This is a genomic window from Methylobacterium sp. WL1, from assembly GCF_008000895.1.
GTDB lineage: Bacteria > Pseudomonadota > Alphaproteobacteria > Rhizobiales > Beijerinckiaceae > Methylobacterium.
This window is the reverse complement of sequence record NZ_CP042823.1, coordinates 3529514-3642145: the sequence shown is the minus strand read 5'-3', so window position 1 is coordinate 3642145 and position 112632 is coordinate 3529514. Positions and strand designations below refer to the sequence as shown.

Genomic DNA, 112632 nt, shown 5'->3' with positions numbered 1-112632 from the left:
GCCACGGCCCGGCGCGTCCGCTCGGCGCCGATCACCACGACGAACCCATCCACGAAGGGCGAGAGCGCCGCCGCGTCGCCGATCTCGGTGATCGGTTCGCAATCCAGGATGGCAAGGTCGAAGCGGTCGTCGACCAGTGCCAGGAAGTCCTCGACGCGGCCGTCGTCAAGGGTCGCCTTCCGGATCGCCCCGGCGCTGCCGGCCGGCACGACGCTCAGGCCGTCGGCGACCGGGTGGACCCCGAGGCTCGGCGCCACGTCCCCGGCGACGATATCGGCGAAGCCTGGCCGGCCCTCGAGCCCGTAAGCCGCGGCCAGGGACGGCCGGGACCAGTTGGTCTCGATCAATGCGGCGGTGCGGCCGCGGCGGGCATAGGCGCCGGCGAGTTCGCGCGCGAGCGTGCTCACCCCCTCGCCGGGTTGGACCGCGGTGATCCCGACCCGTCGCAGCCGGGTCTCGTAACGGCTGAGCTGGACCAGGGCCGGCTCGAGCACGGCGGGGTCGATCATCGGGGCGTAGGCGGCGATCATGCGGCGGCTCCACCGAAGCGCGGCCGCCGCTCGGCGCCGGAGCGCAGCGGGACTGCGGCAAGGACAGGCACGCGCAGGGAGCGGGCGACCTCGGCGGCGCTGCGGTAGGTCTGGGCGAGGATCTCCGCCAGCGCGACGTAGGCCAGGGCGGCGAGCAGCCCGAGCCCGGCCGCGAGGCCGAGGATCAGCGGCCGGTTCGGGCCGGAGGGCAGCCGCGGCGGCACGGCACGCGCCACCAACGCGGAGGAGGTCACGGATTGCGCGTCGAGCCCGGTGCCCGTGCGCAGCGCGTCGATCCGCTTCTGGGTGTCGGTGATCTCGTCGCTGAGCAGGGACTTCTGCTGCGCGAGCCGGCCGTAGGCCAGAGCCGCGTCGCTCTGGCCGATGGCGGCTTTGCGGCGGCTCGCTTCGATCCCCGTGATGGTCTGGATCTTCTCCGCGAGCACCGCGAGCCGCGCCGTGTCGGCGGCGATCAGCGCCTGGTACTTCTGCCGCGTCAGGGCAATGAGGTCCCGGTCGAGGCTGATGAATTCGGGTGCGGTTGGCCTGAACCGGACGGCGATCTCCGCCCGCTTGGTCCTGAGATCGGCCCAGCGCGTGTCGAAGGCCGCCACCGTCGGGTCGGCGTCGGGCGGCGTCGGCTGCCAGCGGTCGGGGCCGGTCTCGCGGGTGCGCTTGAGCCGGGACTCGACGCCTTCGCGCTCGATCTGGGCGGCCGACTTCTGCCGGGCGAGGTCGGAGAGCGTGCCGAGGTCGTTCTGCTGCTCGATCTCGAAGCTGGCGGTGTTGTTGCCCTTCAGGGAGGTCGCCAGCTGCGCGTCGATGGCGGCGAGGTCGGCGCGCGCCTGCTCCAGTTTGCCCTGGTAGAACGTGGCCGGCGTCTCGTCGGCGTAGACCTCGACGTGGCGCCGCTTATAGGCATCGAGCAGCCGGTTCAGCGCCTGGGCGGCGAAGTTCGGGTCCGTCCAGGTGAAGCCGGTCAGGATCACGTCCGTTTCCTTGACGAACACGACCTTGAAGGAGGCGAGATAGGCCTCGTAGAGTTTCTCGTCGGGACTAAGGTGGCGCAGCAGGCCCAGCGCCTCGAACGGGACGCGGGCCGTGTCCACGACCCAGGTCTTGACCGCCTTGGCGCCGCGCATGGCGACCCGGCCCTGGTAGACCAGCCAATCCATCCAGTCCGCGGGGGGCGGGCCGAGGTCGCCCGTCGGGGTGATCGCCTTCAGCGCCGCGAACTCGTCGCGCACGATGCTCGGGTCCCGCAGGATCTCGACCTCGTTGTTCACGTTCTGCGCACGCTCGGAGAACATGTAGTTCTGGTTGGCGCCGCCCTGGACCGGGGCGGCCGCCTTCTCGCGGCCGAGGCGGATGATCAGCTTGGCGTCGGCGGTGTACTCGGCGGGCGTCAGCAGCAGGTAGATGCCGGCCCCCAGGATCGCGGCGGCCAGGATCAGGAGGGCCGGCCGGATGTGCCGGAACAGGGCCGCCAGGGCGTCGCGGAGGTCGAAGGCGGGGCCTTCGACGTCCTCGGGGGCGGCCCGGTCGGGCCGGGACATGTCGGACTTCGTCACGTCCCGGACCTCACGGTGGCGCTGGTGGAGGTGTTGGCGGACGGGCCGGTGATGTAGTTCACGCCGAAGCCGGTGCCGTTGAAGAGCAGGATCTGGCGGACCACGAGGTCGACGGCGCGGGCGGTCTTCGCCAGCAGCGAGGGCGGCACGTAGACCGTGGCGTTCGGGGGCACGATGATCGAGTCGGCCAGCCCCGGCTCGCCGATGTCGACGATGCGGACGCTGCCCGCGGCCCCGCCATCGAACCGGATGATGCGGACGGCATCGCCCGCGGCGGTCGGCAGGATGCCGCCGGCCGAGCCGAGCACCTGCGCCAGCGTGCGGGCACCCTGCAGGGTGACCGGCCCGGGGGCCCGGACCTCGCCGAACACCATCGTGTTGGCCGGCACCAGGCTCGCCAGCCGCACGCTCGTGCTCACCGTGGCGAGCTGGCGGTGGTAGGCGGCGGTGAGGTTGCTGGCGACCTCGGCCACGGTCCGGCCGGCGGCCTGGACCGGCGGGACCATCGGCAGGTTGATCTTGCCGTCGGGCTCGATCGCCAGGACCTTCACGCGGCCCATATCGGCCCGCTGGGTGAGATCGCGGAAATCATCGGTCACGGTTCTGAATTTGCGCAGCATGATCGTGACGACCGGGTCGATCAGTACGTCGTCGTAGGTGCTCTTGATCAGCGTGGCGGCGGACTCGGGCGACAGACCGGCGACCTTGATGCCGTTCTTGCCCGGCAACGAGATCCGGCCATCCGGTCGGACGATCACCGTACGGTTGTATTCCGGGTGGGTACGGAAATCGACGTCGAACTCGTCGCTCGGGTTGAGCCGGTAGGTCGGCTGGACCACGCTGGAGTCGATCAGGAACGAGACTTCGAGGTTGTCGCCGACGTTCAACCGGTAATTGGCGAGACCCAGGCGCATGGTGCGCCCGACCTCCTCCTCGGCGGCGGCGACGACAGAGGGCGGCACGGCATCGGCGATCGAGCCGGTCTGGGTCACGTCCGGGCCGGACCGCCCTGCCGAGCGGGGTTTGCCGGAGGACATGCAACCGCTCAACAGCGGTGCGCAAGCGAGCACCGCCAGCGCGGCGGCGCGGCATCGTGGATGATCCGCGACGCGGGATGCCCGGGGGGCGCGCCGGGTCGCCGCGCCGAGGAACGCAGACAGGGAAAACGCCATCGACCTTCAGCCGCACCATGCTCGACTGCGCCCGTCCGATGACAACTCGTGATCGAACCGCGCAAGCGATACAATCGACGGGTTTGGTTAACGAGGCTTGAAGCTCGCCCCGCTCAACTCTATCAGAAGTTGTGAAAGCCGGCCTGTGGCAAACTGCGGAGCCCGCGCATGCGGACAGGCCGCGACAGCTGCGCGCCGGACGCATCGGCTCGTCGAAGGCGGCGCTTGCGTGGTGGCGGTGCCGGCCAACGGAACGACCCTGCTTGCAGATGGATCTTAAGGAACGGTCACGCTCGGATTTCAGGATCCTTGCCGCCCGGGATCGTGCAACGGTCCGTCTTAGGCATGCGGTGACGGCGCGCTGAGCCGGATCCAATCAGATGCGGTGTCCGATCCGAACGCAGTCGGCGCGATGACTGTCGATCGATCTAAAGGTTCGATCGAAAAGTGTATCTCCTAAGTCTCTTGCCCAAGCTTGAGCGATCGGTTAACAATAACTTGATCGAATCGCCTTGGATATTAAGACGAGGCTGGGGCGGCGCGGTCCTGAATGCCGGCATTCACCGGCCCGGAGTCGAGCGCCATGCCCGGCCTGAACCCCGCGCTGTTCGCACGCCTCAGCGACGACCTCGAGGCGTCCTTTCAGGAGGACCTGGAGGAGGCGGTGGTCGATCCGGCGCGCTGGCCCGATCTGATCGAGCGCGTGTCGCTGGCGTCCGGGAGCGAGGGCGCGCTGCTCCTGCGCACCGACCGGACGGCCCTGGATGCGCTCACCACGGCCTCGCTCGCCGAATCCTCGAAGCGCTACTTCGAGGAGGGCTGGCATCGGGAGGATCACCGCTTCCGCGGCATGCCGATGATCCGCGCCCGCGGCATCGCGGTCGATCAGGACTTCACCACCCCCGAAGAGATCCAGCGGCTGCCGTTCTATCAGGATCTGCTGGCCTCCAGCGGGCTGCGCTGGTTCGCCGGGATCGGCTTCGAGGTGAAGGGCCGGCTCTGGTGTTTGGCCCTGCAGCGGACGGTGGCGCAGGGCCTGTACGAGCCGCACGAGCAGGCGCGCCTGGCTACCCTGTCGCCGCTGCTCCGGCGCGCGGGCCTCCTCACCGCGATGGTCGAGAAGGCGCGTTTGGCCGGCCTGACGCAGGCCTTCGACATCATCGAGCGAGCGGCCATGATCCTCGATTCCGAGGGGCGGGCCGTGCACTGGAACACGGCGTTCGGGGCACTCCTCGGCCGCGACCTGAGGCTCGCAGGTGGGCGCCTGGCCGTCGAGGAAGGTGAGGCGGCACGCCAGTTGGAGGCGCTGTCGCGGCCGTCCGGGCGGGCGCCGATCTCCGCGATCGTGGTGTCCCGCCGGGACGCTTCGCCGATCGTGCTCCACGTGGTCCCGCTGGTCGGTCCGAGCCGCGGCCTGTTCGCGGGCGGGAGCACGCTGCTGATGGCCAGCATTCCCGGGACCATGACGGCGCCCGCCGCCTTCGTTCTTCAATCCGCCTACCGGTTGACCCCCGCGGAGGCGCGCCTCGCTCAAGCCTTGTCCGATGGGATTCCCCTGGCGGAGGCGGCGAGCCGCTTCGCGATCACCGCCGCCACCGCGCGCTCGCAGCTGAAGGCGATCTTCGCCAAGACCGGCGTGACCCGGCAATCGGACCTGCTCCGGCTCGTGATGGGCTTGGCGCGGTAGTTCGCCGTCTGACGGGTTGCGGAACGGGTCGCCTCGCGAGGCCGTTTCAACCAACACGACAGGAGACAACATCATGACGTATCGGATCGCACTGGCCTCCGCGCTGACGATCGGAGCTCTCGTGATCGGCGCCCCCGCCGAGGCGAAGGGGTGTCTCAAGGGGGCGGTGGTCGGCGGTGTCGCGGGCCATATGGCCGGACACGGCAAGATGGGCGCCGCCGCCGGCTGCGCGATCGGTCACCACCGGGCCAACAAGAAGGACAAGCAGGGCTGATCGCATCCCTGCGAACACCGCCGCCCCGCGATGGGGGCGGCGGTGACCTGCACCATGCGGCGCGGCCTGTGAAGCCGGATCCCCAACCGGGGATCCGGCTTCACGCGTTTCGGATGCCAGGGTTGGGCCTGACGGCCCGGCGCCCGATCCGCGGCGCCACTCGACGATGGAGAACCCTTGACCATTGTTTGGAGTTGTTCTAATTAAGAACTGTAGGCGGGTGGCCAGCTACCGGTCCCTGCCGCAAGACATTGCGACGACGGAGAGAGACGATGACCGGTACCGCGAACGCCGCTTGCGAGAGCTGCCGCTTCTTCGACGACCACAAGCTCAACGGCGCCAAGGCTCAGGGCGACGAGGGCCTCTGCCGCTTCAATCCGCCGGTCAGCCAGCCGGCTCCCCAGTCCAAGGGCCTGTGGCCGGTGGTGGCCTCCAAGGATTGGTGCGGCCACTTCACCGCCGAGATGTCCGCCGCCGAGTAATCGGAGCGCGCGGCCCCGCGATCGCGGGGCCGGCTGGGCGTCCATCCCCGCGCCGTCCTGCACCGCGATCCACCCGTGACGACCCGCGCGATCACCCGGCCCCACGGGGTGGTCGCGCATTGCCGTTCTGGCTCCGGCAGCCGTATGGTCGGGCCATGAGCCACGCGATCCGCCCGCGACCCAGGCCGACATCCCGGCGATTGCGGCCATCTACGGCGATGCCGTCCGGACCGGCACGGCGAGCTTCGAGCTGGAGCCGCCGGATGCCGTGGAAATGGGGCGCCGTTTCGCCGTCCTGAACGACGGCGGGTTCCCCTACCTCGTGGCTATCAGCGGCGGTGCGGTCTCCGGCTTCGCCTATGCCGGTCCCTATCACCAGCGCGCGGCCTATCGTTCGACCCTCGAGGATTCGATCTACGTCGCTCGCTCCGCCCGGGGTACCGGCGTCGGACGCGCCTTGCTCGGCGCATTGATCTTCGAAGCCGAACGGATCGGCGGCCGGACGATGGTCGCGGTCATCGCCGAGAGCGACTCTCCCGCCTCCGTGGCGCTCCACGCCGCCTTCGGTTTCACGGCGGTCGGCACCCTCGCGGGCGTGGGCTACAAGCACGATCGCTGGCTCGACGTGACCTTGATGCAGCGACCGCTCGGATCCGGCCGGAGCGCCCCGCCGACCCGCACCTGACCGGCGGGCTATCGGCATGAAGACTGGTCATCGCGGCTCAGCCCAAGACTGCACCGTCATGATGCGGACAACTTCGCGCGAGAGACGGCGGGCAGGACGCGCAAGCCGCCCGGTGCTCGGCCCGGCGAGAGCGCGATGACGCGAGCGCGGAGGCCGTCCGCAAAGTGGGTGGTCTTGTTCCTTCGGGGCGCGCGAGGCAGGGGAGTTCGGGTATGATGATGTCTTCGATCGGTCGGCGGGTTGCGCCGCTCGCGGCCCTGGCGCTCGCCGCGCTCGGGTCGCCCGCGCATGCCGCGACACCGGCTGACCCCAGCGGCACCTACATCACCGAGGATGGCCGCGCCCGCGTCCGCCTCGAAAAGTGCGGCACCGCCAACGACCGGCTGTGCGGTTACGTGGTCTGGCTGAAGGTCCCGCTCAACGACAAGGGCGAGCCCCGGATCGACTTCAAGAACCCGGATCCGAAGAAGCAGGCGCGCCCCTCGCTCGGCCACCAGCTGATCCTGGGCCTGAAGCCGAACGCCGACGCCCATTACGAGGGCAAGATCTACAATTCCGAGGACGGCAAGTCCTACGACGTCACCATCTGGACCGACGCGCCGAACGAGTTGACGGTTCGGGGCTGCCTGATCGCCTTCCTGTGCAAGTCGCAGACCTGGAACAAGGTCGTCGACCTTCTGCCCGGCCAGCTCGCCGGCGCGACCAACACGCCGAACGGCCCGCGCAGCGACCCGGAATTCGCCACGACCTCGCCCCGGCCCGCCGCCAAGACAGGCGCTAAGCCGTCGGCCAAGCCCGCCGCGGCCGACGCTCCGGCTCCGCAATGAGCGAGGAGGAGCATCGTCGCGGTTCAGAGACGGGCGACCGTCCGACGGCACGATGCTCCGGCGGCGCTCAATCGTCGAGCGCCGCGTAGGTCAGGACCCGCAGCTCCCGCCGGATCGGCAGTGCCGAGGACGGCACGAGCTGCGTCATGAGCACGACCGAGAGTTCCTCGGCCGGGTCGATCCAGAAGGCCGTCGAGGCCAGGCCGCCCCAGGCGACCTCGCCGGGCGTGCCGAGGATCTGGGCCCGGGCCGGGTCGAGCATCACGGAGAAGCCCAGGCCGAACCCGATCCCCGAGTAGGAGGTCTCGGCGAAGCGCGGCGTGCCCATGGCTGCCAGATCCCCCGTGAGATGGTTCGCAAGCATCAGCGCGACGCTCTTCCGGCCGAGCAGGCGGTTCCCGTCGAGGGTGCCCCGGTTGAGGATCATGCGGCAGAAGCGCTGATAGTCCGATGCGGTCGAGACGAGTCCGCCGCCGCCGGACGCGATGGCCGGGACTCTCGCGAAGCTGGTCTCCACGGAATCGTCGAACAGCCTGAGTTGGCGCGCGCGGTCATACGCGTAGGTCGCGCAGAAGCGCGGCATCAGTTCGGGCCGGACGTGGAAATCCGTGTCGACCATGCCGAGCGGGCGGATCACCTCATCGCGCAGATAGTCCGCGAACGGTCGGCCGGTGAGGGCGGCGACGTACTGGCCGAGCACATCGGTGGCGACGCTGTAGTTCCAGGCGCTGCCCGGCTGGGCGAGCAGCGGCATCCGGGCGACCCGGGCGGTCATGTCGGCGAGGCTGCCTTCCGGCGCCAGGAAATCGACCCCGTGCTCACGATACTGCGCGTCGACGAGGGTCGCCTCCATGAAGCCGTAGGTCAGGCCCGCCGTGTGGGTGAGGAGATCGCGCACGGTGATCGGACGACGCGCCGGCTCGGTCTCCAGCTTCGCCCGGTTGCCGCCCACGGCCACGCGCATCTCGGCGAAGTCCGGCAGCACCCGGGCGACCGGATCGTCGAGCTGGAACAGGCCCTGCTCGTAGAGCTGCATCACCGCCACCGAGGTGAGCGGCTTGGTCATCGAGTAGATCCGCGTCACCGTATCGAGGGTGAACGGCGTTCCGCGGGCGAGGTCGGCTTGTCCGCAGGCGCGGGCGAAGGCGATGCGGCCCCGCCGTGCCACGGTGACCGACAGGCCGGCGAGCCGACCCTCCGCCACGAGCCGGTCCATCCACGGCGCGATTCGGGCGAGCCCCACCGGGCTGAGCCCTGCGCCCTTCGGGTCGATCTCGGTCAGCGCGCTCATGTCGTCTCCTCGGGCCGGTGCGGCTCGACCAGGAGGATAAAGCGCGGCTCCAGCGAGATCACCAGCCCATCGTGCCCGGGCCGCCCTTGAACGGGCCGACGATGCCGGGGGTGATCCAGCCGCCGTAGAAGGTTCCGGGCTGCGGCGTGACCCGAGCAGCGCCGACGAAGCAGGCATCCATCGGCAAGGCGTAGAACGCGACGTAGCCGGCGATCGCGTCGAAACCCGCCGTCGGATCGGGGTAGGACCACGCGGCGCTGGGCGCGAGACGGTCGCCGCCATGCACGTCGAACAGCACGGCTTGGCCCTTCCACTCGCAGATGCCGCCGCGGCGCGGCCCCGAAAGAGCGCCGGCCAGCACGTCGCCGGGCGGCAGGTAGTAGGTTGGAGGATGGGACGTCTCCAGCACCCGGTAGCCGGCGTCCGTCTGCGCGATCTCCATCCCGCCGAGCACCACCCGGAGCGTCTCCGTCACGCGCTCCAGCCGGGGCGGCCGCGGGTAATCCCAGACGCTCTGCTGGCCGGGCTGGATCGGATCGGGAACGGGGCGTGCGAGCGGGCGTGCCATGACGCCCCTGGCGTATATCGTATCCACATTGAACGCTAGGTTGAAGCTTCTCACCGTTCCGCGAACAGCCGCCTCGTGCTAGCCCGGGGCCGACATTCACGGCCCGGGACCGACCGCGATGGACATCGCTCTCTTCCTCGACTTCGACGGCACCCTCGCGGAGATCGCCCCGCGGCCGGACGCGGTGCAGGTCGAGCCCGGACTGGTCGAGGCCCTGGAGCGGCTGCGCGACCGGCTCGGCGGGGCGCTCGCGATCGTCACCGGCCGGCCGGTCTCGGTGATCGACGGCTTCCTGGCACCCTCGCACCTTGATGCTGCCGGGCTTCACGGCGTCGAGCATCGGGTAGGCGGAGCGTTGTCGGGGGGGCAGGCGGAGGACCATCCGGAGCTGCGCCGTCAGGTCGAGCGCCTTCGTGCGGAGAGCCAGGCGCTCGCCGACGTCCTGATCGAGGACAAGGGCGCCTCGGTGGCGGTGCATTGGCGGCTGGCGAGCGCGGACGATGCCGGCCGGGCCGAGGCGCTGGTCAAGGACGCGGCCGCGTCGCTCGGGGGCGCCTACCGGCTCCAGCTCGGCAAGGCGGTGGGCGAGATCGTGCCGGCCCACGCCACCAAGGCCCATGCGATCCGCGCCTTCATGGAGCGATCCCCCTACGCGGGTCGCCGCCCGGTGTTCTTCGGCGACGACCGGACCGACGAGATCGCCTTCGCGTCCGTGAACGCGGATGGCGGCATCGCGGTCCGGGTCGGCGACGGCGACACCGTGGCCACCCGGCGCCTGCCCGACCCGGCCGCCGTCCGCGCCCTGCTGCGGGACTGGGCCGCGGGCGGCCGCATCGATCCCGAGGCCCTGCCGCCGGCCTGAACCCGCCCTATCATTCGCGGCGCGGCGGCAGGCACGCTGTCTGCCTCGCGGTGAGCCCGCCCAGGAAAAGGCTACGCGTCGATGTTCGAATTCCCGGTTCTCATCGGTGACATCGGGGGCACCAACGCCCGTTTCGGCCTGATCGCCGAGAAGGGTGCCGCGCCCCAGCTCCTCTCCCACGAAGCCACCGCCGAGCATCCCGATCCGTCCCACGCCATCAAGGCGGCGCTGGCCAAGAGCGGCGACGCTCTGCCGCCCCCGCGCTCGACCATCTTGGCGATGGGCGGACGGGTCGACGGGCCGGAGCCGCAGCTCACCAACGCGCACTGGCGGATCGGCGGCGAGCGCATCGCGAAGGATTTCGGGCTCTCCTCGGCGGTGGTGGTGAACGATTACGTGCCGGTCGCGGCCGGCGCGGCCGATATCGAGCCGCACGATCTCACGCCGGTCGGGCCCTGTCCGGCCGTGCCGGGCGGCGCCCGCGTCGTGCTCGGACCCGGCACCGGCTTCGGGGCGGCGGCCCTGGTGCCCTACGCCGCTCATCTGGCGATCGTCTCCACCGAGGCCGGGCATACCGATATCGGCCCGGCGGACGAGTTCGAGGAGAAGGTCTGGCACGCGTTGGAGCGCGTCGAGGGACGCGTGACCGTCGAGGCGGTGCTGTCGGGCCCGGGCTTGGCGCGGCTGCACGCGGCGGTGGCGCATGTCCGCACCGGCCGGCCGCACGACAAGATCGATCCGGCGGCGGTGACCGACGCCGGGCTGAACGCGTCGGACCCGCACGCCGCCGAGGCGCTGGAGCTGTTCGGCCGTCTGCTCGGCCGCGTCTGCGGCGACCTCGCCCTGACCTTCCTGGCCACCAGCGGCGTCTATATCGGCGGCGGCATCGCCCCCCGCATCGTCAAGGTTCTGGAGGAGAGCGGGTTTCGCGACGCGTTCGAGCGCAAGGCGCCCTTTGCCGCGATGATGCGCCAGATCCCGACCAGCGTCATCACGGTCCAGGATCCCGCCTTCCGGGGCCTGGCGGCCCTCGCCAATGAGGGAAGGCGTTTCGTCTACCACGGGCAGGTGTGGCGGAAGGAGGGTTGATCAAGCCCCGTCAGGCAGCCCCCCAGGCCACCTGACGGTCTTCGATGCTCAAGCCGCCGCGAGCGGCTTCGAGACGTCCTCCAGGGACTTGCCCTCCGCAGCCGTTCCCCAGACGCCGCCGACGATCGCGGCGATCAGCATGAGCGCGGCGCCGAGCCCGTAGCCGAACAGCACCCAGTCGCGGGAGCCGGTCTCGACCAGGCTGCCGAACAGGAGCGGGCCTGAGACGCCGCCGATGCCGGTGCCGACCGCGTAGAAGGCCGCGATGGCCAGTGCCCGGATCTCCAGCGGGAAGGTCTCGGAGACGGTCAGGTAGGCCGAGCTCGCCGCCGCCGAGGCGAAGAAGAACACGACCATCCAGGCCGCGGTCTGCCCCACCGGACCGACCACATCGAGCCGGAACAGCAGGCCAACGGCCACGAGCAGCACCGCCGAGATGCCGTAGGTGAACGCGATCATCTGGCGCCGGCCGATCGTGTCGAACAGCCGCCCGAGGAGCAGCGGGCCGAGGAACGAGCCGAGCGCGAACGGCAGCAGGTACCAGCCGACGCTGTTGCCCGGCACATCGTAGAACCGCTCCAGCACCAGTGCGTAGGTGAAGAACAGCGCGTTGTAGAAGAACGCCTGCGCGACCATCAGGGCGAGGCCGACCATCGTGGCCAGCCGGTTCGTCACGAACAGGGCCCGGAACACCTCCGACAGGGGGGTGTGGTCCCGGGTCCGGACCTTCATGCGCTTGCTCTCGTCCACCGGCGGCAGGGTGACGCCCTCGTCGGTGAAGCGCTTCTCGATACCGGTGACGACCCGGTCGGCCTCTGCGGCGTAGCCGTGGGTGGCGAGCCAGCGCGGGCTTTCGGGGATCCAGGTGCGCAGCAGCAGGATCACGAGGCCGATGGCGCCGCCGGTGAAGAACGCCACGCGCCAGCCCCAGGCCGGATCGATCACCTCGGGCCGCAGCAGCACGATCGACATGAACGAGCCGAGCGCGGCGCCGATCCAGAACGAGCCGTTGATGACCAGGTTGGTCCAGCCGCGGACCCGGGCCGGGACCAGCTCCTGGATGGTCGAATTGATCGCCGTGTACTCGCCGCCGATGCCCGCACCGGTGAAGAAGCGGAAGACGCAGAAGCTGGCGACGTTCCAGGACAGGCCCGTGGCCGCGGTGGCGACCAGGTAGAGGGCCAGGGTGATGAAGAACAGCTTCTTGCGGCCGATCCGGTCGGTCAGCCAGCCGAAGCCGAGCGCACCGGTCACGGCGCCGACGAGGTAGCAGGAGGCTGCCAGGCCGACGTCGAACTCCGAGAACGACATCGGCGGCTGGCGCAGGGCGCCCACCAGGGATCCGGCCAGCGTCACCTCAAGCCCGTCCAGGACCCAGGTGATGCCGAGCGCCACGATGACGAGCACGTGGAAGCGACCCCACGGCAGCCGGTCCAGGCGCGCGGAGATATCGGTGTCGATGACGCGTCCGATCTCCGCGCGCTCGGGTGTCCCGGCACCCCCCTCAACCTTGCTCGCCATGCTCGCGCATCCTCCCGACGGGTTCGTTTACCGTGCCTCAAGACCGGGTGTTTACCGCGACTCGACGCAGGTGTTGGGAACAGGTTGGGAATCGATTCGGTTCGATCCCGTCTTCACGCGTGATGGGCACAGGTGACGTGTCCACGCGGGTTCCCTGTCATGTTCGCTCCGTCACCTCGTTCCGGGCCCTTGCGCCGGTCCCGTTACGGCCTGCTTGCCGCCGTGACGGTGGCCGGGCTCGCCACCGTGCCCACGGAGGGCGCCGACCGCCATCTCGACAGGCCGAAACCGCGGATCGAGATGGCGGCGGCCGAGCGGTGGCGGTTGCGGCCCACCGAGGTTGCAGTGCCGATCACCACCGGCAGCCTGCGCAAGCGCATCGCGACCGCGATCACCGAGGACCGCCGCAGCGTCCGCTTGGTCTACCCGGCGCTGATCGAGGCCCGCTGACGGCGGGGTGCCGCCGAGCTTGGCGATCGCGCTCCGGGCAGGCACAGCGGCTGCATCGCCCGGATCGGGCATGAGCCGAAATGTCGACGGAGGTCTGGGATGGCGGAGGTTGTCGCGCTGGTCGGCTGCAAGGGGCCCGACCAGGAGGCGGAGTACCTGCAGATCCTGTCGGCCGCGATGCCGGGTGAGCGGCTGGTTCCGTTCCGGCTGATGGCGGAGGCCGAGCGTGCGGCCGCGCGGGTCGCCATCGTGGCCAACCCCGATCCCGCGGAGGTCGCCGCCCTGCCGAGCCTGGTCTGGGTGCAGAGCCTGTGGGCCGGCGTGGAGAAGCTCGTCGGCGCCTTCGACCGGCCGCTCCCGATCGTCCGGCTGGTGGATCGCGAGATGGCCCGGGCCATGGCGGAGGCGGTGCTGGCCTGGACTCACTATCTCCAGCGCGACATGCCCACCTACGCGCGCCAGCAGCGCGAGCGGGTCTGGCGGCCGCACCCCTACCGCAAGCCCGCCGACACGGTGGTCGGCCTTCTCGGCCTCGGGGCGCTCGGCACCGCGGCGGCCGGGCGGCTCACCGGCGCGGGGTTCCCCGTCACCGGTTGGAGCCGGACGCCGAAGACCGTCCCGGGCATCGCCACATTCCACGGTGGGGACGGCCTCGGGACGATGCTCGGCGGCTGCGACATCCTCGTCTGCCTGGTGCCGCTGACGCCGGAGACGCGCGGCCTGGTGAACGATGCGAGGCTCGCGGCGCTCAAGCCCGGGGCGGCGCTGATCAACTTCGCCCGTGGCCCGATCGTGGTGACCGAGGACCTGATCGCCGCCCTCGATTCCGGTCACCTGTCGCACGCGGTGCTCGACGTGTTCGACACCGAGCCTCTGCCGGCCGGATCCCCGCTCTGGACCCATCCGGGCGTGACCGTGCTGCCGCACATCTCCGGCCCCACCGACATGGACTCGGCGGCCACCACGGTGGCAGCCAACCTGCGGGAATACCGCAGCACCGGTCATCCGCCGCAGGGCGTCGATGCGGGGCGAGGGTACTAATCCGTCTACGCGGCCGAGGCGACCGCCGGTGAGATTCGCTTGCGCGCCTTCGAGTCGGTGGTGCCCAGGAAGGCCTGGGCCTCTTCCTTGCGCTCGAACACGTGGGGGGCGACGCCGCGTCGGGTCAGCGCCTCCTCCATTTTCAGGCGCAAGAACGCGCTGGTGACGTAGCGCGTCGTGGTCGCGTAGTAGTTCGCCTGGAGATACTGGATCATCCCGGCATAGTCGTCGATCAGGTTCTCGTTGAGCCGGAAACCGTCGTGGTTGATCACGGCGTTGACCCGCTGGCCGGCCTTGCGGCAGGCCCCGACAATGCTCATGCGCAACTCGTCCATGTCGCTCTTCACCCGGCAGTACCAGCCTTCCAGGTTGATGAAGAGGATGTTGCGCTCGCCGTCGTAGCTGATGCGCGAGGACAGATCGAGGTTGAGCAGATCGGAGAGCAGTTCCATCGGTTCGTCGCGGAAGATGCGCGGGTCCATGAGCACAGGATTGCGCACCACCGGCTTGAAATCCATGTGGGCGAGGATGTCGCGCTCGATGTCGATGCCGGGCGCGACCTCGATCAGCTCCAGGCCGTCGGCGGTCAGCTGGAACACGCAGCGCTCGGTGACGTAGAGGACCGGCTGCGAGCGTTCCACCGCGTAGGGCCCCGAGAAGGTGTTCTGCTGGACCCGGGTGACGAACTTGCGGGCCCGGCCCTCGCTGACGATCCGGACCACGCCGTCGTCCACGGTGATCTCCAGCCCGCCCGCCGTGAAGGTGCCGGCGAACACCACGGTGCGGGCGTTCTGCGAGATGTTGATGAAGCCGCCGCAGCCGTTGAGCTTGCCGCCGAACTTCGACGTGTTGACGTTGCCGGCCTCGTCGCACTCGGCCATGCCCAGGCAGGTCATGTCGAGGCCGCCGCCGTCGTAGAAGTCGAACATCTGGTTCTGGTCGATGATGCAGTCGGCGTTGGTGGCAGCCCCGAAGCTGGAGCCTGAGGCCAGCACGCCGCCGACCGCCCCGGCCTCGGTGGTGAGGGTGATGTAGGGGGTGATCTTCTCCTCGTTGGCCACCGACGAGATGCCCTCCGGCGCGCCGACCCCGAGATTGACCACGCCGTTCGGCGGCAGCTCGAAGGCGGCCCGGCGGGCGATGATCTTGCGCTCGTTGAGCGGCATCCGCTTGATGCCGGTGACGGGCACGCGGATCTCGCCGGCGAGCGCGGCGTCGTGCATGACGCCGTAGTTCATGCGGTGCATCTCGGGCTCGGCCACCACGACGCAGTCGACCAGGATGCCGGGCACGCGCACGTCCTTGGGCAGCAGGTAGCCGTCCTCGACGATCCGCTCGACCTGGGCGATGACGATGCCGCCGTTGTTGCGCGCCGCCATGGCCTGGGCCAGGCAATCCAGCGTCAGCGCCTCCTTCTCGTAGGAGAGGTTGCCCGACGGATCGGCCGAGGTGGCGCGGATGAAGGCCACGTCGATCTTGGTGGCGGTGTAGAACAGCCACTCCTCGCCATCGACCTCGACCAGCTTGACGATGTCCTCCGTGGTCAGCGTGTTGACCTTCGCGCCGCCGTGGCGCGGATCGACGTAGGTCTGCAGGCCGACCTTCGAGAACAGGCCGGGCTGGCCCGCGGCGCAGGCCCGGTAGAGCTGCGAGATCACCCCCTGGGGCAGGTTGTAGCCGCGGATCAGGTTGTTCTGCGCAGCCTGCGCGACCTTCGGCATCCGGCCGAAATTGGCGGCGATGACCCGCGCGAGCAAGCCGTCATGATGCAGGCGTCCGGTGCCGAGGCCTTTGCTGTCGCCCGCTCCGGCGGTCATGATCAGGGTCAGGCCGCGCGGCGAGCCGGTCTCGACGAAGCGCTTCTCCAGCGCCGCGTGCAGCGCCTCCGGGATGCAGCTCTGGACGAAGCCCGTGGTGGTCACGACGTCGTTCACGCGGATCAGCGCGATCGCCTCGTCCGCCGTGATGACCTTGTTCTTCTTCATGAAGCCCACGATCCTCCCTCCGGCCCGGATGTCCGGACGGCGTGTGCGCCGTCCGTCTCCGAGTCTGTTAGCGGCCGGCGACGCAGAGCCCGCAGGGTTCAGCGCATTGTCGACCAAATTTCTGACCGTCAGCACTGTTGCGCCGCATCAAAGATTTGCGGCATTGCAGTAAAAACAAGCCCGTGACGTCATGCTAACGCATAATGACCCGGACGTGCTGCTGAAAAAGTCTTTGGCGTAGGGTCAGAAAAATTGTGTGACCGCATTGCCCACCCTGATGGGGTGATGCTTTTGGGCTCCTGGCGAGTCGGTCGGACTGGTATGTCCCGCCTCGAACCCGGCTTGAGATGCGCGCCGCGACGGCGCAGCCTTATCGGCCGGGCGATGCGGCCGCACTCGCCGCACTCAACACGGCTTTCACGGTCGCGGTCGCCACGTCGCTGTCGATCGCCACGCCGAACACCGGGCTGCCGTCCGCGAGGGTGCATTCGAGATAGGCCGCCGCCTGCGCATCCAAACCACGCCGGAGCGCATGCTCCGAATAATCCACCACTGGTGCCAGCAAGCCCGGATGCTCCACGCCCTGCCGCTGCTGGCGGAGGGCCGGGCCATCCTCTCGGTCGCGCTGGATTGCGGCTACGACAGTCCGAGCGCCTTCGCGGCCGTATTCCGACGCTCCTTCGGGCGTCCGCCGGGCGCGTACTTCCGGCCGCCGCCTGTGGAGAGCGTCGACCGGGGTTGATCGCGACGTCGCGGATCAGGCCGATGGGCGGTTCTGACGCCGCCTCCGCTGGCGAGAACGTGACACCCGGGCGCGCCCGCCTGGGTGAACCTCGGCTGCGGACGCCCGTTGATCGCCGGCCGCCGATCCCCGCACACCCGCGGGGCGGATCGGCCACGGATATCGAAGACCGTTCATGGGTTGGCCTCGCCGTATCCTCCTCACCGCCGGGCTCGCGACCGTCGCGGCCGGTGTCACGATCAGTTTCGGGCGCTTCAGCTACGCGCCGATGCCCGACAGGGCCGACCTGCTCAACCCCGATCGCTATCCGATCCAGACCGCCTTCGACGTCCTCGGACGCCGGGTCTTGCGTGCGGAGGCGGACCGCCTCAACGGCACCGAGGCCGGCCGGAAGGAACTCTCGGCCAGCAACGGCGCCGTGGCGATCGATCCCGCCATGGTCGAGCGCGGGCGGCAGGCGTTCTACCAGGAGACGTTCGGCAACGAGGTCTTCCTCACCGACGTGATGGGCATGCTCGACGGCGGCCTGACGCCCACCGCGGTTGCCCTGGCGGTGGCCAAGCTCCGCGGGCAGGGCACCACGAACCTGCAGGTCGCCATGGCGCGAGATATGCGCGTCGGCGACCGCAACTACCGCAAGGGCGAGCTGGTCCCGACCGGGCTCGACGTGCCGAAGGGCGGCGCGTTCATCATCGGGATCAAGACCTTCTCGGACCAGGGCCATCTGCGCATGGGCATCACCTGCGCGCTCTGCCATGCCGCGGTCGATCCCGGCACCGGCAAGGTCGTCGAGGGGGCGCCCAACACCGACCTCAATGCCGGGCTGCTGATGGCGCTGGCCAAGAACTCGTCCGCCTACTTCATGCATGCCAGCGTGAACCAGGCCGATCCCCCGCAGGCGGGCTCGGCCGGAGCCGGCCCGGCCCTGCCGGATGCCGAGACCGTCGAGGCCGCCACCAAGGTTCAGGTCGCGAGCTGGCCGCCGGGCAGCTTCGATTCCTCGGCCGACCGGGTGACCAACCCGACCTCGATCCCGTCGAGCTTCTCGGCCTACGGCGAGCCCTTCAGCTGGAGCGGACGGGAAGCCGTCGGTCCCTTCGGCGGGCTGTCCTCGCTGAACAACAACGTTCACGCGGCCAACTCCGATACGACCCAGCTTGCCGCAGCCGCGCCGTGGCTGTTCGGCATGGATGCGGAAACCTACCTCGGCATTGTCCTGCGCGGCGCGGCCACCGCGTCCTTCCGGTACACGGCCGGCGAATCACGCAAGCCTTCGGAGGTGCTGCGCAGCGTCGACCCGACGCCGGCCTCGCCCGGGCTCAACAGCTACGCGGTGCTGCCGACTTATCCGGCGACCAACTACGTCACGGACAACGGCCTGTTCACCTCGGTGCCGGGTGAGCCGGTCAACCACGCCAACAACGCCATGTCGGCGTTCCAGAACCTGCTGCGCCCGCCGGCCGCACAGCAGGATCCCGCCGCCGTAAAGGCCGGGCGCGCCGTGTTCGACCAGGCCGGCTGCGGCGCCTGCCATTCGGGCCCGGCGCTGACCAACCACCGCGTCATCCCGATTGCGGAGATCGGCACCGAACCGACCCGGGCCAGGGCCGGGGCCAAGATGGAGGCGCGGCTCTCGCCTCCCAGCCTGTTCGCCACTGACACGCCGTTCCCGCTGCCGGCCGATCCGGTGATCGTTCCGGTGCCGCTCGCCGGCGACAAGCTCGCCCAAGTCCAGCTCGCCTGGGGTCAGGGGGGAACCGAAGGCGGCTACAAGGTTCCGAACATCGTCGGCCTGGCCTGGACGGCGCCTTACCTGCACGATTCCGGGATCGCCGTCGGCCCCGATCCGGCGACGCAGCTTGGCGTTCCGGGCACGGTGTACCGCGGCATCGCTCCCGATCCTTCGAATAGTCTTCGTGCTCTGATCGACCGTGATTTGCGGGCTCAGGTGATAGCCGCGAACAAATCCTCGGATACGGCGCGCATCGCACGCGTTACCGGCGAAGGACACGCGTATTGGGCCGATGTCGGCTCCGGCGTCTCGCGGCAGGAGCAGGACACACTGATTGCCTACCTGCTGTCGATCGACACCCTGACCGAGCCGGCGGCAACGCCCTGATCAGAACGGGACACACCAGCATGCCGAACACCCAACCGGTCTGGTTCATCACCGGCTGTTCCACCGGCTTCGGCCGGGAACTCGCCAAGCTGGTCATCGCACGGGGCTGGCCGGCGGTGGTGACGGCCCGCGACCGGGCCAAGGTCGCCGACCTCGCGGAGGGCGCGGCGGACCGGGTCCTGGCGCTTTCCCTGGACGTCACCGATCCGGCGCAGATCACCCAGGCGGTCGCGGAGACGACCCAAACGTTCGGGCGGATCGACGTCTTGGTCAACAACGCCGGCTACGGCTACCAATCCTCGGTCGAGGAGGGCGAGGAGGGCAAGATCCGAGCCCAGTTCGACGCCAACGTGTTCGGCCTGTTCGCCCTGACCCGGGCGGTGCTGCCGGTGATGCGGGCGCAGCGCTCCGGCCACGTGCTCAACGTGACTTCGGTTGCGGGCTTCGTCGGCTTCCCGGCCTCGGGCTATTACGCCGCCACCAAGCACGCCGTGGAGGGGTTCTCCGACGCGCTCAGCGCGGAGGCCGGCCCGCTCGGCATCCGGGTCACTTGCATCGAGCCGGGCCCGTTCCGCACCGACTGGGCCGGGCGCTCCCTGATCCAGACCCCCAACACAATCCCGGACTACGCCGAGACCGCAGGCGCCCGCTTGAAGGCCACTTCGGAGAAGAGCGGCACCCAGGCCGGCGATCCGGTCCGGGCCGGTGAGGCGATGATTCGGGTGACCGAAATCGACAACCCGCCGCGCCACCTCGTCCTAGGCGCCTGGGGTTACGAGGCGGTCACGACCCGGCTGAAGCAGCGGATCGCGGAGATCGAGGCGTGGCGCGAGACGAGCTTGGGGGCGGATTACCCGGAGGGCTGAGCGCTCTTGCGGCTACAGCATCGCGTTCGCACGAGGTTCGGTACGGCTTCGGGACGGATCGCGCATTCCACGCTGTCATCGCGCATCGAGCGAGGCGATGACGGTGCTGGCCGTGACGGGCACACCGATGAGCATACCCGTCCCGCGGCCCCGATCAGCGTCTCTGCCTCAGCGCAAGGTCGGCGACACGTCCCTCAGATTACCGCCTCGATCAGCCCCCGCGACCGCGCCTCCTCCGCCTCGAGGTACCAATTGGCCGGCGCCTTCTCCAGCACCTCGTCGAGGCTCACGTCCGAGCCCCGGATGAGATTGGAGAAGCCCTCGTTCTGGATCACGATCGAGCACTCGATCTCGTGGAGCGTCGCCTTCACGGAGGCGACGCAGGTGGTGAGCGGGCCCTGGACCTGGAGCTGCTTGTTCATCTTGCGCTCGTGAATCATCAGCCGCGTGCCCCGGGTGAGGTAGCGGTTGGGCCGGGCGAAGAAGCTCATGACGGTCGTGCCGGCCGAGTAGATCGCGGCCTTGCCGAGGAAGACGAAGCGCCGGTCCGGGCTCATCTCGGTGTGGTAGCGGATGTCCTCGCCCATCATCCGGGCGACCTCCGGGTCGCCGCCGAGGGTGGAGAGCTCGACAACCACGATCTGCCGGTCGCCGGCCTCGGCGAACTGACGGCGGAAATCCTTGTACATGTCGTAGTCGACCGGGCCCGACAGCAGCACCGCGGGGCTGCGGAACGCGGTCGGGCCGAGGGGCGTGGTATCCATGGGGGCCTGTGATCCGTTCCTGTGGTCTCAGCGCACCGGGTCGGGTGCGCCCTCGCCCTTGCCGACGAACGGGATGCCCGCGATCGGGCATTCCTCGGTGCCGACAGAGTGCCGGGTAATGGCCCGAACGGCGTCGCGGGTTCCGTCGGGATCCTCGATCCAGCGCCGGTAGAACTCGTAGGGGCATTCCGACAAGCCGTGCCGGTTCTCCTTGGAGTTGATCATGCCGGTATAGCCGCGGTGGAGCAGCTTGAAGAGGTGGTTCTCGGACTGACCGTGGGCGCGAGAGTCCCGGATCAGGAACTTCGACAGGGCGGCGTACTGGATGCCCATTTCCTCCTCGCCGCACTCGCCGAGCGTGCGGCCGTCGAAGCCGATGACCGCCGAGTGGCCGAAATAGCTGTAGACGCCGTCGAAACCAGCGGCATTGGCTACCGCAACGTAGGTGTTGTTGGCGAATGCCATCGCCTTCGACATCAGGATCTGCTGCTCCTTCGCCGGGTACATGTAGCCCTGGCAGCGGATGATCAGCTCGGCGCCCCGCATGGCGCAGTCGCGCCAGATCTCGGGATAATTGCCGTCGTCGCAGATGATCAGGCTGATCTTGAGGCCCTTCGGCCCGTCCGAGACGTAGGTGCGGTCGCCGGGATACCAGCCCTCGATCGGCGTCCACGGCATGATCTTGCGGTACGTCTGTACGATCTCGCCCTGGTCGTTCATCAGGATCAGGGTGTTGTAGGGGGCCTTGTTCGGGTGTTCCTCGTGGCGCTCGCCGGTCAGCGAAAACACGCCCCAGACCTTGGCTTCCCGGCAGGCGGCGGCGAACACCTCGGTCTCGGCCCCCGGTACGGACGAGGCGGTCTCGTACATCTCGGCGGCGTCGTACATGATGCCGTGGGTCGAGTATTCGGGGAAGATCACGAGGTCGAGCCCGGGCAGGCCGGTCTTCATGCCGACGATCATCTTGCCGATCGCCTTCGCGTTCTCCAGCACCTCGGCGCGGGTATGAAGGCGGGGCATCTTGTAGTTCACGACGGCGACGCCGACGCTGTCCTGGCTGGACGAGATGTCTCCGTGCATCATGGCGTGGGTTCCTCCGATGATGGTTGCGGCGAGGTGCGCCGTTTCCCTCCCCCGCACAGGGGGAGAGGGTCGTCGGTGGTTCAGTGGCTGATCATCCAGGGGCGCGCGGACGGAAAACTCTTGGCCGCGGCGCGGGCCGAGGCCGTCTTCTTCGGAGTGCAGCAGCCGCAGCCGGCGCCGTGGCCCGACGAGCGCCGCGGCGCGTGGCGGCTGCGCTCGTTGGTGGCGTGGGCCGCCTTGAGCCCCGCATCCATGCCGGAGATCCGCGGCGCGGTGAGGAAGGCCCGGCCGCAGGCTTCCCCGCAATCCGGGCAGGCGTGCGGATCCTTGAACTCCGCCATCGGCCGCATGGCGGTGAACGGCCCGCAGGCCGCGCAGGCGTATTCGTAGACCGGCATGATCAGAGATCCGGCGAGAGCGGCATCTGGATCGAGCCGTCTAGGAACTTCGTCGGCCCGTCGGCACCGGGATTGATGTCGAACTCGAAGATCTTGGTCGGAATCCACAGGGTCGCGCAGGCGTTCGGGATATCGACGACCCCGGAGATGTGCCCCTGGACCGGTGCCGTGCCGAGGATCGAGTAGGCCTGTGCGCCCGAGTAGCCGAACTTCTTGAGGTACTCGATCGCGTTGAGGCAGGCCTGGCGATAGGCGATGTGAACATCCAAATAATGCTGGCCGCCGTGCTCGTCGACGGAGATGCCCTCGAAGATCAGGTGGTCGTCGTATTTCGGCGTGATCGGCGACGGCTTGAAGATCGGGTTCCGGATCCCGTACTTGGCCATGCCGTCCTTGATCAGCTCGACCTTGAGATGCACCCAGCCGGCCATCTCGATGGCGCCGCAGAAGGTGATCTCGCCGTCGCCCTGGCTGAAATGCAGGTCGCCCATCGAGAGGCCGGCGCCCGGCACGTAGACCGGGAAGTAGATCTTAGAGCCGCGCGAGAGATCCTTGATGTCGCAATTGCCACCGTGCTCCCGGGGCGGGACCGTACGGGCGCCCGTGGCGGCGGCCGCGTCCTTCGCCTCGCCCTTCAGCCGGCCCATATGGGCGGTCGGGCCGAAGGGCAGGGTGGCGAGCGCCGGCACGCGCTCCGGGTTGGTGTCGTAGAGCGCCTTCTCCCGGGTGTTCCAGGTCTCCAGCATCTTCGGATCGGGTAGGCAGCCGATCAGCCCGGGATGGATCAGCCCGGGGAAGCGAACGCCCGGCACGTGGCGGGACTTGGTGAACAGGCCCTCGAAGTCCCAGATCGACTTCTGCGCCTGGGGGAAGTGCTCGTCCAGGAAGCCGCCGCCGTTCTTCTTGGAGAAGAATCCGTTGAAGCCCCACTGGCTCTCGGGCTTGGCGCCGATGTCGAGCAGGTCCACCACCAGCAGGTCGCCCGGCTCGGCGCCCTCGACGCCGATCGGGCCGGACAGGAAGTGGACGATCGACAGGTCGATGTCGCGCACGTCGTCGGCGGAATCGTTGTTCTTGATGAAGCCGCCGGTCCAATCGTAGGTCTCGACGATGAAGTCGTCGCCCGGCTTGACCGTGGCGACCATCGGGATGTCGGGGTGCCACCGATTGTGCACCATGTCGTTGTCATAGGCCGATTGCGTGAGATCGACCTTGATCAGCGTCTCGGGCATTTTTTGCGACTCCCTGTTGCGATCTCGAGTGCCGAATTGCTTTGCCGGCCGCGGCCGAGCTTCCCCGCTCGACGCGCTCTTCTCCCCCGCGCGGAGGGAAGGAGGTGGGGGTGGTTCAGGCCGTACCGTTGCGTTTCATCCGGCATCGCCCCCACCCCTGACCCCTCCCCCGGGGGAGGGGAAAGTGCCTCACACCGACAGGAACCGGGCGACCTGCGCCTCGTCGATGCCGGCCCGCGGTGCTTCGTGCACGATGGCGCCGTTCTCCATGACGATGACCCGGTCGGCGACATCGAGGGCGAAGCTCAGCACCTGCTCGGAGACCACGATGGAGAGGCCGCGGTCGTCGCGGATCTTCTTCAGGGTCCGGCCCATCTCGCGGATGATCGAGGGCTGGATGCCCTCCGTGGGTTCGTCCAGGAGCAGAACCTTCGGCCGGCTGGCGAGCGCGCGGGCGATGGCGAGCTGCTGCTGCTGGCCGCCCGACAGGTTGCCGCCGCGCCGGCCCTTCATTTCGAGCAGCACCGGGAACATGTCGTAGAGGTCCTGCGGCACCTTGCGGGTGCCCGTCACCGTCAGGCCGGTCTCGATGTTCTCCTGGACCGTCATGGTCGAGAAGATCATCCGGCCCTGCGGCACGTAGGCGAGGCCCTGGGCAACCCGGGCGTGGCTCTTGAGTGCGACGACATCCGTTTCGCCGACCCGGATCGATCCGGATTTCACCGGCACGAGACCCATCAGGGTCTTCATCAGGGTGGTCTTGCCCATGCCGTTGCGGCCCATCACGGCGACGATCTCGCCCGGCGCCACCGAGAAGCTCAGCCCGTGCAGGACTTCGCTCTGGCCGTAGGCGGCGTGAAGGTCGTGGACGGCGAGGGCCGGGGCCACATCGGGAATCGCGACGTGCGGAGGCGCCTTGACCAGGGGCGGGTGTGCGGTCTGGAGCGAGCCCATCGTCAATGTCCCAGATACACTTCGATGACCTTCGGGTCGTTCTTGACCCGCTCCATCGAGCCTTCGGACAGCACCTTGCCCTGGTGCAGCACGGTCACCCGGTGGGCGATGTCCTCGACGAACTTCATGTCGTGCTCGATCACCAGGACCGAGCGGCCCTTGATGATCTGGTTGAGCAGCTCGGCGGTCTTGATCCGCTCGCCGACGCTCATCCCGGCCACCGGCTCGTCGAGCATCAGCAGTTCCGGATCTTGAATCAGCAGCATGCCGATCTCGAGCCACTGCTTCTGGCCGTGGCTCAGGAACTCGGCCCGCTCCTTGAGCTGGTCCTTCAGGAAGATCGTCTCGGCGATCTCGTGGATCCGGTCGCGGACCTCGGCGTCCCGCTTGAAGGTGAGGGCGCCGAACACCGTGCGCCCGCGGGGAAACGAGATCTCCAGGTTCTCGAACACCGTCAGGTCGTCGTAGATCGACGGCGTCTGGAACTTGCGGCCGACCCCGGCCTGCACGATCGCGCTCTCGGTGAGCTTGGTCAGCTCCTGGCCCTTGTACTTGATCGATCCGGCGCTGGCCCGGGTGCGCCCGCAGATCAGGTCGAGCACCGTGGTCTTGCCGGCGCCGTTCGGGCCGATGATCACCCGGATCTCGTCCGGGTCGACGTAGAACGACACGTCGTTGACCGCCTTGAAGCCGTCGAACGAGACGGTCAGCGCCTCGACGGCGAGGAGGTATTCGGGCGGCGCCGCGTCGGCGCCGACCACGGGGGAGGAGAGGATCGCGGCGTTCATGACATCCTCACTCGGCCGGAGCGCCGTGGGGCGGGACGATGGTGGTCTCGGGCGGGCGCAGGCCCTTCACCCTCCGGGTCAGGCGGGGCTCGATCTGCTCGCGCCAGATGCCGGCCAGACCGTTCGGGAAGGCGAGCACCACTGCGATGAACAGGGCGCCGAGACCGAACAGCCAGAGGTCGGGGAAGCTCTCGGAGAAGCTGGTCTTGGCCCAGTTCACCAGCAGCGTGCCCCAGACCGCGCCGAACAGGGACAGGCGCCCGCCGACCGCGGCGTAGATCACCATCTCGATCGACGGCACGATGCCGACGAAGGACGGCGACATGAACCCGACCTGCAGGGTGAACATCGCCCCGCCGATCGCCGCGAAGCCGGCCGCCAGGCAGAAGGCGAAGACCTTGAAGCCCGCCACCGAGTAGCCGGAGAACCGGACCCGGTCCTCCTTGTCGCGCATGGCGACCAGGATGCGGCCGAGCTTCGATTTCTTCACGTACTGCGCCGCCAGGATGCAGGCGAGCAGCAGGCCGCCGTTGACGAAGTACAGGATCACCTTGGCGTGGTCGGTGCGGATGTCCCAGCCATGAAGGGTGCGCAGGTCGGTGATGCCGTTGATGCCGCCGGTGTAGCCCTGCTGGCCGACGATCAGGATCGTCAGGATCGCGGCGATGGCCTGGGTGATGATCGCGAAGTAGGTGCCGCCGACCCGGCGCTTGAACATCGCGTAGGAGATGACCAGCGCGAACAGGACCGGGACCGCCACCACCAGGATCACGGTCAGCGGCAGGCTTTTGAACGGCTGCCAGAACCAGGGGAGGGCGGTGATCTGGTTCCAGTCCATGAAGTCCGGGATACCCGGCGTCGATTGGATTTTCGTATTCGCGACGCTTGATGCTTCCAGCTTCAGGTACATCGCCATGCAGTACCCGCCCAAGCCAAAGAAGACGCCCTGGCCTAAGGACAAGATACCGGCATAGCCCCAGCAGATCACCAGCCCGAGGGCCACGAAGGCGTAGGTGAGGTACTTGCCGACGAGGTTGAGGCGGAACCCGTCGAGGGCCAGCGGCAGGACCACCAGGATCACCCCGGCGAGCAGAGCCAAGCTCAGCCACTCCACCGGCTTCATGAACGGGTTGTCGTTGACGGTGACCGACCTGGTCAGGGTCTGGACCGGATTCGTCATCTCGAACAATCCTCAGCGCCGGACCTTGAGGGTGAAGAGGCCCTGCGGCCGCAACATCAGGATGCCGACCACCGCGAGCAGGGTGATCACCTTGGCCATCGAGCCGGAGAGGAAGAATTCCAGGATCGATTGCGTTTGCGAGATCGAGAAGGCCGACGCGATGGTGCCGAGCAGGCTCGCGGCGCCGCCGAACACGACGATCAGGAAGGTGTCGACGATGTAGAGCTGTCCCGAGGTCGGCCCGGTCGAGCCGATCATCGTGAAGGCCGAGCCGGCGACGCCCGCGATGCCGCAGCCGAGGCCGAACGTGTAGCGGTCGACCTTCTCGGTATCGATGCCCACGGCGCCCGCCATGGCACGGTTGGCCATCACGGCCCGGACCTGCTGGCCGAAGCGCGAGCGGTAGATCAGCAGCGCCACGCTCACCGTGATCAGGATGGTCACCGCCATCACGAACAGGCCGTTGACCGGGATCTCGATCGTGTCGGTAACCTGCACCGAGCCGATCAGCCAGGACGGCAGCTCGACGCCGACCTCGCGGGCGCCGAAGATCGACCGGTAGGCCTGCTGCAGGATCAGCGACAGGCCCCAGGTGGCGAGCAGCGTGTCGAGCGGGCGCTTGTAGAGGAACCGGATCAGGCTCCACTCCACCAGCATGCCGAGCGCCCCGGAGGCGAGGAACGCCAGCCCCATCGCGACGAAGAAGTAGACCGGGAACAAAGCCGGCAGGTAGCTCTGGCAGAAGGCCGAGCAGAGATAGGTGACGTAGGCCCCGAGGATCATGAATTCCCCGTGGGCCATGTTGATCACGCCCATCTGACCGAAGATGATCGCCAGACCCAGCGCCATCAGCAGGTAGACTGAGAACAGGATCAGGCCGGCGAAGCCCTGCATGGCGAAGATCGCGCCGAGGTCCCCGAGGGAATACTCGCCCAACATTTTTTCGTGTCTCCCGCGATCTGGCTGGTGTGGTAATGGTCGGCGACGCTCTCCCTCCCCCCTCTGCGGGGGAGGGGAGAGTTGGAGACTACTGGTAGCCCTTCGGGAACGGATCCGGCTTGATCAGCTCGGGGCTGGTGTAGACGATCTCGAACTGGCCGTCGGGCTTGGCCTTGCCGACCCGGGTCTTCGACCAGAGATGGTGGTTCTCGTCGATCTTGACGTAGCCTTCCGGCGCGCCCTTGAACTCCAGGCCGGGGGAGGCGGCGACCACCTTGTCGACGTCGAAGGAGCCGGCCTTCTCGCAGGCCATCTTCCACAGGAACGGGCCGAGATAGGCCGCCTGCGTGACGTCGCCGATCACGGTCTTCTCGCCCCACATCTTCTTGAACGCTGCGACGAAGGCCTTGTTGTTCTCGTTTTCGATCGACTGGAAGTACTTCATGCACGCGTAGGCGCCGGCGATGTTCTCGCCACCGATGCCGTCGATCTCGTCCTCGGTGACCGAGATCGTCATCAGCACCTGCTTGGACAGGTCGATGCCCGCTGCCTTGAGCTGCTTGTAGAACGCCACGTTCGAGCCGCCGACCACGTCGGTGAAGATCACTTTCGGCTTGGTCAGCTTGATCTTGTTGATCACCGAGTTGAACTGGGTGTGGCCCAGAGGGAAGTACTCCTCGCCGACCACCTTGCCCTTGAGCACGTTCTCGACGTGCTTGCGGGCGATCTTGTTCGAGGTGCGCGGCCAGATGTAGTCGGAGCCGATGAAATAGAAGCTGTCGCCGCCCTTCTCCTTGTGGACCCAATCGAGCCCGGCGAGGATCTGCTGCGTGGCCTCCTGGCCGGTGTAGAACACGTTCTTGGACTGCTCCAGGCCCTCGTAGAAGGTCGGGTAATACAGGAGGCCGTTATACTGCTCGAACACCGGCAGGACCGCCTTGCGCGAGGCCGAGGTCCAGCAGCCCATCACGGCGGCGCAATGGTCGTTGACCAGGAGCTTCTTGGCCTTCTCGGCAAACGTCGGCCAGTCGGAGGCGCCGTCCTCCTGGATAATCTTGATCTTGCGGCCGAGCACGCCGCCGGCCTCGTTGATCTGGGCAATGGCGAGTTTCTCGGCCTCCTGGGCGCCCGTCTCGGAGATCGCCATCGTGCCGGTGACCGAGTGCAGGATGCCGACCGTCACCTCGGTGTCGGTCACCGCGAGCCCGGTGGTGTTGACCGCCGCGGTCGGGGCCGCGGCCCAGGCGCCGCGCGGCATGAGGGCGAGGGCCGGTGCGCCGGCCAGTCCCATGAGCAGCCTGCGCCGCAGCGGGGAGTGCAAGCCGTTCTTCGCGCCGGTCTCGGTGTCGTCAGCCATCGTGCCTGCCCTGGTTCGCGTCCGGGCCTCGCGTGGCGCCCCGGATCGACCAGTCCAGGCTAGGTCTTCGGTCACGCTGCGGCCTATACGATGTTTTGCGTATGGCCGTTCTCTTGCATCGAGCGCACCATCGCGGCGCAGAAGTCTGAGGGATCATTGGGAGCGAAGGCGGAGAGCGTGGGCGGCGCCCCGGCGCCGGGTTCTGTTCGCGCGCGCGTGCGCGGCCGCTGCTCCATGTGCCGGACAGGGCCGCGATGAGCGGGCCTCAGCGCATCATCCCGATCCGCCGGGACTACAACCGCTTCGTCGCCGACGAGACCCTGGAGGATTACGCCCTCCGGTTCACCGCCAAGAAGGCCCGGCGCTGGTCCGGCTTCCAGGTGGCGCAGACGGCGCTCGGATCGGTCTCGTTCCTGGCGCTGGAGGCGATCGGCGGGACCCTGGCTCTGACGGCGGGGTTCCCCAACACGCTGGCCGCGGTGCTGGTCGTAGGCCTGATCATCTTCGCCTCCGCGGCGCCGATCACCGTCTATGCGGCCCGCTACGGGCTCGACATGGACCTGCTGACCCGGGGCGCCGGGTTCGGCTATCTCGGCTCCACGGTCACATCGCTGATCTACGCGAGCTTCACGTTCCTGTTCTTCGCCATCGAGGCGGCGATCATGGCGCTGGCGCTGCAGCTCTGCTTCGGGCTGCCGCTCGGCATCGGATACCTCGTCTGCGCCGCCGCGGTGATCCCGCTGGTGGTCTACGGGATCCGGCTGATCAGCCGGTTCCAGATCTGGACGCAGCCGCTCTGGATCGGCTTGAGCCTGCTGCCGCTGGCCTTCGTGGCGGCGCAAGGCGCGGCGCCCCTGCAGGCGCTCAGGGATTTCCCGGGGCTCGACGGTGGCGGGGCTGCCTTCGATGTCGGCCGGTTCGGTCTGGCCACCGGGGTGCTGCTGGCCCTGCTGGCCCAGGTCGGCGAGCAGGTCGACTTCCTGCGCTTCGTGCCCGAGCCGGTGGGCCGGCGCGACTGGCGCTGGTGGCTGGCGGTGCTCTCGGGCGGTGCCGGCTGGATCGTGCCCGGCATGCTCAAGATCCTGCTCGGCGCGGGCCTCGCGGTCCTCGCGCTCGGGCACGGCGTCCCGCCCGAGCACGCCGCCGAGCCGACCCGGATGTACGCGGTGGCGTTCGGCTACGTGACCGGGGAGGGCGGCCGCGCGGCCCTGCTGCTGACGGGGCTGTTCGTTCTGGTCTCTCAGCTCAAGATCAACCTGACCAACGCCTATGCCGGCTCGATCGCGTGGTCGAACTTCTTCTCCCGGCTGACCCACAGCCATCCGGGGCGGGTCGTCTGGCTGGTGTTCAACGTCGCCATCGCGGTGCTCCTGATGGAGCTCGGCATCGACAAGACCATCGAGAGCACGCTGCCGCTCTACGCCTCCGTGGTCTCGGCCTGGGTGGGGGCGCTCGCGGCCGACCTCGCGGTGAACAAGCCGCTCGGCCTCTCGCCCCCGGGCATCGAGTTCAAGCGCGCCCATCTCTACGCCATCAACCCGGTCGGGACCGGCGCCATGGTGCTGGCGCTCGCCATCGGCGGCCTCGCCTATGCCGGCCTGCTCGGCCACGCGCTCCAGCCCTTCGCGCCGCTTCTGACGCTGGCGACCGCCTTTGCGGCGGCCCCGGTGATCGCCTGGGCCACGGCCGGCCGCTGGTATCTCGCCCGGACTCCCAAGCGGGATTGGGGGGTGGGCGAGGTCACCTGCCGGGTCTGCGAATTGCCGTTCGAGGGCGAGGACATGGCCCATTGCCCGGCCTACGACGCCCCGATCTGCTCCCTGTGCTGCTCCCTCGACGCTCGCTGCGGCGACCTGTGCAAGCCGCACGGCCGGCTGGAGGCGCAGGCGCAGCAGGCGCTCGGCCGGATCCTGCCGGGCCGGACGGCGGCCTGGATCGGCGCGCCGCTCGGCCGCTACCTCGCGGTCATGCTGACCCTCTGCGCGGTGATCGCCCTGATCCTGGGGATCGTCCATGCCGGCGCCACCATCGCGCATCCCGAGCATCGCGTGGTCCTGCGCACGGCGCTGACCAGCGTGTTCTTCATCCTGGTGGTGATCCTCGGCGTGGTCGCGTGGCTGTTCGTGCTCGCCCAGGAGAGCCGGCGGGTCGCCCAGTCGGAGACCATGCGCCAGACCGCGCTCTACGAGGCCGAGATCGCGGCCCACAAGCTCACCGACGCCAAGCTGCAGGAGGCCAAGGAGCGGGCGGAAGCCGCAAACCTCGCCAAGAGCCGCTACGTGGTCGGGATCAGCCACGAGTTGCGCACGCCGCTCTCCACCGTGCTCGGCTACGCCCAGCTCCTCGAATCCGATCCCGCGATCCCGGCCCCGCGCCTCAACGGCATCCGGGTGATAAGGCGCAGCGCCCAGCACCTGTCCGGGCTGATCGACGGCCTGCTCGACATCTCGCGGATGGAGGCCGGGCGGCTCGAGATCCACCGGGACGAGGTCCGGCTCACCGAGTTCCTCGACCAGTTGGTCGACATGGTCCGGCTGCAGGCCCGGGAGGCCGGCCTCGAATTCCGGTTCTCCCGGCCGGAGGTCCTGCCGGCGGTGGTCGCCACCGACGAGAAGCGCCTGCGCCAGGCGCTGCTCAACCTCCTGTCGAACGCGATCAAGTTCACGCCCTCCGGCACCGTCTCGCTGGATCTCAGCTACCGCAGCCAGATCGCGGTGTTCACGATCCGCGACACCGGCCCGGGCATCCCGGAGGCGGACCTGGCGCGGATCTTCCAGCCGTTCGAGCGGGGCTCGACGCCGGCCGCCCGCAGTACTCCGGGGACGGGGCTCGGGCTCACCATCGCGGACCTGCTGGCGCAGCTGCTCGGCGGCGAGATCACCGTGGCTGCGGCCCCCGGCGGCGGCACCCAGGCCCGGCTGCGGCTGATGCTGGCCTCCGTGGCCCAGCCCGCGCCGGTCGTCGTGGTTCCCCCGGCCTCCGCGCCGGAGCGAGCCTATGCCGGCGCCCGACGCACGATCCTGGTGGCCGACGACGACACCGCCCACCGCGCCCTGATGCGGGCGATCCTCGAGCCGCACGGAATCTCCGTGATGGAGGCGGGCTCCGGGCCTGAATGCCTGTCGGCCGTGGCCAGGGGCGGGATCGACCTGATCCTCCTCGACATCGCCATGCCGGGCATGAGCGGCTGGGCCGCCGCCGCGACGCTGCGTGCGGAGGGGCATACCGGACCGATCGCTATGATGTCCGCCAACGTCCACGAGATCAGCCCGGTGCGCGGCGACGACGCCCCCCACGACGCGATCTTCGCCAAGCCTTTCGACCTGCGCGACGTGCTGGAGCGGATCGGCAAGCTGCTCCACCTCGAATGGACCGACGCCGCGACGCCCGCTCTGCGCGAGCCGGCTCCGGCGCTCGCGGAGATCGGCCATCCCGGGCCGGAGCATGTCGGCGAGCTGCTGCGCCTGGGCCGGATCGGGCATATCCGGGCCATCGAGGCGAAGCTCACCGAGATGGAGGGCGACGTGACGGTGCCGCCCGCCTTCGTGGCTCAGATGCGCGGTCTCGTGGAGGGCTACGACCTGCGCCGCTACCTTTCGGTCCTGCAAGGACTCGCCCGCCATGGCTGAGGCGCCGACGAACCAGCCGAGCCGCGATGTCGTCCTGGTGGTGGACGATTCGCCCGACACGCTGATTTTCCTCACCGAGGCGATCGAGCGCTCGGGTGCCACCGTGCTGGTGGCGGTGGGCGGCGACCTCGCCCTCGCGCTCGTGGACGAGATCACGCCGGACGTGATCCTGCTCGACGCGATGATGCCCGGCATGGACGGGTTCGAGACCTGCCGGAGGCTTAAGGCCAAGCCGCAGATCGCCGGCGTGCCGGTGATCTTCATGACCGGGCTGAGCGAGACCGAGCACATCGTGAAGGGCTTGAGCGCCGGCGGGATCGACTACGTCACCAAGCCGATCGCCCCGGACGAGATCCTGGCCCGGATCCGCGTCCACCTCGCCAGCGCGCGCGCCGCGCAGAGCGCAAGGGCCGCTCTCGACACTGCCGGGCGCACCTTGTTCGCGGTCTCGGAGGCGGGCGCGGTGCTGTGGGCGACCCCGCAGGCCGGGCGGTTGCTCGCCGGGCTCGGCTCGGATCCGTCCGCGGGCCTCGCGCTGCCCGCTCGCGCCCGGGACTGGCTGCGCGGCTGCCTCACCGGGGGAGCCGCCAACGCCCTGACGCTGACCGGCGGCGACGGTACCCCCTACGCGCTCAGCTTCATCGGACGCACCCCGGAGGAGATCCTGCTGCGCCTGTCGCGCGAGGAGGCTTCGGGCGGCATCGAGCGGCTGCGGGCGCGGCTTCCGGTCACCGGCCGCGAGGCCGAGGTGCTGCTGTGGCTGTCGCGGGGGAAATCGAGCCGCGACATCGGCGAGATCCTGGGGCTCAGCCACCGCACGGTGACCAAGCATCTGGAGGGCATCTACGCCAAGCTCGGCGTGGAGAATCGCACCGCCGCCTCGATCATCGCCGCGCGCCACCTGCAGGACTGAGCCGCGTAAGCCCGTGTTGTCCACAGGCATCGCCGCTGCGCGAAACCCGTTGGTAAGCGCCCTCCCACCACGATCCCGGCACAGACGAACCAATTCGGGAACGGATGCGATGATGACCAGCCACCAGCTCGCCGACGAACTGAGGCGGGTCGCCACCACGCAGGTCAGCGACATCACCCGGGCGGTGAAGGAGGGCCAGAAGTCGATCGCCCTCAACGAGGTGCGCGACATGGCCCGGCGCCTCAGCCTGCTGGCGGACGCCTTCGATCCGAAATCGGCGGCCGAGGCCAAGGCCGACTTCGTCGAGACCGAGCCGCAGGACGGCGCGCAAGCCGCCTGACGATCGCCGCCCGACGCGCGACGCCCGATCCTCCAAGGAACGCCACGATGGTCCGCGCCACTTTCAGCATCCGCCTGGACGGCGCCTGCCTGCCCGCCTCCGCGGCGCAGTGGGTCGCCGACCTGGACGCCGCCCGGGCCACCGCCCGGACCATCGTCCAGGGGCTGATGCGTCAGCACAGCGGCGATACGCGGCTGCTCGATGCGGCCCTGGTGGTCACCGACGACACCGGCGCGATGCTGCTGGAGATGTCGTTCCTCGAAGCCCTGTACCTGCCGGTCGAGCCGGTGGCCGACCCGTATCGACGCCGGCCTGTCCCGCGGGAATTCGGGGTGCCGCGCACGCCCCGGACGCTGCTGAGCGCCGCGATCGAACCGATCCGGCGCTTCGCCGTCGCCCGGATGATGCGCGGACCTGAATAGTGATCGACTCAACCGAGCATCGCTGGTTTCGCGCGGCCTCTTCTCCGGCGCGCGGAATGCCGCCCGGGATCCGGCACCGAACGACGTCACGCGCCTGATTGCGACAGCCAATTGACGATCGTGCCGCTGCGCGGCGCGTTCGCTGCGGGTTCCCGGATCGCCGTCCACACACGTTCCGGGCATCCGGGAAGGCGCGCGCGGTTCATTCCTGTGCGACGGCCAGAGCCGGCGGAGAGTCAGCCGAACAGGTCGGTGACGGCAAAGCCCCGGTCCGCGAGCCGTTCGGCCAGGACCCGGCGGTGGCAGCGGGCCGGGTCCCGCTCGAAGCACAGCAGGCAGGTCGGGGCGGCGGCCGCCATGGCGGCGAGTTCGTCCAGGGCTATTCCGCCGGCGCCCGTGTCGAGCACCTCTTCACAGTAGATCCTGCGCATCAGCGCCGCGTCGTCCGCCCGGGCCGCCTCGCGGCCGGCCTTCGGCGTGCCGAGGCTGCGCAGATGCGCGTAGCCGAGTCCCGCCTCTGCGAGACCCGTTCCGAGCGCACCCTTCGAGAAGCCGCGCTTGCGCGAGTTCGCCACCGCCCGCACGTCGGCCAGCACGGCAACGCCCGCCGAGCGCAGCGCATCCGTAAGGCGCTCCGGGTCGAGCCCTTCGTAACCTATGGTGAATAATTGCTTGCTCACGGGACCGTGACGGGACTCGCGTTGCGGGACCGGCACTTAGCCGGATCCGGGCCTGTGAACCAACCGGGGATCGATACCGTATGTCGCGGCAGCGACACGCATCTCGGAATTCCGCCGCAATGTTCGCAAAGCTCCGTTAACTGCGCCGGGCCCATCGATTACGCCTGACTTTGGCGCTTCTTCGGTGGCGGGCTGAACACTGATGGTGCGAGATATCAAGCTTTCGCAGGGTCCGTCCGCTTCGGCGATTCGGGGTGCCGGCCGGTTGAGAAGCGTTCGGCGCGTCGCTGCCCGGGTGCTGGCCGTCGCGGTGATGGCCGGCTTGGCCGCGTGCGCGTCGAACACGAATTTCTACCCGACCAAGGGTGACGCCAAGCCCCATCCGGGCGTGGCCAAAGCCAAGCAGCACCCGATCCAGGGCATCGACATCTCGAAATGGCAGGGCAACGTCGACTGGGCCTCGGTCCGGGCCGCCGGCACTCAGTTCGCCTTCATCAAGGCGACAGAGGGCGGCGACCACGTCGACGAGCGCTTCCGGACCAACTGGGACAACGCCGCCAAGGCCGGCGTGCCGCGGGGCGCCTACCACTTCGTGTTCTGGTGCCGCTCCGCCCGGGACCAGATGGAGTGGTTCAAGCGCAACGTGCCGAACGACCCGACGGCCCTTCCGCCGGTGCTCGACGTGGAGTGGAACGGCCATTCGCAGACCTGCCCGAAGAAGCTGCCCAAGGCGCAGGCTCTCGCGATGGTCACGGAGATGCTGGAAGAGATGGAGCGCTACACCGGCAAGCGCCCGATCATCTACACCGACATCACCTTCCACAAGGACGTGCTGGAAGGCGAACTGCCCGACTACCCGCACTGGCTGCGCTCCACCGCGGCCGAGCCGGAGCAGCGCTTCGTCAACCGGAAGTGGATGCTGTGGCAATTCACCTCCACCGGGCGCGTCCCCGGGGTGCAGGGCGACGTCGACCGCAACGCTTTCTACGGCACGCCGTCCGACTGGGCCTCGTTCCTGTCGACCGATTGCGACCCGCGCGAGCACCGGCGGCTTTCGGAACAGGGTCTTTGCACCGACAAATAAATGATCGGGCGGGATAGACTTAGGTTGGTTCCAGGTCAGGGGGCGGGATATAAGCGTGTCGGATTCGCCCGCAAGCAAGCGGGCCGCCCGACGAGGTTCCTTTCGGACGCCTCCCGTTCCACGGTCCCCGACCTGCATGCCCGCTGACCGCGCTGCTTCCCTCACGGGCAACCTGCTCCTCGACGCGCTCCGGGAGTCCGACCGCGCGCTGATCGTCCCCCATCTCGAGCGGGTCTCCTGCGACAAGGGGGCGATCGTGTTCGAGGCCGGCACGGAGGTGGCGCACATCACCTTCCCCTGCGACCAGACCGTCGTGGCGCTGATCATCGGCACCCGGGACGGGCGCTGCGCCGAGACCGCGAGCATCGGTCGCGAGGGAGCCGTCGGCGGCATCGTCAGCGCGGGCCGGGTGCCGGCATCCACCGAGGCGATCGTGCAGATCGGCGGGCCGATGCTGCGCCTGGAGGCCGACCGGCTCCAGGACGCCAAGCGCCGATCCCCCGAGGTCCGCAACCTGTTCGCACGCTACGGCGACTGCCTCCTGGCGCAAGTGCTGCAGGCCGCCGCCTGCAACGCCCTCCATCCGATCGAGCAGCGCTGCCTGCGTTGGCTCCTGACGCTACAGGACCGGATCGGAGGCGACACCCTGCCAATCACCCACGAATTGCTGGCCTCGATGCTCGGCGTCCAGCGCACCTACCTGACCCGCATCCTGCGGACGCTTCAGGACCAGGGCCTGATCCGGGTCGGGCGAGGACGCATCACGGTGCTCGACCGCCGGGCGATGTCGGGCTCGGCTTGCGAGTGCCACGCCCGGGTGCAGCGCCATTTCAAGACGGTGCTCGGCGCGGTCTACAGCGCGGACGGCTTCGACCGGATCGAGCCGCCATCTCCAACCGAGGGCGACCGGGAGCCGGCGCTGGCCCTGCACGGCGGCGCCCGGCGCTGAGGCGATCCGGACGTTCGAAGGGCTCGGGCTCGGGCGCGGCCCGCGAACCTTCTGAGGGACCGCCTGTCAGCCGGCCGCCCGGCGCTCCAGGATCTCGATCAGCGCCCCGTCCGGACCTTCCACGAAGGCGATCCGCACGCCCTGGCCGCGCTCGGTGATGGGCATCCGCACGGTGACGCCGCGGCCTGCGAGTTCGGCCATGGCGGCGTCGATGTCGGCGACGCGCAGACCGATATGCTCGATGCCGAGGCAGGGCGTCTGCGTGGCGGGGGCGGTCTCGGAGGGGGCCTGCTCGATGAAGACGGTCAGGCCGCCGAGGTTGAGCACCATGCGCTGCACGGGATCGGCGCCGACGCGCTCCACCTCCGTGGCCCCGAAGGTCTCCACGTAGAAGGCTCCGGCCTTCACGGCGTCGCGGCTGCGCAGATGGACGTGGTCGCAGGCATACTGCATCGGATTTCCTCCCGCGGCCCGCTGCCGGCGAGCCGGTGATGGCGTCACGCGTCCAGGTTATGCGGTCGCGCGCGCCGGAGCGAGATCCACCGCTTGACGCAGCGCCCGAACCCGCAGACTTTCGCCGCCATGACCGTTGCAGGGATGCAACAGCCTTCCCACATCCGGGTGGATACCCCACCGCACAGCCTCAAGAGACCGATGCGCAATCCCTACGACGTGCTGGGCGTGGCCAAGGGAGCGAGCGAAGCCGACATCAAGAAGGCTTATCGCAAGCTCGCCAAGGACTTCCACCCCGACCGCAACAAGAACGACGTGAAGGCCAAGGACCGATTCGCCGAGGCGAACTCGGCCTACGAGATCCTGGGCGATTCCGAGAAGCGCAAGCAGTTCGACCGCGGCGAGATCGACGGCGACGGCAAGCCGCGCGCCAGCGGCTTCGAAGGGTTCTCGGGCGGCTTCGGCGGCGGCCGGTCGAGCGGGTTCGATTTCGAGAACATGGCCCGCAGCCGGCAAGGCGGAATGGGCGGCGGCGGGATGGGCGAGGACATCTTCTCGCACATCTTCGGTGAGGCGTTCCGCGCGGGCGGTGCCGGGCCCGGCCAGCGCCAGGCGGCCAAGGGCGAGGATGTCGCGGCCGAGCTGTCCGTGAGCCTGGAGCAGGTCGCCAGCGAAGAAAAGCTGCGCCTCGCCCTGCCCACGGGCCGGGAGGTCGACGTGGTGATCCCCCGGGGCGTCGAGGATGGCCAGACCATTCGGCTTCGTGGCCTTGGCCAGAGCGCCGGCCCCCGCGGCGAGCCCGGCGACGCCCTGCTGACCATCCGGGTCCGGCCGCATCCCCGCTTCACCGTCGAGGGGGCCGACCTGAAGGTCAGCGTCGAGGTGCCGCTGGAGGACGCCGTGCTCGGCGGCACGATCCGGGTGCCGACCCTGACCGGCGCGGTCGAGATGAAGATGCCGCCGATGACGAGTTCGGGCCGCACGTTCCGGTTGCGCGGCAAGGGCCTTCCCAAGAAGGACGGCACCCGCGGCGACCTGCTCGCCACCACGGCGATCACCCTGCCGGATAGCGAGGATCCCGCGCTCATCGAGTTCGCCAGGAACCGACGCGCCAAGGTGGCGTAGAACGCTGCGTAACAGGCGCCCCGCGCCCGGTCGCCCGGCGGCCGGGTGCGCACTTCCGTCTCCGAGCGGGCTCCGTTAAGGAGACCCCCGGTGCCGCAAGGGGCCGAGAGGTTTCCAGGATCGATCATGGCGGAACACGGGCAGGGCATTCTGGCGGGCAAGCGGGGCCTCGTGCTCGGTGTCGCCAACAACCGCTCGATCGCCTGGGGCATCGCCCGCAGCGCCCGCGCGCACGGGGCCGAGCTCGCGTTTACCTATCAGGGCGACGCCCTGCGCAAGCGGGTCGAGCCCTTGGCCAAGGAACTCGACGCCCACGTCATCGGGCATTGCGACGTGACCGAGGCGGCGACCATCGACGCCGTGTTCGCGGAGGCCGCCCGGGTCTTCCCCGAGGGCATCGACTTCGTCATCCACTGCATCGCCTTTTCCGACAAGGACGAGCTGACCGGCCGCTACCTCGAGACATCCGAGGAGAACTTCACCAAGTCGCTCCTGGTCTCGTGCTACTCGTTCACGGCGGTGGCCCAGCGCGCCGAGAGGATCATGCGCCCGGGCGGTTCCCTGGTGACGCTGACCTATTACGGCGCCGAGAAGTGGATGCCGCACTACAACGTCATGGGCGTGGCCAAGGCGGCGCTCGAAGCCTCGGTGCGCTATCTCGCGGCCGATCTCGGGCCGAAGAACATCCGCGTCAACGCGATCTCGGCCGGCCCGATCAAGACCCTGGCGGCCTCGGGAATCGGCGACTTCCGCTACATTCTGAAGTGGAACGAGTACAACGCGCCCCTGCGCCGAACCGTGACCATCGGTGAGGTCGGCGAGACCGCCGCCTACCTGATCTCCGACATGGCCGCGGGCATGACCGGCGAGATCCTGCACGTGGATGCGGGCTACCACGTCGTCGGCATGAAGAGCCCCGATGCGCCGGACCTGACCCTCGACAAGGATTAATCTTCGTCGTCGTCCGCGTCCGCGAATTCACCTGAAAGGGTGAGCCCGCCGATCCAGGTCTCGCCGTCGCGCTTGATGACCGTCCGCGGCCTGGCGCCCCCATGGGTCGCGATCCCGTCCGCCAGCCGCTCGGAATGCGTGACCAACCAGATCTGGGTGCGCTCGGCGGCCCGGGCGATCATCCGGGCGAGCGGTTCCATCAGATCCGGGTGCAGGCTCGATTCCGGCTCGTTCAATGCGATGAAGGGCGGCAGCCTGTAGGCCAGCAGCGCTCCGGTGAGGGCGAGGTAGCGCAGCGTCCCGTCCGACAGTTCCGAGGCCGCGAAGGTGCGGCCCGGGAAGTCCGGGAAGGTGACGCCGAAGCTCGCCTCGCGCCCCGGCTCCGGCACCACGAGCCGGGCGCCCGGGAAGGCGCCGTCTAGCGCCATATCGAGATCGCCCGTGTCCTGCCGGATATGGGCCAGGGTGGCGAACACGGCAGCGAGGTCGGACCCGTCCGAGGCGAGGGTCGGCGTCGTCACTGCCAGGCACGGGCGGCGGAGCGGCGACTCGGCATCGGTCCGAAAATCATGGTGGAAGCGCCAAGCCGTCATGGCGAGCCGAACCAAGGCGATCTCCGGGTGACGCGTCGCGTCCAGGAAGGTGCCGAGCGCGGTTTCGGTGGGCAGCAGATCCAGGGCCAGCGGCCGTTTGCGCCCCTCCTCGTCGCGGGCGAAGCCGGTCCGGCCGTCGCGGTCGAGGATGACCGCCGTGCGGGGGCCGGTCCGGACGGTCAACCGCTCGGCCTTCACCTGCGGTTCCTTGCGGAAAGCGGCGCCGTAGGTAGTGCCGCCGGCCTGCTGCACGAGCCCGAGTTCGACCGCATAGGTGAACGCCTGCCCGGTTCCGTCATCGTGCAGGCTGGCTGACAGGCGGATCCGGGCCGCCTCGCCGTGCCGCCGACGCCCCGCCCAGAGCGCCGAATCCATCCCGCCCTCTACGGCGAGCGCGCGGGTGAGCGTCCCCCGGGCCGCGTCCTGAAGCAGTTCGAGGCCGCGATACAGGTTGGTCTTGCCGGTGCCGTTGCCGCCCACGAACACCGACAGGTCGTCCATCGGGAAGCCGATCCGCCGGAGCGAGCGGTAGCCCGAGACCGCGACCTCCCGAACCACCAGCATGCGGCACCCCTTGGATCAGTTCGGGACCTTCAGATCGGCGATTCCCTTCGCGGCCTTCGGGAATCGTGGGTCCATCGCCTCCAGCGTATCTGCGATCGTTCGGGCAATCACGTAGTTGCGGAACCACTTGTGGTTGGCCGGCACCACAAGCCACGGCGCGCGCGGCGTCGAGCATTGCGAGAGCGCGTCGGCGAAGGCCTGCTGGTAGGCGTCCCAGGCTTTCCGCTCGACGAGGTCGGCGGGGTCGAATTTCCAGTGCTTCTCCGGGTCGGCGATCCGGGCTTCCAGGCGCTTCTTCTGCTCGTCCCTGGAGATGTGCAGGAAGAACTTGATCACCACCGTGCCGGACTCGGTGAGCAGCCGCTCGAAATCGTTGATCAGCCGGTAGCGGCCCTGCCAGACCGGGTCGGGCACCAGCTCCTTTACCCGCACCACGAGGACGTCCTCGTAATGGCTGCGGTTGAACACGCCGATCATGCCGCGCCCCGGCGTCTTGGCGTGGTAGCGCCACAGGAAATCGTGATCGAGCTCGTCGCTCGACGGCACCTTGAACGACGACACCGTGCAACCCTGCGGGTTCACGCCCTTGAGCACCGACCGGATCGTCCCGTCCTTGCCGCCGGTATCGATCGCTTGGAACACCAGCAGCAGGCTGCGGGCGCGCTCGGCATACAGCCGCTCCTGCAGGGCGCTGATCCGCTCGCGCTCCCGGCCGAGGGCGTCCTTGGCCCAGACCTTGTCGAGGCCGCCATCGGCGTCGGCGTCGACGGCCGTCAGGTCGATCCGCATTCCGGGCTCGACAGCCACGATCCCCGGTGCGACCCGGATCGGGGCCGGCCGATGGCCGCCCAGGGCCGCCGGGACCGCCCCGGCGATCGCATCGGCCGCACCGGCCCAGACAGCGGTCGAGGGCACCCGCGCCCGGGCGGCCTGGTGCCGATCGGGGGCGTCTGTCACGCCCCCGTCCTGCGACTGGCCGGGAAGATGCTTGCCGTGCTTCTTAGACATGGGCAGGACCTTATCGAGGGGCTTTGCCGACGAACGCCCAGAACGGTTGGCACGCCCGGCCGTTCCGGGCGCCTGCACAGCGACAGGATTTTGAGACGGTTGGCCACGATCTATTTCATCCGCCACGGCCAGACCGCCTGGAACGCCGAGGGCCGCCTGCAGGGCAGTCGCGACATCGATCTCAACCCGCACGGGGAGGCGCAGGCCGTCGCCGTGGCCGCGCGGCTGACCGCGGTGGCGGGGGCGGGTGTGGCGGAGGCGGAGTTCCTGGCGAGCCCGCTCAAGCGCACCCGGCGGACCATGGAGATCCTGCGCACGACGCTGGGCCTGCCGGCGGAGGCGTACCGCACCGATCCCCGGCTGAGGGAGATCGGCTTCGGCAACTGGGAGGGCTCGACCTGGGCCGAGATCCGCCGCCGTGACCCGGGGGGCGCTTCGGCCCGCGACCGCGAGCGCTGGAACCACCGTCCGCCCGGCCAGGGTGGCGAGAGCTATGCCGCGCTCGTGGAGCGGGTCGGGCCGGTTCTGTCCGGGCTCGAGCGGGATGCCGTGATCGTCGCCCACGGCGGCGTCGCCCGGGCTGCCCTGGTGGCGCTGGGCCATCTCGACATCTACGCGGCGCCGCGCCTCGGCATCCGCCAGGGCGAGGTGCTGGTCCTGGAGCCGTCGGGCTGGCGCTGGGCTTAAGCCGTCCTTCACCCAGGGTTCAAAGCCGCCTCGATAACGGCATGATCGGCTGGCTATAGGGCAGTCGCCACGGTATGCGCCGATCTGTTCGGTCGGCCAGCGGAGCAGCGGATGAGCGACGTCGCCGAGAAGACCCGGTCCGGACCGGCGGCCGAGGCGCATGAGCGTCCGGCGGGCGGGGCGGCCGTGCTGCGCGGCGCGCACCGCCCCGACCTGATCCGCGACGAGGTGCTGGCCGAGATCTTCCTGGATTCGGCCCGCGCCCGGCCGGAGCATCCCTGCCTGGTCGACGGCGCCCGCGTGATCGCGGGCGGCGTCCATCCGAGCCTGACCTATGCCGAGGTCGCCGCTCGCGCCGGCCGGATCGCCGCCGGCCTCGCCCACCGCGGCATCGGCCCCGGCGACGTCGTCGGCCTGTGGATGGCCCGGGGCCCGGACCTGCTGGTCGCCCAGATCGGCATCACCTTGTCGGGCGCCGCCTGGCTGCCCTTCGACGCCGAGGCGCCGGCCGACCGGGTCGGAGTCTGTCTCACGGATGCCGCCGCCAAGGCGCTGCTGGTCTCACCTGCCCTCGCCGCGACGGCGCCCGACGCCGCGCCCGCCCTGACCCCGGCGGATCTCGACGCGGCGACACCCACGGATGCCCCGGTACCGGATGCCCGCGCCGCCGGCCTGACGCCGGAGGATCCCGCCTACCTGATCTACACCTCGGGCTCGACCGGCGTGCCCAAGGGCATCGTCATCAGCCACGCCAACATCTGCCACTTCCTCCGGTCGGGGAACGCGCTCTACGGCATGCGCGCCGACGACATCGTGTTCCAGGGCGCCTCGGTCGCCTTCGACCTGTCGATGGAGGAGATCTGGGTCCCGTATCTCGTGGGCGCGACGCTGTTCGTGGCGAGCCCGGCCATGATGGGCGACGTCGAGTCCCTGCCCGGCATTCTCGAAGCCGAGCGGATCACGGTGCTCGATACCGTGCCGACGCTGCTGGCGATGATCTCCGGCGACCTGCCGACCGTGCGCCTCGTGCTGCTCGGTGGCGAAGCGCTGCCGGAGCCGCTGGTCGGCCGCTGGGCGACCGGCGCGCGCCAGCTCTTCAACACGTACGGGCCGACCGAGGCGACCGTGGTCGCCACCGCGGCCGAGATGCGGCCCGGCGAGCCGGTGACCATCGGGGGACCGATCCCGAACTATTCGGTCTACGTCGCGGGCGAGGATCTGAGCCTGCTCGGGCGCGATCAACAGGGCGAGCTGCTGATCGGCGGGCCCGGGGTGGCCCGCGGCTATCTCGCGCGGCCCGAGCTGACCGCCGAAAAGTTCATCGCCAACCCGTTCGCCTCGGACGGGACCGACCCGATCCTCTACCGCTCGGGCGATGCGGTCTCGCTGGATGCCGGCGGGCGGATCCTGTTCCACGGCCGCATCGACGATCAGGTGAAGATCCGCGGCTTCCGGGTCGAACTCGGCGAGATCGAGTCGCGGATCCGCAGCGTGCCCGACATCAACCAGGCCGCCGTGGTGCTGCGCCAGGACGACGGCGTCGACCGGCTCGTGGCCTTCCTGATCCCCGAACGCGGGCGGACGGTGGATACCGCCGCCCTGCGCCGGACGCTGGCCGGCCAGATGCCGCCCTACATGGTGCCCGGCCATTTCGAGCTGGCCGAGACCCTGCCGCGGCTGACCTCCGGCAAGGTCGATCGCAAGGCCCTGAAGATCGCCCCGCTCACGGTCGCATCCGCCGATGGCGAGCAGGAGCCCCCGGCCAACGAGACCGAAGCGGCTTTGGTCGCCGCGGCCAAGCAGGTCTTCGGCAACCAGCCGATCCCGCTCGAGGGCGATTTCTTCGCCGATCTCGGCGGCCATTCCCTGCTCGCCGCCCGCTTCGTGTCCGCAGTCCGCGAGGCGCCCGCGCTCGCCGGCATCACGCTGCCGGACGTCTACGCCCTGCGCACCATGCGGGCGATGGCCGACGCGCTGATCGCGCGCACCGGCGGCATGGGCGCGGCGGCTGCGATCCGCGACCTGAGCTTCGAACCGCCGCCGCTGTTGCGCCGGGCCCTGTGCGGCCTCGGCCAGCTGATCGCGCTGCCCTTCGTCATCGCGCTCGCCACCGCGCAGTGGCTCGGCATGTTCGTGACCTACCTGCTGCTTACCGGCGGCGGTCTCAGCTTCTTCGCCGAACTGGGCGTCCTGCTGCTCGTCTACATCGCAATCAACGGCGTGACCGCGGTGGTCGCGGTGGCGGGCAAGTGGCTGATCCTCGGCAGGACCAAGCCGGGCCGATACCCGCTCTGGGGGAGCTATTACTACCGCTGGTGGCTGACCCAGCGCCTCGCGCCCCTCGTCCACGTGAAGTGGCTCCAGGGCTCGCCGGCGATCTCGGTCTACCTCCGGCTGATGGGCGCCAAGGTCGGCCATGATGCGCTGATCTCCGACATCGAGATCGGCGCTCCGGACCTGCTGACCATCGGCGACGGCGCCTCCCTCGGCGGTCGCCTCGTCATCGCCAATGCCGAGATCGTCGGCAACGAGCTGGTGATCGGCACGGTCGAGATCGGCGCCGACGCGGCGGTCGGCACCTCCTGCGTGCTCAGCCACGACACGGTGATCGGCGCGCAGGCCGAGATCGCCGACCTGACCACGATCCCGACCGGCACCCGGGTCGGGCCCGCGGAGATCTGGGACGGCTCGCCCGGCCGCAAGGTCGGGATGGCGAACACGGCCGACCTGCCGGCCGCCTCCGAGGCCTCGTGGGCCCGCCGCGCCGCCTTCGCGGCGGCTTATATCGTTCTGCTCGGCGCGATCCCGGCGGTCGGCCTGCTGCCGATCTTCCCGGCGTTCTTCATCTTCGACCAGATCTCGGATTCGCTCTCCGACATCACCGATGTCGACTATCACTGGTACCTGCCGATCCTCACCTGGCCCACCGCCATGCTGATGACCGCCGGCACGGTGCTGCTGATCGCCGGCATCCGCTGGATCGTGCTGCCGCGGACCCGCTCGGGCACCTACTCGGTCCACTCGCTGTTCTACCTGCGCAAGTGGTCGCTGGCGCTCGCCGTCGAGGTCACGCTCGAGACGCTCTCGTCACTGTTCGCCACGGTCTACATGCGGGCGTGGTACCGGCTGATGGGCGCCAACATGGGCCACGGCGCCGAGATCTCGACCAACCTCGCCGGCCGCTACGACCTCGCCGAGGTCGGTGCGAAAAACTTCATCGCCGACGAGGTCGTGTACGGCGAGGAGGAGGTCCGGCGCGGCTGGATGCATCTCGAGGCCGCCCGCACCGGCGCACGGGTCTTCGTCGGCAACGATGCCGTGGTCCCCCCCGGCGCGGTCATCCCGGACGACGTGCTGATCGGCATCAAGTCGAAGCCGCCGGCCAACGACGCGATGAGCCCCGGCGAGACCTGGTTCGGCTCGCCGCCGATCCGGCTGCCGGCCCGCCAGAAGGTCGATCTCGGATCGACCGCGCAGACCTACGAACCCGGGATGTGGCCGAAGATCCGGCGCGGCGTGTTCGAGGCCTTCGCGACCTCGTTCTCGCCGATGCTCTACATCACCCTGGCGATCACCGTGATCGACTGGTATTTCTACCCGGCCATCCTGGAGAAGGACTGGACCGGTCTGGCCGTCAGCTTCGTGACCGCCAGCGTCTGCATCGCGCTGATCCAGTCCGCCGCGGTCATCGCGATGAAGTGGCTGCTGATGGGCGTCTACAAGCCCGGCATGCAGCCGATGTGGTCCTGGTGGGCGATGCGCACCGAGGCGATCGCGGTGGCTTATTGGGGGTTGGCCGGCAAGGTGCTGCTCGAGCACCTCCAGGGCACGCCGTTCCTGCCCTGGGCCCTGCGGTTGTTCGGCGTGAAGATCGGGAAGGGCGTGTGCATGCTCACCACCGACATCACCGAGTTCGACTGCGTGTCGATCGGCGACTACGCCACGATCAACCGCGTCTCCGCGCTGCAAACCCATCTGTACGAGGACCGGATCATGAAGATCGGCCGCGTCGTGGTCGGGCGCGGCGTCTCGGTCGGCGCCTTCGCGACGGTCCTGTACGACACCAAGGTCGGCGACTACGCACGGCTGCGCCCGCTCACCATCGTGATGAAGGGCGAGTCGATCCCCGCCAACACGGAGTGGGAAGGCGCCCCGGCGGTGCCGGTGATCCACGCGGCGCGCGACGAGCAACGGGCGGCCGGATAGGTCGCCGCGTCAATCCGGGGCGCCTGAAACGAGCCCTGGGACGCGCGAGGACGCGACGGTCGTCATCGCCGCCGATATCCACCTTGCCGAATCGTAAACAACCGCGCGGTATTTTCGTCGCGCTGCTGCGAATTAAGCCGGCCCAAGCCTCGTGAGCCGGTCAATACCGGGCGGCTTATGCTATCTTCAGTATCGGAGACTGATAGAAAGCCGTGCATCTCGATCCAGCCACCCTGCTGATCGTCAGTTCCGTGATGACCTTGCTGGTCGGCACGCTGTTCGTTCTGTCATGGCGGCAGGCGCCGGGTTCGCGCGCCCTGGCGCTATGGGGCGCGGCGCATATTCTCGGCGCGGTCGGCTCCGGAGGCCTCGCCCTGCGCGGCCAGATTCCCGACCTCGTGTCCATCGCGGTGTCCAACGCCATGGTGCTGGCGGCCTACGGGCTGATCTGGAGCGGTGTCCGCTCGTTCGAGGGGCGACCGATCCGGATCGGTCTGGCGCTCGCGGGCGCGGCGATCTGGTGCGTGCTCTGCCTCGTGCCGGCCTTCTATGGATCGATCGAGGCCCGGATCGCGTACGCGTCCGCGGTGGCGGCGCTCTACACGGGCGATGCGGCCGTGGAGTTCTGGCGGGGGCGCAAGGAGCGTCTCGCGTCGCGCGTGGCGGCCGAGACCACGCTGGGCTTGCACGCCGCCTTCTACCTGTTGCGGATTCCATCGACCCTGCTCGCGCCGCCGCCACCGCGGTTGAACCCGTTGACCTCGCCCTGGGTCGCGATCCTGTGCTTCGTCACGCTGCTGTTCTCGATCGCCCTGGCCTTCACCTGCATGGCTCTGGTGAAGGAACGAGCCGAGCGCGAGCAGCGCATCGCCGCCGCGACGGACCCGCTCACCGGCATTTCCAATCGCCGGGCCTTCACGGGGGTCGCTGAGGCGACGCTCGCCACGCACCGGGATGTGGCGCTGCTGCTGTTCGACCTCGACCGGTTCAAGGCGGTCAACGACGTCCACGGCCACGCGGTCGGCGACGCGGTGCTGGTGGGGTTCTGCGCCATGGCCGCGTCCCTGTTGCCCCTGGACGCGATGCTCGGCCGGCTCGGCGGCGAGGAGTTCGCCTGCCTGCTGCCCGACGTCTCGCCTGCCGAGGCCCTGGCCCGCGCGGAGGAGTTGCGCCGGACCTTCGCGGGGCTGTCGGTGCCGGAATTGCCGGACCTGCGAGTGAGCGTCAGCATCGGGATCGCGCAGGCTCGGGACGGGATCAGTTTCGAGGCGCTGATGCGCCGGGCCGACGCCGCCCTCTACGTCGCCAAGCGCGGCGGGCGCGACCGGGTCGTGGTGGCCGGACGGATGCAGGCGGCCTGAGCGGGCGCAGTCGGAAATCGGCCGCGGATGCGCTATCGCGGGCCGGATTGGAGACCGGCCATGGACGACCCCACCCGCATCGACCGCCTGGAGATGCGCCTCACCGAGCAGGATTCGACGATCGAGGATCTGAACCGCACCGTCACGGAGCAGTGGCGGGTAATCGACCGGCTCGTCCGCCAGGTCGATGCGTTGCGCGATCAGGTTGAGGAGGCGGCGGCCCGGTCCGCACCGCGCGGGCCCGAGCCGCCGCCGCCGCATTACTGATCGGCATCGGCACGCCGCCCGCAGCGACGCGCCGGGCCGGCGTCAGAAGTTGGCCTGGGTGACGAACTTGGTCACCAGGTAGGCATCGAGCGCCTCCGAACCGCCCTCGCTGCCGTAGCCGGATTCCTTGACGCCGCCGAAGGGCGTCTCCGGCAGGGCGATACCGTGGTGGTTGATCGAGATCATCCCGCTCTCCACCCCGTGGGAGACCTTGGCGGCCCGCTCGGCCGAGCGGGTATAGGCGTAGGCCGCAAGCCCGTAGGGCAGGCGGTTGGCCTCGGTGAGCGCCTCCTCGTCCTCCGAGAAGCGGTTGATCATCGCGACCGGGCCGAACGGCTCCTCGTTCATCATCCGCGCGGTCAGCGGCACCTCGGTGAAGACCGTCGGCTCGAAGAAGTTGCCACGGTTGCCGATGCGCTTGCCGCCGGTCCGCAGCGACGCTCCGGCCGCTTCGGCGTCGGCGGAGAGGGCCTCGATGGCCTCCAGACGCCGCCCATGGATCAGCGGGCCCATCTTGGTGTCCGGATCCAGGCCGTCGCCGACCTTCGCGCTCTTGGCGTAGCTGGTGAAGCCCTCGACGAACCGGTCGAACACCGAATCGTGCACCAGGAAGCGGGTCGGCGACACGCAGACCTGTCCGGCGTTGCGGAACTTCGACGGGGCCAGGACCGACACGGCCTTCTCCACGTCGGCATCGCCGAACACGATCACCGGAGCGTGGCCGCCGAGTTCCATGGTGGCGCGCTTCATGTGCTCGCCGGCCAGCGCCGCAAGCTTCTTGCCCACTACCGTCGAGCCGGTGAACGAGATCTTGCGGATCACCGGGTGCGGGATCAGGTAGGCCGAGATCGTCGCCGGGTCGCCGTAGACCAGCGACAGGGCGTCGCCCGGGATGCCGGCGTCGAGGAATGCGCGGACCAGCGCTGCGCAACTCGCCGGCGTGTCCTCGGGACCCTTCAGGATCACCGTACAGCCGGTGCAGAGCGCCGCCGAGATCTTGCGGACCGCCTGGTTGATCGGGAAGTTCCAGGGCGTGAAGCAGGCGACCGGGCCAACCGGCTCGCGCACCACCGCCTGCAGCACGCCGTCGGCGCGGGCCGGGATGACGCGTCCGTAGGCGCGCTTACCCTCCTCGGCGAACCAGTCGATCACGTCGGCGGCCGCCAGGGTCTCGACGCGCGCCTCGGCCAGCGGCTTGCCCTGCTCCAGGGTCATGATGCGGGCGATCTCGTCGGCGCGGCTGCGCAGCAGATCGGCGGCCTTGCGCATCAGCTTGCCGCGCTCGAACGGCGACACCTTCCGCCAGGCCGGGAAGGCCCGCGCCGCGGCCGCGAGCGCTTCGTCCAGGTCCGCCGTGGTGGCGACGGCGCATTGGCCGATCGTCTCGCCCGTGGCCGGATTCAGGACGCCCAGGGTCTCTCGGTCGGCGCCCGTGCGCCAGCGTCCGGCAATATGTAGCTCGGTATCCGGATACATCGTCAATTCCCGCTCGGCCGCACGATCGGCCGTGGCCGACATGTGGCAACGTGAAGCGGATCGACAATCCCGTTCCGAGCATGGCTGACGCCGCACCGCGACGGTGACGGCCTGAGCCCGGTCAGGCGGCCCGGGAGCGGGCGGTGTCCGGAACGGTCACGGTCGTGGCGGTGCCGTGGCGGGCGCGCAGCGTGCCGCCCTTCGGGACGACTTGCCAGCCATCGCGGCAGCCGTCGATCGGCTCGGAGACGACGACGATCCCGCCCGGCCCGTCGCGGTAATACAGGCTCGGCGGCCGACCGTCGCAGGCCCACCGATAGGCGGTGAGCGTCTCGCCATCCGTCAGCAGGGCGGTGAAGCGCAACGGCTCGGAGACGTTGGCCTCCTTCATCAGGGCGCGGATCGTCTCCAGGGTGCGGGCCATCGCGCCGACAGGATCCTGATCGAGGCCGTTGGCTAGGGCCAGCAGGAAGATCGCCTCGGAATCCGTGCTGCCGCGCCGGTGATCGTAGAAGGCGTCCGGAATCAGCGCCTCCAGCCGACGCTTGATGCGGTGGTAGCCGCCGATCTGGCCGTTGTGCATGAACAGGTGCCGCCCATGCACGAACGGGTGGCAATTCGCCCGGGCGGTGGCGGTGCCGGTCGAGGCGCGCACGTGGGCGAAGAAGGTTCGCGCCCGGACCTGACCGCACAGGTTGGTGAGGTTCTCGTCCGACCAGGCTGGGGAGATGTCGCGATAGACGCCGGGCTCGGGACGCTCGCCGTACCAGCCGATGCCGAAACCATCGCCGTTGGTCTCGGTTTTCCCTTCGTCGGCGTGCAGGGACTGGTGCACCAGCGAATGCGTCGGCGCGCAGACCAGGTCCGAGAGAAAGACCGGCTCACCGCTATAGGCGAGGAAACGGCACATGTCGGACGTCGATCCTTCCCTGGTCCGTACGATCCAGGCGATGTCCCCCGGAATGGGGCAAACGCCTTAAGCGTGAGATTAACAGTCGGTCCACACGGGTGAACAGTTTCTTAACCGCGACCCAGCTGCGCCATTTTCAAGCGTTCGGGGCAAAATTGGTGCGGCGTGATCGCGGAGCAGGCATGGGCTGCCCGACCACCCGGACACTTGTGAGCCGGCTCTTGGCAGGTCAGCATGGCCGAATCGGGGAATCACCGGTCCACCAATGAGGCCGGGACCCGAAAAGGGGTTCACACGACCGAACCGCAGGAGACTGATATGGATCGCGCACAGCCCGAGTGTTCCGCCCCCGTGGCGCTTGTGGTGGAGGACGACGCGGCCGTGCGCCACCTCGCGACCGCGGTCCTGGAGGAAAGCGATCTGGGCGTGATCGCCTGCGAGAGCGCCGAAGCTGCGCTCTCGGTCCTGGAGCGATCCGACGTCACCGTGGCCCTGCTGTTCGCCGATATCCGCCTGCCCGGCCCCATGGACGGCGTGTCGCTCGCCCAGGCGGTGGAGCGGCGCTGGCCGGACGTGCGCGTGGTCGTCACCTCCGGAGCCAGCCGCGACGCGCGCCTGCCCGATCAGACGGTCTACATGCAGAAGCCGTGGCGGGCGCTCGACGTGCTGGTCCAGGCCGAGCACGCCACGATGGCCGCCAAGGCGGCCTGAACGGGGCCTGCGTGTTGCCCTCCTCCGGAGATGGGGGAGGGGGCTGGCGATCGGAGCCGAACCGGATCTCCGATCGAGCCGCCGGCGTTCCGACGATGCTGGGTTGAGAAAGCCCAAGGCTTCCAGCGGTGGCCTTGTCGCAATCCTCGCCGCGCCCGTGATCACCATGGCTCGAGCGACAGTCGAACGCAAAAAGCCCGGCCGCTTGTGCGGTCCGGGCTTCTGCCGTTCAGGATAGAACGTCTTAGGCGACGGGCGCCGGGGTCACCGCGACCTGGCCGGAGGCGTTGCCGCCCTGCTGCGACGGGGCGGCGCTCGGCGACGGGAAACCGGGGCGACGGCTGCCGGCCGGGAAACGGGGCTTCGGCTTCGGAGCGGCGATCAGGCCCTCGCGGATCGCGGTCTTGCGAGCCTGCTTGCGGGCGCGGCGGACGGCTTCCGCCTTCTCGCGCGCCTTGCGGACGGACGGCTTCTCATACGCCTTGCGCTGCTTCATCTCGCGGAAGATGCCCTCACGCTGCATCTTCTTCTTGAGGACGCGGAGCGCCTGATCGACGTTGTTATCGCGAACGAGTACCTGCAACGGACTTGATCCTCTGGACCTGGATTTGGGGCTTGCGCAGCCCGCCGCCGATCTGGAAACCGGCAACGTCCCTCGCCCGGTAGCACCCGGGAGGGACGGGAACGTCGGTTTCCGAATCGGCGTGGAGCCCACGCCTTGGCGCGCCTTCTACACCAAGCGCGAACCAGTTCCAACATCTTCCCGGCAGCGATCTTCGCAGCGGACGTCTCGAAATCCGCGGTCACGGGCCGGATGCTGGTTCGGCGCGCAGCAGCCCTGCTTGGGCTCGATTTGGGACGAAGCCGGATTGCAACGCGATCGGACGCGGCTCTAGGCTGTGCGGATGCAACACGACGACCCGCAGCAATTCGCCAGCGACAACTACTCCGGCATCTGCCCGGAGGCCTGGGCCGCCATGGAGGCGGCCAATCGCGGCCACGCGCCGGCCTACGGCGAGGATGCCTGGACCGCCCGGGCCGCGGATGCGTTCCGCCGCCTGTTCGAGACCGAGTGCGAGGTGTTCTTCGCCTTCAACGGCACGGCGGCGAACGCCCTCGCGCTGGCGGCCCTGTGCCAATCCTATCACAGCGTCATCTGCGCCGACTCGGCCCATGTCGAGACCGACGAGTGCGGCGCGCCGGAATTCTTCTCCAACGGGTCCAAGCTGCTCACCGTCCGCACCGAAGGCGGCAAGCTCACCCCGGAGGCGATCCGCGGGCTCGCCACCAACCGCAGCGATATCCATTTCCCGCGGCCGCGGGTGGTCACGATCACCCAGCCGACCGAGACCGGGCAGGTCTATACCCTGGCCGAACTGCGGTCGCTGTCCGCCACATGCCGGGAACTCGGCCTCGCGCTGCATATGGACGGCTCGCGCTTCGCCAATGCCTGCGCCAGCCTCGGCTGCAGCCCCGCCGACATGACCTGGCGGGCCGGGATCGACGTGCTGTGCTTCGGCGGCACCAAGAACGGCATGCATGCGGGCGAGGCGGTGGTGTTCTTCGATCCGAAGCTCGCGGAGGATTTCGGTTACCGGTGCAAGCAGGCCGGGCAGCTCGCCTCGAAGATGCGCTTCCTGGCCGCCCCCTGGGTCGGCATGCTGGAGAGCGGTGCCTGGCTGCGGAACGCCGCCCACGGCAATGCCTGCGCCCGGCGCTTCGCCGGGGCCGTCGCCGGCCTGCCGGGGATCCGCGCGCTGTTCCCCGTAGAGGCCAACGCCGTCTTCCTGGCGATGCCGGCTGCGACCATGGAGCGGCTGCGGGCGCGGGGCTGGCGGTTCTACACCTTCATCGGCGGCGGGGCCCGGTTCATGTTCGCCTGGGACGCCGAGGCCGCGCGCGTGGACGCCTTGGTTGCAGACTTGCACGCGCTGGCGGCCGAGGCGGCCTAAGGCTGGGTTTCCAAAGGGCTCAGCCCTTTGGCGGGTTGTCAGGGCGGAGCCCTGATGGAGACGAAGGGCTCCGCCCTTCGCCCGCAAAAGGTCGAACGACCTTTTGAAACCGGGACCTGGATCAGCCCGAGATCGGTCGGCTCGGTCGGTTCTTTGCCAATACCGGGGCTTGCCGCTACACGATGCCGAGACCCTCGCCCGAGGCGGCACCGCCGGGCGACGCCCTCCCGTTGTGCCGACCCAGAGCGTTCGCTCCATGCTGATGCAGACCAAGACCGAAGCGAGGCCGGCCGACCCGGTTGCGCGGCGGCGCACCTTCGCGATCATCTCGCACCCGGATGCGGGCAAGACCACGCTGACCGAGAAGCTGCTGCTGTTCGGCGGCGCGATCCAGCTCGCCGGCGAGGTCAAGGCCAAGCGCAATCGGGTCTCGACCCGGTCCGACTGGATGGGGATCGAGAAGGAGCGCGGCATCTCGGTGGTCACCTCGGTGATGACCTTCGAGTACGGCGACTGCGTCTTCAACCTGCTCGACACGCCGGGCCACGAGGACTTCTCGGAGGACACCTACCGGACGCTGACCGCGGTCGATTCGGCCGTGATGGTGATCGATGCGGCCAAGGGCATCGAGGCGCGCACCCGCAAGCTGTTCGAGGTCTGCCGCCTGCGCGACATCCCGATCGTCACCTTCGTGAACAAGCTCGACCGCGAGGCCCGCGACCCGTTCGAGCTGCTCGACGAGATCGAGAAGACGCTGGCGCTCGACGTCGCCCCGGTGACTTGGCCGATCGGCACAGGCCGCAACTTCTCCGGCACCTATGAACTCGGCGCCAACCGCGTGCGCCGGCTGGACGCCGCCGAGGATGCCGGCATGGTGGCGGTGTCCGGCCCGCAGGACCCGCTGTTCGATACGCTGCTCACCGAGAACGGCGCGGCCGATGCGTGGCGCGAGGAGGTCGAGCTGGCCGAAGGCGGGCTAAAGCCGTTCGACCTCGACGCGTTCCGCGAGGGCCACCTGACGCCGGTGTTCTTCGGCTCGGCGCTGCGCAACTTCGGCGTACGCGACCTCATCGACGGTCTCGCCAAGGTGGCGCCGCCGCCCCGCGGCCAGGATGCCGACAAGCGCCTGGTCGAGCCGACCGAGCCACGCATGACCGGCTTCGTGTTCAAGATCCAGGCGAACATGGATCCGAACCATCGGGATCGGATCGCGTTCATGCGGGTCTGCTCGGGCAAGCTTAGCCGGGGCATGAAGGCCCGGCTGGTCCGCACCGGCAAGCCGATCTCGCTCTCGGCGCCGCAATTCTTCTTCGCCCAGGACCGCGCCATCGCGGACGAGGCCTTCGCGGGCGACGTGGTGGGGATCCCGAACCACGGCACCCTGCGGATCGGCGACACGCTCACCGAAGGCGAGGACCTGCTGTTCCGCGGCGTACCGAGCTTCGCACCCGAGATCCTGCGCCGGATCAAGCTGACCGACGCCATGAAGGCCAAGAAGCTGCGCGAGGCGCTGCAGCAGATGGGCGAGGAGGGTGTCGTCCAGGTGTTCGTTCCGCAGGACGGCAGCCAGGCGATCGTCGGCGTGGTCGGCGCGCTCCAGCTCGACGTACTGAAGGAGCGTCTCCAAGCCGAGTACGGCCTTCCGATCGATTACGAGACCTCGCGCTTCTCGGTATGCCGCTGGATCGAGTCGGAGTCCGAGATCGAGCTGGACAAGTTCGTGGACAGCCACGGCTCGGCCATGGCCAAGGACCTCGACGGCGCCCCGGTCTTCATGGCGACCACGGCGTTCTCGCTCCGCTACGAGGAGGAGCGCTACCCGGCGGTGCGCTTCACCGATGTGAAGGATTATCAGAAGCGGACAGCGTGAGATGTCGGCGGGGCGGGCGCGACAGGCTTTCCCGCCCTCTCCCTTATCCTGAAATGCGGGGCCGCGGTTGGGACGCCGCGACGGAGCCTTCCGGCAGCCGTGCGATTCCCGGAGGCCTCCGTCGAGGCGCGTTACGCTCGCATCTCCGGATGCGGGAACCCGGGTTGGAGATGCTGCCCCTCAGAACTTCCCCAGCATCGGGAAATCGACTGTCAGCGTCGATTCCGCCGCGATCGGGGCGTCGCGCTTGCGCGGCTTGCGGTTGAGCACCTGCTTCAGCTTGCTCTTCAGCACGGCCATGTCGAACGGCTTGAGGATGAAGGCGTCCGCGCCCGCCTGGTGGGCGAGGTTGATGTCCTCGAAGTCGAAGGACGATTCGGTGAGCATGAAGGGCGTGTTCATCAGAGCGTCGTCGCCGCGGATCTCGCGCAGCAGGCTCAGCCCGTCCATCGGCTCCATGGTCAGGTCGGAGATCACCAGGGCGTAGCGGCGCGTGCGCAGCCGCTCAAGCGCCTCGGCGGCCGTGGTGACTCCCTCGACATCGGGGAAGCCGATCCGGGTCATCAGCATCACCTCGAGACGCAGGAGCTTTTCCTGGTCGTCGACGATCAGGATCGGGGGCGTATCGCTCTCGGACATCGCTCGGCTCAGATGAAGAGGTGATCGATGCCCTGGCGGGACATCGCGTCGTTCTGGAGCGCCACGCAGAGGCCGTGGATCGCGGTCGCCTTCGGAGTACCACGTTGGAGCATCGGCAGCAGGTTGGCCTTGGCGAACAGGCCGTCGTTGGTCGCGGTGCGCTGGGCGCTCTTGAAGGAGTGGACGAACTCGCGCTTGGCGATCTCCCGCCACTCGTTGATCTGCACGTCGCGGTGGCGCTGGTCGGCGCTAACCCGGTCGAAGGTCTCGTGGACCGACGATCGCTCGCCCTCGATCACCTGGCAGGCGAAGTTGCCCTCGATGATCAGGAAGCTGGTGATCACCGAGAACTCGTTCTTCTTCTGTGCGACCCGGCCGATCTCGTTGATCTGCTCCGACCGCTTTGCCGCATCCGACGAGAGGTTGAGGCGCGAGAAGTAGATGATGTGGACGAGGCTCGTCCGTTTCGCCCGCATGACCTCTAGATCCGCAATCCGTGCCGCTTCGACGCGTCCGGGCGGGACGCCCCCCACCCGGATCAGCCCGTGCCCGATCTTGGCGCGAGCCGGATAACACCCCGTAAACGCGCGCCGGGGATGCCGACGGACCGGGGCCCGCCCGGTCCGGCAGAATCTGCCGGGTCGGCACCTCCGGACGGTCAGTGCTGCCGGGTCGGGTGCGGCCAACGCTAGGCCCGCCAAGGACTTAGGCGTGGCACGGCGGTTGCGCTCGCTTGATCCTGCGGGCCATTGCGGCGCGTTTCGGGATCGCATGCCATGGATCTTTTCACCGCCCTGCAGACCTCGGTCTCCGGACTGCAGGCGCAATCCTATGCCATCAGCAACATCTCCGGGAACATCGCGAACTCGCAGACCACCGGATTCAAGCGGATCGACACCAGCTTCGTCGACATGATGTCCGAGACCACGCCCAAGCGCGAAGTGGCCGGCTCGGTCCTGGCGCAGTCGCAGCTGACCAACACGATCGCCGGCAACGTAGTGGCGTCGAGCGTCCCGACCAACATGGCGATCAACGGCAACGGCTTCTTCACGGTGGTCCGAAAGACCGGTGATTCGAACGGTGCGGCCACCTTCAGCGGCACGAACGTCTACACGCGCCGGGGCGACTTCGCGCAGGACAAGGACGGCTACCTGGTCAACGGCGCCGGCGGCTACCTGACCGGCACGAACCTCGATCCGGTCACCGGGCAGGCGACCAGCACCGGGCTGCTCAAGATCGGCAACACCTCGCTCCCGGCCCAGCCGACGACGTCGCTGACCTACGCGGCCAACCTGCCGGCGACCCCGGCCACCACTGCGTCCGCCACGTCGGGCTCGGATGTCTACAATCAGCTGCCATCCGCGGTCGTCCTGACCGGAGCCACGGTGCCCGGACCCACGGTGCCTTCGACCGCCGCCGGGACCTTCGTCAACAACAGCATCGCGGGCCCGTCGATCACCGCCTACACGCAGACCGGCGCGCCAGTCACCCTGAGCACGCGCTGGGCGAAGGTGCAGGATGCCTCGACGACACCGAAGCAGGATGCGGTCTGGAACCTCTTCTACGCCTCCGATCCCTCGGCATCCGCGAATTCGACGGCCTGGCAGAATGTCGGGACGGCGTTCACCTTCGATTCCACCGGCAAGCTGACCAATCCGACCACGAGTCCGGTGTCCCTCGGCGACGTGACGGTGGGCGACTACACCTTCTCGGGCATGACCATGAATGTCGGCACCGCCGGCCTGACGCAGTACGCCGACACGTCGGGTGCGGTGACCACCAACACGCTCAGCCAGAACGGCAACAGCGCCGGCACGCTGACCAGCGTCGCCATTGGCGAGGACGGCAAGATCAACGGCACGTTCTCGAACGGCTCGGTGCTCGGGCTCGCCACCGTGGGCATCGCCCAGTTCGCCAACCCCGACGGGCTGAAGGCCGATTCGAATGGAAACTACCTGCAGACCGCCGAGTCCGGCGCGGCGCTGGTGGGGCTGAACGGCAGCTCGATTACGGGCGCGAGCAATGAGCAATCCAATACCGACATTGCGAGCGAGTTCTCTAAGATGATCGTAACCCAGCAGGCCTACTCTGCGAACACGCGGGTCATGTCGACGGCCCAGACGATGATGTCTGACCTGCTCAACGTGATCCGCTGAGTGAGGGCGCGATCCCAACCGCGGAGGCCGTGAGATGTCGCTGAACGCGCTTTCCACCGCGACCGCCGGACTTGCGGCCACGCAGGCGGCGATCAACGTCGTCTCGCAGAACGTCGCGAATGCCGGCACGGCCGGATACGTCAAGCGGACGCTCTCGACGGTCGCGACCGGAACCAACAATTCCGGCGTCGCGGTCGGGGCGATCACCCGCAGTTTCGATGCCGCGGCGCTCAAGCAGCTGCGGCTCGAGACCTCGGGGGCCGCCTATACCAGCACGAAGGCCGGCATCGCGTCTCAGCTCGACGCGCTCTACGGCGCGCCGGGCAGCGGGGCGGCGCTGGACGGCACGCTGAACACGTTCACCGAATCGCTGCAGGAGCTGTCGGCCAACCCGACCTCGGCGGCGGCACGCACCACCGTGGTCAGCAACGCGTCGGCCCTGGCGAGCCAGATCAACGGCGCCGCCGCCTCGGTGCAGAACCTGCGTTCGGGCGTCGAGGCCCAGCTCGGCACCGACACGCAATCGGCCAGCACAATCCTGTCCAGCGTCGCCCGGCTCAACGCCAAGATCCAGAACACCACCGACGCCTCGTCCCTGGCCGACCTCCGGGACCAGCGCGACCAGGTGATCAACACGCTCTCGGGCTACATGGACGTCCAGACCGTCGCGCAGCGCGACGGCACGGTGTCGGTGCTGACCCAGTCGGGCGTGACCCTGGTCGACCGCGGCACCGCCGCGACGCTGACTTTCGACGGACACGGGTCGCTGAATCCCACTTCGAGCTACTCGACGGACCCGGCAAAGCGCACGGTCGGCACGATCACGGCCACCCTGCCGGGCGGCGGCAAGATCGACCTCGGCGCACCCGGCGCCATCCGGTCCGGGAGCCTTGCCGCGGGGATCGAGCTGCGCGACCAAGTCCTGCCGCAGGCCCAGCGCCAGCTGGACGACCTCGCCGGGGGGCTCGCCACGGCGCTGACCAACACCGGCGTCGGCGGCACTCTCAACACCACGACCGTCGGCGGCACTACGGTCAGTGACACCACGATCACGCTGCCGACGATGCAACCCGGCAACGCGGTGACCTTTCAGGTGACCGACGGCACCAACACGGTGCGGAACGTGACGCTCGTGGCGTCGGCGACCCAGAGCGGCACGATCGTTCCGGCGGCACAGACGACGGATGCCAGCGGCCTGACCTTGACGTTCGACGCCAGCGGCGGCCCAGCCACCTACGTCGCGCAGATCCAAACGGCGCTCAGCACGTTCAACGCCAGTCCTGACGCTGCCAACTACAAGCTTCCGACCCTCGGCGTCACCAACGGCTCCGCGACGGCGTCCGCCGCGACCCTGACGCTCACGGCGGGCGGCAAGGTGGTCGGCGCGGCGACCGCCAGCGTCACCCAGCCGACGTCGCCGAACGATTTGACCACGGGTTATCCGCAGCTCGCCCTGTTCACCGACGTGTCCGCGGCGCCGCCCCCGACCCCGCGGCTGTTCACCGGCTCGTTCGACAGCGGCGCGCAGCTCACCGGCTTCGCGCAGCGGATCTCGATCAACCCGGCGCTGTCCGGCAACACCGCGGCGCTGACCGCATCGAGCGCCACCGATCCGAGCGCGTCGGGCGGCCGGGCGCAGGCGATCTTCACGGCCCTGACCTCGGCGCAGCAGACCTTCTCGTCGTCGAGCGGCATCGGCGGGGTCTCCGCGCCGTACCGGGCAAGCGTCGTCGGCTTCGCGCAGGACGTGATCGCCTCGCAGGGGGCCGCGTCCGCGAATGCCGCCGCGATGGACAACACCCAGCAGACCGCGCTGTCCACCGCGCAGGGCCGGTTCTCCGCCGGGGCCGGTGTCAACATCGACCAGGAGATGTCGAACCTGATCGCCCTGCAGACCGCCTACGGCGCCAACGCCCGGGTGCTGACCGCCGCCCGCGACATGCTCAACCAGCTGCTGCAGATCTGACCATGACCACGATCTCTCCCTTCGCGGCCGGGTCCTACGTCGCCAACCGGAACACCTCGCAGCTCCTGACGCTGAAGAACCAGCTCAACGCCCTGTCGAACCAGCTCTCCAGCGGCAAGGTCTCGCAGACCTATGGCGGGCTCGGCACCGGGCGCTCCACGGCGCTCGCCGCCCAGGCGACCCTGAGCGCGCTCGACGGCTACGGCGCCGGCATCACCGCCGCCCAGACCCGGACCAAGCTCGCGGTCACGAGCCTGACCCAGGTCGCGAAACTGGGCACCGATGCCCGTACGGCCCTGAACAACGGCCTGCAGAGCATCGCGGCCAACACCACAGCGGGCCGCTCGATCGCGCAGGCCAACCTGCAGACGGCCCTCGACACGCTGAACCAGTCGGCGGCGGGCAGCTACCTGTTCGGCGGCCGCGACGCCACGACCCAGCCGGTGTTCGACGCCGACACGATCCTCAATGGCACCACCGACGCGCAGGGCAACGCGCTCGCCGGCCTCACGTCGCTGGTCAACGAGCGGGTCGCGGCGGAACTGGGCTCCGGCGGCAACGGCCGGCTGACGCAGACGGCGCCGAGCGCCACCTCCGTCCAGGTCACCGACGAGGCGAACGCCGCGACCCGGGGCAAGTTCGGGTTCACCCTGTCCGGCACCCCGACGACCACCGGGACGGCGCTCACCGCCTCGGTCACGGGCGCCGGCCCGGCCTCGCTCAACGTCGGCCTGTCGGCGCAGCCGTCGGTCGGCGACACGGTCAGCTTCGCGCTGAAGATGCCGGACGGCACCTCGACGACCGTGACGCTCACCGCGGCCGCCAGCGCGGATTCGACCTCCACCGGCAGCTTCGCGATCGGTGCCACCGCCGCCGACACGATGACGAACCTGTCCGCGACGCTGACCAACGCGCTCAAGGGGGCGGCCAGCAGCACGCTGGCGGTGAACGCCACCGCGGCCGTGACGACCGACTTCTTCACCGGCTCGGCGAAGGGCGGCCCGAACGGCACCGGCATCATGCCCCAGCAGCGCATCGTCTACGACGCGGCCAAGAACCCGACCGGATTCACAACCGCCAAGGCGACCGACACGGTGCTCTGGTACCAGGGCGAGAACACGTACACGACGCCGGCGGACCCGACCCAGGCCGTGCCGACCTCGCCGCTCGACACGCAATCGGTGCAGGTCAGCGCCACCGGCAAGGTCGGCACGGGCGCCCGCGCCAACGACAAGACGATCCAGAACGTCCTGGCCGGCCTGGCGACCATGGCGTTCGCGCTTCCGACAGCGAGCGACGCCAACACCAGCGCCACCTACAAGGCGGTGGTCGGCAAGGCCGGGACGCTCCTGTCCGCATCCGACCAGACCAACCCCAGCGTCCAGGACACCGTCACGCAGCTCAGCGTCGCCGCGACCCGGCTCTCGAACGCCGGCACGACCAACACCGCCACCCGGACCACGGTCCAGAACACCCTGGATGGGATCGAGCAGGCCCCAACCGAGGAGGTCGTCGCCAAGCTGCTCGACGTCCAGAACCGGCTCCAGGCCAGCTACCAGGTCACGGCCTCGCTCTCGAAGCTCTCGCTGGTCAACTACATCAGCTGACGCCGGTATTCGGCCCCGCGACCATAGTCTTGCCGCTTTCCCGCAGTGAAGCGCGCAGGACGGTCGCGTGTCGTGCGATCGCCTGCTCGAGGAGAGGTCCGCATGGCGCTGTCCGAACCCGTCCACGCGGTCCGTCGCCTCGGCTCCGCGGCGCAGATCGGCGCCATCGTGATGGCCGAACAGGCGATCGACAGCTATCTCGACGATTACGGCCGCCCCGGCGACCGTGCCACCGCCCTCGACATCCTGCTGCGCGACCTCGCCCGGCTGCGGTTCGTCGAGCCTGATCTGGACGCTTTCATCGGCGAGGTCGAGCGTTACATCGATCTGCTGTACCGGGACCTGGCGCGTCAGGCCGCCTGACATGGTGCGCCCGCTCACCGCTCTGGTCCTGAGCGCCGCACTCGTCGGGCACGGCACGCCCGCCGACGCCCGCGATCGCGAGAAGGCGCCGACCGCCGCGGCCACGATGCCGTGCCCTACGAAGGGGCCGGGTTTCGTGCGGCTGCCCGGCAGTGCGAGTTGCATCCGCGTGTCCGGCCGGGTGATCGCGGGTACCGACCTCCGGGCCGGCCCTGGCATCGGCGCGGCGGCCGCGCCCGTGGTCGCCGGCCACCTGGCGATCGACAACCGCGCCGACACCGACCTCGGCGAGGTGCGGACCTACGTGCGGATCGGCAACGGCCGGCGCTGAGGCGGCCCTACAGGTTCCGCGACAGCACCAGCGGTCCGCTGCGCACGCCGCGGCCGTACGGGGAGGGCGCCGGGGCCTGCCGTCCGTAACCCGAGGGCAGCTGCGCCCGTCCGATCTCCTCCGCCAGCGACTTGATCAGCCCCTCCGACACGGATCGCGCGCTGTCGAGCACCGATTGGTTCGCCTCGACGGCCGCGGTGAACCGGCGATGGGCGGCCCGCAGGGTCTCGACACCCTCCGGGTTGAATCTCTTCAGCGCCACGGCATTGGCCTTGGCGACTTCGAGGCCCTGCATGTAGGCCGCGGCGAGCGCCGTCTTGGGCTCGGCCGCCACTAGGCCCTCGCGGAGGCGCCCGGCCCGGACATGCGCGGCCTCCTCGGCTAGCACCGCCTCCAATGCGGCCATGTTGGCCAGCACGCCCCCGACCAGCGCCTCGGCGGTGATCCGGTCGGCGACGCGCAGCGGTTCAGCCCTTTGCATTGCCGGCTCCATCGGTGGTCGCGCCCTGCATCTTCATGATCTCACGAAACACGGAATCGGCGATGCCGATGCCGCCGCTCTTCACGATCTGTCCCGCGTATTCCTTGGTCAGCATCGATCGGTAGACGCCGCCGCCGGTCCCGTTCTCGCCGAGCGGGCCCTCGGTCCCATCCGACTGCATCATCCGGTCGAGGCTGTTCTCCAGGAACATCGACTCGAACTCGGTGGCGGTCTTGTGCGCCTTGGCGGTGTTGCCGGTCTTCAGGATGCCGTCGGACACGCTGGTGGCGATGGATTTCCCGACGCCGGCGGCAGCGTTGGCCGCGATGTTGGCGAGTGGCAGCATGATTTGGCCCTCCAGTCCGTCCTAGGGCATCGTCCCGAAAGCTGGCCCTCACCGTTCGGGACGATGCACGCGACAATCACATCAGTTCGATATCGGCCTGCAGCGCCCCGGCGGTCTTGATCGCCTGGAGGATCGAGATCAGGTCGCGGGGGCCGACCCCGAGGGCGTTCAGGCCATCGACCAGCTCGCGCAGGCTCACGCCCTCCTTGACCAGCGCCAGCTTGTTGCCGTCGCCGGTGTCGACCTTCAGGCTCGTGCGCGGCACCACGGCGGTGCGCCCGTTGGAGAGGGGCGCCGGCTGACTCACCTGCGGCTGCTCGCTGATGGTGACCGTGAGGTTGCCCTGCGCGATCGCCACCGTGGAGACCCGCACGTCGCGGCCCATCACGATGATGCCGGAGCGCTCGTCGACCACCACCCGGGCGGTCTGGTCGGGCTCGACCTTGAGCTGCTCCACCTCGGTGATCAGGCGGATCATGTTGCCGTTGTACTTGGCCGGGATCTGGATCGTCACCGTGGCCGGGTCGGTCGGCTCGGCCGTGTCGGCGCCCATGAAGTCGTTGATCGCCGCGGCAATCCGCTTCGAGGTGGTGAAATCGGGGTTGCGCAGGGACAGCCGCAGGGCGCGGGCATCGTTCAGCTTGAACGCGATCTCGCGCTCGATGTTGGCGCCGTTGGAGATGCGGCCGTTGGTCGGCACGCCCCGGGTGATCTTGGCGGCGTCGCCCTCGGCCGAGAAGCCCGCGATCGCCACCGAGCCCTGCGCGAGGGCGTAGACCTCGCCGTCGGCGCCGAGCAGCGGCGTCACCAGCAGGGTGCCGCCCTGAAGGGATTTCGCGTCGCCGAGCGACGAGACCGTCACGTCGATGCGGGTGCCCTGGGCGGCGAAGGGTGGCAGGCTCGCCGTCACCATCACGGCGGCGAGGTTCTGGGTGCGCATCGTGGCGCCCCGCGTGTTGACCCCGAGCCGCTCCAGCATCGCCTGCAGCGACTGCTTGGTGAACGGGATGTTGTTGAGGGTGTCGCCGGTGCCGTTGAGGCCGACCACGATGCCGTAGCCGACGAGCTGGTTCTGCCGCACGCCCTCGATGGAGGCCAGGTCCTTCACCCGCGACAGGGCGAGCGCCGGGCCTGAGGCCGCTGCCGTCAGCATCACCCCGACGACGAGCGCCGCGAGGGCCGATCCGAGGAGCTTGATAGGGTGGCTCGGGCGCATGCCGGGTTTTTCACGGGTGAACGGACCTGCCCCCCTCCTGCCAGCCCCGTGCCAGCCGGGCCTTTCCGTTAAGCCATTGAGAAAAGATATCATTATCCAACCGGCGTGCGGCCGCCGATTGTGGTCGACCGGCACCGAACCTGCCGACCCGGCAGGTTCTGCCGGCCTGTTTACCGGTGCTTAACCGTGCCAGCCGAGAGTCCAGGCAGCGCAGGAGCGCCCGGAGCGACACGAACACGATCATGCGCGTCGACACTCGCCAGCCGATCCAGAATGCCGGCGGCGTCGCGTCCAAGGCCCGGGTCGAGGGCGGGCGCGGCTTCAGCCTCGATGCGGCGCCGGCCTCCACGTCCGGCGCCAATGCGCCGGCCGCCGCGGCGACCCTGGCGGGGCTCGATGCCGTCCTGCTGCTTCAAGGCGAAACCGAGACGCCGCAGGAGCGCCGCCGGCGCACGGCCAAGCGCGGCCACGACCTGCTCGACGGCCTCGACCGCCTCAAGGCCGCGATGCTCGGTGGCCGCGTCTCCCCGCAGGACCTGCGCGCCATCGCCGGCCGCCTGGCCGAGCGCTCGGCCTCGTCGGGGGATCCGCGCCTCGACGGGCTCATGGCCGAGATCGAGCTGCGCGCCGCGGTGGAACTCGCCAAGCTCGAAGGCCGGCGCAGCGCCTGACCGCCACTTTCACCGCTGCTCCCATCAACCACCTCATCCTGAGGTGCTGCGGAGCAGCCTCGAAGGAGCCCTCCAGGGATCGCGCGGCTGGCTGGAGGGCTCCTTCGAGGCCTCCGCTTCGCTCCGGCACCTCAGGATGAGGGGGGAGTTTTGGAGACCCCGTAGGGCTCGCCGCCGCTACCCCGCCCGCCGCTTCGGCCCGGTCGGCAGCATCTGGGGCTCGCCCGGGCCGGTCTCGACGGCGAGATCGGGGACCGCGATGATCGGCGCGCCGCGCAGATCCTTGCGGGTGACGATCGCGCCGCGCTCCTCGAGGTAGGCCAGCATCCGCCGGGCACGGCCGCCCGAGCTGGTGCCGTAGGCGTCGGCCAGCATCGCGTCGGTGGGGCAGGGCGCGCCCTCGATCGCCGCGCGGGCGACCACCAGGAACAGGCCGGCCAGGTCATCCGGCAATCCGGCCGCAATCGCTTGGGCCCGCTCCCAGGTGGAGTTGTCGGCGACCGCGCCGCCCGCCTCGGCCCGGGCCACGGCGAGCCGGCGCTTGAACTCCGGCAGTCCCATCGTGTCGCCGCGCAGGCGCCGGATGCGGCAGCGGACGGTGAAGTCCTGATAGAGCGTCGCGGGGGTGCAGGCGGCGGCATCCGCATCGGCCAGCACCGAGGCCAGGACCTCGGCGAGCGCGGCCTCCCGCGCCTCCGGGTCCATCGGCTCCTCTTCGGGCTCCTCCGGCGGGGCCGGCGGGCGGTAGCTCGCGAGCTGGACCAGGACGTCCGGGGCCGCCACCGGGCGCGGCTTCGGGCGCGGCATCGGCGGCGCCAGGCTGTCGGCTGGGCTCGCCGTGAGGATCAGCGCCCGCGCATCCTCGGTCGGGTCGGGGAGGGGGACGAGCACCGGCGAGGACGACCGGCTCACCGTCAGGGTCGGACCCACCGCGATGGTGAGCGGCCGTCGCGACAGGGCCGGCCCCAACGCCACGAAATGTCCGCGCGGCAGGTCGCGGAACGTCTCGGCTTGGCGGCGCTCCAGCCCGAGCAGGTCGGCGGCGCGAGCCATGTCGATGTCCAGGAAGGTCCGGCCCATCAGGAAGTTGGAGGCCTCGGCCGCCACGTTCTTGGCGAGCTTGGCGAGGCGCTGCGTGGCGATCACGCCCGCGAGCCCGCGCTTGCGGCCGCGGCACATCAGGTTGGTCATGGCGCCGAGCGAAAGGCGCCGGGCCTCGTCCGAGACCTCGCCGGCCGCGGCCGGGGCGAAGAGCTGCGCCTCGTCCACCGCCACCAGCATCGGGTACCAATGGTCCCGGTCGGCGTCGAACAGGCCGCCCAGGAACGCCGCGGCGGCGCGCATCTGGCCCTCGGCGTCGAGGTTCTCGAGCGACAACACCACCGACACCCGGTGCGTGCGCACCCGGGCGGCGATGCGCTGGAGCGCGACGTCGTCGCCATCGGCTTCCACCACGACGTGGCCGTAGCGATCGGCGAGGCTGGCGAAGTCGCCCTCCGGGTCGATCACCGCCTGCTGCACGAGGCCCGCGCTCTGCTCCAGCAGGCGCCGGAGCAGGTGCGACTTGCCGGAGCCCGAGTTGCCCTGGACCAGGAGCCGCGTGGCCAGCAGTTCGGTGAGGTCGAGGAGCGCCGGGCGCTCGCCGGTCAGGCCGAGATCGATATCGGAACGCATGGCGCTCCATAGCATGCCGGAACCGGATCCGGGTGCCCCCCGGACGCGCTGTCCACGCTTCCCGCAGTGCTGCCGCGCGGCTGCAATGCCGCGGCGGCGCTGGACCCGGACGCCGCCGCCCTGTAGGGCCCGCCCTCCCTCGAAAAAAACCGGATCCCTCACGCGATGGCGGCCTGCGGCCTCGATTTCGGCACGTCGAACACCACCCTGGGGCATCTCGCGGCGGCGGGACCGGCCCTGCTGCCGCTCGAGGGCGCGCACCGGACCATCCCCAGCGCGATCTTCTTCGAACCGGGCGAGGCGCCGCTGATCGGCCGGGCCGCCACCGCGGCCTACGTCGACGGCCATGCCGGCCGGCTGATGCGCGGGCTGAAATCCGTCCTCGGCACGCCGCTGATGGACGAGGCGACCCCGGTCGGCCGCGAGCGCCTGCGCCTGCGCGACGTGATCGCCCGCTACCTTTCGGCCGTGAAGGCGCGTGCCGAGGCGGCCTGCGGGCAAAACCTCGACACCGTGGTCCACGGTCGGCCGGTGCATTTCGTCGATGGCGACCCGGAAGCCGACCGGCGGGCCGAGGACACGCTGCGCGACATCGCCCGGGACGTCGGCTTCCGCGAGGTCTCGTTCCAGTACGAGCCGATCGCCGCGGCGCTCGACTACGAGCGGCAGGTCCGCTCGGAGGAGATCGCGCTGATCGCCGATATCGGCGGCGGCACGTCGGACTTTTCCATCGTGCGGCTGTCGCCGGAGCGGCGGGGCCGCCCGGACCGGGCCGGCGACATCCTGGCCAATGACGGCGTGCGCATCGGCGGCACCGATTTCGACCGGCAGCTCAGCCTCGGCACCGTGATGCCCCTGATGGGGCTCGGCAGCCCGATGCGGCGCGGCGACCTCGCGGTGCCGAACGCCTATTTCCACGACCTTGCCACCTGGTCGGCGATCAACCGCCTCTACAATGCGAAGACCCTGCGCGAGATCGACGAGGTGATCCGCGATTGCGCGAAGCCGGACCTCGTCGCCCGACTGCGCGCGGCCGTCGAGGGCGAGCGCGGCCACGCCCTGGCGGGCGCCGTCGAGGGGGCGAAGATCGTCGCCTCCGAGGCCGGGACGACCGATCTCGACCTCGGCCTGGTCGAGCACGGTCTTACGGCTGTGGTGAGCCGCGACACCCTCTCGACGCAGACCGGCGACCTCGCCCGGGCGGTCGCCGCCCGGATCGCCCGCTGCCTCGCCCAGGCCGAGCTCGGGCCGGAGCGGATCGACGCGCTGTTCCTCACCGGCGGCTCCACGGGGCTGCCGCACCTGCGCACCGCGCTCACCGCCGCGCTGCCCGCGGCCCGGGTGGTAGAGGGCGACACGTTCGGCTCAGTTGGCCTCGGCCTGACCATCGAGGCGGGGCGGCGGGCGGGGTGAGCGTCGGCGATTGACGGGCCCGCCGCGATCCCCGACAAGGCGGGCGCCTCGCGCCCGGAGTGACCGGCGGCCCATCCATCCCCTCCGCGCCGCCCCGCCCGATGCTGTTCAACTCCTTCGTCTTCCTCCTCGCCTTCCTGCCGGCCGCGCTGATCCTGCACGCGCTGGTGGAGCGTGCGGCGCCGGCCTGGCGGCTGCCGCTGCTCGTGCTCCTGTCGTTCGTGTTCTACGGGTGGTGGGATGTCCGGTTCGTGCCGCTGCTCGCCGGCTCGATCCTGGCGAACTGGTGCGTGGCGTGGGTCTATCGGCGCCGGCCCGGGCCCTGGCTGGTCCCGGCCGCCATCGCGGCCAACCTGGCGGTGCTCGGGGTGTTCAAGTACCTCGACTTCTTCGCCGACCTCGCCAACCTGATCCCGGGTCTGGAGGCGCCACGGCTCGGGCTGGCCCTGCCGCTCGGCATCTCGTTCTTCACCTTCCACCACATCATGTATCTCGCCGACCTGCGGGCCGGCCGGGCGCCGGCCTTCGGGCTGACCAGATACGCCCTCTACATCGCGTTCTTTCCGCAGGTTCTCGCCGGCCCGCTCGTGCGCTGGAGCGAGATCATGCACCAGTTCGACGAGCGGCCCTACGCGCGGCCAGACGCCGCCGAGCGCTTCGCGCGCGGGCTGATGCTGCTCACGGTCGGGCTCGCCAAGAAGGTGTTCCTGGGTGATCCCCTCGCGGCTTACGTGAACCCCGTGTTCCAGGCGGCGGCTGCCGGCAAGGTCGTCACCGTCGCGGAGGCGTGGCAGGCGACGCTGGGCTTCACCTTCCAGATCTATTTCGACTTCTCCGGCTACACCGACATGGCGCTCGGCATCGCGCTGCTGTTCGGGCTGGTCCTGCCGCAGAATTTCGATGCGCCCTATCGCGCCACCTCGCTGCGCGACTTCTGGCGCCGCTGGCACATGACCCTGTCGCGGTTCCTGCGCGACTACCTCTACATCCCCCTGGGCGGAAACCGGCGCGGCCTGCCGCGCCAGGTCGGGGCGCTGGCCGCCACCATGACGCTGGGCGGCCTCTGGCACGGGGCGGGACTGACCTTCCTGGCCTGGGGCGCCTTGCATGGCCTCGGCCTCGGCGCCGGGGTCCTGGCCCGCCGGACGCGCCTGAGCGTGCCGGCGCCGCTGGGTTGGCTGCTGACCAGCCTGTTCGTGATGCTGACCTGGGTGCTGTTCCGGGCGACGAGCTTCGAGGCGGCGCTCGCGATCTTCAAGGGCCTGTTCGGCCTCGCGCCCCACGGCTCGGGCTTCAAGTGGCGCACCATCGCGGTGGCGGCCCTGGTCGCCACGGTGGGCCCGACCGCCTGGGCGGCGGTGCATCGCCTGCCGCCCAGGCGCATCCTGGCCTTCGGCTTCGCGCTCCTGTTCGTCGTCGTCCTCCTGAAGATCGGGGACGATGCGAACTACGAGTTCATCTACTTCCAGTTCTGAGGATGGCGCTCGCTCACCCCCCACAGGATCGGGCCTGGCGCGCTTTCGTCCGCACCGTGCTGCTGGCGATGGCCGGGCTGTTTGCGGCCTATCTCGGGCTGGCGGTGCTGGTTGATCCCTACGATACCGGCCGCTCGACGCTGCTGTCCCGCGGCGCCGTCCGTCCGCAGGGGCCGCGCACCGCCTCGGCTGTGCGTGGCCGCGACCCGGCCTATGCGGGCGCGGTGATCGGCAATTCCCACATCCAATTGATCGAGCCGGCATCGCTGACCCGGCTCACCGGTATCCCGTTCGTGCAGCTGTCGGTGCCGGCCACTGGGCCGTCCGAGCAGTTCGCGCTGCTGGGCTGGTATCTGAAGCACCACGCCAGGCCCGAGGCGATCGTGCTGTCGGCCGATGCGTTCTGGTGCTCCGACGACCCGTCATTCCCGAGCGAGCACGGCTTCCCGTACTGGCTGGTCGGCGACTGGCAGACGTATCTCAAGGGCCTGCTGCGCTTCACCGCCGCCCAGGAGACGATCAACCGCCTCGGCTGGCTCCTGAACCCGCGCCACAAGCAGGCCGCGTCCGACGGCTGGTGGGATTACGAGTCGAACTACCTGAGCCAGGGGTTCGGCCGTGATCCGGCCAAGAAGGCGGCGCTGGAGCGGCCGGTCGGCCCCGAGACGGAGCCGCATCATGGCGGTCCGTTCCCGGTGGCCGACCGGTTGCGGGCCGAACTCGCGCGGATCCCGCCCAGGACCGCCGTGGTGGTGGTGTTTCCGCCGGTCTACGCCCGCGCCGAGCCGCCGGCCGGGAGCCCCCGGGCTGTCGCCGAGGCGGCGTGCCGCGCCGAAGTCCGATCGGCGCTTGCCGTTCATCCGCTGAATACGGTCATCGATGGACGTGCCGGGCGCCCGGACGCCGGCGATCCGGATCTGTTTTTCGATCAAACTCACTATCGGCTGCCGCTCGCCCGAGCGTTGACGGACGAGATCGCCGCCGCAATCGTTCACCTGCGGACGTTTTCGGCGGACTAAGCCCGGCCGTCCCGTCCCGGATACCGGAACAGGGTGATGCGCTCGGCCCTTGATTTTCCATCACCTTTTTTGAAATGCCGGCGACCAGCTTTGAACTGGACGCTCTAGACCGTGGCTTGTTTGCCGCAGGGGGCCACGCATTCGAGACAACATCCAAGCCCTGCGACGCTGCGCGTTGTCGCGATTAAGCACCTCGACTATACGGCACCTCACGTTATCGCCGCACACCGGCCATCCCCTGGTGGGCGGTTACGATCCAGCGAGGGTGACGCATGGCGAAGGTGACGCTGGAGGACGGCTACGTCCCGTCCGACGACGAGCCCTTCATGAACGACCGGCAGCGCGAGTACTTCCGGCGCAAGCTCCTGAGCTGGAAGAGCGACATCCTGCGTGAGGCGCAGGATACGCTCGTCGCGCTGCAGAGCGAGAACGAGAACCACCCCGATCTCGCCGACCGCGCCTCCTCGGAGACCGACCGTGCGATCGAGCTGCGGGCGCGCGACCGCCAGCGCAAGCTCACCGGCAAGATCGACGCGGCGCTCGCCCGCCTCGAGGATGGGTCCTACGGCTTCTGCGAGGAGACCGGCGAGCCGATCTCGCTCCGCCGCCTCGATGCCCGGCCGATCGCGACCCTGTCGCTCGAAGCCCAGGAGCGGCACGAGCGCCGCGAGAAGGTCTATCGGGACGATTGAGCGGGCGGTTCGGATCCCGAACTTACTGCGTCAGCCGCAGCGCGCCGATGCTCGCCCGGATCTGCTGGAACGCCTTGATCAGGTCGTCCGACGTGTTGGCCAGGTAGAACTGGCCCGGATTCGTGGCGCAATTTTTCAGGAGCGTCTGTCCCGCGGCGTCGATCGGATCGGAGGGGATGCTGAAGCCGATCGTATAGATCGAGATGTTGACCGCCTTCGCGTTCTTGCAGGCTTCCGCGGTGAGGGCGTCCAGCGCGTTGCGGGCGCCGGCGGCGTCCGAGACGTTCTGGTTGGTGGCGGGCAACCGGCTGTTCGGGTTGGTGCCATTGGCGTTCTGGAAATAGCCGACGGCGAAGTAGAGCGACCCGTTGGGCGCGCTCGAATTGGTCGTCCAGCTGTTCTCGCCGTCGGTCATCAGGATGATGATCTTGTTGATCGTCGTCGCGTTCGAGCTGTTGGAACTCGACGCGTAGGCGGCGGGCGGGTTCGTGTCCGCGAAGACGCTCTTCGGGGAAAGCGTCCGCCAGCCCCACATGAAGCCCTCGTGGATGTTGGTCGCACCCAGCGGCGCCATCTGGCCGATCAGCGTCTTGAGCGCGCTGGTGTTGCTCGTGAGCCGTAGGAGCGGCTGGGTCGTGCACCCGAAGTTCGGCCCACTGGGGATGCCCGTCTTGGTATTCAGCGACGTCGGCGCAGCATTCTGAGGTTTGACGTATTTGCACGCCTGGCCTTCGGCAGTGTTGAAAGACGTTCCACTCGCGAGCGGCGGGCAGCTGCCGTTGTCGTCATCGATGTAGCTGTTAAAGCTGTAATAGGTCGTGTACCTGTTTACTGAATATGCAGCGAAGGTCGTGCTGGAATCGCCCGGCTCATCGGGGGCGAACAGCGGCACGAAGTAGGAATCCTTGTTACCGATGGTCGGCGCGCCGTCCTGGACGTTGAGCGGGTAGGGCAGGGTTTCCAGGCAGCCGCCCCAACCCCAGCCGGAATAGACGCCCTGAAGCTTGGCGAAGATATCGAACCGGCTCTTGAAGTTCGATCCGGCAGGCTGGAGAACGTTGGTCCAGTGGTAGCTGGACTGCCCGGTCTGGTCGATCCAGGATGCGTACCGGAAGGCGGTCGGATCGACCGCCACGGCCCCGGCGAACGGCACGATCGAGATCCGCGTCGCGCTGGAGAAGGCCGCGTTGGTGTAGACGTAGTTGACGAAGTCGGTGGCTGCGCTCTGCACCGCCTGCAGCTTGGACTGGCCGCCGCTCGACGCGGACATCGAGCCGGTGTTGTCGAGGACCAGCGCGATCTCGAAGGTCTTGGGCAGCGGCGTCGCGCATTGGGCGGTGGCGCTTGGGTTGATGCGGTTCGTCCCAGTGACCTTGCCGAAGAACACCGTCGAGAGCTTGTGGGCGGTCAGGGTGATCTGGCGCGGGTTGCTGGTGATCGTGAGAGGATCGACCACGAGGTTGGCCACCCCCATGGCGCCGGTCATCGCCGCCTGGGCCTTGAGGTTGAGGTCGGCGTTCGTCGTGGTGAGCGGCGTCTGGCACAGGAGCAGCGCCGTGGCGTCGGTCGCGGCCTGCAGCTTGGTCTCGAGCCGGGTCGCGAAGCCGTAATCGATCGCCGCGCCGGTGAACATCAGCATCGGCACGCTGAGGAAAGCGAACAGGATCGCGACGTTGCCGCCGCGGCCTCGCGCGAAGCCGAACCACCCTGGCCGGCTGGCGCGATCAGAGTAACGGGGCATCGCATGCCTTCTGGGTGGTGCCCGGTAGGATGACCTCGGTGTAGGTGTTCGAGCCGTAGGTCGTGCCGCCGCGGGTCGGCCACGGGACCGACGCCGAGAGGGTGATCGCGTTGCCGACGCCCTTGACCAGCTTGACGAGGGCCGAGCCGATCATCGGCGTGTAGCTGATGCTGACCTCGGCCAGCACGTAGCGCATGCCGGTGGTCTGGTAGCCCGCGGGCACGAGCAGGTCGGTGGCGGTGCCGGTGGCCCGGGGCTTGGCGTTGGCGTTGGCGACGCTGGAGCAGACCTGCGGGACCAGGTTCAGTCGCTTGAGATCGACACCCATCGCGCTGACGACGATCTGGACGGTGCTGGTGTCGAACGGGCGCATCACCTTGGCGGCGGAGGCGACGATGTCGGTCATCAGCGGCGTGCCGATCGGGTTCTGCGTGTCGCCCTGGGCGGTGAGGTCGGCCACGGTGCGGGCGAGCAGGGTCAGCTTGCGCCACTCGTCGATGGCGTGGGCGATCTCGGTCATGCCGGCCCAGATCGACAGCAGCACCGGCAGGATCACGGCGAATTCCACCAGCGCGCTGGCGCGCCGGTCCCGCCGCAGCGCGGCCGCCTTGCGTGCGAGAGACCTCAGCACGGACTCGTCCCGGTGATCTGATAGGGCTCCGTGCGGAACACCGCCGTCGAGGTCAGCAGGCTGGACCCGGCCCCGGCGCCGGTGGTGAACTGTCGGGTGCCGAGACCCATCAGGTTGAACAGGGTCGGGAACTGCACCGCCGCGGTCACGATCACGATCGTGCCCGGCTTGGCGCAGGCGTAGTTCGTGCCGAAGCTGGTGTTCCACGTGCCCGTCGCGGCATTGATCGGCGTCGCCGCGCTGGCGCCGCCGAGCGTACTGGCGGTGGCGACGTCAAGCTTGACGTTCTGGCAGTTGAAGACCGTCGGGATGGTGCCGGCACCGGTGCCGCACATCGTCGTCTTCAGCGAGCCCAGCAGGGTGGCGGCGTCGGTCTGCCCGGCATTGGCGGCCTGGAATTGCCCGGTGAAGATCGTCCGGACCGCGTTCTGCAGGGCGCGGTCGAAGTTCTGGGTGGCCCAGATCTGGAAGGCGATCTGGAAGACGGCGCCGACCAGCGCCAGGAACGGCAGGGCCACCAACGCGAACTCCACCGCGGCCGCCCCGCCCGCATCCCGCAAAAAACGGTTCGGGAGGCAACCTGAGGTAGGTTTCGTTTCAGGGACTATTTGTACTGGCGGAAACATGGACTCAAACTGCCGCCTGAAGACCAGCGCTTGTCTTGATGTGTAACTAATCGTTTGCGAAAAGCTTAATGCGACCAAGCAGATCACAGCGGAAGCGGATATTCTACTGAAGGTTGCATTAAAAGGCGGGGGCGCGGCGTCTCAGGTGTCTGGCTGCCCAGGAGAGCGCCGCCATTGATTCCGGGCTGTCCGGCGCCACTTCGTCGGCGGCGCGCCCGCCCGGAGAACCGCATGACATTTCCCAGGACAGCCGCGCGCCTCGCCGGGCTGATCGCGGTCCTCGCGCTCGCCGGCTGCGGCGACGCCCGAAGCCAGGGCCGGCCGGTCCGCCGGGCCGAAGGGCGACCAGGGCCCGCCGGGTCCACAGGGCCCGCCGGGGCTGAACGGCGCCACGGGCGCGCGCGGCCCCGCAGGGGATCGTGGCACCGAGGGCGCCGCCGGGCCCGCCGGACCGCCGATGAACGCGCTGGTGCGCCTCGACGTCGCCTGCCACCGCGACGAGGCGCTGATCGGCGCCTATTGCCGGGGCATGGCGGTGGTGCCGTCCGTGACCGTCACCGACGGCATCGCCACGGTCGGCTGCCTCGACATGACCGCCAAGGCCGCCAAGGATGCCGAGCCGGTCGCCGTCTGCATGAGGAAGCCGTGAGACGTCTCGCCCTCGCAGTGCTGGTCGCATCGGCCGCCTCCGGCGTCGATGCGCAGCCGTTCCTGCCCACGGAACGGGCCGCGATCGACCTCGTGCGCTCGCGGCAGACGGACAGCCTGGCGACGGTGGACCGGATCCTGGCCTATGCCGAGCGAGCCACCGGGGGCGCCTTCACGCGCGGCGGCTACCGGGTCGTGCGCCGCCCCGGCGAGCCCTTCGCCCGGGTGCAGATCTGCTACCGGCTCGGGACCGATCCGCCGACCTGCGGCCTCGACTACCTCGTCACCGTCAACCCGCCCCATGTCGAGCCGGCTGAGCGCTTCGACGGCTTGGCCCGGGACCTGGAACACGGCCCGCGGGCGTTCCTGCGCGCGCTCGCCCGGGAGGCCGATCTCCAGCGGCAGCCGGCGGCCCTGCGGCAGATCCGGGCGGCCCTGGAGCCATACGATCCCTACGACTGGCGCTGAGCGTCACAGCAGGCGCGGCCAGCCCAGCAGGCGCTGGGGCGCGAAGGGCGCGACCGGGACCGCGGGGGTCCGGCCGGTGGCGAGGTCGGACACGATCTCGCCGGTGATCGGCCCAGTGGACAGGCCGATATGGCCGTGGCCGAACGCGAACAGCAGGCCCTTGTGGCGTGGCGCCAAGCCGATCACCGGCATACCGTCCGGGGTGGACGGGCGCGAGCCGAGCCAGGGCTCGTTGTCGAGGGGGCCGCCGAGACGCAGGGTCTCCCCCGCCTCGCGGGAGGCCGCCTCGATCTGGGTGTGGTCCGGGGCGGCGTCGCGGGCGTTGAGTTCGACCCCCGACAGCACTCGCACCCGGTGATCGCCCATCGGCGACAGGATCGAGCCCGCACCCGTGTCGAGCACGGGGCGGGTCAGGGGCGGGCTGTCCGGGTGCAGGGCGTAGTGACGATGGTAGCCGCGCTCGGCCGCGACGGCGAAGCGGTAGCCCAGGCTTCTCGCGATCGACCCGGAGGCGGCGCCCGCCGCCAGCACCACCTGCTTGGACCGTACCGCGCCGGTCTCGTGGACGACGCGCCAGCCCTCGGCCTCCGGCGACAGGCTTTCGACGCTGCCGCGCAGCCGCCTTCCGCCCAGGCCGGCGAACAGCGCCTCGCAGGCCTCGATCAGGCGGCCGGGCTCGCGCACAGACCCGGTCTCCGTCAGCAGCATGGCCCGCGCGTAGGGGCGCACCAGAGCAGGCTCCAGATCGCGGATCCCCGCCGTGTCGAGGAGGTCGAACGCCACCCCGTGCCCGGACAGGATCTCCCGCTCCAGGGCGGCGGCCTTGAAGGCGGCTTCGGTGCGGTAGGCCTTGAGCCAGCCGGTCCGCTGCAGCCGCTCGCTGGTGCCGGCCCTTGCGGCCAGCCGTTCATGGGCCAGGTAGGCCGCGCTCGTGAGCGGCAGCAGGGCGGCGGCGGCCCGGCGCCAGCGCGAGGCCCGCGCGCTCGCCAGGAAGTGCGCCGTGTAGGGGAGGATCCGCGGCAGGTGCGCGTAGCGCAGGCGCAGGCCCCGGTCGGCGTTGCGCAGGTAGGCCGGGAGCTTGCCCCACAGGGCCGGGCTCGACATCGGCAGGATCGAGCCGCGGCTGACCACGCCGGCATTGCCGTAGGAGGTCCGGGCCCGGGCCTCGCCGGGGTCGCACAGAACCACGTCGAGGCCGCGATCCTTGAGCGCGATGGCGCAGGCGAGCCCGACCATCCCGCCGCCGACCACCACGATATCGGCCGTCTCGTCCATCCCGCTCATCCTGCTCAGCGCCAAGCGTGGCGTTCTGACGGGTTTTGCCGGGGCTGGGTAGCGGGCCGAAGGCGAGGGTACGGGCGGTTCGCGTCACCCATGCGCGAAGGGACGCGCAAAACCGTCCGCAGATCGGCTACAGAGCGGATCATGACGCTCGTCCGCTTCGCTCCCTCGCCCACCGGCTACCTGCATATCGGCAACGCCCGCCCGGCTTTGCTCAACGCGCTGTTCGCGCGCAAGGCGGGCGGGCGCTTCCTGCTGCGCCTCGACGACACCGACGCCGAGCGCTCGACCGAAACGTTCGCCGAGGCGATCCAGGAGGATCTCGCCTGGCTCGGCATCACCTGGGACCTGTTCGCCCGCCAGAGCGACCGCAAGGCCCAGCACGATGCCGCCGCCGACACCTTGCGCGCGGCGGGGCGGCTCTATCCCTGCTACGAGACGCAGGAGGAGCTCGAGCGTCGGCGCAAGCGTCAGCTCGGCCGTGGTCAGCCGCCGATCTACGACCGGGCGGCGCTGCAGCTCACCGCGGAGGACCGCGCCGCCCTGGAGGCGGAGGGCCGCCGGCCGCATTGGCGCTTCCTGCTGGAGGCCCGGACCGTGACGTGGGACGATCTCGTGCGCGGGCCGGCGCATGTGGATTGCGCGTCGCTGTCCGACCCGGTGCTGATCCGCGCCGACGGCAGCTATCTCTACACGCTGCCCTCCGTGGTGGACGATGCCGACCTCGGCATCACCCACGTGATCCGCGGCGAGGACCACGTCACCAACACCGGCGTGCAGGTGCAGATCTTCGAGGCGCTCGGCGCGGACGTGCCGGTCTTCGGCCACCACAACCTGCTCACCACCGCGGACGGGGAGGGGCTGTCGAAGCGGCTCGGCCACCTGTCGCTGCGCGGTCTGCGCGAGGCCGGCTACGAGCCGGCGGCCGTGCGCTCGCTGGCGGTGCTGACCGGCTCGGCCGAATCCGTGCGGGCGGTACCCGACCTCGACACGCTGGCGAGCCTCGTCGATCTCGGCGAGATCTCCCGGGCGCCGGCCCGGTTCGACCCCACCGAGCTCGACGGGCTCAACGCCCGGCTCGTCCATGCCATGCCGTACGCCGAGGTTGCCCCGCGCCTCACCGCCCTCGGCATCCCTGCCGAGACCGCGGAGCCGTTCTGGCGGGCGGTGCAGCCCAATCTCGGCCGTGTCTCGGAGGCGGGCGACTGGTGGCGCGTGGTGACCGGCCCGATCGATCCGGTCCTGACAGAGGAGGCCGTGATCGCGGCGGCCCGCGAGACCCTGCCGGCTGAGCCGTTCGGGCCTGAGACCTGGAAGGCCTGGACCACCGAGATCCGCAGCCGCACCGGCACGAAGGGGCGGGGGCTGTTCATGCCGCTGCGCCTCGCGCTCACCGGCTTGGAGCATGGGCCGGACCTCGCCGGGCTGCTGCCGCTGATCGGCCGAGACCGGGCGGCGCGGCGGCTCGCGGGCGAGGCGGCCTAGCGCCTACTCCGCCTCCGGCTCTTCGAGCCGCGTCGCCAGCAGCTTGTCCACGCGGCGGCCGTCGAGATCCACCACCTCGAAGCGCCAGCCGGCGATGTCGCAGGTCTCGCCGGTCTCCGGCAGGCGCTGGAACGCCGCGATGACGAGGCCGGCGGCCGTGGCGTAGTCGCGCGAGGGTGGCAGGCGCAGGCCGAGCTGGTCGGCCATCTCGTCGGCCGGCATCGACCCGGCGATCAGCCAGGACCCGTCCGGGCGGCGCACTGCGTCCGGCTCCACGGATTCGGAGTGGAACGCGCCCGCGATGGCATCGAGGATGTCGGCGGGGGTCACGAGCCCGTCGAAATGGCCGTACTCGTCGTGGACCAGCGCCATCGGCACGGTGCCCTTGCGCAGGGCGTCCAGGGCATCGAGCGCGTCCAGGGTATCGGGCAGCACCGGGGCCCGGCGGACATGCCCCCGCAGGTCCAGGGGCTCGCCGCGGGAGAGCGGGCCGATCAGGTCGCGGACCTGCACGACGCCGATCATGGCGTCCGGGCCGCCATCGGCCACCGGCAGGCGGGCATGGGGGCTCGCCAGCAGGCGTGCTCGGATGGCCTCGGGATCGTCCGAAAGGTCGAGCCACACGACCTCGGTGCGCGGGGTCATGACGCCGCGCACCAGCCGGTCGCCGAGCCGGAGCACGCCGGAGATCATCGCGCGCTCGCCGCCCTCGATGACGCCGGCCGTCTCGGCCTCGGCCACGAGGCTGCGGATCTCCTCCTCGGTGACGGCGCTCGCGCTCTCGGTTTCCTGGCCGATCAGGCGGAACACCGCCCGGGTCGAGGCGTCGAGCAGCCACACCGCCGGCAGGGCCGCCCGGGCGACGAGCCGCATGCCGGGCGCCACCGCGCAGGCGATCCCCTCGGGGTTGCGCAAGGCAAGATGCTTCGGGACCAGCTCGCCGATGATCACCGACAGGTAGGTGATCACCCCGATCACCAGGGTGTAGCCCAGCGTGTCGGCCCAGCCCTTCGGCAGGCCGAGGTCGATCAGCGTCAGCGCCAGGCGGTCGCCCAGCGCCGCGCCCGAGACGACGCCCGACAGGATGCCGATCAGCGTGATGCAGATCTGGACTGTGGAGAGGAAGCGTCCCGGCTCCTCGGCCAGCGCCAGGGCCGCCTTCGCCCCCGGCCGGCGGGCATCCGCATAGGCGCGCAGACGGCTCTTGCGCGATGAGACCACCGCCAGCTCGGAGAGAGCGAAGACGCCGTTCAGCGCGATCAGCAGGACGACGGTGACGAGCTCGAGCAGGCGGGCTTGCAGAGCCGCGATCCCGCAGCGCGGGCCGGGCTTCCTCTGATGACACGGATGTCCAACATGGGTGCGAGGCCCGGACCGTTCAACGGCCAAGCCTCCGGGTGCAAATCAGGTCGTGTCCGATCCGCCTTGCCGACCCCGCGACCTCAGGATGAGGGGCGGGATGGGGAGGTCCCACTTCCGGAGCCGCCTTCCGACCGGGATCCGAAGTTCGGAAGAAACCTCAGCGCGGGCGCGCCTCGATCAGCGCGGAATCCAGCAGAAAACTGCCGTCGCCCTCGATGCAGAAGTGCTCTGTGACCTCGACGGGTGCCGAGCCCTGGAGGGCGCGGATCGCCGCGACGTTGACCTCCGGCGTGCGCATCCGGGCGATCCAGCTCGCGAAGTCCATCCGCGGCCGGTAGGCTCGCGTGTCGCCCAGGACGAGGCCGGCCGCCTCCAGCATCGCGCGCCATTCCGAGACCCGGTAGTCGCGCACATGAGAGGGATCGCGCAGCAACTCCACCGCCTGGAGGTGGGTGTCGAGCAGGGGCTCCTCCGGCGCGACGATATCGCAGACCACGAACAGGCCGTCCGGCTTCAGCACCCGGCGCGCCTCCGCCAGGGCGGCCGGAACGTCGCGCCAATGGTGGGCGCTGTAGCGGGTCAGCACCGCGTCGAAGGCGGCGTCCGGGAAAGGCAGCGCCTCGGCGGCGCCCTGGCGGGTCGCGATCCGGTCGAGGCCGCGCCGCTCGGCCTCGGCGGTGACCGCCGCCAGCATCTCGGAGGAGAGATCGTAGGCCGTGACCGAAGCCCCCGCCGCCGCCGCCGCGAACGCCACGTGGCCGCCGCCGCAGCCGAGATCGAGCACGCCCGCGCCCGGCAGCCCGCGAACCAGAGCGCCGATCCGGTCCAGGTCGGCGCCGCCGGCGTGGACCGCGCTCGTCACGTAGGCCGAGGCTTGGGCGCCGAACTGATCGACGACGTGGCCGGAATGGGTGCGCGTGCTCATCACGGGTTCCTCAGCTCGGCAGCGGCGCCAGGCGCGAGAGCCGAATCGCGATGGCGAGGGCCAGACCGTAGAGGGTGCCCACGAACAGCACCACGCCGGTCCAGCCGGAATGCGCGAAGAACCAGCCGCCCGCAGTGCCGAGCACCGACGACCCCAGGTAGTACAGGCACAGGTAGATCGAGGAGGCCTGGGCCCGGTCGCGGAGCGCCCGCCGGCCGACCCAGCTGCTCGCCACCGAATGCGCGCCGAAGAAGCCGATCGTCACGACGACGATCCCGGCGACGATCACCAGCAGGTTGTCCGCCTGCGTCATCAGGATCCCGGCCAGCCCGACCCCGGTGGCGAGCCATAGCACCCGCCGCCGGCCGAACCGGCTCGCCAGCTCGCCCGTGACCGGGCTGCTGACCATGCCGGCGACGTAGACGGAGAAGATCAGGCCGATCACCGTCTGGCTCAGGGAGAACGGCGGATCGAGCAGGCGGAAGCCGATGTAATTGTAGATGCAGACGAAGCCGCCCATCAGCAGGAACGCCTCTGCGAACAGCCACGGCAGCCCGGCATCGCGGAAATGGTGGCCGAAGGAGCCCGGCACGTCGCGCCAGGCCATCCGGCGCGGCACGAAGTTGCGGGCCGGCGGCAGCCAGCGCCAGAAAGCCAGCGCCGCGACGAGGGCCAGGCCGCCGATCGTGGCGAGCCCGATCCGCCAGTTCATGTGGTCGGCCATCACGCCGCTGATCAGCCGGCCGGACATGCCCCCCAGCGCGTTGCCGCCGACCAGGAGCCCCATCGACAGGCCGATCGCCTGCGTGTCCATCTCCTCGGCGAGATAGGCCATCGCCACCGCGGGCAGGCCGCTCGCGGTCAAGCCGGACAGCGCCCGCAGGATCAGGAACCCATGCCAGCCCGGGATCAGGGCGGCCACGATGGTCAGCACTGCGGAGGCGAATAGGGAGGCGAGCATCACCGGCTTGCGGCCCCAGATCTCCGAGAGCGGGCTCACCACCAGAAGCGCCACCGCCAGCAGCCCGCAGGGCAGCGACAAGGCGAGGCTGCTCTCGGCCGGCGAGACGCCGAACGCATCCGAAAAGATCGGCAGCAGCGGCTGCACCGCGTAGAGCACCGCGAAGGTCGAGAACCCGGCCGCCGCCAGCGCCAGCGCGGTGCGGCGGAACACTGGCGTACCCGACCGGATCAGCCGCCCGTCGTCGTCGCTCTCCATGAACCGTCCCGCGCCGCCACCTTCGCCCGGTGGTGGGACGCATGAGCCATGACGTCAACCGCGGCGGACGCATTGCTCCGGCCCGCCGCGGTCAGTGTCGTCAGTCCGCTCAGCGTGGCGGTGGCGCGCCCTGCGGCGTTCCCTGCTGTAGCAGCGGCGTGATCCGCCGGACCGTGACGCGACGGTTCTCCCGGGCCGCGTTCTGCGTGTTCACCTTCAGGTACTGCTCGCCGTAGCCCTGTGTGGTCAGGTTCTCCGGCGGAACCTGGAACTGCTGGGTCAGCACCGTCGCCACCGACTGCGCCCGGCGGTCCGACAGGGACAGGTTGTCGATGTCGGACCCCACCGCGTCGGTGTAACCCTCGATCAAGAAGACCTCCTGCGGGTTGGCGCGGATCGCTCGGTTGATCGCCGCGGCGATCACCGACAGCCGGGCCGCCTGGTCCGGCGTCACCGTGAACGAAGCCGTGTCGAAGGTGATCGTGTCGATGTCGACCGAGCGCATCCGCGCGCGCAGATCCGGGCTGTAGCGGACCTGGTCCAGGGTGTAGCGCCGGTCCACGGCGACCACAGGCGGGGCCGTCAGCGCCTCGTAGACCGCACCCTCGTCCGCCTGCTCGTACTCCACCACGTAGCGGTCGCGGGGGATGCGGATGTCGGGGGGCGGCAGCACGACCACGTCGTCGTAGATCGGGCGCGGCGGGCCGGCGTAGCTGTTGTCGATGATCACCACCTCGCGGCCGTCGCGGAAGCGGCGATAGCGGCGCAGCATCCGCCCGTCATCGTCCGTGACGGTGACGATCTGCTCGCCGCCCGGCCGGTCGATGAAGCTGTAGAAGTCGGCACCGCGCCGCTCGGAGCGGAAGCCGCGTGGGTCGATGTCCCGGAACCGCTCGTTCTCGTCGTGGCGGATCAGGTAGCCGTCGCGGTCGCGGACGATGATGCGGCCGGGCTCCCGGTAATAGGTGCGACCGCCCTCGCTGAATTCCCGCCGGTCGCGCCGGACCTGGTCGTAGTCGCGCACGTCGTCGTCCGCACGGAAGCCGCCGGGGACGTAGCCGGGCTGGCCCGGCGCGTTGAACACGCCGCGCGCCGCCGGACCGCCAGCGGGCGGCTGGCCCCGTTGCGCACCGGGGGCGGGGCGGGACAGGCGCATCCGGCGCCTGTCCGGGGGCTGCACGGGACGGCCGGGTACCCCCGGCGCCATGTTGGCGGCACCGGGCGCCCCGGCTCCGCGCCGGGCTGCGGCTGGGCACCGGGCTGCTGGGCATCGAGGCGCTGCACCGGACGTCCGGGTAAGCCGGGCGCCATATTGGGTGGCGCAGGGCGTCCGGGCTCGGCGCCGGGCTGTGCATCCGGGCGCTGGACCGGACGTCCCGGCACGCCGGGCGCAGCGTTGGGCGGCGGCGGTGACGCGCCGGGCCCGCCAGGACGCTGGGTCGGGGCCTCGCGGTCGGGAGCGGCCTCGCGGCGCTGCGCAGGCGCGTCCGGCGCGCCGCCAGGGTGACGCGGTCCTGATCCGGGCCACGGCGATTGCGATCCGGGCCGCGCTGCGATTGCTCCGTCGCGTCCGGCGCCGGACGATCCTGATCCCGTGTGCGGCGGTCCTGATCGGACCCGCGCTGCGGCTGCACCGGACGCTCGGGATCCCCCTCTGCGCGGGCGACGGATCGCGCTGCGCGGGCGGCCGGTCGGGATTGCCGCGGTCCGGCCCGGGGCGATCGGGTGCGCGCCGCTGGTCCGGCGCCGGACGCTCGGGTGCCACTCGGTCCCGGCCGTCAGGCTGGCGATCCGGCTGCCGCTCCTGCGCGGGTGGCCGGGGCGCGGGCCGCTGCTCGGGGCACGCTCCCGCGGGGCGGCTCGGCCTGGGGCTGCCGCTGGGCCGGCGGCTCGGGACGCTCGCGCGGCGGTGGAGCGCGTTCAGGACGCGGCTCGGGGTGCTCGCGCGCGGCGGGCGGCGGGCCGGGCGGCGGGGCCGGACGCTCCTGCGGCGGACGCTCGGGCCGCGGACCGCCATGAGGCGGTTCGCCGCCGCCGCGCGGGCCGCGCTCGTCCGGGCCGCGCTCGGCTGGGCCACCTTGGGCCAGGAGCATCGGGCTCGGGGATGCGCCCGCGGGCTGCGTCAGGGTCAGGCCCGGGAGCACCGTGCCGGTGAGGAGGATCAGTCGCAGCAGCCGCATCGGAACCTCGTATCGGATCGAGCCGACCCGAACCCGATGCGCGGCGTATGGTTCCGCCCCGGCCGCTCAAGACTCCGTCAGGGCGTGAGGCGCTGGGGCACCGCGATCATGTCCGGGGCGATGATCCGCACCGCCACGTGGTCGGGCTTGGCGACACTCGGCTGAGCCGCGGCGGCCTTGCCGCCCGCCGCCCCGGCGCCCATTTCGACCCCGGCCCGGCCGGCCGCGTCGGCGGCGAGTTCGGCCGCAGTCCGGTCGGCCCGGCCGACCAGGGTCAGGCGCACCTTGGGACGCGACAGGGCCTCGGCCTGCATGGGCGTGACGAAGATGTCGCCCTTGTGCCGCACCAGCATGCTCTCGGCCTTCACCAGGGACTGCGCCCAGGTCTGGGTCTGAGGTTTGCAGGAGCAGTTCGGGACGAATTCCTTGCGGAACTTGAACGCGTTGGCGAGGCTCGCATAGGCGCGGCTGCCCTTCACCGAGGCGGCGTGCTTCAGCGCCTCGTCGCCGTACGGCATGGAGTAGGCCTGCGCCTCGGTGCCGGGGCAGAGCGCCTGGCACATCTCGTCCGCGCCGCCGCGCCCCTCGGGCAGGTTGCGCATCGGGAAGAAGCCGCCGTCGCAGGTGCGCACGCAGACCATCTGCGGGCCGCCCTTGGCGTAGCTCTCGCCGCTGGCCGCATAGGTTTCCCGGGCCGGACAGTTGGCGGCGACCAGGCCCTGCAGCTCGCGCTTGCGGGCGCCGCTGTCGTCGAACACCGCGCCGCCATAGGTGGCCTTGAGCGCGCGGATGCGCTGCTCGACGGCGCCGCACTGAGGCGGGCGCGTGTCGAAGAACAGGAACTTGCCGCCCTCGCAGTTCAGCCCGCGGAAATAGGCTTCCAGCCGCCCGATCTCGTCGTTGAGCGCCCGGGTCGTGCTGGCACCGGTCTGGACGGAGGCGAGCTCGGCCCGGTAGCGCCGGCAGGCGGGCGACGGCAGCTGCGGTGCGCCGGGCCGCGGCTCGCTGAATGCGGGCGGACCGGCCTGCGCATCCTGCGCCCGGGCTGTGTCGAGGCTGAGGGACAATCCGCATGCCAGCGCCGCGCTCAAGATGAGGCGGCCGAGCGAACGGACGATCGGGCGGTCAAGCATCGGCTGCATCGCGTGATCGGGAATGCCGTGGTCCCCTCGGTTGGGCGCTGTCTGCCCCGGCCTCGGGACCGAAGCAGCTTGACTGTACGCCCCCTCGTCAGGCGACGACAGCCCTCCTACATCCGGGTGGCAAGCTTGGGCAGGGAATTGATCCGTGATGTGGTTTCGGAGTCTCACCTATGTTGGGTTGGTTGCCCTCGGCCTCTCCGCGGCGGGGCCGGCCTCGGCTCAGGAACCGGACCGGATCTTCTCCAAATCCACGGTCTGGCGGCCGCTGACGCCCAACGACAAGCTCGTGGTCTACGGCATCGACGACCCGGCCGTGTCGGGGGTCGCCTGCTGGTACACGCAGCCGGAGAAGGGCGGCATCAAGGGGACGCTCGGCCTCGCCGAGGACGTCTCCGACATCTCGCTGGCCTGCCGCCAGACCGGGCCGATCGCCTTCAAGGGCAAGCTGAGCCAAGGCGAGGTCGTGTTCAGCGAGCGGCGTTCGCTGATCTTCAAGTCGATGCAGATCGTGCGCGGCTGTGATGCCCAGCGCAACACGCTGATCTACATGGTTTATTCCGACAAGGTCGTGCAGGGTTCGCCGAAGAACTCGACCTCCGCGGTGCCGCTGGCGCCCTGGGGCACGGAGCCCGCGCCGAAATGCTCGGAGTTCGTCAAAGGCTGACGACGGCCTGCCGGGGCGCCGTTCAGTCCCGGCAGGTGATGCGGATCGGGCGCTCGGTCGGCGTTGAGATCGGCTGCTCGATGGCGCCGGTATATTCGTCGGCGGCCGCGATCCCGAACGTGTTGGCGGCGGCATAGCCCTGCGCTTCGCACCACGCGTTGGCGACCACCTGGCCGCACTCGCTGCCGGGGGTCGTCAGGCAATCGCCGACGCCGTAGCCGTCGCTCGACGGGATCAAGAAGGTCTTCTCGACATGGGCCGGCACCTTGGCGGGCGTCTCGCCGTCGCTGCCGGCGAACGCGCCCTGCGCCAGGCCGGCCGTGGCCAGGGCGGCGGCGATGACGAAGGTACCAACGGCCGTGCGTCGCATGGATCGTCCTTGGGCACAGGATCTTGAGGTTGCGGAGCTTGGTCCGGACGGTCCGACGGCGCGGTTAAGGAAGGCTTACCCGCCGCTTGCGCGGACCATCTCGAATTCCTCACGCTTTTGCGTTAGCCCCATCGGGCGGGCGGCACCGTCGCCGCAGTGCAACAGCGAACCGCCGCGGCGGGACCCGAGCCGTCACGGTTCGGCCGTTCTTCGCGTCGCAGGGCCCGCAGGTCGTTGAAGGCAGGGCCGGTTTTCCGGCGACGGCGCGGCGCCGGGATTCGGCCGCGGCGCCGGAAGGGGATGAGTTTCATGGCGCCGATGTTGCGGCTCTACAACACGCTCAGCGGTGCCAAGGAGGCGTTCGCGCCGATCGATCCCGCCCATGTGCGGATGTATGCCTGCGGCCCGACCGTCTACGACGCGGCCCATATCGGCAACGCGCGCCCGATCATCGTCTTCGACCTGCTGTTCCGCTTGCTGCGCCACCTCTACGGGCCGGGCCACGTCACCTATGCGCGCAACGTCACGGACGTGGACGACAAGATCAACGCCCGCGCGGCCGAGCGCGGCATCACCATCCGTGAACTCACCGATGGCACGCTCGCGCAGTTCCACCGGGATATCGGCGACCTCGGCGTCCTCGGGCCCGAGGATGTGAACGCTCCGGGCGCGCCGCCCCGCTTCATCGAGCCCCGCGCCACCGATCACATCGCCGAGATGCGCGCGATGATCGACGCGCTGGTGGCCGGAGGGCACGCCTACGTGGCGGAGAGGCACGTGCTGTTCGACGTCCCGGCCATGCCCGAGTACGGCCGTCTCTCGAAGCGGCCCCTCGACGAGATGGAGGCCGGCGCCCGGGTCGAGGTCGCGCCCTACAAGCGCTCGCCCCTCGACTTCGTGCTGTGGAAGCCGTCGAAGCCCGGCGAGCCGTCCTGGCCGTCACCCGCCGGCATCGCCGAGCCCGGTCGGCCCGGCTGGCACATCGAGTGCTCCGCGATGTCGGCCAAGCACCTCGGCAAAACCTTCGACATCCACGCCGGCGGCATCGACTTGATCTTCCCCCACCACGAGAACGAGGTGGCGCAGTCCCGCTGCTGCTTCGGGACGCCCGTGATGGCCAATGTCTGGCTGCACAACGGCTTCCTGCAGGTGGAGGGGGAGAAGATGTCCAAATCGCTGGGCAACTTCATCACCATCCGCGACGTGCTGAACGACTGGCCGGGCGAGGTCGTGCGCCTGACCATGCTCAGGACGCACTACCGGCAGCCGATCGACTGGACCCTGCGCGGGCTCGAGGAATCGAGCCGCGTGCTCGACCGCTGGTACAACGCGGCCGGGGATGCCCTGGCCGCCGAGACCGCCCCGGGCACGGTGGTCGAGGCGCTCTGCGACGACCTCAACACCCCGGCGGCGATCAACGCGCTGCACGGACTGACCGACGACGCAGCCGCCCTGCGGGCCGGCGCGCACCTGTTCGGCCTGCTCGCCCGCACCCGCAGCGCCCGCGAGCACGATCAGGTCGCGGCGTCCGGGGTCGACGTACCCGCCGTCGAGGCGCTCATCGCGCAGCGCAAGGCAGCCCGGGCCGCCAAGGACTGGCCCGCCTCCGACCGCGCCCGGGACGCCCTCGCCGCGATGGGGGTGTCCGTGAAGGACAACAAGGACGGCACAAGCACCTGGACCGTGGCGCGCTGACCGCCGCGTCCTTGGGGGAGCCGCGTCCGAGCATCGAATGATTTTTGCGGTTTGGCAGGCGCCCTGAGGTTCAAGCCTTCACCCCGTCATCCAGGGCTCGCCTGCGGCGCCCCGGAACGACGGGGCGATTGAAAGCGTCGCCAGCGGTCATCCTGGCGGCAGGGCCCGTTCGAGGCATCGCGATCGGTCGCTGAAAAAGCCAGTGACGCGATGACCTTGACCGCGTCCTCTCGCCCGCTTGCACCGATTGTGTGTTCGCGCATCTGTGATTGTGGGGCTGGGGGCAGAAGGGTCGCGCGTGACGGCATTCAGGATTATCGGAGCGGGTCTCGCATTGGCGGTCGGGCTCGGCCTCGCCGGGCCGGCCGACGCCATCGACGGCGGGGCGCCGGCGGGACGGGATGCGCTGGCGCAGGCCACCGTCGCCATCGGCACCATCACCCAGCCCGAGGAGGCGCTGAGGCTCACGCGCTGCACCGGGATCCTGATCGCCCCGGACCTCGTGCTCACCGCGGCGCATTGCGTGAACGGCGATCCGCTCGGCGCCCTCGTGGTGTTCTTCCGCGGCACCGAGCCGGCGCGTCCGGTCTACGGCGCCCGGGTCGCGGCCCGCTACAGCCCCGATCCCGGTGAGATGCTGCCGAACGCGGCGCCCGACGTGAGCCTCGCCGATCTGTCCCTCGACCTCGCGGTCCTGCGCCTGACCGAGCCGGTGCGCGACCGGCGCCCGGTGCCGCTCGCGGCCGATCCCCGGCGCGTGCCCAAGAGCCTGCGGATCGCGGGGGCCGGCCTGTCCGGGCGGGGTGTCGGGCGCCTGCGCACCGCGACCCTGACGCCGGTCGCGGCCAGCAACACCGGCCTGACCATCGCCCGGGCGAACGGCGCCCGGATCTGCTTCGGCGATTCCGGCGGCCCGGTCGTCGCGCAGGATCGCGGCGGGATCTATGTCTGGGGTGTCGCCAGCGCTGTGATCACCCGGACCGCGCCGTGCGGCGGCTACGTCGTGGTGGCGCCGGCCGCCCAGGTCTTCTCCGCGACCGGGGTCCGGTAGGCCCCAAAAAGCGAAAACCCCGCGCGGCCGAGCCGCACGGGGTTTTTCGAACGTGGCGGTGATCCGGGAGGATCAGACCGCCATGCGCTCTTCGGCGTCCATCGGCTCGCGCAGCACGTAGCCGCGGCCCCAGACGGTCTCGATGTAGTTCTTGCCCTGGCTGGCGTTGGCGAGCTTCTTGCGCAGCTTGCAGATGAAGACGTCGATGATCTTCAGCTCGGGCTCGTCCATGCCGCCGTAGAGATGGTTGAGGAACATCTCCTTGGTGAGCGTCGTGCCCTTCCGCAGCGAGAGGAGTTCCAGCATCTGGTACTCCTTGCCGGTGAGGTGCACCCGGGCGCCGCCGACCTCGACGGTCTTCTGGTCGAGGTTCACGATCAGGTCGGCGGTGGTGATCACCGACTGGGCGTGGCCCTTCGACCGGCGCACGATGGCGTGGATGCGGGCGACCAGCTCGTCCTTGTGGAACGGCTTGGTGAGGTAGTCGTCGGCCCCGAAGCCCAGACCCTTCACCTTGTCCTCGATCCCGGCCATGCCGGAGAGGATCAGGATCGGCGTCTTCACCTTCGCCACGCGCAGGTTGCGCAGCACCTCGTAGCCCGACATGTCGGGCAGGTTCAAGTCGAGGAGGATGATGTCGTAATCGTAGAGCTTGCCGAGGTCTATGCCTTCTTCGCCAAGGTCGGTCGTATAGGTGTTGAAGTTCTCGGACTTGAGCATCAACTCGATGCTCTGCGCTGTCGCGCTATCGTCCTCGATCAGAAGTACCCGCATCGTCGGTCCCCAGCCCTGCCGGCCGCATCAGCGCGCAGACACGTCCCCACTGACACCCGCCACCGGCCTGTGGACGGGCGCTCCGTCGCTCTTGACGTGGAACGCTATGGATTAATCGTTAACAAAACCTGATTCCCACCCGCAAGCGTCTCGTTCATCGAGCCCCGAGCTTGGCGGGAGGAACCAGGTCCCTCCACCCCCGCCCGGGGCCGCGATTCCGCTCCGATTGCGACCGGTCCGCCCACGCGCTTGGACGTAAGTGTCTCCCCCGTAACGAATCGGTCCCGGCTGTGACCCTGCGGCCACAGACGCACGACTTCGTGAAGTCCGGCTGGCGCCGGAGCCCGGACCGAGCCGCTACGAGCCCGATGACCGCAGTGTTAAGGAGGCCGGTAAACGAAGCGTTGAGAGCCACGCCGATGACACAGGATCCGGCAAGGTCCGTTACCAGTCTCGCCGCGGCCCAGGCGGCCCTCGACCGCGTCGAGGTGCTGGAGACGTTCGGCCGGGTCGTCGCGATCCGCGGCCTCCTGGTCGAGGTCGCCGGCCCGGTGGCGGCCATGCGGCTCGGCGGCCGGATCGACGTGGAGGGCGCCAACGGCCTCGGGCTGGTGCCGTGCGAGATCATCGGTTTCCAGGGTGACCGCGCGCTGGCGATGCCGTTCGGGTCCCTGGAAGGCGTCCGCCGGGGCTGCCCCGCCTACGTGCGCGACGAATCGGCCGGAGCCATCCGGCCCTGCGGCGCCTGGCTCGGCCGGGTGGTCGACGCCCTCGGCCGACCCGTGGACGGGCTCGGACCCCTGCCGCGGGGGCCGGATGTCTACTCCCTGCGCGCCGACCCGCCCCCCGCCCATGCCCGCACCCGGGTCGGCGGCCCGCTGGATCTCGGGGTCCGGTGCATCAACACCTTCCTGACCATGTGCGCCGGCCAGCGGATGGGCATCTTCGCCGGCTCCGGCGTCGGCAAGTCGGTGCTGCTGTCGATGCTCGCCCGCTACACCGCCGCCGACGTGGCGGTGATCGGCCTCGTGGGCGAGCGCGGCCGCGAGGTGCAGGAGTTCCTGCAGGACGATCTCGGCGCCGCCGGCCTCGCCCGCTCGGTGGTGGTGGTGGCGACCTCCGACGAGCCGGCGCTCATGCGCCGCAACGCCGCCTACGTGACCCTCTCGGTGGCCGAGCACTTCCGCGACCAGGGCGCGAAGGTGCTGTGCATGATCGATTCGATCACCCGCTTCGCCATGGCCCAGCGCGACATCGGCCTCGCGGCGGGCGAGCCGCCCACGGCCAAGGGCTACACCCCGACCGTCTTCTCCGAGCTGCCGCGCCTGCTGGAGCGTGCGGGACCCGGGGTCGGCCTCGGCACGATCTCGGCGCTGTTCACCGTGCTCGTCGAGGGCGACGACCACAACGAGCCGGTGGCGGATGCGGTCCGCGGCATCCTGGACGGGCACATCGTCATGGAACGGGCCATCGCCGAGCGCGGGCGCTATCCGGCGATCAACGTGCTGCGCTCGGTCTCCCGCACCATGCCGCGTTCCTGCGATCCGGCCTACCTGCCGGTGGTGCGCCGGGCCCGTCGGGTGCTCTCCACCTACGCCGACATGGAGGAGCTGATCCGCCTGGGCGCCTACCGGGCGGGCTCGTCCCAGGAGGTCGACGAGGCCGTGGCGCTCATGCCTCAGCTTGAGGCTTTTCTGGGGCAGGGTAAGGAAGAAGCAACGTCCATCGGCGATGGTTACGCACGGCTTAGCCAGATCGTCGGCATAGCCTAGGCATCATGCAGCGAAGCGGTAACCGCTTGGGTGTATTCGATGATGCGGAACTAGGGTCTGAGCAGGTTCGCGTTCGCGATCCTGTTTGGGGCACGGGCCGGGCATGGTCCTTGGCGCGGCCCTGAGCGTTGCGTGGAGTGAGCGTCCCAATGAAATCGCGTGACACGCTGATCCGGCTGCGCCGCTTCCAGGTTGACGAGAAGCGCCGGCGTGTGACCCAGATCGAGATGATGATGGCGGACTTCCAGCGCATGGCGGTGGAACTCGACCGCGAGGTCGCCGTCGAGGAAGCGCGCGCCGGCATCACCGATGTCGGGCATTTCGCCTACCCGACCTACGCCCGCGCCGCCGCCGGCCGCCGGGACAACATGCGCCAGTCCGCTCAGGCGCTCGAAGGCCAGCTGGCCGAGGCCAAGGCCGAGCTCGGAGAGGCGTTTGAGGAACTCAAGAAGGTAGAGATCCTGAACGACCGCGAGCGGACCGCCGAGCGCGCCGCGGAGGCGATCCGGGACCAGGCCGCCATGGACGGGATCGGGCTCAACCGCGCCCGGGGCTGACCCGCTGTCCGGCTGCTCGCGCACCCACGCGTTGCATCCTCTTCGGCGGCTCGACCGCAGGGTCCGCGTGTGATGTGCCGGCAACGCGGCACGAAACCGTCACGATCACCTGACAAGGGAAATCGGGATGGCCTCGATCCGCTTGCGGCGCGTTGCATGGCGGCGCATCAGGGGCTCTCCCCGGGGCGTCGGTGTACATGAAGAAGCTCAGCGATTTCATCTGGCCGTTGATCGGCCTCGCAGCGGTCGTGATATCGGGCTACTTCCTCTATCAAGAGTTGAAGACGACGTCGCTGGCGGCGATCTGGTCCGCAATCCTGGCGATCCCGCCGCACCGGATCCTGCTCGCAGCGCTCTCGACCCTCGTGGCTTACGCCGCGCTCGCCTGGTACGACCGGATCGCGTTGCTGCACCTCGGCGTCAACCACATCTCGTGGTTGTTCGTGTCCCTATGCTCCTTCACCACCTACGCGCTCTCGCATAACATCGGCGCCTCGGTGTTTTCCGGCGCCCTGGTGCGCTACCGGGCCTACACGGCCAAGGGCCTCTCGGCCGCGCAGGTCGCCGTGCTGGTGGCCCTGTGCTCCTTCACCTTCTTCCTCGGCACGATCCTGCTCGGCGGCTTCACCCTGGTGGTGGATCCTCACCTGCTGACGCGCCTCGAGGGCCGGCTCCCCGGCTTCCTCACCGACCCCAAGACCGCCCTGGTGGTCGGCTTCGGCATGCTGGGCTTCGTGGCCCTGTACGTGCTCGGCTCGATCCTGCACATGCGGCCGCTGCACATCCGCTCGTTCAAGCTGGAATATCCCCGGCCCGGCATCATGGCCCGCCAGCTGCTGGCGGCACCGCTGGAGCTTCTGGGCGCGGCCGGCATCATCTACTTCGCGCTGCCGGATGCGATGAACCCCGGCTTCATCCCGGTGCTCGCGATCTTCCTGGCCTCGTTCTCGGTGGCGCTCGCCTCGCATGCCCCCGGCGGCCTCGGCGTGTTCGAGATCGTGTTCATCACCGCGATGCACATTACCGACGACGCCCAGAAGGACGCGATCATCGCGGCGGTGATCATCTTCCGGATCTTCTACTTCTGGATCCCGGCGCTGATCTCGGTGATCGTCGTCGTGCTCTTCGAGCGCTCCCGCCTCGCCGCCGCCATCGGCTCGCCGACCGCGGTGCCTTCGACCGTGCCGGAGCCCCCGGTGGTCGTGCCCGGGCTCGACGCGCACGAGCTTGAGCGCGAGCTGAAGCAGAAGGCGGTCTAAGGCGGAGAAGCTGGTTGGGCTGGCGTGGCAGAACGTCTGCCGTGGACGTTTCGTGGGGGCTCGGGTGATGTCCTGAGCCAATGAGGCAACGCCTGGAGGATAAGCCACCGTGTCATTCCGGGGCGCCGGAGGCGAGCCCGGAATCCAGAGGCGCCGGCCGTGCAAGGTCTTGATCCCTCGGCGATTATGGAGCCCGGGCTCCGCTTTGCGGCCCCGGGATGACAAGGTGGGCGCCGCGTCGTTAGCCCAACTCCAAACCCCTTGAGCGACGAGTCTTGCACGCTGAGCCTGCCTTGAGCAGGCCATCGACGCCGCCCCCTTAGATCGAGCCCACGGTGCGCAGCCGCGCCCGCGGGTGGATCTCGGCCTGGCTCATCACCGGGGTCTCCCGGCGGAAGCGCTCGATGATCGAGCGCACGAACGGCCGGGATTGTGCCGAGGTCACCAGCACCGGCATCTCGCCCTGGCGGGCCGCGGCCTCGAAGCGGTCGCGGACCGCGGTGACGAACTCGCTGAGCTTCGAGGGCTGCATCGCCAAGTAGCGCTCCTCGCGCTCGCCCACGATCGATTCCATGAAGGCCTGCTCCCAGGCGGGCGACAGGGTGATGATCGGCAGGGTGCCGTTCTGGTCCTGGTACTGGGCGCAGATCTGCCGGCCGAGCCGGGCGCGGACATGCTCGACCACGTCGCGCGGGTTCTTCACCGCGCCGGCCACCTCCGCGATGCCCTCCACGATCGCCCCGAGGTCGCGGATCGACACGCGCTCGGAGAGCAGGAACTGCAGCACCCGCTGCACGCCGGTGGTCGAGATCTGCGAGGGCATGATCTCCTTGAGCAGCTCGGCGTGCTCCTTCGGCAGCTCGCGCAGCAGCTTCGAGACCTCGACGTGGTTGAGCAGCTCGGAGACGTGCGCCTTGATCAACTCGGTGAGGTGGGTCGAGACCACGGTGGCGGCGTCCACCACCGTGTAGCCCTTGAGCTGCGCCTGATCGCGCAGGGACGCGTCGATCCAGGTCGCCGGCAGGCCGAAGGTGGGCTCCAGCATGTGCTGGCCGGGCAGCTGAACCTGGCCGCCCATCGGGTCCATGGCCATGAACTGGCCCGGGAAGATCCGGCCGGTGCCGGCCTCGATCTCCTTGACCCGCACCACGTAGGAGTTGGCATCGAGCTGGACGTTGTCGAGGATGCGGACCGAGGGCATCACGAAGCCGAGTTCCGCCGCGAGCTGGCGGCGCAGGGCCTTGATCTGATCCGTGAGCCGGTCCTGGCCTTCGCCGTTGACCAGGGCGAGCAGCGCGTAGCCCATCTCAAGCTTCAGGTCGTCGAGCTTCAGGAGGTCGGTGACGGTCTCCTCCTTGGCAGTGGCCGCGGCCGCGACGGCCTTGGCGTCCATCGGGACGCCCTCCGCGTCGAGCGGCGGGGCCTCGTTGGCCGTCTTGTTGGTGCGCCACGCGGCGTAGCCCGCCCCGCCGCCGAGCAGCAGGAACGGCAGCATCGGCATGCCGGGCAGGAGCGCGATCAGGAACATGACGGCCGCCGACATGCCCAGCGCCTTGGGGTAATGTGCGAGCTGCTTGCCCAGCGCCTTGTCGGCCGACCCTTTCACGCCCGCCTTCGACACCAGGATGCCGGCCGCGGTCGAGACGATCAGGGCCGGGACCTGGCTGGCCAGCCCGTCGCCGATGGTGAGCAGGGTGTAGCTCTTGGCTGCGTCGCCGAAGCTCATACCCTGCTGCGCCACGCCGATGACGATGCCGCCGACCACGTTGATGAACGTGATCAGCAGGGCCGCCACCGCGTCGCCGCGCACGAATTTCGAGGCGCCGTCCATGGCACCGAAGAACGACGATTCCTCTTCGAGGGCGGAGCGGCGGGCCTTGGCCACCTTCTCGTCGATCAGGCCGGCCGAGAGGTCGGCGTCGATCGCCATCTGCTTGCCGGGCATCGCGTCGAGGGTAAAGCGCGCCGCGACCTCGGCGATGCGCCCCGAGCCCTTCGTGATGACCACGAAGTTCACGATGATCAGGATCGCGAACACGATGATCCCGATGACGAAGTTGCCGCCCATCACGAAGTTGCCGAACGCCTCGATGACGTGGCCGGCCGCCGCCGTCCCTTCGTGGCCGTGGCCCAGGATCAGGCGGGTCGAGGCGAGGTTCAGCGCCAGCCGCAGCATCGTGGCGATCAGCAGCAGCGTCGGGAAGACGGTGAATTCCAGCGGGTTGTCGATCGACAGGCCGGTCATCATGATCAGCACGGAGGTGATGATCGAGACCGCCAGCAGCAGGTCGAGCAGTACCGCCGGCAACGGGAAGATCAGCACCGCCAAGATGCCCATGACGCCGGTGGCGAACATGAGGTCCGAGCGCTTGGACAGCGCGTGGAGGTCGCCGCGGGTGGGCAGCGCGAGCTGGCTCAGGACCGACGATGCAGCCCCGCCGAAAGACCCGCCCTTAACCGGCGCGCTCGCCGACTCCGCCATCGTGCTCGATCCATCCCGCGTGCCCGCGGGGAATCCCGGGAGCGCACTCGGCAAGATCTGCCGAGCGGATGGTTAGCGCGCCGTTAAGAAACCCCCAGGCCCAGGCGGGAACCCGCACTGCGTTCGCCACTTGATCGGGGGGCGATCAGATCGTCCCGGCGGTCGGGTGGGATGCCCGCTGCCGCGTCACGAAACCGGGCGGCAGCCCGCCGATCGAGAGAACGTCCATGGCCGCCCGCGTCCTCACCGCCCTGTTCGACGAGTACGATACCGCCACCACCGTGGTCGAACAGCTCGAGGCTGCGGGGATCCCGCATAGCGCCATCAGCATCCTGGCAAACCGCGCCGAGCCGGCCGTGCCCCGGGACGAGCCCTTCGGCGAACCCCAGCTCGACGTGGTCGACCCGGTGGATGCGGCCGGGACCGGCGCCACCGTCGGGACGGTCCTGGGCGGGGCGCCGGGCTGCTGGCGGGGCTCGGGCTGCTGGCGATCCCCGGACTCGGGCCGGTGGTCGCAGCGGGCTGGCTGGTGGCGGCCGCCGCGGGAGCCGGGGTCGGCGCCGCCGCGGGCGGGCTGATCGGTGGGCTCACGGGCGCCGGCCTCAGCGAGGACGAGGCCCAGACTTATGCCGAAGGCGTGCGCCGCGGCGGAACCCTCGTGACTGTGCAGGCCGAAGATCACCAGGCCGACCGGGTGATGGCGATCCTCGACCGCGGCGGCTCGATCGACCTCGACGAGCGTGCCGAAGGCTGGCGGGCCCAGGGCTGGACCGGCGACGCGTCCGCCAAGGCCGCCTCGGGCGCTTGAGCGCCTGAGCGCGCGACGCGCCCTATCCGTGCCGAACCGGGCGCCCGTCCTCAGGCCATCATCTTGCGGGCGAACATCGAGGCCGCGAACAGGACGGCGGCGCCCGCGGTGACGAGGCTGATCATCAACATCCGCCGCGGCTCGACCGAGGATTGCGCCTTCACCGGCTCGACGATCGGGCTGAAGAACTCGATCTGCCTGGCGGCGACGATGCGGGCCCGCTCGTGGGCGGTCAGCACCTGCTGGTAGTACTTCTCGGCGTTCTTGCGGTCGTTCTCGAGCCCCTCGAACCGGGTCAGCGCGTCCGACAGAAGGCGCTTCTGCTCAGGGTCCTGGCTGGCCGATTGCCGCTCGATCTTGGCGATGTTCTCGTCGAGATCCTTGATCTGCTGCTTGATGTCGATGATCCGGCGCGATTCCGGGCCGAGGTCGCGCTGGCCAATGGCGAGCTGGACCGCCAGGTTGATGCGGGCCGCCCGCAGCTCGGACACGACCTTGAGGTTTGCCTCGTTGGACTTCTGCGCGTCCAGCACGCCTTCGCGATTGCGCAGGTCGCGCATCGCCAGGCGGATCTTGGTCATGCGTTCCTCGGCGAGCTTCAACTCGCGCGTGCTCTCCGCGACGGCGTCCTCGCGGGACTTGACGCTGAGGTCGTTCACCATCCGCTCGGCCTCCTTCATCACCGCCTGGGCGATGGCGAGGGACTCGCTCGGGTCGAAGGCCTCGACCTGGAGCGACATGATGCCGGATCCGGATTCGACTTCGATGCCGACCCGGCGCTTCCAGTAGCGGAGGAACTTCTCGATCGGCTTATCGGGATCGAAGCGGGAGAAGTAGTCGATGCTGTCGCGGCTGAACCACTCGCGGATCGGCAGCTTCGACTCGATGATCTCCAGCATCGGCCGGCTGAGGATGTACTCGTAGGTGATCAGCGTGTCCTGGGCGACCATCTGATTCGAGACGCCCGACGAGGTGCCGACCGAATCCGGCGTCGCCTTGTCGGCCGTGCCGAGCGCCGGGCGGATCGCGAACCGCGCCTCGCTCACGTAGCGATCCGAGGCGATCAGGCCGAAATACAGCGCTCCGGCCAGGGCCGGCAGCACGAAGCAGACCACGAACAGGATCGGGATCCAGGGGTCGTTCTTGACGTGGCTCTGGTAGGACCGGATGCCCTTCTTGCGGTCCACGAACCGCGACATGCGGGCGATCTGGCGCAACGATTCGGTGATCGCCTGCTGCCGGTCCGCAGTGGTGACCGGCTGCCCCTCGGCTTTCCGGATCTCCATGTTCATGACGTGATCCCTGGCCTCCACGGCCCCCACGGTCCGCCCGTCGCCGGGCCCTCGACCGCGCCGAAACGCTCGTGTCGCACGCCTCTCTCATGAAGAGGCGGCAAAAGCATGTCTTCCCCGGTCGGGTCGATCACGCGTTGAGGCGCCGATAGACCTCGATGGCGTCGTTGACGTCCTCGTAGATGATCGCCCGCCCGTTGAGCAGGACGAGGCCCTGCGTGCACCATTGGCGGATCGTCTCCATCGAGTGCGAGACCATGATGATGTCGGCGTTCTTGCGCCGCTGCGAGAACACCTCGTCGCAGCGCTTGGAGAAGCGCGCGTCGCCGACCGAGGTGATCTCGTCGATCAGGTAGCAGTCGAACGGAATCGCCATGCTCATGCCGAAGGCGAGCCGGGCGCCCATGCCGGACGAGTAGGTGTAGATCGGCACGTCGAGGTAGCTGCCGAGCTCCGAGAAATCCTCGACGAAGTCGAGCACCCGGCGCGGATCCTCGCCGTAGATCCGGGCGACGAACATGACGTTGTCGCGGCCGGTCATCTTGGGATGGAAGCCGCCGGCGAAACCCAGCGGCCACGAGATCCGCAGGCCGCGATGGATTCTTCCGCGGGTCGGATCCTCGGTCCCGGCGATCAGCCGCATCGTGGTCGACTTGCCGGCGCCGTTGATGCCGAGGATGCCGTAGGAGATGCCGGGCTTCAGGGTGAACGACACCTGCTCCAGAATCGTCCGCTTGTGGCCGTCGGTGCGGTAGACCTTGCTGACTTTCTCGAAACGGATCACCGAGTGGTCTCCAGGGCGGGTTGCCGAAACGCCGGCCCGTGATGTCTGGCTGACCGGCTCCTGCCCCCGGAAAGCGGCGAATCTGAGAAGACCGGGCGCCGGGCCGACCGCGCCCGTAGGGGAGCCGGATGAGGGCCCCGGCTTCACCGTGATCCCGAGCGCAGCATGGCGACCTGGGACAGCCCACGGGTTTCAAGGCTGGGCTGATCGCCGGGGCGCCCGGCTTCCCTTGGGATGACGACGCGGGTGGATCGGCCCTCCGTTGCACGCCACCGTACTCCCAGCGGGTGATACGATTGATCTGCAACAAAATGCCAATTTGAACCCTTGCGGTTGACGTTACTCGGTATCTGGCATACCAGATGCCAAGACGCACAGCGAGACGCGGCTAGGGGCTCCGGACCATCCGGAACTTTAGCGCCGTATCCGCAGGGAGACCGCAATGCCGGACCCGAGCTTCGTTCGTTCCGACCAATACAGCATCTCGACCGTCGAACATCGGCAGCGCAGGGGTCGGACTGTCCGTGGCCGGCGCTGAGACCGTGCTCGACCGTCCGCCCGCGGACGATCTCGCGGGCTTCGTTGCGGCCATCGGCGATGCCGTGGTGGTGGCGGATCCGGAGGGCGCGATCACGGTCTGGAACCCCGCCGCCGAACGGATCTTCGGCTTCACCGCCGCGGACGCCCTGGGGCAGACTCTCGACCTGATCACGCCCGAGCGGCACCGGCGCCGTCACTGGGACGGCTACGCCAAGACGATGCGGACCGGAATCACCCGCTACGGAGCGGAGACCCTCCGGGTGCCGGCAATCCATAAGGACGGCCACCAGCTCTCCATCGCCTTCACGGTCGGGATGATCCGGGATGCGTCGGACCAGGTGACCGGGATCGTTGCGGTGATCCGCGACGAGACCGAGCGCTGGGCCGAGGAGAAGCGCCTGCGCCAGCGGGTGGCCGAACTCGAAGCCCTTCCGAACGGATCCTGAATACCAAACGGGACCGTCCGAAGACCGCAAACCTCACCGTGCATGGGAGAACGCCAGATGAGCAAGCCGTTGGATGGGATCAAGATCATCGACTTCACCCACGTCCAGGCCGGTCCCGCCTGCACGCAGCTGCTGGCGTGGTTCGGCGCGGACGTGATCAAGGTGGAGCGGCCGGGCTCCGGCGACGTGACCCGCACGCAGCTGAGGCACGTCGAGGATGCCGACGCGCTCTACTTCACGATGCTGAACTCCAACAAGCGCTCGCTGACGCTCGACACCAAGACCCAGGCCGGCAAGGAAGTCCTGGAGAAGCTGATCCAGGATTCCGACGTGATGGTCGAGAATTTCGGTCCCGGAGCGCTCGACCGGATGGGCTTCTCCTGGGCCCGCATCCAGGAGCTCAATCCCGGGATGATCCTGGCCTCCGTGAAGGGCTTCTCCGACGGGCACCATTACGAGGACCTGAAGGTCTACGAGAACGTCGCCCAATGCGCCGGCGGCGCCGCCTCGACCACCGGCTTCTGGGACGGGCCGCCCACCGTCAGCGCCGCAGCGCTCGGTGATTCCAACACCGGCATGCACCTCGCGATCGGCATCCTCACGGCGCTCCACCAGAAGAACAAGACCGGCACCGGCCAGAAGGTCGCCGTGTCGATGCAGGATTCGGTTATCAACCTCTGCCGGGTGAAGCTACGCGACCAGCAGCGCCTCGACGCGCTGGGCTACCTCGAGGAATACCCGCAATACCCGCACGGGGAGTTCTCGGACGTGGTCCCGCGCGGCGGCAACGCCGGCGGCGGCGGCCAGCCCGGCTGGGTGCTCAAGTGCAAGGGCTGGGAGACCGACCCGAACGCCTACATCTACTTCACGATCCAGGGCCATGCCTGGGCGCCGATCTGCAAGGTGCTCGGCCGGGAGGAGTGGATCACCGACGCCGCCTACAACACCCCGCGGGCCCGGCAGGACAAGATCTTCGATATCTTCAAGACCATCGAGGAATGGCTGGCCGACAAGACCAAGTTCGAGGCGGTGGACATCCTGCGCACCTACGACATCCCCTGCGCGCCGGTGCTGTCGATGAAGGAGATCGCCGAGGACAAGTCGCTGCGCGCGAGCGGCACCGTGGTCGAGGTGCCGCATCCCAAGCTCGGCTCGTACCTGACCGTCGGAAGCCCGATCAAGTTCTCCGACATGACCGTCGAGGTGAAGGCCTCGCCGCTGCTCGGCGAGCACACCGACGAGGTGCTCACGGGCCTCGGCTACAGCGCCACGCAGATCCAGGCGATGCACGAGGCCCGCGCGGTCTGATAAGCGGCTCCCGACCTCTAATCCTGAAGCGGGACGGCGCACCCTGCGCCGTCCCGTCTCGTGTGCGAGATCCGGACCCGATGCGATCCTTGCTCAGCCGTCTCCTTCCGGAGCTGACCCCCGTCAGCCAGCGCGAGCGGTTGCGCTCGGCCGCCGGCGCCCTGCTCGGGATTCTGGCCACCGGCCTGGTCTGCCGCGCCGCGATCGGGCCCGCGGCCGCCCCCGTGCTGATCGCCCCGATGGGCGCCTCGGCGGTCCTGCTCTTCGCGGTGCCGGCGAGCCCACTGGCACAGCCCTGGTCGATCCTCGGTGGAAATTTCGTGGCTGCCCTGGTCGGCGTCACGGCGGCTTTGTGGGTGCCGGACCCGTTCGTGGCCGCGTCCGTCGCCATCGGGCTGGCGATCGCCCTGATGATGGCCCTGCGCTGCCTGCACCCGCCGAGCGGCGCCGTCGCCCTCACGGCGGTGCTGGGCGGCCCGGCGATCCGGGAGCTCGGCTACGGCTTCGTGCTCTGGCCGGTGGCGGTCAACTCGCTGCTGCTGCTGGCCACGGCCCTGCTGTTCAACAATCTCACCGGCCGCGCCTATCCCCACCTGCGCCCGGCCGGCCCGCGCACCGACGACCCGGCCCCATCCTCCCGCCTCGGCTTCCTGGCCTCGGACCTCGATGCGGCGCTGGAGGATTTCGACCAGCTGCTCGACGTCGACCGCAGTGACCTGGAGCAGATCCTGCGGCGGGTGCAGATGCGCGTCTACGGGCGCCGCCCGGGGCAGACCACCTGCGCGGCCATCATGTCCCGGGACGTGATCGGGCTCGCGCCCCACGATTCCCTGGCGGAGGCCTTGCGGCTGCTGCGCCGCCACCGGATCAAGGCCCTGCCGGTCACGGACGAGCGCGCCCGGGTACTCGGGATCGTCACGCAGACCGACCTGCTCGACAAGGCCGCCTGGGACCGGAGCGGCCCGCGGCTCGGCCTCGGCCGCCGTCTGCGGCTGACCGTGGAGCGCGGGCGCGCCCCCCATGGCTGCGCCGCCGACATCATGACCGCGGTCGAGCCCGTGACGCCGGACACGCCGCTCACCGATCTGGTGCTGCGGATGGCGGAGGCGGCCCTGCACCATCTGCCGGTGGTCGATCCGGATGGCCGGCTCGTCGGGATCGTGTCGCAGACGGACCTGATCCCGGCGCTCATGGCCGATGCCGGGGCCGGCGATCCGGCCCGGGCCAGCAGGCCCGTGGACGCCGTCCCGGCCTGACCCGCCCGCTCAGCCCTTCTTGACGTTCCAGAATACCGGCACGCCGTCGAGCACCCCGGTCACCGAAGGCTTGTACGAGGTCTGGTTGAAGTACTGCCCGAGCGGCAGGTAGGGCACGTCCGCGAAGGCCTGCTTCTGCAGGGCGTCCGCCAGCGTCTTGCGCGCGGCGGTATCGGGGGCGTCGAGCCAGTCCTGGCGGAGCGTCTCGAGCTTCGCGCTGGTCGGCCAGCCCACCGGCGCATCGGCCCCGGTCCCGCGCAGGAAGGCGCTGACGGCCGGGTTGGCCTGGTCGAGCCCGGCCCAGAAGGTGCAGAAGACGCTCCAGCCGCCCTGGGCGATCGGGTCGCGCTTGGCCCGCCGCTGGACCACCGAGCCCCAATCCATGACCTGATAATCGACGTTGAACCCGGCGCGGGTCAGCATGTCGGCCGCCACGTCGGCCAGCGCCTTCAGGCTCGGGAAGTCGGAGGCGCCCATCAGCACCACCTTCTCGCCCTTGTAGCCGGCCGCCGCGAGCGCCTTCTTGGCGGCGTCGAAGTCGCGCTTGCCGGTCAGCACGTCGAGGCCGGCCTCGCTCGCCATCGGCAGACCGGGACAGAAGAAGCCGGTCGGGACGTGCCTCAGCTTCGGGTCGTCGCCGGTCACCGCCTGCATGAAGTCGGTCTGGTCGACCACCTTGAGCAGCACCTGCCGGATCGCCGGGTTGTCGAACGGCGGCAGCAGCTGGTTCATCCGCAGGCAGCCGATCAGCCCGGTCGGGTCCTTGATCGAGGTCTTCAGGCTGCCCAAGGTCGGCACGAGGTCGGCGGGCGGCTGCTCCCACCAATCCATCTCGCCGGTCTGCATGGCCGAGGCGGCGGTGGCCTGATCGGGGATCACATGCCACTCGACCCGGTCGAGGAACGCGCGCTTGGGACCCGAGGTCCATTGCGGCTCGCCGCCGTCGCGGGGGACGTATTTGTCGAAGCGCTCGTAGACGACGCGGGCGCCGACCATCCGCTCGTCCGCCTTAAACCGGAACGGGCCGCTGCCGACCATCTCGGTCACCTGCGTGAACGCGTCCGTCTTGGCGAGCCGCTCCGGCATGATGGCGCAGATCGGCGAGCCGACCTTGCCGAGCGCGTCGGGCAGGAGCGGGAAGGGCTTCTTCAACCGGAACTGGATGGTGCGGTCGTCGGGGGCCGAGAGCTCGTCCGTGTAGGCCATGAGCGTCTGGCCCATCGGGTCGCGCTTGGCCCAGCGGCCGATGCTAGCGACGCAATCGCGGGCCAGGACCGGCGTGCCGTCGTGGAAGATCAGCCCCGGTCGCAGCGTCAGCCGCCACAGCTTGCCGTCGTCCTCGACGACGTGGCCGGCGACCATCTGCGGTTGCGCGGCGTAGCTGGCATCGGTCCCGTACAGCGTGTCGAACACCGCGAGCCCGTGGTTGCGGGTCACGTAGGCCGTCGTCCAGATCGGGTCGAGCACCGTCAGGTCGGCCTGCGGGATGAACTTGAGAACCCGGGAGGCCGTGCCTTGCGCCAGCGCCGGGGCGGCGAGCGCCGCGCCCGAGAGGGCCACGAAGGATCGTCTGGTCAGCATGTCGGCGCACCTTTGAGGTGAATATCGCCGAAGCTTAGCACGAGGCGGGCCATGGGGAGGGGCGGGGGGTCGTTTCTCATGTGCAGGCTAAAGACATTACTTTGCCGACAGATGAGCGCTATGGCCCGGCCCACTTGCATACCCCTCCCCCCTCTGCGGGGGAGGGTGGCCCGCGAAGCGGGTCGGGAGAGGGGAGCGCCGCTTCCGGACAAGGTGCGACGGGTGCCACACCCTGCACCGTCGCGCTGCCCCTCTCCCGACCCGGCCTGACGGCCGGCCCACCCTCCCCCGCAGAGGGGGGAGGGGGCCCGCGGGTCCTCAAGACGGGTTTTGTCCGGCCGACCTCACACCGCCTTCTTCTTGATCCCGCTCTGCGGGTTGAGGCTGCCGATATTGCCGCTCTCGCTGCCGGCGGCCGGGTCGATCACGGCGTTGATGAGCGAGGGCCGCCCGGAATCCATCGCGGCGTTGACCGCACGGGTCAACTCGTCCGGCGAGGTGACGTGATAGCCGTCGCCGCCGAACGCCTCCATCATCTTGTCGTAGCGGGAATCCTTGACGAACACCGTGGTGGCCGGGTCGCGCCCGGTCGGGTCTGAATCGGTGCCGCGGTAGATGCCGTTGTTGTTGAACACGACGATGCAGATCGGCAGCCCGTACCGGCAGACCGTCTCGACCTCCATGCCGGAGAAGCCGAAGGCGCTGTCGCCCTCCACGCACAGGACCGGCTTTCCGGTCTCGATCGCGGCGGCGACGGCGAAGCCCATGCCGATGCCCATGATGCCCCAGGTGCCGACATCCAGGCGCTTGCGCGCCTGGTACATGTCGATGATGCCCCGGGCGAGGTCGAGGGTGTTGGCGCCTTCGTTGACCAGGATCGCGTCGGGCCGCTCCTTCACGATGGTCCGCAGGGCGCCGAGCGCGGCATGGAAGGTCATGGGCGAGGCGTTGCTCATGAGCTTGGGCGCCATCTTGGCGATGTTCGCCTCGCGCTTCGCCTTGAGCGTGTCGATCCAGTCGGCCGGGGGCTGCTGCCAGCCCTGGCCCATGCCGTCCAGCAGCGCCTGCACGCAGGACGCGATGTCGCCGACCACGGGCGCCACGATTTCGACGTTCGAATCCATCTCGCGCGGCTCGATGTCGATCTGGATGAACTTGGTCGAGCCCGGCTCGCCCCAGCTCTTGCCCTTGCCGTGCGACAGCAGCCAGTTCAGCCGGGCGCCGATCAGCAGCACCACGTCCGAATCCTTCAGCGCCGTCGAGCGTGCGGCGCCGGCCGAGAGCGGGTGCGTGTCGGGTAACAGGCCCTTGGCCATGCTCATCGGCACGTACGGGATGCCGCTGGTCTCCACGAGGCTGCGGATCGCGTCGTCGGCCTGGGCGTAGGCGGCGCCCTTGCCGAGCACGATCAGCGGACGGCGGGCATTTTTCAGCACGTCGAGCGCCCGGGCGATGGCGTCGGGGGCAGGGCGCTGGGCCGGAGCCGGATCGATCACCTTCACCAGCGACTTCCGGCCGGCCTCGGCCTCCATCACCTGCGAGAACAGCTTGGCCGGCAGGTCGAGATAGACGCCGCCGGGCCTCCCCGAGCAGGCCGCACGGATCGCCCGGGCGACGCCGATGCCGATATCGGCGGCATGCAGCACCCGGAAGGCCGCCTTGCACAGGGGCTTGGCGATGGCGAGCTGGTCCATCTCCTCGTAGTCGCCCTGCTGAAGATCGACGATCTCGCGCTCAGAGGAGCCCGAGATCAGGATCATCGGGAAGCAATTGGTGGTGGCGTTGGCCAGCGCCGTGAGGCCGTTCAGGAAGCCCGGTGCCGAAACCGTGAGGCAGATGCCCGGCTTCTGGGTGAGGAAGCCCGCGATCGCGGCGGCGTTGCCCGCATGCTGCTCGTGCCGGAACGACACGACCCGCATCCCCGCGGCCTGGGCCATGCGGCCGAGATCGGTGATCGGGATGCCCGGGACGCCGTAGATCGTCTCGATGCCGTTGAGCTTGAGCGCGTCGATGACGAGGTGGAAGCCGTCGGTGAGATCCGGCTCGGCCTCGATCTCGGGGGCGGTCTGTACGATCTTTGCCAGTGCGGTCATCGCGGTGTCTCCCGGAAATTCGGCTTCGGTTCTGGCGTTCCGACCCGGTGCAGGCTCCGGGCCATCGGTGTGTCGCGGGTATCGGGGTGGCTCAGACCACCCGGATCGGCTGGACGGCGAGCGCCGCAGGATGCTCGGCCTCGGCGAGGTAGCGGGCGCGCAGCGGCCGCAGCAGGAAGATCGCGAGCGCGGCGGCGGCGACGTTGAGCCCGATGATCAGCGAGAACACCGCCGACCAGCCGTAGGCCGCCGACAGGAGGCTGGCGAACGGCACCAGGAACGCCGCGGTGCCCTTGGCGGTGTAGAGCAGGCCGGCATTGCTGGCGGCGTATTTCGATCCGAACGTATCCCCGCAGGTCGCCGGGAACAGCGAGTAGATCTCGCCGAACACCCCGAAATAGACCGCGGTGGCGAACACGAACACCATCGGGTGGTGGCCGTAGGTGAGGAGCACGATCACCGCGAGCGCCGCCGTCGAGAAGGCGATGAACATCGTGTTCTCGCGGCCGATATGGTCGGAGACGTAGCCGAAGAACGGCCGGCCGAAGCCGTCGAAGATCCGGTCCAGGGAGATCGCCAGGGTCAGCGCCGCCATCTGGAGGCCGAACAGGCTCACCGGGACGCCGGCCACGTGGAAGTCCTGGGCGATCGGGGCGATCTGCGCCGCCGCCATCAGGCCGCCCGAGGCGACCATGACGAACATCGCGTACATCACCCAGAAGACCGGCGTGCGCACCGCCTCGCGGGGGCTGCGGTCGACCTTCGTCTGAGGCAGGCGCAGGCTCTTGCGCTGGATCGGGGCGGCGGAGACGGGTTTACGCAGCAGGAAAGCGAGGGCGAGCACGATCGCACCCTGGCCGATCCCGAAATACAGGAACGCGTCCTGGTATCCGCTCGTGGCGATCATCCGGGCGATCGGCACGACCGTGATCGCCGCACCCGCGCCGAACCCGGCCGCGGTGGCGCCGGCGGCCAGGCCGCGGCGATGCGGAAACCACTTCAGCGCGTTGCCCACGCAGGTGCCGTAGACCGAGCCGGCGCCGATTCCGCCAACCACCGCGCCCAGGTAGAGCAGCGCCAGGCTGTCGGCGTAGGCGTCGATGGTCCAGGCCAGGGCGATCATGACGCCCCCGAAGGCGACCACGAGGCTCGGACCGTAGCGATCCACGAACCAGGCCTCCACGGGCACCAGCCAGGTCTCGGTGGCGACGAACAACGTGAAGGCGAGCTGGATCGCCGCCCGCCCCCAATGGTAGCGTTGGTCGATGGGATCGACGAAGAGCGTCCAGCCGTATTGCAGGTTGGCGATCATGGCCATGCAGATCACGCCGAAGGCGAGCTGCCACCATTTCGCCGACGGCGAATCCTGGCGTTCCATCCCTGAGCCTCTCTCGTGGGCGGCGCGTCCTTGAGCCGGCGCGTCTGTCTCGTGCCGGCTCAATCATGCATATTCGGCCCAGGCATGCAATATACCAGACCGTGAAGGCTTCGGCTCGCTGTCAGTCTCGGAAATATTGTTCCATCGACATCAGGCCGGCGTGGGACCCCAACTGCCGAGCGTCGGCTCGTCCGCCGGGACCAGCGTCTCGTCCAGTTCCGGAATCCCAGATTGATCCTCGGGGATCCCGATCACCGCCCGGGCCGCGTCCCAGTCGGGATCGCCGTCGGCGTCCGCAAGGGCCTGGCGATCCAGGCCGGTGACCCGGCCGCGGTCGAGGCGCAGGAACACGCGACCGGTCTCGGCGCGGGCGAACCGGACCGCGTCCATCCTGCGCAGGCAGTCGCGCAGGAAGCGCGTGTTGGCGCCGGCTGCCAGATCCACCCCGCGAAACACCGCGTCCGGGGCGCGCGCGAAGATATCGACCTTGCGGAAGCGCTCGACGTCGATCAGCCCCTTCACGTCGAGGATGTTCAGGACGCCACCGGCCCCGAACGCGATGGTGCGGGGGCGCTCGCCCTGCGGCACGCTGTTGTCCAGAAACTCGCAGACGACCTGCTTGTCCCGGGCGAGCGCCCAGTTGAAGAACAGGCGCGGCATGCCGGTATAAGCCTCGACGTTGTGGGCCAGCAGGTCCTCGACCGCCTTGAACCGGCCGAACTGCTCGCCGCGTTTGTAGGCGCGCTCCACCGTGTCGGCCGGCGGCGTGACCATGAATTGCATGTAGACCCGCTCGCCGAATCGGGTGAGCAGCTGGCCGCCGCCATCCGAGCCGGCCTCGGCCTGGAAGCTGTCGAACCGGAAGCGGTCGATCAGCAGGTTCGAGATCCGCCGCTCGGCCGCCTTGCGGGTGACGTAGCGGTCGAGCTTCATGTCGATCATCTCGACCTCGTAGCCGGTGAGCGTGCCGGCATACCGGGTTGCCGGTCCGAGGCTGTCGTAGTCGAGCAGGAACTTGCGCCAGACGTCCGGCGTGATCACCGCGAAGTCGGACCACGCCATCCCGAGGCGGCGCGCCAGCCCGAGCTGGTAGGGTCGGATCGTGCTCTTGCCCGAAGCCGAGGCGCCCTTGACGTTCATCACCACCGGGTGGGCCTGCGGAGCGAGCCGCCGGTAGCCGCGGGCCTCGACGACGGCGGCGATCCAGGGCTCGATCAGCTCGCCGATGCGGCGGCTGCCGTAGCCGTTCGAGACCAGGGTCCCGGCGATGCCGCGCAGCAGGGCGGGATCGCGGATCAGCGTGTTCTGCCGGGCCAGGATGCCGGAGACGACGCTGCGCAGGGCCTCGCAGGCGGCGATCTCCAGTCCGTCTCCGGCCAGCATCGCCCGGCTTTGCCAGGCTTCGAGATGGTTGAGCGCCCGGGTGGCCGGATCCTGGCGGGGCGGTGTCCTCGGCGGCGGCGGGCGGCGTCCGAGCAGCCGGTCGAGCCATCCGGGCTCCGGCGCGGCCGGGGCCGGCGGGTCGTCGAGGATCGCGGCGATCTCGCGCCGGAGCACCGCGTCGGCCTCGGCACGCAGCGCCGCCAGCGCCGCCTCGACCTCGCCGAGCCGGGGCTCGACGCCTTCGCGCAGGATTGCCGACACGATCGACCGGAAATTCACGCCCAGATCGGCGTAGACTTCGCCCACCGGCACCGACAGGTCGGACATGACCCGGATCAGCACCTCGTGGACGACCAAGCGCCATGGCTTGATCCGGGTGAGCTGGCGGGCCGGCAGCCCGCACAGGTCGCTCATCTCCAGCGCGTCGCGCAGGGGCGTCTCGACGTGCTCGGGCCGGTAGACGGTGATCAGCGGCGTGAAGGCGGCTGGCAGGTCGGACTGGACGCCTGGATTCCAGGGGCCGGCAGCTGTTTCCGGTGAGCTGGCTGCCGCTTCCGTCATCCGCGCGTCTCCCTTTCCCTTCTGCGGGTCAGGGCGGCCCCTGCCTTGGCAGGGGTCGGGAGAGGGGCGGGGCGACGGTTCAGGACTTCACCTCTGGCGCACTCTTTCCGGACGCGGCGCTCCCCTCCCGACCCCCGCCGCAGAGGGGGAGGGGGATGCGCGGCGGAGGGCACGAACCGGGCATACAGCCCCCGCTCTCCGCCACGCCAACACCCTAGAAGACCTTCTGGAACCAGCCGTGCGAGTCCTCGGTGGTGCCGCGCTGGATATCGACCAGCATGCCGCGCAGCCGGCGCGCAACCGGGCCCGCCACCGCGTCGCCGATGGTGAAGTTGTCCTCGCGGCCCTTCACGGTGCCGATCGGTGTGATCACCGCGGCGGTGCCGCAGGCGAAGGCCTCGGTGAGCCGGCCGGCGCGGACGTCGGTGCGCCAGGCGTCGATCGTGTAGGGCTCCTCCTTCACGGTGAGGCCGGCTTCCCGGGCCAGGGTGATCACCGAATCGCGGGTGATGCCGGGCAGGATGCTGTCGGAGAGCGGCGGGGTTTGCAGCGTGCCGTCCGCGAAGACGAAGAACACGTTCATCCCACCGAGCTCCTCGATGTAGCGGCGCTCGGCCGCGTCGAGGAACACCACCTGCTCGCAGCCCTGGCGCGTGGCCTCCGCCTGCGCGGCGAGGCTGGCGGCGTAATTGCCGCCGCACTTGGCGGCGCCGGTGCCGCCCGGCGCCGCCCGGGTGAAGTGCTCGGAGACCCAGACCGTAACCGTGCCGGTCGGATCCTTGAAGTACGAGCCCACCGCCGAGGCGATGGTGATGAACAGGTATTCCGAGGCCGGCTTGACGCCCAGGAACGCCTCGTTGGCGATCATGAACGGCCGCAGATAGAGGCTGCCGTCGGGCGTGTCGGGGATCCAGGCGCGGTCGATCTCGACCAGCTTGCGCATGGCCTCGACGAACGCGTCCTCGGGGAACGGCGCCATCGCCATGCGCTCGGCCGAGAGTCGGAAGCGGCGGGCGTTGGCATCGGGGCGGAACAGGGCCGCGCCGCCATCGGCGGTGCGGTAGGCCTTGAGACCTTCGAAGATCTCCTGCGCGTAATGCAGCACCGCGGCGGCGGGATCGAGCGGGATCGCCTCGCGCGCCTGGATCCGCGCGTCGTACCAGCCGCGGCCGGCCGAGTACCGGGCCACCACCATGTGGTCGGTGAACACCTTGCCGAAGCCCGGATTCGTCATCAGCGCGGCCCGCTCGGCGTCGGTCCGGCGGGCGGGATGGGCTTGGGTCTCGAACGTCAGGTCGCTCACGGTAGGGTCCTCATAGACACAAGCCCTTATGCCGCGCTCCCGCGGATGAATCTACGGAGCGTGCGCATGGCTCATGCGGCGCATGTGTCGTGCCGCCTACTTGTGCGGGCGTGGCCTCACGCGGTCGGCGTCGGATCCGACAGCTGCATCCGGTGCAGGCGGGCATAGGCGCCGCCGGCCGCGATCAGGTCGTCGTGCCGCCCTGTCTCGATCACCCGGCCGGCCTCCATCACGGCGATGCGGTCGGCCTCCCGCACCGTCGAGAGGCGGTGGGCGATGACCAGGGTGGTGCGGCCGCGCATGAGACGCGTCAGCGCCGCCTGGACGAGGCGCTCCGATTCCGAATCGAGCGCGGAGGTCGCCTCGTCGAGGAGCAGGATCGGCGCATCCTTCAGGAAGGCCCGGGCCAGGGCGATTCGCTGCCGCTCGCCGCCAGAGAGGCGGTTGCCGGCCGGCCCGACCCGGAAATCGTAGCCCTCCGGCAGGGCGGTCACGAAGTCGTGGGCGGCCGCGGCGCGGGCGGCCGCCTCGATCTCGGACCGGCTCGCCCCGGGGCGGCCGAAGCCGATATTGACCGCGATCGTGTCGTCGAACAGCACGACCTCCTGCGAGACCACCGCCACGGCGGCCCGCAGGGAAGCGAGCGTCACGGCGCGCACGTCCTGCCCGTCGATGGTCACCCGGCCGGCGGTGACGTCGTAGAGCCGCGGCACGAGGTTGAGCAGCGAGGACTTACCGGAGCCCGAGCGCCCGACCAGCGCGGTGGCGGCGCCGGCGGGGACCGTGAGGTCGATCCCCTCCAGCGCCGGGGCGTCCGGGCGGTAGCGGAACTGCACGCCCGCGAACCGGATCTCCCCCGCAGTGACGACGAGCGGCGCCGCATCCGACGCCTCGCGGATCTGGGGTGCCTCGTCCATCACGTCGAAATAGCGCCGCAACGCCGCCGCCGCCTCCTGCAGGATGGCGTTGAGGTTGCCCAGTGCCCGGGCCGGCTGGGCGGCGAGCAGGAGCGCCGCCACGTAACCGGTGAAATCGCCGACCGTCCGCTCGCCGGACAGCACCCGCTGCCCGACCAGCACCAGAACCCCCGCCACCGCGATGCCGCCGCCCACCTCCAGCAGCGGGTCGAGGCGCCCGCGGGCGTTGGCGGCCTTCATCTTGAGGCGGCGCACCTCGTCCAGCGCCTGCGCGGCCCGGCCCTTGAGGTAGCCCTCCATGGCGTAGGTCTTGGCGACCCGGGCGCCCTGCAGGCTCTCGGAGATCAGGCTGGCGGTGGCGCCCATCTGCTCCTGGGTGGTGGTCGAGACCCGCCGGAGCTTCTTGCCGATCCGACCGATCGGGCCGGCCACGAACGGCACCGTGAGGCCGGCGACGAGCGTCAGCACCGGGTCCATCCAGACCAGCGCCGCCACGAGGCCGATCAGCATCGCGATGTCGCGCAGCAGGACCGTGGAGATGCGGGTCAGCGCCTCCTTGATGAAGGCGAAATCGGTGGTGAAGCGCTGGGTCAGCGCAGCTGGGCTCTCGCGGCCGAGCTGGGCGAGGTCGGAGTCGATCAGGTGGCCATAGAGCGCCGCCTGCATGTCGGCCTCGACCCGGGTCACGACCCGGTTGGTCAGCACCGTCTGGCCGAACAGGGAGAACCCGCGCAGCGCCGTGACCACGATCACGACGAGCGGCCCGTAGGCGATCGCCGCCGCGTCCTTGCGGTCGAAGGCGTCGAAGGCGGCCTTGATCAGGGCCGGGTACAGCCCGGTCGAGCCGCCCACCAGCGCGATCAGCACCAGCACGACGGCGAGCGTCCCGCGGTGGGGATAGAGCCAAGTGCGCCACAGCCGGGCGAGGAGGGGGACGGTGTCGCCGGGCAGGCGCGCCATGGAGCTTACCGGTTCGGGCCTTTCACCGGGCTCCTTTGGCAAGACCCGCGGCGGCAGCGGTTTGCAGCCGCTGCCGCCGCGGATCAAGTTTTTTGGTTCTTCTGGATTTTTAGCTTTTTTAGGTTTTTGATCGGGCGCCGTGCCGTCAGCGGTCGTCGCCGCCAGGGCCGCGCTCGCCGTCGCGGTGGTGATGCCAGCCGCCGTGGCGATGGCCGCCCATCGGGCGGGCGAGGATCATCGCGCGCCGCTTCTGGCCTTCGTCGAGGCTCGCGTAGAGCGGCTGCGAGGCATCGGCGAGCTTGCGCAGGGCCTCGCCCCGGGCGGTCGTCGCGTCTGCCATCGCCCGCAGGGCGGCCGGCGCGTCGTCGGCGATCTTCGGGCGATCGCGCATTGCCGCGCGCCGATCCTGGCGCAATTTCACCATGTCGCGCAGGGCGGCCTCCACCGGCGGCCACAGCTTCTCTTGGTCGGGATTGAGCTTCAGCCCGGCATGCAGGCCGGCGATCCGGGCATCCGCGAAGGCGGCCCGATCCTCAGGGGTCAGGGCGCTCCAACGCCCGTGGCCCCGCGCGCCGTCGGCACTGCGGTCATGCGCTGCGGCGGCGCCGACGAGGCCTAGGCCGAGAACACCGGTGACGAGAAGGGCGGCACTCAAACGTCCAGACATAGCATGCTCCATCTTACGCTCGGCTGCCGCGGCGATGACCCGGCGGCGGCCCACGATCCGCATCAGGGGGCCCCCGTGTATCCCGCTTGTGTATGTAACATTGTTACACTACAGGCTCGCTGGCTCCGGTGGATTGGGAGGACGACAGGTGCGCGGGACGGTTCGGTTGGCGTGGCTCGCGGGCCTCGCCCTGTGGCTCGGCGTGTCTACCCCGGCCCGGGCGGCCCCGGACGGCGAGAAGGTCCGCGCGGTGGCGAGCTTCTCGATCCTGGGCGACCTCGTGCGCGCGGTCGGCGGGCCTCACGTGGCGGTGACCACCCTGGTCGGCCCGGATTCCGACGCGCACGGCTTCAGCCCGTCTCCGGC

At 69.6% G+C, this 112632-nt stretch carries 103 protein-coding genes and 1 pseudogene (2 of these 104 only partly in view); 52 read left to right on the top strand and 52 right to left on the bottom strand.

Translation table 11 applies throughout. The features are described from left to right. The 3 genes in view from FVA80_RS17660 to FVA80_RS17650 are tightly spaced (each overlapping or abutting the next) and all read right to left on the bottom strand, a layout consistent with a single transcriptional unit that may run on beyond the window. Window positions 1-530 carry the 5' portion of a CpsD/CapB family tyrosine-protein kinase gene (locus FVA80_RS17660; protein WP_147906227.1) on the bottom strand. It extends 109 nt beyond the left edge of the window, so 530 of the gene's 639 nt are visible here — the first part of the coding sequence; it begins with the start codon at window positions 528-530; its stop codon lies beyond the left edge, outside the window. After that, complete coding sequence (locus FVA80_RS17655; RefSeq protein WP_246692004.1) at window positions 527-2101, bottom strand: Wzz/FepE/Etk N-terminal domain-containing protein; 1575 nt, start codon at window positions 2099-2101, stop codon at window positions 527-529. Before FVA80_RS17655 ends, FVA80_RS17660 begins: the two co-directional genes overlap by 4 nt. Continuing rightward, on the bottom strand, window positions 2098-3138 hold the full coding sequence (locus tag FVA80_RS17650) for a polysaccharide biosynthesis/export family protein (RefSeq protein ID WP_246692003.1): 1041 nt from the start codon (window positions 3136-3138) through the stop codon (window positions 2098-2100). Before FVA80_RS17650 ends, FVA80_RS17655 begins: the two co-directional genes overlap by 4 nt. Window positions 3139-3823: 685 nt before the next feature. On the opposite strand from FVA80_RS17650, the gene FVA80_RS17645 reads away from it, so the two are divergent. From FVA80_RS17645 to FVA80_RS17625, 5 genes are all read left to right on the top strand, one after another. Then, the gene (locus FVA80_RS17645) at window positions 3824-4960 is read left to right on the top strand and encodes a helix-turn-helix transcriptional regulator (RefSeq protein ID WP_246692002.1); all 1137 of its coding nucleotides are present in this window, start codon (window positions 3824-3826) and stop codon (window positions 4958-4960) included. A 73-nt stretch (window positions 4961-5033) separates the two neighbouring features. Next, window positions 5034-5234, top strand: a complete 201-nt coding sequence (locus FVA80_RS17640) for a hypothetical protein (RefSeq protein WP_147855580.1) — start codon at window positions 5034-5036, stop codon at window positions 5232-5234. A gap of 272 nt (window positions 5235-5506) precedes the next feature. After that, window positions 5507-5716 (top strand): hypothetical protein, encoded by a 210-nt coding sequence (locus tag FVA80_RS17635; RefSeq protein WP_147906224.1) that lies wholly within the window; start codon window positions 5507-5509, stop codon window positions 5714-5716. Between the two features lie 127 nt (window positions 5717-5843). Beyond that, on the top strand, window positions 5844-6401 hold the full coding sequence (locus FVA80_RS17630) for a GNAT family N-acetyltransferase (protein ID WP_147906223.1): 558 nt from the start codon (window positions 5844-5846) through the stop codon (window positions 6399-6401). A 212-nt stretch (window positions 6402-6613) separates the two neighbouring features. Beyond that, window positions 6614-7228, top strand: a complete 615-nt coding sequence (locus FVA80_RS17625) for a DUF2147 domain-containing protein (RefSeq protein WP_147906222.1) — start codon at window positions 6614-6616, stop codon at window positions 7226-7228. A gap of 67 nt (window positions 7229-7295) precedes the next feature. Here FVA80_RS17625 and FVA80_RS17620 read toward each other — a convergent pair whose 3' ends face one another. After that, window positions 7296-8519: a serine hydrolase domain-containing protein gene (locus FVA80_RS17620; RefSeq protein WP_147906221.1), complete on the bottom strand. Its 1224-nt coding sequence runs from the start codon at window positions 8517-8519 to the stop codon at window positions 7296-7298. A 58-nt stretch (window positions 8520-8577) separates the two neighbouring features. Next, entirely contained in the window at window positions 8578-9087 is a 510-nt protein-coding gene (locus tag FVA80_RS17615) for a DUF427 domain-containing protein (protein ID WP_147906220.1), read from the bottom strand. Between the two features lie 118 nt (window positions 9088-9205). Between FVA80_RS17615 and otsB the strand changes: the two genes are divergently transcribed. Together otsB and FVA80_RS17605 are read left to right on the top strand one after the other, a co-directional pair. Then, the gene (gene otsB / locus FVA80_RS17610; RefSeq protein ID WP_147906219.1) at window positions 9206-9949 is read left to right on the top strand and encodes a trehalose-phosphatase; all 744 of its coding nucleotides are present in this window, start codon (window positions 9206-9208) and stop codon (window positions 9947-9949) included. Window positions 9950-10030: 81 nt separating this feature from the next. Then, the gene (locus FVA80_RS17605; RefSeq protein ID WP_147906218.1) at window positions 10031-11038 is read left to right on the top strand and encodes a glucokinase; all 1008 of its coding nucleotides are present in this window, start codon (window positions 10031-10033) and stop codon (window positions 11036-11038) included. Between the two features lie 48 nt (window positions 11039-11086). Here the strand turns inward: FVA80_RS17605 and FVA80_RS17600 are convergent, their stop codons facing one another. After that, complete coding sequence (locus tag FVA80_RS17600; RefSeq protein WP_147906217.1) at window positions 11087-12559, bottom strand: MFS transporter; 1473 nt, start codon at window positions 12557-12559, stop codon at window positions 11087-11089. Window positions 12560-12748: 189 nt separating this feature from the next. Here FVA80_RS17600 and FVA80_RS17595 point away from each other — a divergent pair, with 189 nt between their 5' ends. Beyond that, window positions 12749-13009 (top strand): hypothetical protein, encoded by a 261-nt coding sequence (locus FVA80_RS17595; RefSeq protein WP_246692001.1) that lies wholly within the window; start codon window positions 12749-12751, stop codon window positions 13007-13009. A gap of 99 nt (window positions 13010-13108) precedes the next feature. After that, window positions 13109-14050, top strand: a complete 942-nt coding sequence (locus FVA80_RS17590) for a glyoxylate/hydroxypyruvate reductase A (protein ID WP_147906216.1) — start codon at window positions 13109-13111, stop codon at window positions 14048-14050. A 5-nt stretch (window positions 14051-14055) separates the two neighbouring features. Here the strand turns inward: FVA80_RS17590 and FVA80_RS17585 are convergent, their stop codons facing one another. Together FVA80_RS17585 and FVA80_RS17580 are read right to left on the bottom strand one after the other, a co-directional pair. Further along, on the bottom strand, window positions 14056-16035 hold the full coding sequence (locus FVA80_RS17585) for a malonate decarboxylase subunit alpha (RefSeq protein WP_147906215.1): 1980 nt from the start codon (window positions 16033-16035) through the stop codon (window positions 14056-14058). A 370-nt stretch (window positions 16036-16405) separates the two neighbouring features. Further along, window positions 16406-16600, bottom strand: coding sequence for an alpha-isopropylmalate synthase regulatory domain-containing protein (locus FVA80_RS17580; RefSeq protein ID WP_246692000.1), 195 nt, complete (start codon window positions 16598-16600; stop codon window positions 16406-16408). A gap of 6 nt (window positions 16601-16606) precedes the next feature. On the opposite strand from FVA80_RS17580, the gene FVA80_RS17575 reads away from it, so the two are divergent. From FVA80_RS17575 to FVA80_RS17565, 3 genes are all read left to right on the top strand, one after another. After that, entirely contained in the window at window positions 16607-16777 is a 171-nt protein-coding gene (locus tag FVA80_RS17575) for an AraC family transcriptional regulator (protein ID WP_246691999.1), read from the top strand. Between the two features lie 175 nt (window positions 16778-16952). Continuing rightward, entirely contained in the window at window positions 16953-18896 is a 1944-nt protein-coding gene (locus tag FVA80_RS17570; protein WP_147906213.1) for a cytochrome C oxidase Cbb3, read from the top strand. 20 nt (window positions 18897-18916) lie between these two features. Continuing rightward, window positions 18917-19762 (top strand): oxidoreductase, encoded by an 846-nt coding sequence (locus tag FVA80_RS17565; protein ID WP_147906212.1) that lies wholly within the window; start codon window positions 18917-18919, stop codon window positions 19760-19762. Window positions 19763-19956: 194 nt separating this feature from the next. On the opposite strand, the gene FVA80_RS17560 is transcribed toward FVA80_RS17565, so the two are convergent. The 9 genes from FVA80_RS17560 to urtA form a co-directional block, all read right to left on the bottom strand. After that, window positions 19957-20526 (bottom strand): ATP-dependent Clp protease proteolytic subunit, encoded by a 570-nt coding sequence (locus tag FVA80_RS17560; protein WP_147906211.1) that lies wholly within the window; start codon window positions 20524-20526, stop codon window positions 19957-19959. A 27-nt stretch (window positions 20527-20553) separates the two neighbouring features. Further along, the gene (locus tag FVA80_RS17555) at window positions 20554-21609 is read right to left on the bottom strand and encodes an aliphatic amidase (RefSeq protein WP_147906210.1); all 1056 of its coding nucleotides are present in this window, start codon (window positions 21607-21609) and stop codon (window positions 20554-20556) included. Window positions 21610-21689: 80 nt separating this feature from the next. After that, window positions 21690-22007 carry a zinc ribbon domain-containing protein gene (locus FVA80_RS17550; RefSeq protein ID WP_147906209.1) on the bottom strand — a complete coding sequence of 106 codons (318 nt, stop codon included), beginning with the start codon at window positions 22005-22007 and terminating at the stop codon, window positions 21690-21692. 2 nt (window positions 22008-22009) lie between these two features. Then, on the bottom strand, window positions 22010-23239 hold the full coding sequence (gene fmdA, locus FVA80_RS17545) for a formamidase (RefSeq protein ID WP_147906208.1): 1230 nt from the start codon (window positions 23237-23239) through the stop codon (window positions 22010-22012). Between the two features lie 189 nt (window positions 23240-23428). After that, a complete protein-coding gene (urtE, locus tag FVA80_RS17540) occupies window positions 23429-24193 on the bottom strand; it encodes an urea ABC transporter ATP-binding subunit UrtE (RefSeq protein WP_147906207.1) in 765 nt (254 codons plus the stop codon). Window positions 24194-24195: 2 nt separating this feature from the next. After that, a complete protein-coding gene (urtD, locus tag FVA80_RS17535; protein WP_147906206.1) occupies window positions 24196-24981 on the bottom strand; it encodes an urea ABC transporter ATP-binding protein UrtD in 786 nt (261 codons plus the stop codon). Window positions 24982-24988: 7 nt separating this feature from the next. Beyond that, window positions 24989-26161, bottom strand: coding sequence for an urea ABC transporter permease subunit UrtC (gene urtC / locus FVA80_RS17530; RefSeq protein WP_147906205.1), 1173 nt, complete (start codon window positions 26159-26161; stop codon window positions 24989-24991). Window positions 26162-26173: 12 nt separating this feature from the next. After that, window positions 26174-27100, bottom strand: a complete 927-nt coding sequence (gene urtB / locus FVA80_RS17525) for an urea ABC transporter permease subunit UrtB (protein WP_147906204.1) — start codon at window positions 27098-27100, stop codon at window positions 26174-26176. A gap of 88 nt (window positions 27101-27188) precedes the next feature. Next, on the bottom strand, window positions 27189-28457 hold the full coding sequence (gene urtA / locus FVA80_RS17520; RefSeq protein ID WP_147906203.1) for an urea ABC transporter substrate-binding protein: 1269 nt from the start codon (window positions 28455-28457) through the stop codon (window positions 27189-27191). Between the two features lie 254 nt (window positions 28458-28711). On the opposite strand from urtA, the gene FVA80_RS17515 reads away from it, so the two are divergent. From FVA80_RS17515 to FVA80_RS17500, 4 genes are all read left to right on the top strand, one after another. After that, the gene (locus tag FVA80_RS17515) at window positions 28712-32086 is read left to right on the top strand and encodes an ATP-binding protein (RefSeq protein WP_147906202.1); all 3375 of its coding nucleotides are present in this window, start codon (window positions 28712-28714) and stop codon (window positions 32084-32086) included. Next, entirely contained in the window at window positions 32079-32999 is a 921-nt protein-coding gene (locus FVA80_RS17510) for a response regulator transcription factor (RefSeq protein WP_147906201.1), read from the top strand. The genes FVA80_RS17515 and FVA80_RS17510 overlap by 8 nt, the downstream gene beginning before the upstream one ends. Window positions 33000-33108: 109 nt before the next feature. After that, a complete protein-coding gene (locus FVA80_RS17505; protein WP_147906200.1) occupies window positions 33109-33339 on the top strand; it encodes a hypothetical protein in 231 nt (76 codons plus the stop codon). Between the two features lie 47 nt (window positions 33340-33386). Further along, on the top strand, window positions 33387-33761 hold the full coding sequence (locus FVA80_RS17500) for a catalase (RefSeq protein WP_147906199.1): 375 nt from the start codon (window positions 33387-33389) through the stop codon (window positions 33759-33761). A 236-nt stretch (window positions 33762-33997) separates the two neighbouring features. On the opposite strand, the gene FVA80_RS17495 is transcribed toward FVA80_RS17500, so the two are convergent. After that, entirely contained in the window at window positions 33998-34441 is a 444-nt protein-coding gene (locus tag FVA80_RS17495; RefSeq protein ID WP_147855064.1) for a DUF488 domain-containing protein, read from the bottom strand. Window positions 34442-34754: 313 nt separating this feature from the next. Between FVA80_RS17495 and FVA80_RS17490 the strand changes: the two genes are divergently transcribed. Both FVA80_RS17490 and FVA80_RS17485 read left to right on the top strand, forming a co-directional pair. Continuing rightward, a complete protein-coding gene (locus FVA80_RS17490) occupies window positions 34755-35525 on the top strand; it encodes a glycoside hydrolase family 25 protein (RefSeq protein WP_238261092.1) in 771 nt (256 codons plus the stop codon). A 136-nt stretch (window positions 35526-35661) separates the two neighbouring features. Further along, a complete protein-coding gene (locus tag FVA80_RS17485; RefSeq protein ID WP_147906197.1) occupies window positions 35662-36474 on the top strand; it encodes a Crp/Fnr family transcriptional regulator in 813 nt (270 codons plus the stop codon). Between the two features lie 66 nt (window positions 36475-36540). Here the strand turns inward: FVA80_RS17485 and FVA80_RS17480 are convergent, their stop codons facing one another. After that, window positions 36541-36927: a VOC family protein gene (locus tag FVA80_RS17480; RefSeq protein WP_147906196.1), complete on the bottom strand. Its 387-nt coding sequence runs from the start codon at window positions 36925-36927 to the stop codon at window positions 36541-36543. Window positions 36928-37128: 201 nt separating this feature from the next. Between FVA80_RS17480 and FVA80_RS17475 the strand changes: the two genes are divergently transcribed. Both FVA80_RS17475 and fabI read left to right on the top strand, forming a co-directional pair. Continuing rightward, window positions 37129-38052 (top strand): DnaJ C-terminal domain-containing protein, encoded by a 924-nt coding sequence (locus tag FVA80_RS17475; RefSeq protein ID WP_147906195.1) that lies wholly within the window; start codon window positions 37129-37131, stop codon window positions 38050-38052. Between the two features lie 126 nt (window positions 38053-38178). Beyond that, a complete protein-coding gene (gene fabI / locus FVA80_RS17470) occupies window positions 38179-39003 on the top strand; it encodes an enoyl-ACP reductase FabI (protein ID WP_147906194.1) in 825 nt (274 codons plus the stop codon). Here fabI and FVA80_RS17465 read toward each other — a convergent pair. Then, on the bottom strand, window positions 39000-40160 hold the full coding sequence (locus FVA80_RS17465) for an AAA family ATPase (protein WP_147906193.1): 1161 nt from the start codon (window positions 40158-40160) through the stop codon (window positions 39000-39002). The genes fabI and FVA80_RS17465 overlap by 4 nt on opposite strands. 15 nt (window positions 40161-40175) lie before the next feature. Then, on the bottom strand, window positions 40176-41168 hold the full coding sequence (locus FVA80_RS17460; RefSeq protein ID WP_147906192.1) for a polyphosphate kinase 2 family protein: 993 nt from the start codon (window positions 41166-41168) through the stop codon (window positions 40176-40178). 99 nt (window positions 41169-41267) lie between these two features. On the opposite strand from FVA80_RS17460, the gene FVA80_RS17455 reads away from it, so the two are divergent. The 4 genes from FVA80_RS17455 to FVA80_RS17440 all read left to right on the top strand — a co-directional run bounded on the left by FVA80_RS17455 (window position 41268) and on the right by FVA80_RS17440 (window position 47689). Then, window positions 41268-41855, top strand: a complete 588-nt coding sequence (locus FVA80_RS17455) for a histidine phosphatase family protein (RefSeq protein WP_147906191.1) — start codon at window positions 41268-41270, stop codon at window positions 41853-41855. A 111-nt stretch (window positions 41856-41966) separates the two neighbouring features. Beyond that, window positions 41967-46061 carry a Pls/PosA family non-ribosomal peptide synthetase gene (locus tag FVA80_RS17450; protein WP_147906190.1) on the top strand — a complete coding sequence of 1365 codons (4095 nt, stop codon included), beginning with the start codon at window positions 41967-41969 and terminating at the stop codon, window positions 46059-46061. Window positions 46062-46273: 212 nt separating this feature from the next. Further along, on the top strand, window positions 46274-47422 hold the full coding sequence (locus FVA80_RS17445; protein ID WP_147906189.1) for a GGDEF domain-containing protein: 1149 nt from the start codon (window positions 46274-46276) through the stop codon (window positions 47420-47422). Window positions 47423-47482: 60 nt separating this feature from the next. Continuing rightward, window positions 47483-47689 carry a SlyX family protein gene (locus FVA80_RS17440; RefSeq protein ID WP_147897699.1) on the top strand — a complete coding sequence of 69 codons (207 nt, stop codon included), beginning with the start codon at window positions 47483-47485 and terminating at the stop codon, window positions 47687-47689. A 42-nt stretch (window positions 47690-47731) separates the two neighbouring features. Here FVA80_RS17440 and FVA80_RS17435 read toward each other — a convergent pair whose 3' ends face one another. Next, the gene (locus tag FVA80_RS17435) at window positions 47732-49165 is read right to left on the bottom strand and encodes an NAD-dependent succinate-semialdehyde dehydrogenase (protein WP_147906293.1); all 1434 of its coding nucleotides are present in this window, start codon (window positions 49163-49165) and stop codon (window positions 47732-47734) included. A 121-nt stretch (window positions 49166-49286) separates the two neighbouring features. Further along, the gene (locus FVA80_RS17430) at window positions 49287-50075 is read right to left on the bottom strand and encodes a class II glutamine amidotransferase (protein WP_147906188.1); all 789 of its coding nucleotides are present in this window, start codon (window positions 50073-50075) and stop codon (window positions 49287-49289) included. Window positions 50076-50393: 318 nt separating this feature from the next. Here FVA80_RS17430 and FVA80_RS17425 point away from each other — a divergent pair, with 318 nt between their 5' ends. Continuing rightward, a complete protein-coding gene (locus FVA80_RS17425) occupies window positions 50394-50786 on the top strand; it encodes a response regulator (RefSeq protein ID WP_147906187.1) in 393 nt (130 codons plus the stop codon). 244 nt (window positions 50787-51030) lie between these two features. Here the strand turns inward: FVA80_RS17425 and rpsU are convergent, their stop codons facing one another. Next, window positions 51031-51369, bottom strand: coding sequence for a 30S ribosomal protein S21 (gene rpsU / locus FVA80_RS17420; protein WP_147906186.1), 339 nt, complete (start codon window positions 51367-51369; stop codon window positions 51031-51033). Between the two features lie 322 nt (window positions 51370-51691). Between rpsU and FVA80_RS17415 the strand changes: the two genes are divergently transcribed. Both FVA80_RS17415 and FVA80_RS17410 read left to right on the top strand, forming a co-directional pair. Beyond that, on the top strand, window positions 51692-52738 hold the full coding sequence (locus FVA80_RS17415; RefSeq protein WP_147906185.1) for a low specificity L-threonine aldolase: 1047 nt from the start codon (window positions 51692-51694) through the stop codon (window positions 52736-52738). Window positions 52739-52994: 256 nt separating this feature from the next. Beyond that, complete coding sequence (locus FVA80_RS17410) at window positions 52995-54608, top strand: peptide chain release factor 3 (protein ID WP_147906184.1); 1614 nt, start codon at window positions 52995-52997, stop codon at window positions 54606-54608. 180 nt (window positions 54609-54788) lie between these two features. On the opposite strand, the gene FVA80_RS17405 is transcribed toward FVA80_RS17410, so the two are convergent. Both FVA80_RS17405 and FVA80_RS17400 read right to left on the bottom strand, forming a co-directional pair. Next, complete coding sequence (locus tag FVA80_RS17405; RefSeq protein ID WP_147906183.1) at window positions 54789-55247, bottom strand: response regulator; 459 nt, start codon at window positions 55245-55247, stop codon at window positions 54789-54791. An 8-nt stretch (window positions 55248-55255) separates the two neighbouring features. After that, window positions 55256-55723 (bottom strand): BLUF domain-containing protein, encoded by a 468-nt coding sequence (locus FVA80_RS17400; protein WP_147906182.1) that lies wholly within the window; start codon window positions 55721-55723, stop codon window positions 55256-55258. Window positions 55724-56023: 300 nt separating this feature from the next. On the opposite strand from FVA80_RS17400, the gene FVA80_RS17395 reads away from it, so the two are divergent. The 5 genes from FVA80_RS17395 to FVA80_RS17375 all read left to right on the top strand — a co-directional run bounded on the left by FVA80_RS17395 (window position 56024) and on the right by FVA80_RS17375 (window position 61670). Beyond that, entirely contained in the window at window positions 56024-57403 is a 1380-nt protein-coding gene (locus tag FVA80_RS17395) for a flagellar hook-basal body complex protein (RefSeq protein ID WP_147906181.1), read from the top strand. A 34-nt stretch (window positions 57404-57437) separates the two neighbouring features. Then, the gene (flgK, locus tag FVA80_RS17390; protein WP_147906180.1) at window positions 57438-59369 is read left to right on the top strand and encodes a flagellar hook-associated protein FlgK; all 1932 of its coding nucleotides are present in this window, start codon (window positions 57438-57440) and stop codon (window positions 59367-59369) included. Window positions 59370-59371: 2 nt separating this feature from the next. Continuing rightward, the gene (locus FVA80_RS17385; RefSeq protein WP_147906179.1) at window positions 59372-60976 is read left to right on the top strand and encodes a flagellin; all 1605 of its coding nucleotides are present in this window, start codon (window positions 59372-59374) and stop codon (window positions 60974-60976) included. 102 nt (window positions 60977-61078) lie between these two features. After that, window positions 61079-61339, top strand: coding sequence for a hypothetical protein (locus FVA80_RS17380; RefSeq protein WP_147906178.1), 261 nt, complete (start codon window positions 61079-61081; stop codon window positions 61337-61339). A gap of 1 nt (window position 61340) precedes the next feature. Further along, window positions 61341-61670: a hypothetical protein gene (locus tag FVA80_RS17375; RefSeq protein WP_147906177.1), complete on the top strand. Its 330-nt coding sequence runs from the start codon at window positions 61341-61343 to the stop codon at window positions 61668-61670. 7 nt (window positions 61671-61677) lie between these two features. Here the strand turns inward: FVA80_RS17375 and FVA80_RS17370 are convergent, their stop codons facing one another. From FVA80_RS17370 to FVA80_RS17360, 3 genes are all read right to left on the bottom strand, one after another. Continuing rightward, entirely contained in the window at window positions 61678-62151 is a 474-nt protein-coding gene (locus FVA80_RS17370; RefSeq protein ID WP_147906176.1) for a hypothetical protein, read from the bottom strand. Continuing rightward, on the bottom strand, window positions 62138-62497 hold the full coding sequence (locus tag FVA80_RS17365) for a rod-binding protein (RefSeq protein ID WP_147906175.1): 360 nt from the start codon (window positions 62495-62497) through the stop codon (window positions 62138-62140). The genes FVA80_RS17370 and FVA80_RS17365 overlap by 14 nt, the downstream gene beginning before the upstream one ends. Before the next feature lie 76 nt (window positions 62498-62573). After that, window positions 62574-63713 (bottom strand): flagellar basal body P-ring protein FlgI, encoded by a 1140-nt coding sequence (locus tag FVA80_RS17360; RefSeq protein ID WP_147906174.1) that lies wholly within the window; start codon window positions 63711-63713, stop codon window positions 62574-62576. 242 nt (window positions 63714-63955) lie between these two features. Here FVA80_RS17360 and FVA80_RS17355 point away from each other — a divergent pair, with 242 nt between their 5' ends. Continuing rightward, window positions 63956-64384 carry a flagellar assembly protein FliX gene (locus tag FVA80_RS17355; RefSeq protein WP_147906173.1) on the top strand — a complete coding sequence of 143 codons (429 nt, stop codon included), beginning with the start codon at window positions 63956-63958 and terminating at the stop codon, window positions 64382-64384. Between the two features lie 177 nt (window positions 64385-64561). On the opposite strand, the gene FVA80_RS17345 is transcribed toward FVA80_RS17355, so the two are convergent. Beyond that, window positions 64562-66058: an ATP-binding protein gene (locus FVA80_RS17345; RefSeq protein WP_147857184.1), complete on the bottom strand. Its 1497-nt coding sequence runs from the start codon at window positions 66056-66058 to the stop codon at window positions 64562-64564. Between the two features lie 165 nt (window positions 66059-66223). Here FVA80_RS17345 and FVA80_RS17340 point away from each other — a divergent pair, with 165 nt between their 5' ends. The 4 genes from FVA80_RS17340 (at window position 66224) to dksA (ending at window position 70657) form a co-directional block, all read left to right on the top strand. Beyond that, a complete protein-coding gene (locus tag FVA80_RS17340) occupies window positions 66224-67471 on the top strand; it encodes an Hsp70 family protein (RefSeq protein WP_147906172.1) in 1248 nt (415 codons plus the stop codon). A gap of 101 nt (window positions 67472-67572) precedes the next feature. Beyond that, window positions 67573-68946, top strand: a complete 1374-nt coding sequence (locus FVA80_RS17335) for an MBOAT family O-acyltransferase (protein WP_147906171.1) — start codon at window positions 67573-67575, stop codon at window positions 68944-68946. Window positions 68947-68948: 2 nt separating this feature from the next. After that, the gene (locus tag FVA80_RS17330) at window positions 68949-69965 is read left to right on the top strand and encodes a hypothetical protein (RefSeq protein WP_147906170.1); all 1017 of its coding nucleotides are present in this window, start codon (window positions 68949-68951) and stop codon (window positions 69963-69965) included. Between the two features lie 272 nt (window positions 69966-70237). Continuing rightward, the gene (dksA, locus tag FVA80_RS17325) at window positions 70238-70657 is read left to right on the top strand and encodes an RNA polymerase-binding protein DksA (protein ID WP_050733124.1); all 420 of its coding nucleotides are present in this window, start codon (window positions 70238-70240) and stop codon (window positions 70655-70657) included. Window positions 70658-70679: 22 nt separating this feature from the next. Here the strand turns inward: dksA and FVA80_RS17320 are convergent, their stop codons facing one another. From FVA80_RS17320 to FVA80_RS17310, 3 genes are read right to left on the bottom strand one after another with little or no spacing between them, the layout of a single operon-like run. After that, a complete protein-coding gene (locus FVA80_RS17320) occupies window positions 70680-72398 on the bottom strand; it encodes a TadE/TadG family type IV pilus assembly protein (RefSeq protein WP_147906169.1) in 1719 nt (572 codons plus the stop codon). Next, entirely contained in the window at window positions 72382-73029 is a 648-nt protein-coding gene (locus FVA80_RS17315; protein WP_147906168.1) for a TadE/TadG family type IV pilus assembly protein, read from the bottom strand. The genes FVA80_RS17320 and FVA80_RS17315 overlap by 17 nt, the downstream gene beginning before the upstream one ends. Next, window positions 73023-73589, bottom strand: a complete 567-nt coding sequence (locus FVA80_RS17310) for a TadE/TadG family type IV pilus assembly protein (protein WP_246691998.1) — start codon at window positions 73587-73589, stop codon at window positions 73023-73025. Before FVA80_RS17310 ends, FVA80_RS17315 begins: the two co-directional genes overlap by 7 nt. 523 nt (window positions 73590-74112) lie before the next feature. Here FVA80_RS17310 and FVA80_RS31335 point away from each other — a divergent pair. Together FVA80_RS31335 and FVA80_RS17300 are read left to right on the top strand one after the other, a co-directional pair. Then, the gene (locus tag FVA80_RS31335) at window positions 74113-74304 is read left to right on the top strand and encodes a hypothetical protein (RefSeq protein ID WP_246691997.1); all 192 of its coding nucleotides are present in this window, start codon (window positions 74113-74115) and stop codon (window positions 74302-74304) included. Beyond that, entirely contained in the window at window positions 74301-74771 is a 471-nt protein-coding gene (locus FVA80_RS17300) for a hypothetical protein (RefSeq protein ID WP_147910625.1), read from the top strand. The genes FVA80_RS31335 and FVA80_RS17300 overlap by 4 nt, the downstream gene beginning before the upstream one ends. A gap of 3 nt (window positions 74772-74774) precedes the next feature. On the opposite strand, the gene FVA80_RS17295 is transcribed toward FVA80_RS17300, so the two are convergent. Further along, window positions 74775-76046 (bottom strand): FAD-binding oxidoreductase, encoded by a 1272-nt coding sequence (locus FVA80_RS17295; protein ID WP_147957850.1) that lies wholly within the window; start codon window positions 76044-76046, stop codon window positions 74775-74777. A 150-nt stretch (window positions 76047-76196) separates the two neighbouring features. On the opposite strand from FVA80_RS17295, the gene gltX reads away from it, so the two are divergent. Next, window positions 76197-77537 carry a glutamate--tRNA ligase gene (gene gltX, locus FVA80_RS17290; RefSeq protein ID WP_147910623.1) on the top strand — a complete coding sequence of 447 codons (1341 nt, stop codon included), beginning with the start codon at window positions 76197-76199 and terminating at the stop codon, window positions 77535-77537. Window positions 77538-77540: 3 nt separating this feature from the next. On the opposite strand, the gene FVA80_RS17285 is transcribed toward gltX, so the two are convergent. The 6 genes from FVA80_RS17285 to FVA80_RS17265 all read right to left on the bottom strand — a co-directional run bounded on the left by FVA80_RS17285 (window position 77541) and on the right by FVA80_RS17265 (window position 84356). Beyond that, the gene (locus tag FVA80_RS17285; RefSeq protein WP_147910627.1) at window positions 77541-78827 is read right to left on the bottom strand and encodes a hemolysin family protein; all 1287 of its coding nucleotides are present in this window, start codon (window positions 78825-78827) and stop codon (window positions 77541-77543) included. 229 nt (window positions 78828-79056) lie between these two features. Continuing rightward, window positions 79057-79824, bottom strand: coding sequence for a class I SAM-dependent methyltransferase (locus FVA80_RS17280; RefSeq protein ID WP_147910622.1), 768 nt, complete (start codon window positions 79822-79824; stop codon window positions 79057-79059). Window positions 79825-79834: 10 nt separating this feature from the next. Then, a complete protein-coding gene (locus FVA80_RS17275; protein ID WP_147910621.1) occupies window positions 79835-81043 on the bottom strand; it encodes an MFS transporter in 1209 nt (402 codons plus the stop codon). Between the two features lie 109 nt (window positions 81044-81152). After that, a complete protein-coding gene (locus FVA80_RS31330; protein ID WP_246691996.1) occupies window positions 81153-82199 on the bottom strand; it encodes an OmpA family protein in 1047 nt (348 codons plus the stop codon). A 622-nt stretch (window positions 82200-82821) separates the two neighbouring features. Continuing rightward, window positions 82822-83223 (bottom strand): hypothetical protein, encoded by a 402-nt coding sequence (locus tag FVA80_RS31325; protein WP_246691995.1) that lies wholly within the window; start codon window positions 83221-83223, stop codon window positions 82822-82824. A 77-nt stretch (window positions 83224-83300) separates the two neighbouring features. Then, the gene (locus FVA80_RS17265) at window positions 83301-84356 is read right to left on the bottom strand and encodes a DUF2865 domain-containing protein (protein WP_147909979.1); all 1056 of its coding nucleotides are present in this window, start codon (window positions 84354-84356) and stop codon (window positions 83301-83303) included. A 157-nt stretch (window positions 84357-84513) separates the two neighbouring features. Here FVA80_RS17265 and FVA80_RS17260 point away from each other — a divergent pair, with 157 nt between their 5' ends. Further along, window positions 84514-85029, top strand: a complete 516-nt coding sequence (locus tag FVA80_RS17260) for a CreA family protein (protein WP_187193393.1) — start codon at window positions 84514-84516, stop codon at window positions 85027-85029. 22 nt (window positions 85030-85051) lie between these two features. Here FVA80_RS17260 and FVA80_RS17255 read toward each other — a convergent pair whose 3' ends face one another. Then, on the bottom strand, window positions 85052-85399 hold the full coding sequence (locus FVA80_RS17255; protein WP_147909977.1) for a hypothetical protein: 348 nt from the start codon (window positions 85397-85399) through the stop codon (window positions 85052-85054). A 309-nt stretch (window positions 85400-85708) separates the two neighbouring features. Here FVA80_RS17255 and cysS point away from each other — a divergent pair, with 309 nt between their 5' ends. Beyond that, on the top strand, window positions 85709-87094 hold the full coding sequence (gene cysS / locus FVA80_RS17250; RefSeq protein WP_147909976.1) for a cysteine--tRNA ligase: 1386 nt from the start codon (window positions 85709-85711) through the stop codon (window positions 87092-87094). Between the two features lie 298 nt (window positions 87095-87392). Then, window positions 87393-88145: a trypsin-like serine protease gene (locus FVA80_RS17245; RefSeq protein WP_147909975.1), complete on the top strand. Its 753-nt coding sequence runs from the start codon at window positions 87393-87395 to the stop codon at window positions 88143-88145. A gap of 72 nt (window positions 88146-88217) precedes the next feature. Here the strand turns inward: FVA80_RS17245 and FVA80_RS17240 are convergent, their stop codons facing one another. Next, window positions 88218-88919 (bottom strand): response regulator transcription factor CtrA, encoded by a 702-nt coding sequence (locus FVA80_RS17240; RefSeq protein WP_147857559.1) that lies wholly within the window; start codon window positions 88917-88919, stop codon window positions 88218-88220. 419 nt (window positions 88920-89338) lie between these two features. Between FVA80_RS17240 and fliI the strand changes: the two genes are divergently transcribed. The 3 genes from fliI to FVA80_RS17225 all read left to right on the top strand — a co-directional run bounded on the left by fliI (window position 89339) and on the right by FVA80_RS17225 (window position 92507). Continuing rightward, complete coding sequence (gene fliI, locus FVA80_RS17235) at window positions 89339-90691, top strand: flagellar protein export ATPase FliI (RefSeq protein ID WP_147909974.1); 1353 nt, start codon at window positions 89339-89341, stop codon at window positions 90689-90691. 149 nt (window positions 90692-90840) lie between these two features. After that, on the top strand, window positions 90841-91248 hold the full coding sequence (gene fliJ, locus FVA80_RS17230; RefSeq protein WP_007566480.1) for a flagellar export protein FliJ: 408 nt from the start codon (window positions 90841-90843) through the stop codon (window positions 91246-91248). A 197-nt stretch (window positions 91249-91445) separates the two neighbouring features. Then, window positions 91446-92507, top strand: coding sequence for a lysylphosphatidylglycerol synthase domain-containing protein (locus tag FVA80_RS17225; protein ID WP_147909973.1), 1062 nt, complete (start codon window positions 91446-91448; stop codon window positions 92505-92507). A gap of 319 nt (window positions 92508-92826) precedes the next feature. Here the strand turns inward: FVA80_RS17225 and flhA are convergent, their stop codons facing one another. Then, window positions 92827-94989, bottom strand: coding sequence for a flagellar biosynthesis protein FlhA (gene flhA / locus FVA80_RS17220; RefSeq protein WP_147909972.1), 2163 nt, complete (start codon window positions 94987-94989; stop codon window positions 92827-92829). A gap of 227 nt (window positions 94990-95216) precedes the next feature. Between flhA and FVA80_RS17215 the strand changes: the two are divergent. Further along, window positions 95217-95797, top strand: a pseudogene (locus tag FVA80_RS17215) (hypothetical protein). Between the two features lie 50 nt (window positions 95798-95847). Here the strand turns inward: FVA80_RS17215 and FVA80_RS17210 are convergent. After that, the gene (locus FVA80_RS17210) at window positions 95848-97089 is read right to left on the bottom strand and encodes a capsule biosynthesis protein (RefSeq protein WP_147909970.1); all 1242 of its coding nucleotides are present in this window, start codon (window positions 97087-97089) and stop codon (window positions 95848-95850) included. A 130-nt stretch (window positions 97090-97219) separates the two neighbouring features. Continuing rightward, window positions 97220-97873 (bottom strand): ABC transporter ATP-binding protein, encoded by a 654-nt coding sequence (locus FVA80_RS17205; RefSeq protein ID WP_007566489.1) that lies wholly within the window; start codon window positions 97871-97873, stop codon window positions 97220-97222. A 542-nt stretch (window positions 97874-98415) separates the two neighbouring features. Here FVA80_RS17205 and FVA80_RS17200 point away from each other — a divergent pair. From FVA80_RS17200 to FVA80_RS17190, 3 genes are all read left to right on the top strand, one after another. Further along, complete coding sequence (locus FVA80_RS17200; RefSeq protein ID WP_147909980.1) at window positions 98416-98859, top strand: PAS domain S-box protein; 444 nt, start codon at window positions 98416-98418, stop codon at window positions 98857-98859. A gap of 57 nt (window positions 98860-98916) precedes the next feature. Then, window positions 98917-100167, top strand: coding sequence for a formyl-CoA transferase (gene frc, locus FVA80_RS17195; RefSeq protein ID WP_147909969.1), 1251 nt, complete (start codon window positions 98917-98919; stop codon window positions 100165-100167). Window positions 100168-100247: 80 nt separating this feature from the next. Then, window positions 100248-101423, top strand: a complete 1176-nt coding sequence (locus FVA80_RS17190) for an HPP family protein (RefSeq protein ID WP_147909968.1) — start codon at window positions 100248-100250, stop codon at window positions 101421-101423. 9 nt (window positions 101424-101432) lie between these two features. Here the strand turns inward: FVA80_RS17190 and FVA80_RS17185 are convergent, their stop codons facing one another. From FVA80_RS17185 to FVA80_RS17155, 6 genes are all read right to left on the bottom strand, one after another. Continuing rightward, window positions 101433-103004, bottom strand: a complete 1572-nt coding sequence (locus FVA80_RS17185; protein WP_147909967.1) for an ABC transporter substrate-binding protein — start codon at window positions 103002-103004, stop codon at window positions 101433-101435. A gap of 344 nt (window positions 103005-103348) precedes the next feature. Then, entirely contained in the window at window positions 103349-105097 is a 1749-nt protein-coding gene (gene oxc / locus FVA80_RS17175; RefSeq protein WP_147909847.1) for an oxalyl-CoA decarboxylase, read from the bottom strand. 91 nt (window positions 105098-105188) lie between these two features. Then, the gene (gene oxlT, locus FVA80_RS17170; RefSeq protein ID WP_147909848.1) at window positions 105189-106475 is read right to left on the bottom strand and encodes an oxalate/formate MFS antiporter; all 1287 of its coding nucleotides are present in this window, start codon (window positions 106473-106475) and stop codon (window positions 105189-105191) included. 150 nt (window positions 106476-106625) lie between these two features. Next, window positions 106626-108419, bottom strand: a complete 1794-nt coding sequence (locus FVA80_RS17165; RefSeq protein WP_147909849.1) for a hypothetical protein — start codon at window positions 108417-108419, stop codon at window positions 106626-106628. A 214-nt stretch (window positions 108420-108633) separates the two neighbouring features. After that, window positions 108634-109722 (bottom strand): branched-chain amino acid aminotransferase, encoded by a 1089-nt coding sequence (locus FVA80_RS17160; protein ID WP_147909850.1) that lies wholly within the window; start codon window positions 109720-109722, stop codon window positions 108634-108636. Between the two features lie 116 nt (window positions 109723-109838). Then, window positions 109839-111599, bottom strand: a complete 1761-nt coding sequence (locus FVA80_RS17155) for an ABC transporter ATP-binding protein (RefSeq protein WP_147909851.1) — start codon at window positions 111597-111599, stop codon at window positions 109839-109841. Between FVA80_RS17155 and FVA80_RS31990 the strand changes: the two genes are divergently transcribed. Continuing rightward, window positions 111598-111729 carry a hypothetical protein gene (locus FVA80_RS31990; RefSeq protein ID WP_281408657.1) on the top strand — a complete coding sequence of 44 codons (132 nt, stop codon included), beginning with the start codon at window positions 111598-111600 and terminating at the stop codon, window positions 111727-111729. The two genes, FVA80_RS17155 and FVA80_RS31990, sit on opposite strands and share 2 nt — an antisense overlap. Window positions 111730-111744: 15 nt before the next feature. On the opposite strand, the gene FVA80_RS17150 is transcribed toward FVA80_RS31990, so the two are convergent. Then, a complete protein-coding gene (locus tag FVA80_RS17150; RefSeq protein ID WP_147909852.1) occupies window positions 111745-112266 on the bottom strand; it encodes a Spy/CpxP family protein refolding chaperone in 522 nt (173 codons plus the stop codon). Between the two features lie 148 nt (window positions 112267-112414). On the opposite strand from FVA80_RS17150, the gene FVA80_RS17145 reads away from it, so the two are divergent. Next, a protein-coding gene (locus FVA80_RS17145; RefSeq protein ID WP_147909853.1) for a metal ABC transporter substrate-binding protein crosses the window boundary here: on the top strand, window positions 112415-112632 show its 5' portion. It continues 721 nt past the right edge of the window; the window shows 218 of its 939 coding nt (coding positions 1-218); its start codon is at window positions 112415-112417; the stop codon falls past the right edge of the window.

Excerpts from the sequence above, each read along its gene's own strand:
- FVA80_RS17650 (WP_246692003.1), bottom strand. The coding sequence starts at position 3,138 with ATGTCCTCCGGCAAACCCCGCTCGGCAGGGCGGTCCGGCCCGGACGTG.
- FVA80_RS17645 (WP_246692002.1), top strand. The coding sequence starts at position 3,824 with ATGCCGGCATTCACCGGCCCGGAGTCGAGCGCCATGCCCGGCCTGAAC.
- FVA80_RS17640 (WP_147855580.1), top strand. The coding sequence starts at position 5,034 with ATGACGTATCGGATCGCACTGGCCTCCGCGCTGACGATCGGAGCTCTC.
- FVA80_RS17635 (WP_147906224.1), top strand. The coding sequence starts at position 5,507 with ATGACCGGTACCGCGAACGCCGCTTGCGAGAGCTGCCGCTTCTTCGAC.
- FVA80_RS17625 (WP_147906222.1), top strand. The coding sequence starts at position 6,614 with ATGATGATGTCTTCGATCGGTCGGCGGGTTGCGCCGCTCGCGGCCCTG.
- FVA80_RS17620 (WP_147906221.1), bottom strand. The coding sequence starts at position 8,519 with ATGAGCGCGCTGACCGAGATCGACCCGAAGGGCGCAGGGCTCAGCCCG.
- FVA80_RS17615 (WP_147906220.1), bottom strand. The coding sequence starts at position 9,087 with ATGGCACGCCCGCTCGCACGCCCCGTTCCCGATCCGATCCAGCCCGGC.
- otsB (WP_147906219.1), top strand. The coding sequence starts at position 9,206 with ATGGACATCGCTCTCTTCCTCGACTTCGACGGCACCCTCGCGGAGATC.
- FVA80_RS17605 (WP_147906218.1), top strand. The coding sequence starts at position 10,031 with ATGTTCGAATTCCCGGTTCTCATCGGTGACATCGGGGGCACCAACGCC.
- FVA80_RS17600 (WP_147906217.1), bottom strand. The coding sequence starts at position 12,559 with ATGGCGAGCAAGGTTGAGGGGGGTGCCGGGACACCCGAGCGCGCGGAG.
- FVA80_RS17590 (WP_147906216.1), top strand. The coding sequence starts at position 13,109 with ATGGCGGAGGTTGTCGCGCTGGTCGGCTGCAAGGGGCCCGACCAGGAG.
- FVA80_RS17585 (WP_147906215.1), bottom strand. The coding sequence starts at position 16,035 with ATGAAGAAGAACAAGGTCATCACGGCGGACGAGGCGATCGCGCTGATC.
- FVA80_RS17575 (WP_246691999.1), top strand. The coding sequence starts at position 16,607 with ATGCTCCACGCCCTGCCGCTGCTGGCGGAGGGCCGGGCCATCCTCTCG.
- FVA80_RS17570 (WP_147906213.1), top strand. The coding sequence starts at position 16,953 with ATGGGTTGGCCTCGCCGTATCCTCCTCACCGCCGGGCTCGCGACCGTC.
- FVA80_RS17565 (WP_147906212.1), top strand. The coding sequence starts at position 18,917 with ATGCCGAACACCCAACCGGTCTGGTTCATCACCGGCTGTTCCACCGGC.
- FVA80_RS17560 (WP_147906211.1), bottom strand. The coding sequence starts at position 20,526 with ATGGATACCACGCCCCTCGGCCCGACCGCGTTCCGCAGCCCCGCGGTG.
- FVA80_RS17555 (WP_147906210.1), bottom strand. The coding sequence starts at position 21,609 with ATGATGCACGGAGACATCTCGTCCAGCCAGGACAGCGTCGGCGTCGCC.
- FVA80_RS17550 (WP_147906209.1), bottom strand. The coding sequence starts at position 22,007 with ATGCCGGTCTACGAATACGCCTGCGCGGCCTGCGGGCCGTTCACCGCC.
- fmdA (WP_147906208.1), bottom strand. The coding sequence starts at position 23,239 with ATGCCCGAGACGCTGATCAAGGTCGATCTCACGCAATCGGCCTATGAC.
- urtE (WP_147906207.1), bottom strand. The coding sequence starts at position 24,193 with ATGGGCTCGCTCCAGACCGCACACCCGCCCCTGGTCAAGGCGCCTCCG.
- urtD (WP_147906206.1), bottom strand. The coding sequence starts at position 24,981 with ATGAACGCCGCGATCCTCTCCTCCCCCGTGGTCGGCGCCGACGCGGCG.
- urtC (WP_147906205.1), bottom strand. The coding sequence starts at position 26,161 with ATGACGAATCCGGTCCAGACCCTGACCAGGTCGGTCACCGTCAACGAC.
- urtB (WP_147906204.1), bottom strand. The coding sequence starts at position 27,100 with ATGTTGGGCGAGTATTCCCTCGGGGACCTCGGCGCGATCTTCGCCATG.
- urtA (WP_147906203.1), bottom strand. The coding sequence starts at position 28,457 with ATGGCTGACGACACCGAGACCGGCGCGAAGAACGGCTTGCACTCCCCG.
- FVA80_RS17515 (WP_147906202.1), top strand. The coding sequence starts at position 28,712 with ATGAGCGGGCCTCAGCGCATCATCCCGATCCGCCGGGACTACAACCGC.
- FVA80_RS17510 (WP_147906201.1), top strand. The coding sequence starts at position 32,079 with ATGGCTGAGGCGCCGACGAACCAGCCGAGCCGCGATGTCGTCCTGGTG.
- FVA80_RS17505 (WP_147906200.1), top strand. The coding sequence starts at position 33,109 with ATGATGACCAGCCACCAGCTCGCCGACGAACTGAGGCGGGTCGCCACC.
- FVA80_RS17500 (WP_147906199.1), top strand. The coding sequence starts at position 33,387 with ATGGTCCGCGCCACTTTCAGCATCCGCCTGGACGGCGCCTGCCTGCCC.
- FVA80_RS17490 (WP_238261092.1), top strand. The coding sequence starts at position 34,755 with ATGGCCGGCTTGGCCGCGTGCGCGTCGAACACGAATTTCTACCCGACC.
- FVA80_RS17485 (WP_147906197.1), top strand. The coding sequence starts at position 35,662 with ATGCCCGCTGACCGCGCTGCTTCCCTCACGGGCAACCTGCTCCTCGAC.
- FVA80_RS17480 (WP_147906196.1), bottom strand. The coding sequence starts at position 36,927 with ATGCAGTATGCCTGCGACCACGTCCATCTGCGCAGCCGCGACGCCGTG.
- FVA80_RS17475 (WP_147906195.1), top strand. The coding sequence starts at position 37,129 with ATGCGCAATCCCTACGACGTGCTGGGCGTGGCCAAGGGAGCGAGCGAA.
- fabI (WP_147906194.1), top strand. The coding sequence starts at position 38,179 with ATGGCGGAACACGGGCAGGGCATTCTGGCGGGCAAGCGGGGCCTCGTG.
- FVA80_RS17465 (WP_147906193.1), bottom strand. The coding sequence starts at position 40,160 with ATGCTGGTGGTTCGGGAGGTCGCGGTCTCGGGCTACCGCTCGCTCCGG.
- FVA80_RS17460 (WP_147906192.1), bottom strand. The coding sequence starts at position 41,168 with ATGTCTAAGAAGCACGGCAAGCATCTTCCCGGCCAGTCGCAGGACGGG.
- FVA80_RS17450 (WP_147906190.1), top strand. The coding sequence starts at position 41,967 with ATGAGCGACGTCGCCGAGAAGACCCGGTCCGGACCGGCGGCCGAGGCG.
- FVA80_RS17440 (WP_147897699.1), top strand. The coding sequence starts at position 47,483 with ATGGACGACCCCACCCGCATCGACCGCCTGGAGATGCGCCTCACCGAG.
- FVA80_RS17435 (WP_147906293.1), bottom strand. The coding sequence starts at position 49,165 with ATGTATCCGGATACCGAGCTACATATTGCCGGACGCTGGCGCACGGGC.
- FVA80_RS17430 (WP_147906188.1), bottom strand. The coding sequence starts at position 50,075 with ATGTGCCGTTTCCTCGCCTATAGCGGTGAGCCGGTCTTTCTCTCGGAC.
- FVA80_RS17425 (WP_147906187.1), top strand. The coding sequence starts at position 50,394 with ATGGATCGCGCACAGCCCGAGTGTTCCGCCCCCGTGGCGCTTGTGGTG.
- FVA80_RS17415 (WP_147906185.1), top strand. The coding sequence starts at position 51,692 with ATGCAACACGACGACCCGCAGCAATTCGCCAGCGACAACTACTCCGGC.
- FVA80_RS17410 (WP_147906184.1), top strand. The coding sequence starts at position 52,995 with ATGCTGATGCAGACCAAGACCGAAGCGAGGCCGGCCGACCCGGTTGCG.
- FVA80_RS17405 (WP_147906183.1), bottom strand. The coding sequence starts at position 55,247 with ATGTCCGAGAGCGATACGCCCCCGATCCTGATCGTCGACGACCAGGAA.
- FVA80_RS17400 (WP_147906182.1), bottom strand. The coding sequence starts at position 55,723 with ATGCGGGCGAAACGGACGAGCCTCGTCCACATCATCTACTTCTCGCGC.
- FVA80_RS17395 (WP_147906181.1), top strand. The coding sequence starts at position 56,024 with ATGGATCTTTTCACCGCCCTGCAGACCTCGGTCTCCGGACTGCAGGCG.
- flgK (WP_147906180.1), top strand. The coding sequence starts at position 57,438 with ATGTCGCTGAACGCGCTTTCCACCGCGACCGCCGGACTTGCGGCCACG.
- FVA80_RS17385 (WP_147906179.1), top strand. The coding sequence starts at position 59,372 with ATGACCACGATCTCTCCCTTCGCGGCCGGGTCCTACGTCGCCAACCGG.
- FVA80_RS17380 (WP_147906178.1), top strand. The coding sequence starts at position 61,079 with ATGGCGCTGTCCGAACCCGTCCACGCGGTCCGTCGCCTCGGCTCCGCG.
- FVA80_RS17375 (WP_147906177.1), top strand. The coding sequence starts at position 61,341 with ATGGTGCGCCCGCTCACCGCTCTGGTCCTGAGCGCCGCACTCGTCGGG.
- FVA80_RS17370 (WP_147906176.1), bottom strand. The coding sequence starts at position 62,151 with ATGCAAAGGGCTGAACCGCTGCGCGTCGCCGACCGGATCACCGCCGAG.
- FVA80_RS17365 (WP_147906175.1), bottom strand. The coding sequence starts at position 62,497 with ATGCTGCCACTCGCCAACATCGCGGCCAACGCTGCCGCCGGCGTCGGG.
- FVA80_RS17360 (WP_147906174.1), bottom strand. The coding sequence starts at position 63,713 with ATGCGCCCGAGCCACCCTATCAAGCTCCTCGGATCGGCCCTCGCGGCG.
- FVA80_RS17355 (WP_147906173.1), top strand. The coding sequence starts at position 63,956 with ATGCGCGTCGACACTCGCCAGCCGATCCAGAATGCCGGCGGCGTCGCG.
- FVA80_RS17345 (WP_147857184.1), bottom strand. The coding sequence starts at position 66,058 with ATGCGTTCCGATATCGATCTCGGCCTGACCGGCGAGCGCCCGGCGCTC.
- FVA80_RS17340 (WP_147906172.1), top strand. The coding sequence starts at position 66,224 with ATGGCGGCCTGCGGCCTCGATTTCGGCACGTCGAACACCACCCTGGGG.
- FVA80_RS17335 (WP_147906171.1), top strand. The coding sequence starts at position 67,573 with ATGCTGTTCAACTCCTTCGTCTTCCTCCTCGCCTTCCTGCCGGCCGCG.
- FVA80_RS17330 (WP_147906170.1), top strand. The coding sequence starts at position 68,949 with ATGGCGCTCGCTCACCCCCCACAGGATCGGGCCTGGCGCGCTTTCGTC.
- dksA (WP_050733124.1), top strand. The coding sequence starts at position 70,238 with ATGGCGAAGGTGACGCTGGAGGACGGCTACGTCCCGTCCGACGACGAG.
- FVA80_RS17320 (WP_147906169.1), bottom strand. The coding sequence starts at position 72,398 with ATGCCCCGTTACTCTGATCGCGCCAGCCGGCCAGGGTGGTTCGGCTTC.
- FVA80_RS31335 (WP_246691997.1), top strand. The coding sequence starts at position 74,113 with ATGAACGCGCTGGTGCGCCTCGACGTCGCCTGCCACCGCGACGAGGCG.
- FVA80_RS17295 (WP_147957850.1), bottom strand. The coding sequence starts at position 76,046 with ATGGACGAGACGGCCGATATCGTGGTGGTCGGCGGCGGGATGGTCGGG.
- gltX (WP_147910623.1), top strand. The coding sequence starts at position 76,197 with ATGACGCTCGTCCGCTTCGCTCCCTCGCCCACCGGCTACCTGCATATC.
- FVA80_RS17280 (WP_147910622.1), bottom strand. The coding sequence starts at position 79,824 with ATGAGCACGCGCACCCATTCCGGCCACGTCGTCGATCAGTTCGGCGCC.
- FVA80_RS17275 (WP_147910621.1), bottom strand. The coding sequence starts at position 81,043 with ATGGAGAGCGACGACGACGGGCGGCTGATCCGGTCGGGTACGCCAGTG.
- FVA80_RS31330 (WP_246691996.1), bottom strand. The coding sequence starts at position 82,199 with ATGCGCCTGTCCCGCCCCGCCCCCGGTGCGCAACGGGGCCAGCCGCCC.
- FVA80_RS31325 (WP_246691995.1), bottom strand. The coding sequence starts at position 83,223 with ATGCGGCTGCTGCGACTGATCCTCCTCACCGGCACGGTGCTCCCGGGC.
- FVA80_RS17265 (WP_147909979.1), bottom strand. The coding sequence starts at position 84,356 with ATGCTTGACCGCCCGATCGTCCGTTCGCTCGGCCGCCTCATCTTGAGC.
- FVA80_RS17260 (WP_187193393.1), top strand. The coding sequence starts at position 84,514 with ATGTGGTTTCGGAGTCTCACCTATGTTGGGTTGGTTGCCCTCGGCCTC.
- FVA80_RS17255 (WP_147909977.1), bottom strand. The coding sequence starts at position 85,399 with ATGCGACGCACGGCCGTTGGTACCTTCGTCATCGCCGCCGCCCTGGCC.
- cysS (WP_147909976.1), top strand. The coding sequence starts at position 85,709 with ATGGCGCCGATGTTGCGGCTCTACAACACGCTCAGCGGTGCCAAGGAG.
- FVA80_RS17240 (WP_147857559.1), bottom strand. The coding sequence starts at position 88,919 with ATGCGGGTACTTCTGATCGAGGACGATAGCGCGACAGCGCAGAGCATC.
- fliI (WP_147909974.1), top strand. The coding sequence starts at position 89,339 with ATGACACAGGATCCGGCAAGGTCCGTTACCAGTCTCGCCGCGGCCCAG.
- fliJ (WP_007566480.1), top strand. The coding sequence starts at position 90,841 with ATGAAATCGCGTGACACGCTGATCCGGCTGCGCCGCTTCCAGGTTGAC.
- FVA80_RS17225 (WP_147909973.1), top strand. The coding sequence starts at position 91,446 with ATGAAGAAGCTCAGCGATTTCATCTGGCCGTTGATCGGCCTCGCAGCG.
- flhA (WP_147909972.1), bottom strand. The coding sequence starts at position 94,989 with ATGGCGGAGTCGGCGAGCGCGCCGGTTAAGGGCGGGTCTTTCGGCGGG.
- FVA80_RS17210 (WP_147909970.1), bottom strand. The coding sequence starts at position 97,089 with ATGAACATGGAGATCCGGAAAGCCGAGGGGCAGCCGGTCACCACTGCG.
- frc (WP_147909969.1), top strand. The coding sequence starts at position 98,917 with ATGAGCAAGCCGTTGGATGGGATCAAGATCATCGACTTCACCCACGTC.
- FVA80_RS17190 (WP_147909968.1), top strand. The coding sequence starts at position 100,248 with ATGCGATCCTTGCTCAGCCGTCTCCTTCCGGAGCTGACCCCCGTCAGC.
- FVA80_RS17185 (WP_147909967.1), bottom strand. The coding sequence starts at position 103,004 with ATGCTGACCAGACGATCCTTCGTGGCCCTCTCGGGCGCGGCGCTCGCC.
- oxc (WP_147909847.1), bottom strand. The coding sequence starts at position 105,097 with ATGACCGCACTGGCAAAGATCGTACAGACCGCCCCCGAGATCGAGGCC.
- oxlT (WP_147909848.1), bottom strand. The coding sequence starts at position 106,475 with ATGGAACGCCAGGATTCGCCGTCGGCGAAATGGTGGCAGCTCGCCTTC.
- FVA80_RS17165 (WP_147909849.1), bottom strand. The coding sequence starts at position 108,419 with ATGACGGAAGCGGCAGCCAGCTCACCGGAAACAGCTGCCGGCCCCTGG.
- FVA80_RS31990 (WP_281408657.1), top strand. The coding sequence starts at position 111,598 with ATGGAGCTTACCGGTTCGGGCCTTTCACCGGGCTCCTTTGGCAAGACC.
- FVA80_RS17155 (WP_147909851.1), bottom strand. The coding sequence starts at position 111,599 with ATGGCGCGCCTGCCCGGCGACACCGTCCCCCTCCTCGCCCGGCTGTGG.
- FVA80_RS17150 (WP_147909852.1), bottom strand. The coding sequence starts at position 112,266 with ATGTCTGGACGTTTGAGTGCCGCCCTTCTCGTCACCGGTGTTCTCGGC.